85 protein-coding genes are annotated in these 107,365 nt (G+C 66.8%); 17 read left to right on the top strand and 68 right to left on the bottom strand.

Features of this window, described 5'->3' with window-relative positions; genetic code table 11:
* The 3 genes from eno to Q5923_RS07475 form a co-directional block, all read right to left on the bottom strand.
* Positions 1 to 1,153, bottom strand: a 1,153-nt coding sequence (gene eno / locus Q5923_RS07485; protein WP_303133200.1) for a phosphopyruvate hydratase, incomplete at its 3' end; no start/stop codon positions are given.
* Between the two features lie 148 nt (positions 1,154 to 1,301).
* On the bottom strand, positions 1,302 to 1,706 hold the full coding sequence (locus Q5923_RS07480; RefSeq protein WP_303133198.1) for a flavodoxin domain-containing protein: 405 nt from the start codon (positions 1,704 to 1,706) through the stop codon (positions 1,302 to 1,304).
* A gap of 94 nt (positions 1,707 to 1,800) precedes the next feature.
* Positions 1,801 to 2,466, bottom strand: a complete 666-nt coding sequence (locus tag Q5923_RS07475) for a DUF3793 family protein (RefSeq protein WP_303133196.1) — start codon at positions 2,464 to 2,466, stop codon at positions 1,801 to 1,803.
* Between the two features lie 733 nt (positions 2,467 to 3,199).
* Between Q5923_RS07475 and gpmA the strand changes: the two genes are divergently transcribed.
* Positions 3,200 to 3,964 carry a 2,3-diphosphoglycerate-dependent phosphoglycerate mutase gene (gpmA, locus tag Q5923_RS07470; protein ID WP_062529607.1) on the top strand — a complete coding sequence of 255 codons (765 nt, stop codon included), beginning with the start codon at positions 3,200 to 3,202 and terminating at the stop codon, positions 3,962 to 3,964.
* Positions 3,965 to 4,111: 147 nt separating this feature from the next.
* Positions 4,112 to 5,674, top strand: coding sequence for a DUF438 domain-containing protein (locus tag Q5923_RS07465; RefSeq protein WP_072499817.1), 1,563 nt, complete (start codon positions 4,112 to 4,114; stop codon positions 5,672 to 5,674).
* 270 nt (positions 5,675 to 5,944) lie between these two features.
* Here Q5923_RS07465 and Q5923_RS07460 read toward each other — a convergent pair whose 3' ends face one another.
* From Q5923_RS07460 to Q5923_RS07420, 9 genes are all read right to left on the bottom strand, one after another.
* A complete protein-coding gene (locus tag Q5923_RS07460) occupies positions 5,945 to 8,395 on the bottom strand; it encodes an FtsX-like permease family protein (protein ID WP_303133193.1) in 2,451 nt (816 codons plus the stop codon).
* Between the two features lie 5 nt (positions 8,396 to 8,400).
* A complete protein-coding gene (locus tag Q5923_RS07455; protein WP_062530369.1) occupies positions 8,401 to 9,111 on the bottom strand; it encodes an ABC transporter ATP-binding protein in 711 nt (236 codons plus the stop codon).
* Positions 9,112 to 9,237: 126 nt separating this feature from the next.
* A complete protein-coding gene (locus Q5923_RS07450; protein ID WP_062529601.1) occupies positions 9,238 to 11,355 on the bottom strand; it encodes a heavy metal translocating P-type ATPase in 2,118 nt (705 codons plus the stop codon).
* A gap of 6 nt (positions 11,356 to 11,361) precedes the next feature.
* The gene (locus Q5923_RS07445) at positions 11,362 to 11,664 is read right to left on the bottom strand and encodes a hypothetical protein (protein ID WP_009277928.1); all 303 of its coding nucleotides are present in this window, start codon (positions 11,662 to 11,664) and stop codon (positions 11,362 to 11,364) included.
* A 209-nt stretch (positions 11,665 to 11,873) separates the two neighbouring features.
* A complete protein-coding gene (locus tag Q5923_RS07440) occupies positions 11,874 to 12,749 on the bottom strand; it encodes an AraC family transcriptional regulator (protein ID WP_009277929.1) in 876 nt (291 codons plus the stop codon).
* Between the two features lie 123 nt (positions 12,750 to 12,872).
* Entirely contained in the window at positions 12,873 to 15,539 is a 2,667-nt protein-coding gene (locus Q5923_RS07435) for a ferrous iron transporter B (RefSeq protein WP_072499816.1), read from the bottom strand.
* Between the two features lie 123 nt (positions 15,540 to 15,662).
* Positions 15,663 to 15,899, bottom strand: a complete 237-nt coding sequence (locus Q5923_RS07430; RefSeq protein ID WP_009277931.1) for a ferrous iron transport protein A — start codon at positions 15,897 to 15,899, stop codon at positions 15,663 to 15,665.
* Between the two features lie 60 nt (positions 15,900 to 15,959).
* Entirely contained in the window at positions 15,960 to 16,241 is a 282-nt protein-coding gene (locus Q5923_RS07425; RefSeq protein WP_231782223.1) for a FeoA family protein, read from the bottom strand.
* Between the two features lie 336 nt (positions 16,242 to 16,577).
* Entirely contained in the window at positions 16,578 to 19,340 is a 2,763-nt protein-coding gene (locus tag Q5923_RS07420; RefSeq protein WP_072499815.1) for a phosphoenolpyruvate carboxylase, read from the bottom strand.
* A gap of 234 nt (positions 19,341 to 19,574) precedes the next feature.
* Here Q5923_RS07420 and Q5923_RS07415 point away from each other — a divergent pair, with 234 nt between their 5' ends.
* Together Q5923_RS07415 and Q5923_RS07410 are read left to right on the top strand one after the other, a co-directional pair.
* Positions 19,575 to 20,984: a lipopolysaccharide biosynthesis protein gene (locus tag Q5923_RS07415; RefSeq protein WP_303133189.1), complete on the top strand. Its 1,410-nt coding sequence runs from the start codon at positions 19,575 to 19,577 to the stop codon at positions 20,982 to 20,984.
* Positions 20,985 to 21,437: 453 nt separating this feature from the next.
* Entirely contained in the window at positions 21,438 to 22,622 is a 1,185-nt protein-coding gene (locus Q5923_RS07410) for a hypothetical protein (protein WP_009277935.1), read from the top strand.
* Positions 22,623 to 22,666: 44 nt separating this feature from the next.
* Here Q5923_RS07410 and Q5923_RS07405 read toward each other — a convergent pair whose 3' ends face one another.
* The 5 genes from Q5923_RS07405 to aspS form a co-directional block, all read right to left on the bottom strand.
* Complete coding sequence (locus Q5923_RS07405; protein ID WP_303133186.1) at positions 22,667 to 23,917, bottom strand: FAD-dependent oxidoreductase; 1,251 nt, start codon at positions 23,915 to 23,917, stop codon at positions 22,667 to 22,669.
* Positions 23,918 to 24,060: 143 nt separating this feature from the next.
* Positions 24,061 to 25,206: a glycerate kinase gene (locus Q5923_RS07400; protein ID WP_009277937.1), complete on the bottom strand. Its 1,146-nt coding sequence runs from the start codon at positions 25,204 to 25,206 to the stop codon at positions 24,061 to 24,063.
* Between the two features lie 39 nt (positions 25,207 to 25,245).
* Positions 25,246 to 25,560, bottom strand: coding sequence for a glutathione S-transferase N-terminal domain-containing protein (locus Q5923_RS07395; RefSeq protein ID WP_072499811.1), 315 nt, complete (start codon positions 25,558 to 25,560; stop codon positions 25,246 to 25,248).
* A gap of 142 nt (positions 25,561 to 25,702) precedes the next feature.
* Positions 25,703 to 26,074, bottom strand: coding sequence for a fluoride efflux transporter CrcB (crcB, locus tag Q5923_RS07390; protein WP_072499810.1), 372 nt, complete (start codon positions 26,072 to 26,074; stop codon positions 25,703 to 25,705).
* A 100-nt stretch (positions 26,075 to 26,174) separates the two neighbouring features.
* Entirely contained in the window at positions 26,175 to 27,950 is a 1,776-nt protein-coding gene (aspS, locus tag Q5923_RS07385) for an aspartate--tRNA ligase (protein WP_303133182.1), read from the bottom strand.
* A gap of 553 nt (positions 27,951 to 28,503) precedes the next feature.
* On the opposite strand from aspS, the gene Q5923_RS07380 reads away from it, so the two are divergent.
* The 5 genes from Q5923_RS07380 (at position 28,504) to Q5923_RS07360 (ending at position 33,343) form a co-directional block, all read left to right on the top strand.
* Positions 28,504 to 29,967: an efflux RND transporter periplasmic adaptor subunit gene (locus tag Q5923_RS07380; protein ID WP_072499808.1), complete on the top strand. Its 1,464-nt coding sequence runs from the start codon at positions 28,504 to 28,506 to the stop codon at positions 29,965 to 29,967.
* An 8-nt stretch (positions 29,968 to 29,975) separates the two neighbouring features.
* On the top strand, positions 29,976 to 30,707 hold the full coding sequence (locus tag Q5923_RS07375) for an ABC transporter ATP-binding protein (protein ID WP_062529582.1): 732 nt from the start codon (positions 29,976 to 29,978) through the stop codon (positions 30,705 to 30,707).
* Positions 30,704 to 31,936 (top strand): ABC transporter permease, encoded by a 1,233-nt coding sequence (locus Q5923_RS07370; RefSeq protein WP_072499807.1) that lies wholly within the window; start codon positions 30,704 to 30,706, stop codon positions 31,934 to 31,936. Before Q5923_RS07375 ends, Q5923_RS07370 begins: the two co-directional genes overlap by 4 nt.
* A 189-nt stretch (positions 31,937 to 32,125) precedes the next feature.
* Positions 32,126 to 32,776 (top strand): HAD family hydrolase, encoded by a 651-nt coding sequence (locus tag Q5923_RS07365; protein WP_072499806.1) that lies wholly within the window; start codon positions 32,126 to 32,128, stop codon positions 32,774 to 32,776.
* Between the two features lie 258 nt (positions 32,777 to 33,034).
* Positions 33,035 to 33,343, top strand: coding sequence for a hypothetical protein (locus Q5923_RS07360; protein WP_009277945.1), 309 nt, complete (start codon positions 33,035 to 33,037; stop codon positions 33,341 to 33,343).
* A gap of 287 nt (positions 33,344 to 33,630) precedes the next feature.
* Here Q5923_RS07360 and Q5923_RS07355 read toward each other — a convergent pair whose 3' ends face one another.
* From Q5923_RS07355 to Q5923_RS07315, 9 genes are all read right to left on the bottom strand, one after another.
* Positions 33,631 to 35,253 (bottom strand): 4Fe-4S dicluster domain-containing protein, encoded by a 1,623-nt coding sequence (locus Q5923_RS07355; RefSeq protein WP_072499805.1) that lies wholly within the window; start codon positions 35,251 to 35,253, stop codon positions 33,631 to 33,633.
* Positions 35,254 to 35,478: 225 nt separating this feature from the next.
* Complete coding sequence (locus Q5923_RS07350) at positions 35,479 to 36,204, bottom strand: RluA family pseudouridine synthase (protein ID WP_303133176.1); 726 nt, start codon at positions 36,202 to 36,204, stop codon at positions 35,479 to 35,481.
* Between the two features lie 1,890 nt (positions 36,205 to 38,094).
* Complete coding sequence (locus Q5923_RS07345; protein ID WP_303133174.1) at positions 38,095 to 39,753, bottom strand: serine hydrolase; 1,659 nt, start codon at positions 39,751 to 39,753, stop codon at positions 38,095 to 38,097.
* Positions 39,754 to 39,832: 79 nt separating this feature from the next.
* Positions 39,833 to 40,024 carry a hypothetical protein gene (locus Q5923_RS07340; protein WP_009277950.1) on the bottom strand — a complete coding sequence of 64 codons (192 nt, stop codon included), beginning with the start codon at positions 40,022 to 40,024 and terminating at the stop codon, positions 39,833 to 39,835.
* Positions 40,024 to 41,328 carry a D-alanyl-lipoteichoic acid biosynthesis protein DltD gene (dltD, locus tag Q5923_RS07335; protein ID WP_303133171.1) on the bottom strand — a complete coding sequence of 435 codons (1,305 nt, stop codon included), beginning with the start codon at positions 41,326 to 41,328 and terminating at the stop codon, positions 40,024 to 40,026. Before dltD ends, Q5923_RS07340 begins: the two co-directional genes overlap by 1 nt.
* Position 41,329: 1 nt before the next feature.
* Positions 41,330 to 41,587 (bottom strand): D-alanine--poly(phosphoribitol) ligase subunit DltC, encoded by a 258-nt coding sequence (gene dltC, locus Q5923_RS07330; protein ID WP_009277952.1) that lies wholly within the window; start codon positions 41,585 to 41,587, stop codon positions 41,330 to 41,332.
* The gene (dltB, locus tag Q5923_RS07325) at positions 41,580 to 42,758 is read right to left on the bottom strand and encodes a D-alanyl-lipoteichoic acid biosynthesis protein DltB (protein WP_009277953.1); all 1,179 of its coding nucleotides are present in this window, start codon (positions 42,756 to 42,758) and stop codon (positions 41,580 to 41,582) included. The genes dltC and dltB overlap by 8 nt, the downstream gene beginning before the upstream one ends.
* Positions 42,759 to 42,768: 10 nt before the next feature.
* Positions 42,769 to 44,427: an amino acid adenylation domain-containing protein gene (locus tag Q5923_RS07320; protein WP_009277954.1), complete on the bottom strand. Its 1,659-nt coding sequence runs from the start codon at positions 44,425 to 44,427 to the stop codon at positions 42,769 to 42,771.
* A gap of 191 nt (positions 44,428 to 44,618) precedes the next feature.
* Positions 44,619 to 45,551, bottom strand: coding sequence for a LysR family transcriptional regulator (locus tag Q5923_RS07315; RefSeq protein WP_303133167.1), 933 nt, complete (start codon positions 45,549 to 45,551; stop codon positions 44,619 to 44,621).
* Positions 45,552 to 45,707: 156 nt separating this feature from the next.
* On the opposite strand from Q5923_RS07315, the gene Q5923_RS07310 reads away from it, so the two are divergent.
* Positions 45,708 to 47,111 (top strand): Na+/H+ antiporter NhaC family protein, encoded by a 1,404-nt coding sequence (locus tag Q5923_RS07310; protein WP_303133165.1) that lies wholly within the window; start codon positions 45,708 to 45,710, stop codon positions 47,109 to 47,111.
* A 51-nt stretch (positions 47,112 to 47,162) separates the two neighbouring features.
* Here the strand turns inward: Q5923_RS07310 and hisS are convergent, their stop codons facing one another.
* The 12 genes from hisS to yqeB all read right to left on the bottom strand — a co-directional run bounded on the left by hisS (position 47,163) and on the right by yqeB (position 57,754).
* On the bottom strand, positions 47,163 to 48,476 hold the full coding sequence (gene hisS / locus Q5923_RS07305) for a histidine--tRNA ligase (RefSeq protein WP_303133163.1): 1,314 nt from the start codon (positions 48,474 to 48,476) through the stop codon (positions 47,163 to 47,165).
* Between the two features lie 311 nt (positions 48,477 to 48,787).
* Positions 48,788 to 49,351: an alkyl hydroperoxide reductase subunit C gene (ahpC, locus tag Q5923_RS07300; RefSeq protein ID WP_009277958.1), complete on the bottom strand. Its 564-nt coding sequence runs from the start codon at positions 49,349 to 49,351 to the stop codon at positions 48,788 to 48,790.
* A 305-nt stretch (positions 49,352 to 49,656) separates the two neighbouring features.
* On the bottom strand, positions 49,657 to 50,169 hold the full coding sequence (locus Q5923_RS07295; RefSeq protein WP_303133161.1) for a molybdenum cofactor biosynthesis protein B: 513 nt from the start codon (positions 50,167 to 50,169) through the stop codon (positions 49,657 to 49,659).
* Positions 50,169 to 51,197 carry a molybdopterin-binding protein gene (locus Q5923_RS07290; protein ID WP_303133159.1) on the bottom strand — a complete coding sequence of 343 codons (1,029 nt, stop codon included), beginning with the start codon at positions 51,195 to 51,197 and terminating at the stop codon, positions 50,169 to 50,171. The genes Q5923_RS07295 and Q5923_RS07290 overlap by 1 nt, the downstream gene beginning before the upstream one ends.
* 32 nt (positions 51,198 to 51,229) lie before the next feature.
* Entirely contained in the window at positions 51,230 to 51,709 is a 480-nt protein-coding gene (locus tag Q5923_RS07285; protein WP_009277961.1) for an MOSC domain-containing protein, read from the bottom strand.
* Positions 51,690 to 52,193, bottom strand: coding sequence for a cyclic pyranopterin monophosphate synthase MoaC (moaC, locus tag Q5923_RS07280; protein ID WP_009277962.1), 504 nt, complete (start codon positions 52,191 to 52,193; stop codon positions 51,690 to 51,692). The genes Q5923_RS07285 and moaC overlap by 20 nt, the downstream gene beginning before the upstream one ends.
* A 2-nt stretch (positions 52,194 to 52,195) precedes the next feature.
* The gene (moaA, locus tag Q5923_RS07275; RefSeq protein WP_303133156.1) at positions 52,196 to 53,158 is read right to left on the bottom strand and encodes a GTP 3',8-cyclase MoaA; all 963 of its coding nucleotides are present in this window, start codon (positions 53,156 to 53,158) and stop codon (positions 52,196 to 52,198) included.
* On the bottom strand, positions 53,155 to 54,210 hold the full coding sequence (locus Q5923_RS07270) for a sulfate/molybdate ABC transporter ATP-binding protein (protein WP_303133155.1): 1,056 nt from the start codon (positions 54,208 to 54,210) through the stop codon (positions 53,155 to 53,157). Before Q5923_RS07270 ends, moaA begins: the two co-directional genes overlap by 4 nt.
* The gene (gene modB, locus Q5923_RS07265; RefSeq protein WP_303133153.1) at positions 54,210 to 54,893 is read right to left on the bottom strand and encodes a molybdate ABC transporter permease subunit; all 684 of its coding nucleotides are present in this window, start codon (positions 54,891 to 54,893) and stop codon (positions 54,210 to 54,212) included. The genes Q5923_RS07270 and modB overlap by 1 nt, the downstream gene beginning before the upstream one ends.
* Before the next feature lie 6 nt (positions 54,894 to 54,899).
* Positions 54,900 to 55,772: a molybdate ABC transporter substrate-binding protein gene (gene modA, locus Q5923_RS07260; protein ID WP_303133151.1), complete on the bottom strand. Its 873-nt coding sequence runs from the start codon at positions 55,770 to 55,772 to the stop codon at positions 54,900 to 54,902.
* Positions 55,773 to 55,850: 78 nt separating this feature from the next.
* Positions 55,851 to 56,864 (bottom strand): XdhC family protein, encoded by a 1,014-nt coding sequence (locus Q5923_RS07255; protein ID WP_303133149.1) that lies wholly within the window; start codon positions 56,862 to 56,864, stop codon positions 55,851 to 55,853.
* 95 nt (positions 56,865 to 56,959) lie between these two features.
* Positions 56,960 to 57,754 carry a selenium-dependent molybdenum cofactor biosynthesis protein YqeB gene (yqeB, locus tag Q5923_RS07250; protein WP_303133147.1) on the bottom strand — a complete coding sequence of 265 codons (795 nt, stop codon included), beginning with the start codon at positions 57,752 to 57,754 and terminating at the stop codon, positions 56,960 to 56,962.
* Positions 57,755 to 58,019: 265 nt separating this feature from the next.
* Between yqeB and yqeC the strand changes: the two genes are divergently transcribed.
* The gene (gene yqeC, locus Q5923_RS07245; RefSeq protein WP_303133145.1) at positions 58,020 to 58,760 is read left to right on the top strand and encodes a selenium cofactor biosynthesis protein YqeC; all 741 of its coding nucleotides are present in this window, start codon (positions 58,020 to 58,022) and stop codon (positions 58,758 to 58,760) included.
* A 40-nt stretch (positions 58,761 to 58,800) separates the two neighbouring features.
* Here the strand turns inward: yqeC and Q5923_RS07240 are convergent, their stop codons facing one another.
* The 13 genes from Q5923_RS07240 to Q5923_RS07180 all read right to left on the bottom strand — a co-directional run bounded on the left by Q5923_RS07240 (position 58,801) and on the right by Q5923_RS07180 (position 77,908).
* Complete coding sequence (locus Q5923_RS07240; protein WP_062529531.1) at positions 58,801 to 60,117, bottom strand: uracil-xanthine permease family protein; 1,317 nt, start codon at positions 60,115 to 60,117, stop codon at positions 58,801 to 58,803.
* Between the two features lie 157 nt (positions 60,118 to 60,274).
* On the bottom strand, positions 60,275 to 63,154 hold the full coding sequence (locus tag Q5923_RS07235) for a molybdopterin-dependent oxidoreductase Mo/Fe-S-binding subunit (RefSeq protein ID WP_303133143.1): 2,880 nt from the start codon (positions 63,152 to 63,154) through the stop codon (positions 60,275 to 60,277).
* On the bottom strand, positions 63,151 to 63,942 hold the full coding sequence (locus tag Q5923_RS07230; RefSeq protein WP_072499794.1) for a xanthine dehydrogenase family protein subunit M: 792 nt from the start codon (positions 63,940 to 63,942) through the stop codon (positions 63,151 to 63,153). The genes Q5923_RS07235 and Q5923_RS07230 overlap by 4 nt, the downstream gene beginning before the upstream one ends.
* Positions 63,943 to 64,293: 351 nt before the next feature.
* Complete coding sequence (locus tag Q5923_RS07225; RefSeq protein WP_072499793.1) at positions 64,294 to 64,677, bottom strand: Rid family detoxifying hydrolase; 384 nt, start codon at positions 64,675 to 64,677, stop codon at positions 64,294 to 64,296.
* Positions 64,678 to 64,746: 69 nt separating this feature from the next.
* Positions 64,747 to 66,099, bottom strand: a complete 1,353-nt coding sequence (gene hydA, locus Q5923_RS07220; RefSeq protein ID WP_303133140.1) for a dihydropyrimidinase — start codon at positions 66,097 to 66,099, stop codon at positions 64,747 to 64,749.
* 13 nt (positions 66,100 to 66,112) lie between these two features.
* Entirely contained in the window at positions 66,113 to 67,132 is a 1,020-nt protein-coding gene (locus Q5923_RS07215) for an NTP transferase domain-containing protein (RefSeq protein ID WP_303133138.1), read from the bottom strand.
* 109 nt (positions 67,133 to 67,241) lie between these two features.
* Positions 67,242 to 68,444, bottom strand: a complete 1,203-nt coding sequence (gene ygeW, locus Q5923_RS07210; RefSeq protein ID WP_303133136.1) for a knotted carbamoyltransferase YgeW — start codon at positions 68,442 to 68,444, stop codon at positions 67,242 to 67,244.
* A 91-nt stretch (positions 68,445 to 68,535) separates the two neighbouring features.
* Positions 68,536 to 69,915 (bottom strand): YgeY family selenium metabolism-linked hydrolase, encoded by a 1,380-nt coding sequence (locus Q5923_RS07205; protein WP_009277977.1) that lies wholly within the window; start codon positions 69,913 to 69,915, stop codon positions 68,536 to 68,538.
* A 103-nt stretch (positions 69,916 to 70,018) separates the two neighbouring features.
* Positions 70,019 to 71,233: a diaminopropionate ammonia-lyase gene (gene dpaL / locus Q5923_RS07200; RefSeq protein ID WP_303133134.1), complete on the bottom strand. Its 1,215-nt coding sequence runs from the start codon at positions 71,231 to 71,233 to the stop codon at positions 70,019 to 70,021.
* 310 nt (positions 71,234 to 71,543) lie between these two features.
* Positions 71,544 to 73,268, bottom strand: a complete 1,725-nt coding sequence (locus Q5923_RS07195; RefSeq protein WP_303133133.1) for an ABC transporter ATP-binding protein — start codon at positions 73,266 to 73,268, stop codon at positions 71,544 to 71,546.
* A complete protein-coding gene (locus tag Q5923_RS07190; RefSeq protein WP_303133131.1) occupies positions 73,265 to 76,552 on the bottom strand; it encodes an ATP-binding cassette domain-containing protein in 3,288 nt (1,095 codons plus the stop codon). The genes Q5923_RS07195 and Q5923_RS07190 overlap by 4 nt, the downstream gene beginning before the upstream one ends.
* Positions 76,549 to 77,277, bottom strand: a complete 729-nt coding sequence (locus Q5923_RS07185; RefSeq protein WP_303133130.1) for an energy-coupling factor transporter transmembrane protein EcfT — start codon at positions 77,275 to 77,277, stop codon at positions 76,549 to 76,551. The genes Q5923_RS07190 and Q5923_RS07185 overlap by 4 nt, the downstream gene beginning before the upstream one ends.
* Positions 77,261 to 77,908: an MptD family putative ECF transporter S component gene (locus tag Q5923_RS07180; RefSeq protein WP_303133128.1), complete on the bottom strand. Its 648-nt coding sequence runs from the start codon at positions 77,906 to 77,908 to the stop codon at positions 77,261 to 77,263. Before Q5923_RS07180 ends, Q5923_RS07185 begins: the two co-directional genes overlap by 17 nt.
* A 198-nt stretch (positions 77,909 to 78,106) precedes the next feature.
* Between Q5923_RS07180 and Q5923_RS07175 the strand changes: the two genes are divergently transcribed.
* The gene (locus tag Q5923_RS07175; protein WP_303133126.1) at positions 78,107 to 78,586 is read left to right on the top strand and encodes a hypothetical protein; all 480 of its coding nucleotides are present in this window, start codon (positions 78,107 to 78,109) and stop codon (positions 78,584 to 78,586) included.
* A gap of 174 nt (positions 78,587 to 78,760) precedes the next feature.
* Here Q5923_RS07175 and ade read toward each other — a convergent pair whose 3' ends face one another.
* The 16 genes from ade to ssnA form a co-directional block, all read right to left on the bottom strand.
* Positions 78,761 to 80,590, bottom strand: a complete 1,830-nt coding sequence (gene ade, locus Q5923_RS07170; protein ID WP_303133124.1) for an adenine deaminase — start codon at positions 80,588 to 80,590, stop codon at positions 78,761 to 78,763.
* A 54-nt stretch (positions 80,591 to 80,644) separates the two neighbouring features.
* Positions 80,645 to 82,027 (bottom strand): NCS2 family permease, encoded by a 1,383-nt coding sequence (locus Q5923_RS07165; protein WP_303133122.1) that lies wholly within the window; start codon positions 82,025 to 82,027, stop codon positions 80,645 to 80,647.
* Between the two features lie 237 nt (positions 82,028 to 82,264).
* A complete protein-coding gene (gene xdhC / locus Q5923_RS07160) occupies positions 82,265 to 82,771 on the bottom strand; it encodes a xanthine dehydrogenase subunit XdhC (RefSeq protein WP_303133121.1) in 507 nt (168 codons plus the stop codon).
* Positions 82,771 to 83,652, bottom strand: coding sequence for a xanthine dehydrogenase subunit XdhB (gene xdhB, locus Q5923_RS07155; protein WP_303133119.1), 882 nt, complete (start codon positions 83,650 to 83,652; stop codon positions 82,771 to 82,773). Before xdhB ends, xdhC begins: the two co-directional genes overlap by 1 nt.
* Entirely contained in the window at positions 83,652 to 85,994 is a 2,343-nt protein-coding gene (xdhA, locus tag Q5923_RS07150; RefSeq protein ID WP_303133117.1) for a xanthine dehydrogenase subunit XdhA, read from the bottom strand. The genes xdhB and xdhA overlap by 1 nt, the downstream gene beginning before the upstream one ends.
* Before the next feature lie 611 nt (positions 85,995 to 86,605).
* Complete coding sequence (locus Q5923_RS07145) at positions 86,606 to 87,403, bottom strand: BMP family ABC transporter substrate-binding protein (RefSeq protein WP_303133201.1); 798 nt, start codon at positions 87,401 to 87,403, stop codon at positions 86,606 to 86,608.
* A gap of 15 nt (positions 87,404 to 87,418) precedes the next feature.
* On the bottom strand, positions 87,419 to 87,625 hold the full coding sequence (locus Q5923_RS07140) for a hypothetical protein (protein WP_062529507.1): 207 nt from the start codon (positions 87,623 to 87,625) through the stop codon (positions 87,419 to 87,421).
* A gap of 83 nt (positions 87,626 to 87,708) precedes the next feature.
* The gene (locus tag Q5923_RS07135; RefSeq protein WP_303133115.1) at positions 87,709 to 88,206 is read right to left on the bottom strand and encodes a nucleoside deaminase; all 498 of its coding nucleotides are present in this window, start codon (positions 88,204 to 88,206) and stop codon (positions 87,709 to 87,711) included.
* 114 nt (positions 88,207 to 88,320) lie between these two features.
* Positions 88,321 to 89,421, bottom strand: coding sequence for a BMP family protein (locus Q5923_RS07130; RefSeq protein WP_303133114.1), 1,101 nt, complete (start codon positions 89,419 to 89,421; stop codon positions 88,321 to 88,323).
* A gap of 193 nt (positions 89,422 to 89,614) precedes the next feature.
* Positions 89,615 to 90,550 carry an ABC transporter permease gene (locus Q5923_RS07125; RefSeq protein WP_009277992.1) on the bottom strand — a complete coding sequence of 312 codons (936 nt, stop codon included), beginning with the start codon at positions 90,548 to 90,550 and terminating at the stop codon, positions 89,615 to 89,617.
* Positions 90,550 to 91,665 (bottom strand): ABC transporter permease, encoded by a 1,116-nt coding sequence (locus tag Q5923_RS07120; protein ID WP_072499784.1) that lies wholly within the window; start codon positions 91,663 to 91,665, stop codon positions 90,550 to 90,552. Before Q5923_RS07120 ends, Q5923_RS07125 begins: the two co-directional genes overlap by 1 nt.
* 12 nt (positions 91,666 to 91,677) lie before the next feature.
* Complete coding sequence (locus tag Q5923_RS07115) at positions 91,678 to 93,189, bottom strand: ABC transporter ATP-binding protein (protein WP_072499783.1); 1,512 nt, start codon at positions 93,187 to 93,189, stop codon at positions 91,678 to 91,680.
* Positions 93,190 to 93,299: 110 nt separating this feature from the next.
* Positions 93,300 to 96,071 (bottom strand): selenium-dependent xanthine dehydrogenase, encoded by a 2,772-nt coding sequence (xdh, locus tag Q5923_RS07110; protein WP_303133108.1) that lies wholly within the window; start codon positions 96,069 to 96,071, stop codon positions 93,300 to 93,302.
* 12 nt (positions 96,072 to 96,083) lie between these two features.
* Positions 96,084 to 96,551, bottom strand: a complete 468-nt coding sequence (locus tag Q5923_RS07105; RefSeq protein WP_072499781.1) for a 4Fe-4S binding protein — start codon at positions 96,549 to 96,551, stop codon at positions 96,084 to 96,086.
* A 105-nt stretch (positions 96,552 to 96,656) separates the two neighbouring features.
* Positions 96,657 to 99,653 (bottom strand): putative selenate reductase subunit YgfK, encoded by a 2,997-nt coding sequence (gene ygfK, locus Q5923_RS07100; RefSeq protein WP_303133106.1) that lies wholly within the window; start codon positions 99,651 to 99,653, stop codon positions 96,657 to 96,659.
* 80 nt (positions 99,654 to 99,733) lie between these two features.
* On the bottom strand, positions 99,734 to 101,089 hold the full coding sequence (gene ssnA, locus Q5923_RS07095) for a putative aminohydrolase SsnA (protein ID WP_303133104.1): 1,356 nt from the start codon (positions 101,087 to 101,089) through the stop codon (positions 99,734 to 99,736).
* Between the two features lie 454 nt (positions 101,090 to 101,543).
* Between ssnA and Q5923_RS07090 the strand changes: the two genes are divergently transcribed.
* Both Q5923_RS07090 and Q5923_RS07085 read left to right on the top strand, forming a co-directional pair.
* Positions 101,544 to 102,194: a transcriptional regulator gene (locus tag Q5923_RS07090; protein ID WP_303133102.1), complete on the top strand. Its 651-nt coding sequence runs from the start codon at positions 101,544 to 101,546 to the stop codon at positions 102,192 to 102,194.
* Between the two features lie 39 nt (positions 102,195 to 102,233).
* Positions 102,234 to 103,619, top strand: coding sequence for a M20 family metallopeptidase (locus Q5923_RS07085; RefSeq protein WP_303133101.1), 1,386 nt, complete (start codon positions 102,234 to 102,236; stop codon positions 103,617 to 103,619).
* Positions 103,620 to 103,932: 313 nt separating this feature from the next.
* Here Q5923_RS07085 and Q5923_RS07080 read toward each other — a convergent pair whose 3' ends face one another.
* Positions 103,933 to 104,724, bottom strand: a complete 792-nt coding sequence (locus tag Q5923_RS07080; RefSeq protein WP_303133099.1) for a hypothetical protein — start codon at positions 104,722 to 104,724, stop codon at positions 103,933 to 103,935.
* An 827-nt stretch (positions 104,725 to 105,551) separates the two neighbouring features.
* Here Q5923_RS07080 and Q5923_RS07075 point away from each other — a divergent pair.
* From Q5923_RS07075 to Q5923_RS07065, 3 genes are all read left to right on the top strand, one after another.
* Positions 105,552 to 106,013 (top strand): LytTR family DNA-binding domain-containing protein, encoded by a 462-nt coding sequence (locus Q5923_RS07075; RefSeq protein WP_072499779.1) that lies wholly within the window; start codon positions 105,552 to 105,554, stop codon positions 106,011 to 106,013.
* A gap of 29 nt (positions 106,014 to 106,042) precedes the next feature.
* Positions 106,043 to 106,543, top strand: coding sequence for a hypothetical protein (locus tag Q5923_RS07070; RefSeq protein ID WP_072499778.1), 501 nt, complete (start codon positions 106,043 to 106,045; stop codon positions 106,541 to 106,543).
* Between the two features lie 572 nt (positions 106,544 to 107,115).
* A partial coding sequence (locus Q5923_RS07065; RefSeq protein ID WP_303133096.1) for a hypothetical protein occupies positions 107,116 to 107,365 on the top strand: 250 nt, incomplete at its 3' end.

The raw sequence follows: 107,365 nt of genomic DNA, 5'->3' as shown, positions 1-107,365 counted from the left end.
TGGTGGCGACGGCCAGGTCGGCGATGGTGGTGTCCTCGGTCTCGCCGGAGCGGTGGCTCACGATGCAGGTGTAGCCAGCGCGCTGGGCGGTCTGCATGGCCTCCAGGGTCTCGGTCAGGGTGCCAATCTGGTTGACCTTGATCAAGATGGCGTTGCCGGCACCGAGCTCGATGCCCTTCTTCAGGCGGGCGGTGTTGGTGACGAAGAGGTCGTCGCCCACGAGCTGGACCTTCTTGCCCAGGCGCTCGGTGAGCTTCACCCAGCCGTCCCAGTCCTCCTCGGCGAGGCCGTCCTCGATGGAGATGATGGGATACTTCTCGACGAGCTCCTCCCAGTAGTCGACCATCTGGTCACTGGTGAGCGAGCGGCCCTCGCCCTTGAGCTCGTACAGTCCGGTCTCCTTGTCGTACACCTCACTGGTCGCGGGGTCCATGGCAAACATGAAGTCCTTGCCAGGCGTGAAGCCCGCCTTCTTGACGGCGGCCATGAGGTACTCGAAGGGCTCGGCATTGCTCTTGAGGTCGGGGGCAAACCCTCCCTCGTCGCCCACGCCGGTGGAGAGGCCGGCGTCCTTCAGCACGCCCTTCAGGGTGTGGTAGACCTGTGCGCACCAGCGCAGGGCCGTCTTGAAGTCGGGGGCGCCCACGGGCATGATCATGAACTCCTGGAAGTCCACGTTGTTGTCGGCGTGAACACCGCCGTTGAGGACGTTCATCATGGGCGTGGGAAGGGTGTGGGCGTTGACGCCGCCCAGGTAGGCATAGAGGGGCTGGCCGGCAGAGACGGCCGCGGCGCGGGCGGCGGCAAGCGAGCAGCCCAGGATGGCGTTGGCACCGAGCTTCGCCTTGTTGGGGGTGCCGTCTGCGGCGATCAGGGCTGCGTCCACGGCGCGCTGGTCGGCGGCGTCGACGCCCACCAGGGCCTCGTTGCACTCGTTGTTCACGTGCTCGACTGCCTTGAGCACTCCCTTGCCCTGGTAGCGCGCGTCGTCGCCGTCGCGAAGCTCGACGGCCTCGAACTCGCCGGTGGAGGCGCCGGAGGGAACTATGGCACGACCCACGGACCCGTCGGCGAGGGCGACCTCGACCTCGACGGTGGGGTTGCCGCGCGAGTCCAGGACCTCGCGACCGTAGACATCAATGATTTCGCTCATGGGAAGAACCTTTCTCTAGGCTTCGGACCCCATGTCTGGGAACCTGTTAGGCACGTCTTACTTGTTCCCCCGAGTGCGCTTGCGCACGTCACGCCTGCGCTCTTCACGCTTTCTTCACAGGCGAGAGGAACGCGAGCCAGGCTCCAGGCTAGGCCAGGAGCCTCTCCCCCAGGGCCCTGAGCTCACCAAGCGCCTCGTCGTCGGGTTCGAGGTTGGCGATGACGGTGCCGACCACGTTGACGCCGGCGTCCTCCGCAGCAGACTTCCAGCTCTCCATCCACTCGCCCGTACCCCAGTCGTAGCTGCCGAAGAGGCCGACGGGCCTCTCGCCCAAGGCGGGCAGGCAGTCGTTCCAGACCTCCTCGAAGTCCGGGTCCAGCTCCTCGTCGCCCATGGCAGGGCAGCCGAAGGCCAGCGCGTCGTAGTCCGCGACGGAGTCCGCCGAGAACGACGAGACCTCGACGGCCTCCGTCCCCATGGCGTCCGCCAGGGCGTTTGCCATGGCCTCCGTGTTTCCCGACTGGCTCCAGTAGACGACCGCTGTCTTGCTCATGTCTCTCCTCCTTGCTCGTGGTTGGACATCGCCTGTGCGATGCGCGGGCGGGTGCCGGAGAGGTGCCAGGACCCGCCCGCGCGTCACGCAGGGCCTACGAGAGGAGTGCCGCCAGGCTCAGGCCCGAGGCGAAGCGCCTGCGGCAGCGCTCCTCGCTCGCGGCCACCCTCCCGAAGCGGCGACGCGCCTCGCTGGCGCTGCCATAGGCCTTCCAGGGACCGCGGCAGGTCTCCCGCCCACCCGAGATGTAGCCCCTGACGTCCTCGAGGGGGTACCCCAGGAGCACGCCCACCTCATGGGGGAAGCGCGGCTCGATGCCCAGGTGGAAGGCAGCGAGGCGATGGCGGAAGCAGCCCACCAGCTCGGACGCGCTCCCACAGCGGTAGCCCGACGCCTCGAGGAAGGAGCTGAGCTCCGGGTCGCGGACGATTCCCTCCACGAGGGAGGAGCGCCAGACGAGGAGCTGCACGCGGTCCCCCGCGTGGCCGAGGACGGTGAGGTCCAGGCCATGGAGGGGAAGCTCGCGCGCGTAGGCGGCGATCGTCTCCCTCAGGCGGGCCTTGCGGCAGGCCGCGTTCCCACAGTCGCAGGCGGGAGGTCTGAACGAGAAGAGCGCCGCGGGCTTGGTCCCCTCGATCACGGCGGCGCAGCAGCGCACGAGGGTGGTGGCGAAGGCGTGCGCGAGGGCGCTCTGCTCCGCGTCGCAGCCCTCGAGTGGCGCATGGACCAGTCGCACCGACATCGCGCTCTTTCCGCTCATTGGATCACCCCTTATGAGCCCCGGGGACGACGCGCTCGGCGACGTCCCCGGGCAAAGTGACAAAAAGAGCGCCGCTCGCGCAGGAAAGGGGGGACGCGGGCGGCGCTTGAGGACCTGTTCGCAAGACGGGGAGAGGGTCCGCTTGCGCCAGGTAGGGATAAACGAGTTGCCGTGGGTCGCGCGCCTTTGCGCCTCCCACTCCCCTCGGGCCGTCCTTACCTGCCCTCGGGGCTTTTTGTTAACTCGCGTTAACTCCTGCTGGCAAGTAGAGTACACCAAAGCTAACTAATGTCGAGCGAAAGGCCGGCAGGCGTCCGATTGGAGCATTCATGGCGCTTCGTCGCAGGTGGGAATCCCGTGTGGCGTGCGATTCGGGAAGCCGCCACTCGCGCTTGCGCTTTCTCGCGTGCGTCGTCCCGACGTGATCTGTGTCACCATACGGCATCGCCGCTCGCACGAGCGTCGTCCCGATGCGGCCTGCGTCACCATACGGCACCGCCGCTCGCACGACTACGCTCTCATGCGAAGAGAGGTGCCGTCCTCCCAGTTGGAGCCCCTCTCCCCTCCCACAGAATCCTTTTGGTGCGAAGGAAGCGGGTCGCATGACGCATGGAAGGGCCTGACGAGGCTGCCAGCGCATGCCCCTCGGCACGTCATGCCGCCCCAAGGCTTATCATTCAAGCTGTAGCAGGCAGCTGAGGGGAGAACCCTCCCCCAACGAGAAGGGAATGCCATGGCAAACGACGAGTACATGCACCTCGTGATCATCCGTCACGGAGAGAGCGAGTGGAACAAGCTCAACCTCTTCACCGGCTGGACCGACGTCGACCTCACCGAGACCGGACACGAGGAGGCCGCCGCTGGCGGGCGCGCCCTCAAGGAGGCAGGCTACGACTTCGACGTGTGCTACACCTCGCTGCTCAAGCGTGCCATCCACACCCTCAACCACGTCCTCGACGAGATGGACCGCAACTGGCTGCCCGTCCACAAGACCTGGCGCCTCAACGAGCGCCACTACGGTGCCCTCCAGGGCCTGAACAAGGCCGACGCCGCCGCCGAGCACGGTGACGAGCAGGTCAAGATCTGGCGTCGCTCCTTCGACGTCTGCCCGCCCGCGCTGGAGCCCGGCGACGAGCGCGACCCCCACGTCCAGGACCAGTTCCGCGACGTGCCGCAGGAGGACCTCCCCTACACCGAGTGCCTCAAGGACACCATCGCCCGCGCCTGGCCCTACTTCGAGCAGGAGATCAAGCCCCAGCTCGAGGCCGGCAAGCGCGTCCTCATCGCCGCGCACGGCAACAGCCTGCGCGCCCTCGTGATGCAGTTCGAGCACCTGACCCCCGAGCAGATCCTCGAGGTCAACATCCCGACAGGCATCCCCTGCTCCTACACCTTCGACAAGGACTGGAACGTCGTCGACAAGCACTACATCGGCGACCCCGCCACCATCGAGGCGAAGATCAACGCCGTCGCCAACCAGGGCAAGGCCAAGAAGTAGCCTCCGTTCGCACGCGAGCGTCTTCGAGGCCCCGCATCAGTGCGGGGCCTTTTTCTGTGCACGGAAATGCTGCCCTGTTTGGGACAGTTCTCGTGGGGTAGTAAGTGCCTGGCAAACATTAGCCACCCCTAACTCACGGAGGAAGCAATGAACCACAAGCTCATCGACCTCGAGAAGACCGTCTACGAACTCTGCTCCGAACTCCCCGAGTTCAAGGACGTCATGGCAACGCTCGGCTTCGACGAGATAACCAAGCCCGGCAGGCTCCAGACCATGGGTCGCCTCATGACCATCCCCAAGGGCTGCAAGGCCAAGGGAATCGACCTCGACGAGGTCATCTCGGGCCTCAAGGCGGCGGGCTTCTCCGTCAAGGGCCACGAGGACGAGCCCGCACACGCCCCCGCAGCCGAGGTGGCAGACGAGACCCCCGAGCAGCGCCAGGCGCTCCTCACCAGCTACCTCGAGCGCCTCGGCGCCGGCGAGGACGTCGAGGACGTGCGCAAGGACTTCGCCCTCCACTTCGCCAACGTCTCGGGCGGCGAGATCGCCGCGGCCGAGCAGGCCCTCATCTCGGGCGGCGTTCCCGTCGAGAAGGTGCAGCGCCTCTGCGACGTGCACGCCACGCTCTTCGAGGGCAGCGTGTCCTGCGCGCCCGGCCTCTCGGGCACGGACCCCCAGGACAGGCCCGGCCACCCCGTCCACACCCTGCGCAGCGAGAACGAGCAGATACTCAAGCTGATCGAGGGGCTTCGAGACGACGTCGACCTCTCCCGCGCGGCCAAGGGTGCCGACGTCGTTCGCGCGCTCGCCCAGAAGCTGCGTGCGGACGCGGACCTGCTCGCCGCGATCTTCCCGCACTACAAGCGCAAGGAGGAGCTCCTCTTCCCCCACCTCGAGCGTCACGGCGTCACGGGCCCCTCGAAGGTCATGTGGGGCAAGGACGACGAGGTCCGCGAGCTCGTGGGTGACCTGAGGCAGATGACGGAGGCCCTTGCGAGCTCCGGTGACGCGGCGGGGCTCGCCGCAGCCGCGGACACGCTCGCCGCTGCCTGCGAGGGGGCGGAGTCCATGGTCAGCAAGGAGGAGAACGTCCTCGTGCCCCTCTCGCTCGAGACCCTGGGAGCATCCGAGTGGACGCAGATCGCCGAGGAGAGCGGCGAGTTCGGCTACGTCCTAATCGACGAGCCCCCCGCATGGCGCGCCTCCGCGCTCGAAATCGCCGAGGAAAGGCTCAACGCCGGCGCGTCCGCCCCTGCCCCCGAGGCGCCCCAGGCAGGCGGCACGCAGAAGGTCAGGCTCTCCACGGGAGAGTTCAGCGTCGCCCAGATAGAGGCCGTTCTCAACACCATCCCCCTCGACCTCACCTTCGTCGACGCCGACGACAAGACCCGCTACTTCAGCCACGGGGACACGCGCGCCTTCCCGCGCCCGATGAGCTGCCTGGGACGCGACGTCTACGACTGCCATCCCCCCAAGAGCCAGGCCATGGTCCACAAGGTGTTCGAGGACTTCCGCAGCGGTGCCAAGGACAGCTTCGAGTTCTGGATCCACAGGGGCGAGCAGTTCCTCTACATCCGCTACTTTGCCGTGAGGGACGAGGAGGGCAGATACCTGGGCGCACTCGAGACCACCCAGGACATAGCCCACATCCGCTCCCTCGAGGGCGAGAACCGCCGCGGTGCCGACCAGCGCCGCGCGGAGGCGGAGTAGCGCGACGACGGAGACACGCTAGCGCAGGATGCGAAAACAGCATTCTGTGGGAAATGCTGTCGTTTTTCGCGTTTGGCCTGTTGGCGCAGCTAGACGACAGCATTTCACAGGATTTGCGGTCTTCTCTCGCCCACATGGCGCGGCCAGCAGGAAGGCGGGGCAGGCCCTTACTCGACGGGGGTCTTCTCTCGCCCACATGGCGCGGCCCCCGTCCCCTGGGAGACGGAGGCCGCGCTCCTTGTCGCGTCGTCGCTGGCGGCGCGTCGCAAGCTACTCCTGGACCTTGAGCGCCTCCGAGAGGGAGACCCTGCGAATGTTGCGCAGGTGAATCAGGGCGACGACGCCATAAGTGGCGAATCCGATGACCACCAGCTCCACCAGGTGCTGGGGTGCGTACCAGAGCGTCCAGTTCCCGGAGTAGTTGACCATCATGAACTTCATGATCAGCCTGAAGAGGCTTACGATCCCGCCGAGGCTCAGCACCAGGGTCAGGGCCACCACCGTGGTGATCGAGCGGACGTAGAGACGGGCGACCTCGCCGTCCTGGTAGCCGAACACCTTCATGTACGAGATCGAGCGGGCGGACCTGTCGATGACCGTCTTGGTGAGCAGGTACATGACCACCAGGTAGAAGGGCACCGAGAGGGCGACCATGGTGTTCATGATGTCGCCCATGGACTCCTGAATCTGGTCGACGACCTTGAGCATCTCCTGCGGCGTGATCTCCTTGGCGACGAAGCGGGGGTCGAGGTCGAGGGCCTCGTCCGACGCATAGCCGTTGAAGTAGTCGTCCGGCTCCCCCATCAGCGCGCAGAAGTCCGCACGCGACAGGTACGCGTCCATGTTGGTGTCGCCATCCGTGATGCCATCCACCCTGAGCTCATAGGTCTTGCCCTCGAAGCGGTCGATGAAGGGGTAGGTCTGCCCGACCCTGAGGTCACACTTCTGGGACAGCCCCTTCCCCACGACGATGCCGCCGTGCGAGAGCTGCACGTCAGACCAGTAGCGCGACGGCTCCTCGATGCCATAGAGCGTGATCTGCTCCATCGAGTCGGCAAGGTTGCGCTTGACCTCGAGGCTGGCGGCGGCGAATCGCTCGGCCTGCTCGATGCACTCGGGAGAGTTCTCGCGCACGTTGACCGCCCGGTCGTCCGGGTTGACCGTCTGCGCCTTGACCGCAAGGCCCAGGAGTGCCGCGGGGTCGAGTGCCTGGATGTCCTCCGCGCTCGAGGTGGAGAGGGTCTCCGCCGCCTCGAACGCCGCCCGCTCGTCGACGCTGCCGTCGAGGCGCAACGGCGCCTTGAGCAGGTACACGTGCTGGGCGGGAACCGACTGGCTCATGGTGCGGGCGACGTGCTCGACGGTGGGCAGCATGATCAGCCCCATCAGAAGGAGGATGCTTCCCACCGAGATGCCCAGGAAGAGGATGACGAACTGGGAGATGTTGCGCAGGAAGACGCGCGCCCTGAAGCGCAGGGAGAAGCCCCAGGAGCTGGGGAGGCGCACGCGGCCGAGGCCCCTGCGATGGGAGGTCTCGTGCCGCAGGAACGCCAGGGGGGTCGCACCCAGCTTGCGCAGCAGGCCGAAGAAGGTGATAAGCACCAGCATGCCCAGGGGAATGAGCGTCGTCATCACGAAGACGCGCGGCTGGAAGGTCACAACGTACGGAGGTAGGCTGTAGCTGCGCATGTACAGGTTGGCCATGGGCTTGACCAGGAACGCGTAGCCCACCACGTTGCCCACGACGCAGGCGACGGTCCCCACCAGGACGGGCAGCGTGAGGTAGTGGCGCAGGATCTCCGAGCGCCGCCAGCCCGAGGCGAGCAGCGTGCCGATCGCCGAGCTCTGCTCCTCGATGGTGGCGTTGGTGAGCACGACGAAGACGAAGGCCATGATCAGCACGAGCAGGACCAGCATGACCTCCCACATGCCCTGGTCCTGGACCACATCGTCCTGGCTGAAGGTGATGGCCTGGTTGGACTCGCGGTCCACGATGCTCGAGAGCGACGCGCCGTTCTGGCTGATGGCCTCTGCCACCCTCCTCTCGAGCTCGACCCTCTGGGGAAGCGCCATAGAACGATCGTCCAGGACCGCCGAATAGCGCCACTGCGCCGAGCTTCCCACGAGCTGGTCGAAGTCCTCGTCAGAGACCTGCGAGACCGAGAAGCTCTGGGTGTTGTACATGAGGTCGGAGTTGTGGACCATCTGGGTGGGATAATCCGAGAGCGTCATGACGCCACTGATGGCGAAGTCCCTCCCGTCCACGGTGACGTGGTCCCCCACCCGCAGCCCGTTGTTCTCGCAGAACGTCCGGTCGAGCGCGATCTGGCCCCTCGAGTTCGGCTCCTCCCCCTCCACGTATATGGGAAGGTCGAAGTCTCGCCTGACGCGCATCGCGCGGACGGTGCCGGTTCCCTCCTCCCCGGACGCCTTCCTCCAGCCCATCGTGAGGTCACGGTAGAAGTTCTCGTGCACCGTCATCCCCAGCGCCTCGACGGCCCTCACCGCCTTCTTGGGGGCCTCGAAGTCGCAGTCGAACTGCAGGTCTTCGACGACATACCTGTCGCGCATGCCCTCGATGGTCGCCTGGAGCGACGATGCGGCGACCATGTAGCCGGTCACCATGGCGGAGATGAGGAAGAGGAGGGCAAAGATGCCCAGGTACTTCCCGAGGTTCGCCTTGAGCTCGCGTGGGATTCGCCTGTCGAGTGGGTTCCTCATGGCGGCTACCAGCTCAGCTCGGAGGCGGGCTTAATCGTCTGGTTCGTATGCTCCGAGACGATCTGTCCGTCGCGCAGCTGGAGCACGCGATGGGACATGTACTGGATGGCCTCGTTGTGGGTGACGATGACCATCGTGCAGCCATAGCGCTGGTTGACGTCCTCCATGAGCTGGAGGATCTCCTTGGAGGTCTTGTAGTCGAGGGCGCCCGTGGGCTCGTCGCAGAGCAGGAGGCGGGGGGCCTTGACCAAGGCGCGTCCTATGGCGCAGCGCTGCTGCTGGCCGCCCGAAACCTGGCTGGGGAACTTGTCGCGGTGGTCCCAGAGGCCCAGGGACTCGAGGAGCTCGTCCATGGGGAGGGGCTCGGAAGAGAGGTAGGCGCAGACCTCTATGTTCTCCCTGATCGTGAGGTCCGGGACGAGGTTGTAGAACTGGAAGACGAAGCCGAGCTCGCGGCGTCGGTACTCGACGAGCTCGCGCTTGGAGAGGGTCGTGAGCTCCTCTCCGCCCACGCGGATGCTGCCGGAGTCGGCCGACTCGAGGCCACCCACGAGATTGAGGAAGGTCGACTTGCCCGATCCCGAGGGGCCCAGGAGGGTGCAGATCTCGCCCGACCGAACACCCGTGCAGAGGCCCCTGAGGACCTCCACGTGGGCCTCTCCCGACCCGTACCCTTTTCTGAGGTCCGTGACCTCGAGGTAGGCTGCATTCTCCATGCGCTTCCCATCCATGTCCAAAAGTTAGCTCGTGCTTACCAATTATAGGAAGACGCAAGCACAAATGACAGGACGGGAGCAGGAAGTCCCAGGCGCACGCAGCCAGCCCAAGGCAAGAGAGGCGCGCTAGTCGACCCCTCCCTCCCCCGCTCGCAGCAAGTGGCGCGTGTTGAGGGCCACCGCGCCCAGCGTGGAGGCGTTGTGCAGGTAGGCGGCGGTCGTGAGGGATATGGCGCTGGCAACTCCCAGGGCGATGAGCGCGGAGTTGAAGCCCACTATGAAGCCGTAGTCGCGACGGATGCGGCCCATGAGGCGCTGGGAGAGGAGACGCATGGTCACCAGGGACTCGAGCGACGAGTCCAGCACCGAGACGTCGGCCACGGCGCGGGCGATGTCGCTCGCGTCAGAGAGGGCGACCGAAACATTTGCCGCAGCAAGTGCCGGCGAGTCGTTGATGCCGTCGCCCACCATGATGACGGTGTGGCCCTCGTCGCGCAGCGCCTGCACATAGCCACTCTTGTCCTCTGGCAGCACCTGCGCATGGTAGCTGTCGATGCCGACGGAGGAGGCGACGTGGGCGGCGCAGGACTCGGAGTCGCCCGTGAGCATGACCACCTTCTGGATGCCGAGCCCCCTGAGGCGCGCGATGGTCGCGGCAGCCTCGCCGCGCAGCGGGTCGCTGATGCAGATGGCACCCACGAGCTCGCCGCCGAGCGCCAGGTAGACAACCGAGGCGGTGGGCATGGCCTCCTGGATGGTCTCCTCGAGGTCGTCCGGCTTCGCGATCCCCTCGTCCTCGAAGAGGAAGTGGGCGCTGCCTATGAGCGCCTCGAGCCCGTCCACCTGCGTCGAAATGCCATGCGCAACCACGTAGTTGACCCTGGCGTGCAGCTCGTCCTCGTGGCTGAGGCCACGTCGGTCTGCCTCGGCAACGATGGCGCGCGCCATGCTGTGGGGGAAGTGCTCCTCTATGCATGCCGCGTAGCGCAGCACGGTGTCCTCGTCCGCACCGGCGAGGCTCAGCACCCTCTCGACGCGCGGAGAGGCATGGGTGAGGGTGCCGGTCTTGTCGAAGACGACGGTGTCCGCAGCGGCGAGGGCCTCGAGGTACTTGCCGCCCTTGACCACGATGCTGCACTTGGAGGCCTCGTCGATGGCGCTCATGACCGCGACGGGAGTCGAGAGCTTGATGGCGCAGGAGTAGTCGACCATGAGCACGGCCATGGCCTTCGTCACGTTGCGCGTCAGGGCCAGAATCGCGAAGAACGAGAGGAAGCTGTAGGGCACCAGCGCGTCAGCAAGGTGCTCCGCCTTGCTCTGGACGCCCGCCTTGAGCTCGGAAGACTGCTCGACCATGGTCACGATGCCGTCGATGCGCGCGTCCCCCGGAGCAGCGGTCACGCGAACGAGGAGGTCCCCGTCCTCGAGGGCGGTGCCCGCATAGACCGTGGACCCCACCGACTTGTGCACCAGGCGTGACTCGCCGGTCATGGACGCCTCGTCTATCTGTCCCTCCCCGTCCACCACCGTGCCGTCGACGGGAAGCACGCTCCCCTGGGGAAGGTGGAGCACCTGGCCACGCTCGACCTCGTCCATGGAGATGCGCACGTCCCTGCCATCGACCACGGCCCAGACGTTCTCGGCGCGCGTGATGAGACCGTCCTTGAGGGCGAGGTGGGCGCGGCTCTGCACGTGCCTCTCCAGGACCGAGGAGAGCTGCAGCAGGAACATGACCGTGTCGGCCTCGCCGAAGCTGCGCCTCAGGAGCGACGCCACCACGGCGGTGGCGTCGAGCACTTCGACCGTGATCTCGCCGCGCGCAAGACGCCTCAGACCCTCCGCGATGAAGCCGACGGAGCGCATGAGCGTCCATGCGTGGCGCAGGGGGGCAGGAAGAAGCAGGCTCCGTATGCCACGCCAGGCGATGAGGCCGCCCAGGCGCAGGGCGAAGCGGTTGTTCTCGGCCGCGATCTCGATGGCGTTCGCGTACGACTCGATGCCCACTTCCGCAGTCGGAAGCCTGAGGACATCGAGGCCGTCTACCACGCCGAGGACGCGCTCGCGACAGGACGGGTCAAAGACCACCAGGACCGACCCGTTGGCGGGGTGGACCTCCGCATGCCTCACGCCGGGACTGCGCATGAGCGCGTATGCGACGCCACGCGCCTCCTCGTCTCCAAAGAGGTTGGAGCCGCAGCGCAGGCGCAGGCGGCCAGGAAGGTCAGAGATGATCTTGTAATGCATGAAGGGCTATGCCTCGCAACCCTCGGCATCGACCTTGGCAGTGACCTCCTCGCGGATCCTTGCCTCCTCGACGGCAAGGCGCTCCTTTACGGCTGAGTCGATCTTCGCCCTGCGGCGAGCCTCGGCCGTGGCGTCGTTCGCGTCGTCCACGATGCTCTGGGTCTCGGCCGTCACGGCGGCGTCGACCTTCATCGCGCAGGTGGCAACGGCGACGGCACCCTTGTGGAGCAGCCCCGTGCTCGCGAGCTTTGCGACCGTCCCTGCGACGGCGGCACCCCCGACGGCGAACCAGATGTGATGAGCGTGCATGACTACTCCCTCTCTCTCGTGGCACAAGGTCGCCTTGGTTGACATTGTGCAGCAGTCATTCCTCTCGTACGCTAAGGCAGCGTCGAGAGAATTCACAACTCCGAGAGGATGCACCGCTCCAATCGGACGCGCTACTTGGACGGTCTTCTGGGGAGTGTGCCGTTCTGACCCGCGAGAGGTGTCCGTGCGACGATGCTCCGAGGCAGACCTCAGGCCATGTGGCGCGCCCTCCAGACGCTGGGAGAGCAGCCCATGCAGGCGGAGAAGGCACGGGAGAACTTGGACGGGTTGGAGTAGCCCACGGCTGCCGCGACCTCGGAGACGCCCAGCCGGCCGTCCCCCAAAAGCTCCGCCGCACGCCTCATGCGCTGCCTGCGGTACCAGGAATAGACGGGACTGCCGAAGGTCTCGCGGAAGGACTGCTTGAGCACGGTGGGTGAGCTTTCGCAATGCTCCGCCAGCTGCTCGATGGTGAGCGGCGTGGAGAGGTCGCGCATGAGCTCGCCCTGGGCGCGATAGGCGATCTGCCGATGCGACTGGCGGACGGGCGGACGGCTGACGGAGCCCGTGAGCTCGATGTGCGAGAGGAGACGAAGCAGCTCCACGACCTTGAGCCTGAGGTAGCCCTCACGACCCCGCTCCGGGGCGCCGTTCAGCTCGAAGAGCACATGGACGAGCTCGGGATGCCCGTCCAGGGAGGCCACCGTGGTGCCCATGCGGGAAAGAAGAGCCAGGCCCTCGGCATCCACGCCGAACTCGGCGAGCGCCTCTCCCTCCTCCCGCGCGATGCGCCCCAGGTCAAGCAGCAGGACGATGCCCCCTAGCTTGCGCAGCTGCAGGGGATGGACGCCTTCTCCCCTTCCGCGAAGCGCCAGGAGCGTCTTGGACCGGGGCGACGAGGACGAGGCGCACCTGGGATGGGCGGGGCGGATGCCTTCCTTGCAATAGATGAGGAGGAGCTCCCCGTCACTCCAGCGAAGGCAGGAGTCCGCGGCGTTCGTCCCCTTCGCGAGGGGGCTCGAGATGGCGAGACGGGCGCCCCTCAGGGGCTCGAAGACCTCGACCGACCTCTGCGTCCGCTCCATTTCCGCTCTCTCCTCGTTCATGAGAAGGCGCGCCACCCACCTTCCAGGCAGGCGGCGCGCCTTGGCTTGCAGTCTGGGGTCACGCGAAACCCCGTCGTGCCCGCGATGCGGGCGGGTCTAGGACTAGGCCACGTCCTCCGCAAGGCTGTCCAGAATCTTCTCGTCCTTCTTGTCCCACTTGGGGGCCGGGCGGAAGAGCTGGAAGAGCATGGCCGCGAGCAGCACGAAGGCGATCACGGTCCAGATGCCGAAGCTCCCGAAGACGACCAGCTCGTAGAACTGGTTGATGAACAGGCCGATCACCCAGCCGAAGACGCACTCGTAGGCGATGGCGAAGGCCGTCCACCAGCCGGAGTTCATCTGGCGACGAATGGTGCCCATGGCGGCGAAGCAGGGCGCGCAGAGCATGTTGAACGCCACGAACGCGCACATGGCACCGACGTGGAGCGTGCCGGCGACGGTGAACATCCCGGCGAAGCCCTGCCACATGCTCACGGAGTTCTCGGTTGCGCCGCCCAGGCCGTAGAGGACGCCGAAGGTGGAGACCAGGTTCTCCTTGGCGATCAGGGCAGAGATGGACGCCGCAGTGGCCTGCCAGTTGCCAAATCCCAGGGGAAGGAAGATCCAGCCCAGGGCGCCACCCACACCGGCGAGGATGGAGTAGTCCATGTAGTTCTCGGGGACACCCTCCATGCCGGAGAGGAAGCCGAAGGCGCCGTCGCCGCCGTCCCAGCCCGCGATGCCGAAGTTGGAGAGGAACCAGATGCCCACGGCAGCCGCGAAGATGATGGTGCCAGCCTTCTTGACGTAGGAGGCGACGCGCTCCCACACGTGCAGCGCCCAGGAACGGATGCTGGGGAAGTGGTAGTCGGGGAGCTCCATCACGAAGGGGACGGGCTCGCCCTCGAAGGGCTTGGTCTTCTTGAGCATGATGGCCGAGACGATGATGGCGACGATGCCCAGGAAGTAGAACATGGGGGCGACCCACCACATGTCGGAGCCGCCGGCGAGCACGCCCATGACCAGGGCGATGATGGGCAGCTTGGCCGAGCAGGGGATCATGGTCGTGAGCATGGCCGTCATGCGGCGGTCGCGCTCGTTCTCGATCGTCTTGGTGGCGAGGACGCCGGGGACGCCGCAGCCGGAGGAGACGATCATGGGGATGAAGGACTTGCCCGAGAGGCCGAAGCGGCGGAAGACGCGGTCCATGACGAAGGCGACGCGGCTCATGTAGCCGCAATCCTCGAGGAAGCAGAGCATCACGAAGAGGACGAAAATCTGGGGGATGAAGCCCAGGACCGAGCCCACGCCGCCGATGACGCCGTCTACCACGAGGCCCTTGACGAGGTCGGAGGTGCCAGCCGCCTCGAGCGCGTTGGTCGCGGCGGTGGGGATGGAGTCAACGAAGCTGCCGAAGTCGTGCTCGTCGGGCTCGGCGGCCTTGCCCTCGAGGGCGGCGGCGAAGCCGGCGGCGTCCACCTTGTCGATCACCTGGAGCTCCTGCCCCTCGGCGAGCACCGGCTCGCCGTCGCTGGTCTCCTCGGTGATGGCCTCGTCGTCGGTGTCGACGAAGTTGCCGTCGTCGTCGTGCACGGGGACGTCGGTGGCGACGACCTTGGCCTTCTCGGCCGCAGCCTGGAAGTCGGCGATGGTCGCCTCGTCCTCGGCGGTGGGCTCCTCCGCGGCGATGGCGTCCGCGACGCCATCGGTGTTGACGCCGGCCTTCTCTGCGGCGGCGAGATAGCCGTCGATCTGGTCGGCGTAGTGGTTGGAGGACCACTCCTCCTTGGCCTCGTCGAAGGCGGCCTGCGACTGGCCGCTCAAGAAGAAGCCATCGGAGAAGAGGTTGTCGTTGACCCAGTCGGTCCAGCTGGTGCCGATGGTGGAGATGGCGATGTAGTAGACCAGGATCATGATGGCCGCGAAGATGGGAAGGCCCAGAACGCGGTTGGTCACGATGCGGTCGATCTTCTGCGAGGTGGTGAGCTTCTTGGGGGCCTTCTTGACGCAGGCGTCCATGACCGTGGCGATCCAGTCGTAGCGGTCGGAGGTGATGATGGACTCGCTGTCGTCGTCACGGTCGTCCTCGATGGCCTTGATGGCCTTCTCGGCGGATGCGAGGACGTCCTTGCCGAGGTTCAGCGGCTGGATGGCCTCGGCATCGCGCTCGAAGACCTTGATGGCATACCAGCGAACGAGCTCGGCGGGGCAGGCATCCTTGATGAGGCCCGCGATGGTCTGCAGGGCGGACTCGACCTCGGCGGAGAAGCACTTGACGCCCTCTGCGGGCTTGCCGGCCTTGGAGGCGTCGAGGGAGGCGTTGACCAGCTCGTCGAGGTTCTTGTTGTGCAGGGCGGAGACCTCGACCACGGGAACGCCCAGCATCTGGGACAGCTTCTTGGAGTCGATGACGTCGCCACGCTCCTTGAGCAGGTCGCACATGTTGAGGCCCACGACGGCGGGACGGCCCGCCTCGAGGACCTGGGTGGTGAGGTAGAGGTTGCGCTCGAGGTTGGTGACGTCGATCAGGTTGATCACGGCATCGGGACGGTCATTGACCACGTAGTCACGCGAGACGACCTCCTCGGGGGAATAGGGGGAGAGCGAGTAGATGCCGGGAAGGTCGACGAAGGTGACGTCGTGGTTGGCCTTCCAGGTGGCCATCTTCTTCTCTACCGTGACGCCGGGCCAGTTGCCGACGTAGCCGTTCGAGCCGGTGAGCTCGTTGAACAGCGTTGTCTTGCCGCAGTTGGGGTTACCAGCCAGGGCGATGTTGATCTTGTCTGCCATTCCTTGCCTTTCCTGCTACGTGTCCGGAGTTATTCTCGGCTTACCTTTGCTACCTGAAGACTCACATTTGTTAGTTTTAGGTAACTCGCTCGGCCAGAAAAAAGGGGCCGTGCCCCGGGGAAGCTACTCCTTGGCTATGTCCACGACCTCGATGCACGCCGCCTCGTCCTTGCGCAGCGAGAGCTCGTAGCCGCGGATGGTGCACTCGATGGGGTCCCCCAGCGGCGCGACCTTGTGGACCAGGACCTTGGTGCCCTTGGTGAGGCCCATGTCCATGATGCGGCGCTTGATCGCCCCCGCACCGGTGAGCTTGGAGACGGTACAGCTCTCGCCGACCTTCACGTCCCTCAGACTTGCCATTCTTCCCCCTTAGAAAAACAGGCCGGGCGATGCCCGGCGCCAATACCCCCCGTTGTCTTGCTAGCAGGTGGCGATCTTCATGGCCATGTCGCGCCCGATGCCGAAGGTAGCCCCCTTGACGCTCACGAGGACGTCGCCGTTCACGCGCGAGACGACCTTCACGGAGGCACCCTGCACGAAGCCGAGCTCGGCGAGATGCTGCCTGAGCTCCTGGCTGCCACGGACGCGGGCGACGGTGACCGTCTCGCCTTCCGAGACCATCGAGAGGGGCAGCTGTGCCCCGACCACGCGCACTCCTGCGGTGCTCGTCATGCTCGTGCCATCCACAACGCTTCCATCCATCAGACGCTCCCCCACCCGGGTCCCGCCCGTTTGGGCTACGGACCACAAGTTTATGCTAGCTAACACGCTATTGTAGAGATTTTTGGCAACTGGGGAAGCCAAAGCTAACAAATTTTTTGGGAAGGGGAAATCATGGCAAAACATACACATTGGATCCTGTTGGCCTGGATGCGAAGCCCAGCTCAGACTGGGTGACACGTCGGCCCGCGAGGTCCGACCGGAGCCATTGCCCGTCATGGGACGAGAGGGACGACCTCCACGGCCCGTCCCTCTCGCCTCATGAGCCCTTGCCCTCGTGGCACGCCACGGGTCATCGCGCACCGCCGTCCGACAGGATCAGCCCGTGTTCTGCAGGCCGGCGGAGACCCCGGAGACGGTGCAGAGAATCAGATAGATGAAGCGCTCGCGCTCCTCGGGAGTGAGCGCCTCCCCCTTGTTGCGCAGGGTGTCCAGCGCGCGCACCTGCGCCAGCGAGAGGACGTTGACGAAGGGCAGGCGCATGCGGATGACGGGACCCAGGACGCGACGGCTCTGGAGGGGCCACTCGTTGCCGGTGATGGCGAGCACCCACTTGCGAGTGAGGCGCATCTCGTCCAGGACCTTCTCGTTGAGGTCGGGACGATCGGCGAGGTCGAGGTACATCTGGGCGATGCGGTCGTCGGTCTTGGCAAGCGACATCTCGATGTTGTCGACGAAGGTCGTGAAGAGGGGCCACTCGGCGTAGGCCTCCTTCAGGCGGGCGAGGTCGCCGAAGCTCTCGCAGGCGCTGCCCAGCCCGTACCAGGCGGCGAGGTTGGTACGCGCCTGTGACCAGGAGAAGATCCAGGGGATGGTGCGGAGGTCGGCCAGGGACTTTGCCCCCAGGCCGCGCTTGGCCGGGCGGCTGCCTATGGGCATGAGGCCGATCTCGGCCAGGGGGGTCACGACGCCGAACCACTCTGCGAAGCCCTCGCTGTTGAGGAGGTCGAGGTAGCGCTCGCGCGAGGCCCGGTCGAGCGCCGTGGCGACGTCGGCGTACTTGGCCGTGGTCTCGGTGTTGACGTACTCGATGGAGGGGGAGCTTTGGAGCAGCGTCGCTCCGGCGACCGACTCCACGTGGCGGCGTGCCAGGGTGGGGTCCCCGTAGCGGGCGAAGATGACCTCGCCCTGCTCGGTGAGCTTGAAGTGGCAGTTGACCGAGCCCTTGGGCTGCGAGAGGACGGCGCGGTTCGCGGGGCCGCCGCCGCGTCCCACCGCGCCGCCGCGGCCGTGCATCAGCACGAGGTCGATGTTGTTCTCCTCCGCCCACTTGGCGATGCGCGCCTGGGTGGCGTGCAGGACCAGGGTGGCAGAGGTGGGGCCGGCGTCCTTGGAGGAGTCGGAGTAGCCCAGCATGACCTCGAGCCTGCGGCCGGTCTGGCGGAGCCTGCGCTGCACGTCGGGAAGCTCGATGACCTCGTTGAGGGTGTCGATGGCGTTCTCGAGGTCCTCCACCTGCTCGAAGAGGGGAATCACGTCGAGGGTGGGGACGTCCTCCTCGTGGGCGAAGGCGAGGCGGGCCAGCTCGTAGACATCGGCCACGTTCTGTGCGCTCTGGGTGAACGAGATGATGTAGCGGCGAGCGGCCTTGACGCCGTTCTTGCGCTGGATGGAGCCGATGGCGCGGAAGGTGTCCAGGACCTCGCGGGTCATGGGAGCGAGCTCGCCGCGCTCGCCCCAGCGGCCGTGTGCGCGGATGTCCTCGAGGGCGCGGCTGTGGACCAGCGAGTGCTGGCGGAACTCCATCTCCACCAGGTGGAAACCGAAGGTCTGGGCCTGCCAGATGAGGTTCTGGACGGGTCCGTAGGCAGTGCGCACTGCGCCAGCCTTGGCGAGGGAGCGCTGCACCACCATGAGGTCGGCGACGTACTCCTCCGCGTTGGCGTACATGACGTCGGCCGTGCGGGTGATGGTCGCCCTCAGGCGGTTTGCCATGACGATCATCACGGCGCGGTGGAGCTCGGAGGCGCTCACGTCCTGGGCGCGCTTGGTGAGCGACTCGCTCATCTCGACCTGGTGGCTCCAGAGGTTGAGCAGCTCGGAGGAGGGCTTGGTCGACGCGGCGTCCAGGGTGATGTTCCGGCCCGTGACCTGCGTGGCATCGGTGAGGGTCTCGAGCATGTGGACGCGGAACTTCTCGCTCACCTTGCGGCTCACCTTGGCGGTCACGTTTGGGTTGCCGTCACGGTCGGAGCCGATCCAGCTGCCGGGATGAAAGAAGGCGGGGCAGATGGGCGGGACGGTGCCGGCCTTCTCGCCCAGCTCCCAGTCGTCGAAGCGGCGGTAGACCTCGGGAACCATGTCGAAGAGGGTGTTGTCGAAGATGTCAATGACGGTGTCGGCCTCCTCGACGGGAGTCGGCTTCTTGATGCCGATGGGCGAGGTGCGGAAGAGCGCGTCGATCTCTTGCAGCATGCGACGCTCGTTCTCGGCCAGGGACGCGCCGCCCAGGCGGGGACGCTCCTCGAGAAGGCCGGCGATACGGCGAATCTTGCCCTCGACGGCCTTGCGCCGGGCCTCGGTGGGATGCGCGGTGAAGACCGGGTGGAACTCGAGGCGGTCGAGCAGGGCCATGGCCTTGCCGGTGCCGCACTCGTCCACGAGCTGGCGATATGCGACGGTCAGGTCGTTGATGGTGTCCTCGCGCTCGCTGGTCGAAATGGCGCTCTCCCGCGCACGCAGGGAGCCGACGCGGTAGTTCTCCTCGCAGACGTTGGCGAGGTGGAAGTAGGCCGCGAAGGCCCGCATGACCAGGGTTGCCTTCTCCACGGGCAGCGAGTCGATGATGCGCACCGCGTCGCGGAAGGCGTTCATCTCGACCTCGTTGGTGCCAGGCTCGTAGGAGTTCGCCTTGATAGTGTCGACGAGCAGCGCGTCGAAGGTCGCGCGCAGGTCGCTGTCGTACTCGCCAAGTACCTTGCGCACCAGGCGCAGGAAGAGCGCCATGTTGTCCTTGAGCCCGTCGGGAACCTCGACCTCGGAGAGCGCCTCGCGGGCGGCAGCCCACTCGAGCTCTGCCTCGCTTGCGGAGGGTCGGACAGAACCCTGCCCGCCCTCCTTCAGTCTATCCAGCTCAGACACCGTACCTCCCCCTGGGCCAACGTCGCGGGCGCCGGCCTCGAGCCTCTTGTGCCAAAGAATCGCACACCATACTTTAGCCGGCGGGTGTATGCCGAGGATGTAGCCGACCGCAGCGAAACCCAATCTTCACGCGCAGGGCGGGATACAATCGCCAGGGCGGGAAGGGACAGGGGGGCCGTCGAGTCCAGACCCGACCTACCGGGACGAGCGCTCACAGGATGTGCGAGGCATCACATGACCAACCCACTGGACAGGACCTTTCGAGACAAGGGGACAAGAGGGGGCAAACGCTTCGTCGCCGGCGGGCCTCGCACGGCCGGGACGACCAAGGCGCCCTTCCTCGCGCGCCTCGCCAACGACTGGTGGGACAGACTCATCTCGTCCGTGTGGTCGGGGTCGCTCGCAGACCAGACCGCACGCTACGCCGCCCACCGCACCCGCAGCGACTACCTCTTCAACAGTCTGGGCTTAGGGCTCTGGGGGGTGCTCTTCCCCCTGCTCACCGTCATCGCCACCCAACTCGCGGGCGCCGAGGCGGCGGGGCGCTTCTCCATGGCATTCGTCATCGCCAACCTCCTGCAGTTCGTGGGGACCTATGGTGTGCGCACCTACCAGGTCTCCGACGTGGACGAGGCTGAGTCGTTTGGCTCGTACCAGCTCCAGAGGGCCGCGAGCTGTCTGCTCATGGTTGGGGTGGCCTGGCTCTGGTGCCTGGTCAAGGGCTACTCGGGCGAGATGCTCTCGATCTGCGTGGGTACCTTCGCCTTCCGCCTGGTCGACTCGCTCGCAGACGTGTACGAGGGACGGCTCCAGCAATGTGACAAGCTCTGGCTGGCTGGCGTCTCCCAGGCGCTGCGCTGCGGCGTGTCCATGCTCGCCTTCACCGTGGCGCTGCTCGTCACGCATGACGTCGCGGTGGCAAGCCTTGCGCTTGCCGGGGCGGCAGGGGTCTCGCTCCTGCTGGTGAGCCTTCCCCTCGCCCTGCTCGAGACCCCTCGCTCGCGTGGGGTCCGCCTCGTGGAGCTGCGAGAGATCTTCGTCGAATGCGCACCAGCCTTCGCGGCGCAGTTCCTCTTCGTGCTCATCGAGTCCGTTCCCAAGTTCGCCATGGAAGGCGCGCTGGCCTACGAGAGCCAGCTCTTCTTCAACGCCATCTACTTTCCCGCGCAGGGCATCGCAATGACCGTGGGGTTGGTGTACAAGCCCCAGCTCGTGAGGCTCGCCAACATCTGGTCAGAGCCCAACCACCGGGGACGCTTCGACCTCATCGTGGTCGCCATGGCAGGCGTCGCGGCGGCGCTGACGGCCGGCACCCTTCTCTTCAACGCCGCCTTCGGCGTGCCCCTGCTGGGAATCCTCTATGGCACCGACTTCGAGCCCATGCGCGCCCAGCTGTACCTGATGGTCCTCGCGGGGGGGATGTCGGCGGTCGTGGACTTCCTCTACCAGATCATCACCGTGCTGCGCCGCCAGGAGCTCGTCACCAGAAGCTACGCGCTCACCTTCGCACTCTCGGTCGTGTTGAGCGTGGCGCTGGTGGCGACGCTCGGGTTCAATGGTGCGGTCTGGGCCTACTTCGCCTCGATGGCCACCCTCTTCGGCATGCTCGTGGTCCAGTATGTCCTGCTCCGCGTGAGGGGCTAGAAGGGGGCTGACCGACGCCAACCGCACGCGCCCGGGAATCTTCACCAGACTTCCCCACGCCCTTGTCAGGAGCCTCATCAGACCGCTCTGCCCGCGACATCCCCAAGTGCTATGACAAAAAACGACATTCCATCTGCGCTCCCCGTTCGCCACGCACCAATCGTCAAACGCCCCGCACTCGATTCCCAACGAGAGTGGTTTCGACTTCAACGATTGTGCGAAGTTCGCTGCCGGAGAACATGGGCAAATGGACGTGTTCTCCGATTGTGTAAAAGAATTCTGTGGCTCATTGCCAAGTTGGGCTAATCATCCTTACACAATCGTCAATCACATCCAGAATCATCCATTTTTCCTGTCCGTTGTTTACACTAACGTCATTTAGGTTTCTTGCACCTTGAAAAGCTCGCGGCAGCACTTGCGACACCGAAGTTTCCAGTCAGGGGGGCCAACGGGATGAATCTGGTAATCACGGGAAAAGTGGGAGTGGCGCTCCTTCGCGCCGCTCGCCTGAGGTCCGACCTCGGCCTGGCACCAGCCACGCTCCAGGCGGTGCCTCCCGTCGACGCAAGCGGCCGAGACGTGATGGGGCACAGCGGGGTCAGGGAACTCGTTGCCCCCCTGTTTGCGGCCGAGGACCCAGCAATCGGCATCAGGGTCGCATCAAGCAAGGAGCGCATTCTTGTTCGTGGCCTCAGTTGCAGCGTCACCGAGGGCGAGCTGTTGCCAAACTCGCTCCTGCGCGTCTATGACACCAGGACCCCCTTTCTCGACAGTCCCATAAGGGGCGTCAACGTCTATGTGGACGCCCCCGGGCTCATGCTCCTAGGACGAGCCTCCGAACTGAACCAGCTCGTTTCATCGGGAAGGATGAGCAATCTTTCCGCGACTGCCGAGCTCATGGGCCTGGGCTGCGAGCTCTGCGGCACATACTCCTTTGAGCCAGGGCACGACGGCGGGTGTGGGTTTGGCCTGGACCCCCTTGCCACCTCCTCGGAGGTGTCTTCGTACCTAGCCGCGAGCAGGGGGAGGCACGGAGCGAAGCTGGCTCGACAGGCGGCGAAGATGCTCCTCGATGGCTCCGCCTCCCCCATGGAATCCATCCTGGGGCTGATGCTCTCGAACCCACCGCGCTATGGGGGAGTGAGCCTGACCTTTGGGGCGCTCAACAGGCCCATCGACCTCTCGAACGACCCAAGGGGGCTGCTGATGCATCGCAGCATGAGGCCTGACATCCGATTTGACCGCTTTGGGATCTCGCTCGAATACAACGGCCGCGATTCCCATGCGCAAGAGCGGAGCATGCGAGACGACAAGCTGCGCATCGAGGACTATTCCACCATGGGCGACACGCTCTTCATCCTTCGTAGCGAAGACCTGAGGGATACGTCCTCCCTCGAGAGAACCCTCGCCCGCATCGCAAACGCAATTGACGCCAAGGGCCACAGGACAGAGGCGAGGAGGGTGCTGCGGCTGCTTGACGACCCCGCACGGCACGCCATCCGGGCAGAGGTGTTGGGATCCCTGCTTGCCCAATCCAGACTACGAGTCGCGTCGGTCAACAGACGGGAGACAAGGCGCGCCAAGAGGAAGAGGCATGCCAGGCTTCCCGGCAACAAGGAGCCGGGTCCCGCCAGCTGACGGGTCCCATGGCCAAGCGGCCTTGGTTCTTGCGAGACTCTGGCCTACTCCTGCGCCGCGACCGGACGCCCGGACTCGTCCAGCCCCATGTAGCGCAGCATGCCGACGACCGCCCTCTTGGCCCCCTCGACGGAGTGCACCACCGTCTTGGGGCCGTTCACCACGTCACCCGCGGCGAAGACGCCCTCGACCGTGGTCATGCAGTCGTCATCCACCACCAGGGTCCCCCGCTCCGTGCCCCTGAGTCCCTGGGTGGTGAGGATCAGCTTGTCCTTGGGCACCTGCGAGACGCAGAAGATCACCGTGTCGCACTCCACCTGAACGAGTTCGTCGCTCATGTCGATGACTTGTCCCTCCTCGTCTAGGATCGAGCGGCGGAACACCGGCCCCCTGTCGTTGATCGACTCGATGGACTGCCCGTAGACGATCTGCGCGCCATCGAGTTGCGCAAGCTCCACCTCGTCAGAGTTTGCCGAGACGCCACCCCAGTTGGAATACAGCGTCACGCGACGCGCCCCCTGGCGGATCGCCGTGCGCGCCACGTCCATGGCGACGTTGCCCACGCCGATGACGGCGACGTCCTGGCCGATCTCACAGACCTCGGGGTTGACCAGGTAGTCGATTCCGAAGAAGACGTTGCCGCGCGCCTGCCCCTTGATGCCCAGGGTCTTTGCGCGCCAGGCGCCAGTGCCCACGAAGACGCCGTCGTAGCCGTCACGCAGGAGGTCGTCGAGCTTCAGCGCACCGCCAATCGTCGTGTTGGGACGCACGAGCACGCCCAGGCGATCGAGCAGCGCACGATAGCGGTCGATGATGGAGTTGGGCAGCCTGAACTCGGGGATGCCGTAGCGCAGCACGCCGCCGATCTCCATCTTCTGCTCGAAGATCGTGACGTCGCAGCCAAGGGCGGCAAGTTGGATGGCAACCGTGAGACTCGCGGGACCGGAGCCCACCACGGCGACGTGGCGTCCGTTGCGCTCAGGCAGCTCGTCCGGCCCCATGCGGTCCAGGTATGCGTCGGAGATGTAGTCCTCGATGGCCGAGAAGTGGATCGGGGTGCCCTTGCGCCCCCGAATGCAATGCCCCTCGCACTGCGCGCTGTGGTTGCACACCAGCGCGCACACCACGCTCATGGGGTTGTTCTCGAAGAGGGTCCTGCCCGCCTCCTCCATCCTGCGCTCGCGAAACATCTGAATCACCTGGGGGATGGCCGTATGGACCGGGCATCCCTCCTGACAGAGGGGCCTCTTGCAGTTGAGACAGCGGTCCGCCTCCTCGACTATGTGCAGCGCCAATTCGAACCTCTCCCTTTGTGTCATCTGTGCGCCCCCGCCCCCCGGCAGGATGGCGCGCGTGCTAACCCCAGATTCCGCCACGGGAGAGATGAGGTCAAGCGAGAACGACGTGCTGCCCCTCTGCACTCGTGGGCACAGGCGGGCTAGACCGCGGACCGACCCAAGAGGAAGGCCCGGACCGCCGACTCGGCGGCAAAGGGCACGCTCCTCTCCACGCCCCTCATGCAGTCCTCGAGCGAGCATGGCTCGTGGACGCAGGGAACGACGAGGTCGACTCCCTGCGCGTACGCGGCCTCGAGCTCGTCGGAGCAGCTTCCCACCACCGCGACCACCGGCTTGCCCTGCGCCTTCGCACGACGTGCCACGCCGACCGGCGCCTTCCCGCAGGCGGACTGGGCGTCCATCCTTCCCTCGCCGGTGATGACGAGGTCAACCCCCGCAAGCGCCTGGTCGATGCCGACGGCATCCAGAACGAGCTCGATGCCACGTCCCGGCCTGGCGTCGGCGAGCGCCATGAGGCAAGCGCCCAGGCCTCCGGCAGCACCGGCGCCCTCCACAGCCGCGACGTCCCTGCCGCAGACGCGGTGCAGGAGCTCGCCCCATCCGCTCATCCACCCGTCATAACGGTCGAGCTCGCGTGGGTCCAGCCCCTTCTGGGGTCCGAACACCCTCACCGCCCCAGCGGAGCCAACGAGCGGGTTGGTGACGTCGAGCAGGAGCTCCATGTCCACCTCCCCAAGGCGCGGGTCCAAGCCCGAGACGTCCAGCGACTCCACGCGCACGAGCCCTGCGAGGCCCTCCTCGACGGGCATGCCGTAGCGGTCGAGGAGCCTGGCCCCGAGCGCCTTGGCGAATCCTGCGCCGCCGTCGCTGGTGGCACTGCCGCCCAGGCCGACAAGCACCCTCCGCGCGTCCTGGTCCAGTGCGTCAAGCAGCAGCTGCCCCAGGCCGAAGCTCGAGGCGGCAAGGGCGGAGGCGGGGCTGCGGTCGGAGAGGCCGATGCCTATGGCCTCCGCCGCCTCGAGCACGGCGCACCCGTCGTCCAGCAGCGCATAGCGCGCGTCGACGGGCACGCCCAAGGGCCCCCTGACCTCGAGGTGTCGCAACCTGCCACTCCGAGCGGCAAGCAGGGCGTCGATGGTTCCCTCTCCCCCGTCCGCGATGGGCAGGCAAAAGACGCGTGCGTCAGGATCTACCCGACGCACGCCTCTCTCGACGAGCTCTGCGATTGTCCTGCTCGACGCCGAGCCCTTGAAGGAGTCGGACGCCACCAGCACGCTCAGCGACATGGACGACGACCTCCCGTCGGCCTCGGTTCCCGAGACGCCCTAGAAGGAGCAGCCGCCCCCGATGGTGCAGACGCCGCCCGCAGGCGCCGCCTCGTCAGCGGAGGTTGCCCCCACTGCAAACTCCTTGGCCAGATAGGCCACGATGTCGCCAGACTCGTACAGGGGGGCGCCGTCGATGAAGAGGCAGGGCACCTGCCTCTTGCCGCCCACCTCGACGAGATGGTTGAGGTCCTCCTCGCTGCGGCTGATGTTGTGCAGGGGCAGCTCGATGCCGTTCTTCTTCATGAACGAGAGGACCTTGTGGCAGAAGGGACAACCGTCCTTGATGTAGAGCTCGAGCGTCTTTTCAGCCATAACGGACTCGCTTTCTTCGCATGCGGCGGATGGGGCCGCGCCTTGTCTCTGATGGGAGTCATATACCCCAAGCGGAGTCGTGCGAAGCACCGGGCATGGGGTCGGTCGTCCCTCCTTCAACGGCGCCCGCTCACGGCAAGGCCTAGGAGACGAGCATCCTGCCCAAGGCGATCCCGCAACCCACGGCAAAAAGGCAGCTCGCCACGTTGGCGACGACGTTGAGCGCGGCTCCGACCCAGTTGCCGGAAGAGGCGAGCTGGAAGGTCTCGTTGGAGAAGGTGGAAAAGGTGGAGAGGCCGCCGCAGAGGCCCACCGCCAGGAAGAGCCGCAGCCTCTCGGGCATCGGGGCGGCAAGGCCCACCCCGGTGACCAGGCCGATGAGCAGGGCAGCGAGCAGGTTGGCGACCAGCGTGCCTGCAGGCAAGGCCGGGGTGACCCCCTTGAGCCACACACCCAGCTGCCAGCGTCCCAGGCTGCCCAGGAAGCCTCCCAGGCCAACCGCAAGTGCCTCCATGGCACACCTCCATAGCAAAGGGGCGGATGGATGGCCCACCCGCCCCGAAGACACAGAATGACAAGGGCTGACGCGACTCTCGCCACCCCGGAGAGCAGGGCTAGAGGAGCCTCAGCGAGACCTCCTTGAGCTGGCGGTCGCTGACCTCGCCGGGCGCGTCGCTCATGAGGTCGGAGCCCGAGGTGGTCTTGGGAAAGGCCATGACGTCGCGGATGGAGTCGGAGCCGGCCAGCAGCATGCAGACGCGGTCGAGGCCCAGAGCGAAGCCGCCCATGGGGGGCGCGCCAAACTCGAGGGCCTCCATCAGGAAGCCGAACTGCTCCTTGGCGCGCTCGTCATCGAAGCCCAGCAGGCGCAGGATCCGCATCTGCAGCTCGGCGTCGTGGATGCGCATGCCGCCGCCGCCCGCCTCGAAGCCGTCCATGACGAAGTCGTAGGTGTGCGAGCCGATGGAGAGGACCTCGTCGCGGTCCTCGCTCGCAAGCAGGCCGAGCTGGTCCTCGATTGGCTGGGTGAAGGGTTGGTGCTCCGCCGCGAAGGCGTTGCGCTCCTCGTCCCAGTGGAAGAGGGGGAAGTCGACGACCCAGAGGAAGTCGTGCCCCTCGCGGGGAAGCTCGAGGGCATCTGCCATGTGGTTGCGCATGCCGCCCAGGATCTGGTCGCACTCGAGGCGGTTGCCCACCGCGAAGAGCACGAGGTCGCCCGGCTCGACGGAGAGCTCGGCGCGCACACCCTGGACCTCCTCCTCCGAGAGAAACTTGGCGATGGGGCTCTTCAGGCTGCCGTCCTCATGGAAGGCGAGGTAGGCCAGGCCCTTGGCGCCGAAGCCCGCCGCGACCTCGGAGAGGCGGTCGATCTTGGAGCGTGCCCAGCTGCCCGCACCCTTGGCGCAGATGGCCTTGACATGGGCCTTGGGGTCGGCGGCGGCACTCGCGAAGAGCTTGAACTTCGAGGCAGAGAATACCTCGCTCACGTCGTGGATCTCCATCCCGATGCGAGTGTCGGGCTTGTCGCTGCCATAGCGGTCCATGGCGTCCCAGTAGCCGATGCGCCGCAGGGGAAGCTGCATCTCGACGCCAACCTTGGAGAAGGCGTCGGCCAGGACCTCCTCGAGCTCGTCCATGACGTCGTCCTGCTCGACGAAGCTCATCTCGATGTCCACCTGCGTGAACTCGGGCTGGCGGTCGGCGCGCAGGTCCTCGTCACGGAAGCACTTGGCGACCTGGTAGTAGCGCTCGACGCCACCCACCATGAGCAGCTGCTTCAGGAGCTGCGGGGACTGCGGCAGGGCGTAGAAGTGACCCGGCTGGGTGCGGCTGGGCACCAGGAAGTCGCGGGCCCCCTCGGGGGTCGACTTGAAGAGCGCGGGGGTCTCGACCTCCATGAACTCGCGGCCGTGCAGGGCCTCGCGCAGGGCGAAGGTGAAGTCTGAGCGCAGGCGCAGCCTGCCCATCATGCTGGGGCGACGCAGGTCGAGGTAGCGGTAGCGCAGGCGGATGTCCTCGGAGATGTCAAGCTGGTCCTCGATCTGGAAGGCAGGGGTCTTGGAGCGGTTGAGCACCTCGACGCTCGCGGCCAGGACCTCGATCTGGCCGGTCGCCACCTTCTCGTTCGCCTCGGGACGCTCGCGCACGACGCCCTGGACCTTGATGGGCCACTCGGGACGGATGGCCTCCGCCACGTGGAAGGCATCGCCGCCCGCGTGGTCGGGGTCGAACGAGACCTGCGTCAGGCCCTCGCGGTCGCGCAGGTCGACGAAGATCATGCCGCCGTGGTCGCGACGGTGCCAGACCCAGCCCGTGAGGGTAACCTCGTGGCCGATGTCCGAGGTGCGGAGCTCCCCGCAGGTGTGGGTGTGCATGCTGTGTGAGTCCATGGGTTCCTCTCGCCTCTTCCGCCCCGTGCCGTTGCGGGCGGACCTACAGATGACGGCGTCCCGGCGTAGACGGCGCCGACGCGCGCAACACGCCAGTCTAGCAGCATCGGGCCACACCGTGGCCGCTAGTTGCCCGATGCGCCACCACGCCCGCACGCAGGCGGCGGAGCGCGCGTGTCATGAACGAAGCAGCGATGCGAGCCCACCGGCTCAGCGGAGGTAGTAGACGAACGAGTCGATCCTCTCGTCGATGCCGGCACTGAACGTGCCCGCGATCCGTGAGTGCGGTGCGGGTCTTGCGACCTTTTGCCTGCGTGCCAGCCAAAAAATCAGGTTATGGTAACTCTCATCACTTGACCACCTTGTTGCCATGGCAATGCGCCCTCGCGACGCAAGGGAGAAAGACAGTCTTAAGCTTTGCTTATTTCTCTTCCCAGGTCGTTGCCACGGGCCGGGGGGTCAGGTAGATTTCTGATTTAATTACCACCCATGATCCGTGCGAGCACATGCAACGCGTGACGCCTTGCGGCGTCCTGTGCGGAATGGAGCAAAGATGCCTTTAGACGATTCCACCGACTCGAACACCAGCCGGCCCGGAGCTCCCAAGAGCCCCCTGGGAGAGGATGCGCGGCAGCCCGCCGCCCATCTCGGGCAGACCACCCGGATGGACCTCCCGGACATCCCTCCGGTCATCGGTGCCGCAGGAACCGATGACGGCGACGTCGACGCGGAGCTCGAGCGCCAGACCGCCCTCGCCATGCAGAAGGCCAAGGAGCGTCGTGCCAAGCGCAGGCGCAAGCGCCTCATCAAGGTGGGCGTCGCCGTAGGCATCGTTGCCGTCATCGCAGGCGGCATCGCCATCTCCAGGCAGCTCGCGGCGCAGGGGGCACAGCAGGCGACCCCCATAACGGCACCCGTCACAAAGCAGGACTTCTCGAGCACGGTGAGCGCCTCGGGCAAGGCGCAGCCCCTCTCGTCCACCATCGTCACCCCCGAGGTCGACGGCATCATAGAGGACGTGCAGGTGAAGGAGGGCTCGGTGGTGAGCGAGGGCGACGTGCTCTTCACCCTCAAGAACGACTCCCTCGACAAGGCAGTGCGCGAGGCGTCGCAGCAGGTGAGAAGCGCCCAGAACGGCGTCAACAGCGCCCAGACCACCCTCGACAACGCCTGGGACTCCTACAACAAGGCGCTTGACGCATGGAACAGCGCCCCGGACGCCGAGACCCAGAAGGGCATGACCCATCCCGACCAGGTGTACGCCGAGGTCGAGAGCGCCCAGTCCAGCCTCGAGGGCGCACGCATCTCGCTCGAGGGCGCGAACGACGCCTACAACGAGGCCGTGGCCAACACGTCCAAGCGGACGGTCAAGGCTCCCTGCTCCGGCAGCGTAGTGGCGGTCAACGCGGTGGCAGGCGCCTCTGCGGGAGGGGCCGCCGGTGGCACCGGGCAGGCTGGCTCCGGTCCTTTGGTGCAAATCGCCGACGTCTCCCAGATGACGGTCACCGCCCAGGTCAACGAGGTCGACATCTCGAAGCTCGCCGTCGGCCAGAAGGCGAGCGTGAGCTTCTCGGCCCTCCCCGAGCTCAACATGGAGGGCGAGGTCACCCGCATCGCCACCGTCTCGACCGGAAGCGGTGACAGCGGCGGGAGCGGCTACGGCGTGGTCACCTATTCGGTGGAGGTGCTCATCCCCAGCCCCGACCCGAGCCTCAAGCCAGGCATGACGGCAAACGCCACCATAACCACCCAGAGCATCCCCAACGCCCTGACTGTCCCGGCGACCGCCCTCACCCCCGGGGAGGGGGAGACGTGCACGGTCGAGGTCGTCAAGCTCTCGGACGACGGCTCCAGCATCGCGTCGAGCGAGAAGCGCGAGGTCAAGGTCGTCGCACAGAACTCCAGCGACGCCGTGGTGGAGGGCCTCAAGGAGGGCGAGCTCGTCCTCCTGGGCACGAGCGGCGGAAGCTCCGACGAGGACTCCGGAGCCATGGCCGGCGCCGGCATCATGTACTAGGGGCAACGATGGACCTCGTACTCGACGTTCGCGACATACACCGCATCTACGAGACCGAAGCGGGGCTGACCCATGCCCTAAGAGGCGTGTCGCTCCAGGTCAGGCGCGGCGAGTTCCTCTGCATCATGGGTCCCTCGGGCTCGGGCAAGTCGACCCTCATGAACACCCTGGGATGCCTTGACACCCCCACCTCCGGGACCTATCTCCTGGAGGGGACCGACGTGTCCACCCTGGACGACGACGAGCTGGCAGAGCTGCGCGCCACGCGCATCGGCTTCGTGTTCCAGTCGTTCAACCTGCTGCCCCGCTCCACGGTGCTGCGCAACGTCATGCTCCCGCTCATCTACTCGGACTGCCCCGTGCGCGAGCGAGAGGAGCGTGCCATCCGAGCGCTCGCCGCGGTCTCGCTTCCCGAGCAGTACTTCGACCACAAGTCCAACGAGCTCTCGGGCGGGCAGATGCAGCGCGTCGCCATCGCCCGCGCCCTGGTCAACGACCCGGCGCTCATCCTAGCAGACGAGCCGACCGGCAACCTCGACTCCGCCACGGGCGACATGGTCCTCGGGACCTTCCGCCGCCTGCGGGAGGAGGGGAAGACCATCGTGCTCATCACCCATGACCCAGAGGTGTCGGCCTGGGCCGACCGCACCGTCCACATCAGGGACGGCAGGCTCCTCACCGACGCGCAGGAGCGCGAGCTCGTCCGTCACAGCAGCACCGGAGGAAGGGGGCTCACGTGAGGGCACGCGACCTTGCCAGCGAGACCTGGGAGGCGCTCGACGCCAACCGGGGCCGCTCGCTTCTCACCGTGTTGGGCATCGTCATAGGAATCAGCGCCGTCATCGCCATGACCGCGCTGATTGGCGGCATCAAGAAGGCACTGGTGAGCAGCTTGGGGCTGACGCAGGCCAAGGCAGTGTACATCTCCGTCTACACGGGTGACCCCATCACCCAGCAGGACGTTGGCTACATCGCCCAGGCGCTTCCCGACTACGAGTTCGTCACGGGCATCTCGTACGGATCGGCGGACGTCACCACACAGAAAAAGCAGACCAACGCCCAGGTGATGGGCGTCAGCCCCGAGTTCTTCCAGGCTCAGAGCAGACATGCCAGCTCGGGCAGGCTCGTCTCGTCCGATGACCTGGACAGGATGTCGACCGTCGTCGTCATAGACCAGAACGCCGTGGGCCTCCTCTTCGGCGACGCCGACGCGGAGGCGGTGGGAAGGACGGTCCGCCTGGGCAACGACGACTACACCGTCATCGGCGTGTTGCCCGCCACGGGGGCGGCGACGGGCAACGGCATCACGGTGTACGTCCCCCGCACCACCTGCTGCGCCCGCATCACCGGAAGCCAGACCGTCGACCAGATCGTAGCGTTTGCCCGCGACGGCGTGGACGTGGACCAGCTCGTGAAGTCGACCAAATCCACACTCGAGGCCCACTACCACGTCCAACAGGACGCGAGCTCCGAGGGGGGGACGGGCGGCGGCATCATGGTCTATTCGATGAAGCAGATCGCAGACCAGCTCAACTCGACCATGCTCGCCTTCCAGCTGCTCATGACGACCGTCGCGAGCATCTCCCTCGTCGTGGGCGGCATAGGCATCATGAACATGATGCTCACCAACGTCACCGAGCGCATCCGCGAGATAGGCCTGCGAAAGGCGCTGGGCGCAAAGAGGTCCGACATTACCAAGCAATTCCTGCTCGAGTCGATCTGCCTCTGCCTCGCTGGCGGCGTCATCGGCATCGTCTTGGGCTATGCCGGCGCCTTCGGGCTGGCCAAGGCGGCAGGAGCGGGCATCATGAGCGGCATGGGGGGCTCCGGCGGCATCACGCCCGTCATAGAACCCACCGCCGTCACCCTGGCGACGAGCATCTGCGTCGCCATCGGCATCCTCTTCGGCTTCTATCCCGCCCGTCACGCCGCACGCCTGGACCCGGTGGAGTCCCTGCACTTCCAGTAGGAATCGCAGCGAGGGCGAACCGCCCCTCTCGCCCGCGAGCACCCCTTGGAGGCCCCCGCGACCGGCGCCCTGCCGGAGACGCGGGGGCCTCGCCTTGTGGCGGGACCTGGCGGTGGGCTCCTGCCCCACGTCGGGAGCCTATACTCAGGGCGGTAGGAGAAACCGCGGGACGCGGAGGAAGGCAGGGACATGGCATACGAGGCGGCCATCTTCGACCTGGACGGGACTCTACTTGACACCCTTGACGACTTGCACGCCTCGGTCAACCATGCCCTCTCCTCCGAGGGGCTGCCCGGCCGCTCCAAGGACGACGTGAGGTCCTTCCTGGGAAACGGCGTGGCCCGGCTCATCCACCTGAGCGTCCCCGAGGGCACGCCCGTGCCTCAGGAGGCGCGTGCCCTCGCGACCTTCCGGGCTCACTACGCCCGCCACAACGCCGAGCGGACCGCCCCCTACCCACAGGTCAAGGAGCTGCTGCGCGTGCTCTCGGGCGAGGGGGTGCTGAGGGCCGTCGTGTCCAACAAGCCCGACTCCGCCGTCCAGGACCTGGTGGCGACCTACTTCGGGGGACTCTTCGACGCAGTCGTGGGCGAGCGGCCCGACGTGAGGCGCAAGCCCGCGCCGGACTCCCTCCTCGCCGTCACGTCCCAGCTGGGATGCCGGCCGGAGCGGGTGGTGTACGTGGGCGACTCCGAGGTGGACCTCCAGACGGCAAGGAACGCGGGCGTCGACTGCATCGCCGTGAGCTGGGGCTTCAGGGACGTGGGCTGGCTGCGCGCCCAGGGCGCCACCACGATCGTGGGCACGACCGAGGAGCTTGCCGAGGCCATCCTGTTCTGACGCCGAGGAGGCGTCGCCCCTCGGCAGAGGGGTGGAGACGACACCAGGCTCGATGCAGGACCGACCAGAGGCCTTACGCCGACGGCAACCCCGCACCATTACGGCCTCGTGCCGGTGACGGGTCAAGCCTCCCCCACCCGCACGTCCCTAGGCCACGTTTGCCTAAAGCATCGCGAACCGGCGAATGGGAGCGGCCGCGGGGCGGTACTATTTTTTCAGCAGCACCGTTGGCAGTATTCCTTCGAGAAAGGATGCGATATGGGCAAGAAGGCAGCTGAGGAGCTCGAGATAAATTACGACGAGCTGGCCGATTACCTGCACAGCAACCACTCCGTATACATGAAGGTCGACAACGACGTCTACTACCTCACAGACGTCAACTTCGAGGCGTGGCGCGCGCAGGACACCAGCCGGCGCAACTCCAAGAACCACTTCGTCGACTGCAGCGACCTCGTGCCGACCGTCGACGAGTTCCTCTCCCTTCCGTTCATGCATGGCAAGACCATCAAGGACGTCTTCGACTCCGCCAAGTTCTATGCCTCGGTGAAGGGCGTCAAGGAGCCCTAGGCCCCTCCCCTCGTTCGCGATAGCACGCATCGGACCGCGTCTGCCAAGCTGGCAGCGCGGTCTTTTCTTGTGCGCGACCGCAGCGGTCGAAAGACCCCAAGGACGACTGCGGGGGAAGCCTGCGGGCTGGATGCGCAGAACAGCAACGGACTGCGCGTCATTCTCGCCTGACCTGGGAAAAGGCGAGAGGACCGCGCATTCCACGATTGGTCTGCGCGATCCTCTCCCTTTCTTCTGGCGCTCCCTTTCTTCTGGCGCTCGAACCGGGCGGCCGCAGATGACGACCCCTAGCGCTTGGGCTCCTGCGCCTCGCGGCTCTCCGCGACCTCCAGGTCCTCGTCTTCCTTGGTGAAGCCCTTCTCGAGCATGGGAAGGAGCATGCGGTAGGAGTTCTCCGTCGCGTTGAGGTGCGGGGACTTCTTGGCGTAGCGCTTGACCGCCGCCGTCGACTTGTTGATGGCGACGAGCGTGCCGGCGCCCGCCACGCAACCGCCGGGACAGGCCATGCCCTCGATGAGGTACCCCGGATACTTGCCCTTCACGGCGTCCTTCATCATCTTGCGGCACTCGTCCAGCCCCTCGGCGTTGACCACGTTGACCACACGGTCGGGGTAACGACGGTGGATGGCGTTGACCACCGCGTTGGCCACGCCACCCGCGACGGCGAAGTTTCGTCCGTCGGTGCTGGCCACGTCGAAGTCGCTCTTGTTGTCGTCCTCGAGGCTCAGGTAGTCGATGTCGCGAGCGTCCATCATGCCCGCCATCTCCTCGAAGGTGAGGACGAAGTCGACCTCGCTGCGCACGCTCCTGCGCATGGCCTCGAGCTTCTTGGCGGCGCAGGGTCCGACGAAGACTATCTTCGCGTTGGGATGCTGCGCGCGAATCATGCGGGCGGTGAGCGTCATGGGCGTGAGGGCCATGCTCACGCAGTTGGCGTGCTCCGGGAACTCGCGCTTGGCCATGACCGACCAGGCGGGACAGCAGCTCGTACCCATGAAGGGCAGCTTGTCGGGCACCTCCTCGAGGAAGTCCTCCGCCTCCTGCATGGCGCAGAGGTCGGCGCCCAGCGCGACCTCCTCGACGCCCGAGAAGCCCAGGAGCTTGAAGGCCTCGCGCAGCTTGCCCACGTTGCCCTTGCCGCCGAACTGGCCCACGAACGAGGGGGCGACGGCAGCGATGACCTCCTGTCCCGAGTGGATGGCCCAGATGACCTGGGCGATCTGGCTCTTGTCGGCGATTGCGCCGAAGGGGCAGTTGACCAGGCACTGGCCGCAGCTCACGCACTTCTCGTAGTCGATGTCGGCGCGACCGTGGTCGTCGGAGCCGATGGCGTTCATGCCGCAGGCAGCGGCACAGGGACGGACGTGGTGGTGGATGGCCTGGTAGGGGCAGGTCTTGGCGCACATGCCGCAGTGGATGCAGGCGCCCTGGTCGATGAAGGCCCTCTTGTCCACGAACGAGATCGCGTTCTTGGGGCAGATCTCGCGGCAGGGGTGTGCCAGGCAGCCCTGGCAGGCGTTGGTGACCTCGTAGACGTTGTCCTTGCAGGAGTTGCAGGCAAACTTGATCACGTTGATCAGGGGCGGCTCGTAGTAGGCGAGGTCGGCCGTCTCGGCCTCCTTGAAGCCGTCCGAGATGCGCGCGGGCCGCTCGACGCCCTGCAGGGGCAGACCCATGGCGAGGCGGATGCGCTCGCCGATGATGGCGCGCTCGAGGAAGACGCTCTCGCGGTAGGTCGCGACGTCGCCGGGAAGGATCTTGAACGGCAGCTCGTCGAAGGCATCGTCTATGTCGCTGTCGGTCTTGCTGGGGTCGTCCCCCATCGCGTAGCAGACCTTCGCCACCTCGCGGAACACGTTGCGACGAATCTCGGTAAGGTTGGTGTACACGCCACGCATGCTGCCGGCCATAGGAACCTCTCTCGCGTGCGCCGGACGAACCGGCGTCCCCTCCTGAGCCGGCCCCCGCCGGCGTGCGCCCCATAGGGCTGCCCCACCAGTATGCATCAAAGCGAGAACCACGTGGACACGCGGGCCGCAGGCAGGCGTCCGCGAGGGTGCTAGCCGCGGCTGCGGAGCCAGAGGTCCTCTCCTGGGCGCCCCGCACAGGTGGCACGGCCGCCCCTCGGCCCTGTGCTAGCCGCGGCGGCGGAGCCAAAGGTCCTCTCCCTTGGGGAAGGCCTCCTCGAAGCGGGCGGGCCAGGCGGTCGAGAGGCGCAGGTGCTCGCCCGTCACGGGATGGTCGAGCTCCTCCTCGATGGCGTGCAGCATAAGCGAGTGCTCCCGGCGCGCGCCACGCCTGCCCCGGTGAGTCGCGGGGCGGCTGCGACAGCTGCCGTAGAGCGGGTCTCCCACCAAGGGGAACCCCAGGTGGGAGAGATGGACTCGAATCTGGTGACGCCTGCCTGTCAGGAGTTCTATGGCCACGAGAGAGATGCCGCCCTCCGTTCCCAGCAGCCGCGCACGCGTGTGGGCCGGCCTGCCCGTGCGGCTCGCGCGCATGCGACGGGCGTCGTGGCGGTCGCGCCCGAGGGGCAGCTCGATGTCGCGCGTCCCTGTGGGAAAGCGCCCCTCCACCAGGGCGACGTAGCGCTTGCGGATGCCACGCATGGCCACGAGGGCATCCAACCTGGGCTGGATCATCTTGTCAAGCGAGAAGAGCACGAGTCCCGAGGTGTCGACGTCCAGCCTCTGGACGGGCTGCAGGCCACTGGCGTCCGTCCCCTGGGCCTCGAGGAGTTCGCGCAGATCGTCCGTGAGGGTGCGGGCGCCGCTGCCGTCGCCATGAACCAGGATGCCCTGGGGCTTGTCCACCGCGGCGAGCCACTGGTCCTGGTAGATGAGCCCGAGCCCTTTGCCCACGTTCCTCTCCCCTCCCGCCGGTCGGCCCCTGCCAGCTGGCGAGGGCACATCATCCGACAAATCTCACCTGCCGGGTGCTAGACGTACATGCCTTTCATTTTTGTCGGTACATTCTTGACCACGATATACCGGCAAACGCACCAAAATAACTCATATGACAATGATGTGATCTGTTTATCGGTCTTTCTCTGCCGACAAACAGGCAAGTTGAGCTACTACTGCACAGCGTCTTCTTGTTTGCCGGCAGGTCGTATCACCCCTCAGCCATGAACCACGGCGACATGAATTTTGGTAGAACTTGTGGACGAGCCTGACGCTTCGCCCCAAACTGCCAAACTCTCGCCAGTCGTGCGACCCTTCCAAGCTGCCCTCGGTTCCGTGAACGGTATGGGCCCAGCAGCATACCCTGCAGGCTGGTGCCAGCCATATGCAGGAAATCACCTGCTCAGAATCCTATTCTCTGGCAAAGCGAGCCGGTACCTTGGCGTGCGAGCTACCCACGTCCCGCCGCACGCGGCAACGAGCTAGCTGCACCCCATCGCGCACAGCAGAAGACGAGGAGAATAACGTGGCCATCTACCTGGGAGGACGAACGGCACTTGACATCTGGCGACGCGCATCCCTGGGGCTATGCGCGATGCCCATCAGCTGCACGTGCACCAGCCTCGTTGACTCCGCCGCTTCATCAAGAGAGCTTGTCGCGGCAGTCCAGTCTCTTCTCCTTGCAGGAGCCATCCCCGACGAGGGTGGATGCCACCGAGACCTGGAACCAAGGACGCAGCTCCCTGGCGTTGTCCAAAGATGCGCGCGCCCATTCGAACTCCTGGTAGACCACAAGAACAAGTCACATCGAATGAGGGGCGCAAAGGTACGGGTATGTCGCTCCACTCTCCCGTCGGGATCCTTGTTCCGGATTCCGAACACGGACGTCCGCCTCGCATCACCCGAGCTCATCTTCCTGCAGCTTGGCAACGGGAGGGCGCTTCTGCCAAAAATCGAGCTTGGAATGGAGCTCTGCGGAAGCTACGTGAGGGGTGACCTCGCCCCGCAAGGCCAGACGGAGCTCGAACATGGGGAGAGGGGACGAGTCCCTCGGCTAGATGCTGGATGCGAGGGGAGGCCATCCTTGACAAATGTCGCCCGATTGCATGAGTTTTTAAATGAGTCGAAAGGCATGCACGGTATCGTGGCATCCAGGCGCGCCTTGCGTTGGGTGCTCGACGGTGCCAGATCGCCACGTGAGAGCGCCCTCCACCTTGCCCTCGACCTGCCATCCAAGCTGGGTGGATATGGCATGGGCACCCCCTTGCTCAATCACCCTTTGGATCTGGGGGCAGGCATGCGAGCTGGCTCCTGCATTGCCGACCTTGCATACCCGAAGGAACGCGTCGTGGTTGAATATGACGGGTTCGCGCCACATGGTGGAAGGCGCCTCGAATCGGGCGAAGTCGTCTTTGACGCAGACAAGGTGCTTGACGACAAGGACCGCTGGAGCCGCATACAAGCGGCGGGATGGAAGCTGGTAGTGTTCTGTGGCAGGGACACGACGTCCTTCCCTCGCTTTGACACGAAGGCGAGGCAGCTCGCCAGCTGCCTTGGAAAAGCCGTCTTGGACGGTGGAGCCGAAACCACGCAAGCGAGAGACAGGCTGAGGCGCTGGTTGTTCAATCCACATAGGCATCAGCTGTGAGCCAGGAGGGCACTACCGCCAAGCCGACTTCGATAAGACGTCGGCTCCCGACCTGAGCTGAATTGTCGGTACTTTCCGAGCAATGAGGTGCCGACAAACGAACGCATATGCCCTCAAAGTGCCGAATTGGGTTAGATCGTCGGTATTTCTCGCCTGCAATAGTACCGACAAACGGACTCGTACCGACAAACTGAGCCGTATCAAGTTCGGCTGCGCAGGGCCAGAGAGAGCCTCGTGGCACCCGATGCCAGCAGCAGCGCGACCGTGGCCAGGATGACCGCGCTGGCATCCGGGACGAAGGTCGCGAAGTCCCCCCATGGGGCGCCATAGAGCCTCGGCACCCACAACAGGCTCAGGGGGAGAAGGCCGTACGCCACGAGGTCCCAGGCCAGGAAGTCGCGCGCCCTCCCCTCGGACCAAGCCGCCCCGAGCCTGCGCGCCCAACCCCTCAGCCCGAGGAGGCTCGCCAGGGAGAGACCAACCATCACAAGGTAGAGGGCATCGTATTGGGCATGGAGCCACAGCCTCTCGCCACCGTCCACCTCCACGCCGCCGCCACCCACGGCGATGAAGGTGACGCCGTCGGCCATCTGCCAGAACGCCTCGTTGCCTCCGAAGTAGTCGCTCGCGTCGCCCAGCACGACGAGGGCGATTCCGCGAGAGGGCAGCACCATCATGCGAGCGACGTAGTTCTCGACCTGGCCGTCGTGGCTCATCACGAGCTCTCCGCCGTCCCAGCCGAAGGTGGTCCAGCCCATGCCGTAGTAGGTGTCGCCGTAGGGGTCAGGCACGCGACTCAGGGCGAGTGCCCGCACGGAGGAGGGATTCAGGACGCCGGAGCCGCCCCGCAGGTACATGCGCAGGTAGCTCTCCATGTCGCTCAGGCTGGCGCGCACGTAGCCGGACGAGGGCCCGCCCCAGGCGTGGTCGCCGTCCTGATGCAGGTATCCGTCTGCCAGATTGAGCCCGAACCAGTTGCGGTGCCCCGGCACGGAGCCCTGTGCGGCCTCGCCGGCACGGGCGTCGTCCGAGCCATAGGCGGACGCGTCGTACATTCCCAGGGGGGCGAAGACCCTCTCCCCTAGGTAGTCACCATAGCTCATGCCGCTGACGGCCTCGACGAGCCGGCCCAGGAGGTCGTAGTTCGCGTTGGAGTACGAGAAGCTTCCCGCCGAGGCTCCCGGCCAGGCGTCCGCGGGGGAGTCGTAGTAGCCGAATCCGCTCGTCTGGTTGAGGAGTGACCGGACGGTGACGGAGTCGGGCAGACCAGCGTCCGCCACATAGCAGCCAATGGGATCGTCCAGGTCGACTCGGCCCGTCTCCACGAGCTGCATCACCGCGACGGCCGTGAACGACTTCGAAAGCGAACCGATCACGAAGGTCGATCCTGCGTCCTGGCAGTCTCCCAACGTCCGCTCGTACAACGTTCCCCGGGCGCTCACCACCGCGACGGCGACGCCGGGCACGCCGGTCCGGGGGAAGTTCTGGTCGAGGTAGGCGTCCATGAGCTCGGCGAGTTCGGCCTGCGTTGGGGTGCTGCCGGGGTCGGCGGGGTCAACCTGGGCATCGCCGCCGCCCCCCGAGGGAAGGCCGAGGCCCTCGTCGTCGCCTCGGGCGAAGGGGAAGGTCTCCTGCGGGTCGACGTCGAGGCCGACGTCGGAACCAGGGTCGGCGTCGGGGCTCGCGTCCGACCCTCCGTCAGAGACGCCCGAACCCCCGTCGGTCGACGCATCGGTCTGAACCTCGATCTGGCTGCTGCCGCTGGCAACGCGGTACGAGCCGGGTACCACCCCCACGGTGCGCAGGAGCCCGGCGAGCTCCCCCTCGCCAAGCACGACGGCAATCGCCAAGGCAAGCACCAGAACCCTGCGAATCCATCGCCGGGGATCCCTGCACGCCGCAGGAGCCGCCTTCCCATCTCCAAGGACGCCCATGAAGCTAGAAGCCCGCATAGACGAACTGCACCGGCCCGTTGAGGCCCGAGAAGACGAGGAACCACAGCAGGACCGCCAGAAGTGCGAAGGCAAGGCAGCCTGCCGCCACGGCGACGAGCGTGCCATGCCCGGCGGCATGGTCGATCAGCCAGGCCTTGGAGCGGGCGAGAGGGCCCTTCCCTCCCTTGCCGGACATCAGGCGCCCTCCCCTGCCTGCGTCGCCCGCTCGGACGTGAGTCCCTCGGCGCTGCCGTAGCCCGCTCCGCCCAGGAAGGCGTCCTTGGTTCCGTTGACGAAGTGGTAGAAGGACTCCTCGACCCGCACCCAGCCACGCCAGCCGGGATGCACCGTGTCGCAGAGGAAGTACCTCTCGTACTCGCAGCTCGAGAAGTCCGCGTATGCGGAGCCGGCCTCGTCGCAGATGCCACGGATGCGCTGGTAGTAGTACTGGCGCTCGTCCTGGCTCACGTTGGAGCGGTCGTACCACGACCCGTGCACGGGAAGGATGCACACCAGGGGCTCCAGGCCCGCCTCCTTGCACACCCTGAGCATGCAGGCGAGGTCGGCGTACTCGTCGTCAGCCTCGTGGAAGTTCTGGTACCACTCGGGGTCGTACTGGGAGTTCTTCTCCCAGTACGCATCATAGATGCCATAGTCGTTGTTGGTGCAGCGCTGGGCGCCCTCCGCGTCGGCCTGGGCGAGCAGGGCGGCCCAGTCGGGCTCGCCCGTCGACTCGCCCGACGCGCGCAGCACGCTCTTCTTCGGGGCGAGCGAGATCACGTTGGAGAGCTTGGAGCGCAGGCGCAGCTGGTCGGACTGGTAGTAGGCGACCGCGTTGAGGCGGTCCAGGGGGGTGTCGCCGTTGGCCGCACGCAGCTCCGTCGTGCCCACGCCCAGGGCCTGGGCACGCTGGCGCACGTAGGCCTTGGTCTGGTCCGAGATGTCGGGGTTGTCGCAGAACTCCTGGTAAAGCGAGTAGCTGAACTTGGACGAGAACTTGGACTGCTCCCCGTTGCCCTTGAAGAACCACTGGGGAGAGACCACGAGCATGACCTTCTTGTTCGTCGTCTTGCGCGCGTACGCCCCGGCGGCGATCGCCTGCCAGAGGCTCTGGTCGTAGCCCTCCCCCACGTAGGTCATGTCCACGCCGGAGCCCGACTCGCCGAAGACGGCCTGGGGGCACATGGACACCAGGTCCTTCGAGATGTAGAACTCGGAGGAGCCGAAGCAGAGCCGCGAGCCCGCGGACATGTTCGCGGTCACGAAGGAGCTGTTCTCCGACTTCCCGCTGGCATACACGTAGTCGTAGATGCGCGACTCGCCCGCCCGCCCGCTCTTCGGCAGGGCGAGCTCCACGTAGGCGAGGCCCGCGAGGGCGAAGGCGAGAAGGCCGCCCGCGACGCCCAGCAGCAGGCGCAGGCCGGGGCCTGGCCAGCGTCCTGCGCGCGAAGACTGGGAGGCTTCCTCGACCGTGGCGTCGTCCCTGTTGGCGTCCGTCACCCTAGAGCCTCTTCCTGACCTGCTCGAGGATCAGGTCGACGGTGTTCATCTCCTCGCGAGGGAGCTCGGTGGGTGCGATGGAGACGCCGAACTCCTCCTCGATGCCGACGAGCAGCTCCACAGCCGCCATCGAGTCGAGCAAGCCGAGGTCGAAGAGATCCTCGTCGCGATGCTCCCGCACCGCCGGGTCCTCGCAGACCTCCTCCATGAGGTCGAGGAGGCGCTCCTCCACGTCGTCGTTGCGCATGCTGTCAGACATTCAGTACTCCTTTCAGGACGAGGGAGACCTGGCCCGAGAAGAGGGCGAAGCCAAAGAACACGAGCTGCATGGTGATCGCCCACGACACCAGTCTGAACCAGACCTGGCCCTTGTGGGCGCGGAAGAAGGCGGTCTTGTGGAAGCCCTCGGTGGCCGCCATGAGGACTCCGTGGTAGAGGCCGTACGCCACGTAGTCGGGGGTGACTCCGTGCCAGAGCCCCATGAGCAACATGTCTGCCACGAGGGCCACCTGGGCGGTGCGCAGGCGTCCCTTCACGAGGTGACGGCGCATGAGCCAGCGCGAGAGGCGCATGAACACGAAGTCGCGCAGCCAGGCCGAGAGCGTGATGTGCCAGCGGTTCCAGAAGTCCTGGAGGTCCTCGGCCAGGAAGGGCGCGCGGAAGTTGCGGGGCACGCGCACGCCCAGGCAGTAGCCCACACCCATGGCCATCATCGAGTAGCCCGCGAAGTCGAAGAAGAGGTAGAGGCCATACGCGTAGCAGGTCACGACCTGCTTCCACAGCTCCTCGAGGAAGGGGCCGCTCCCCCAGGCTGCGGGGGCGTAGAGGCGGTGCACCAGGGTGGCGAGCACCATCTTGTAGGCCATGCCGCCCAGGACGAGGAGGATGCCGCGGGCCAGCATACCCGCGTACTCGTCGCGGGGCGAGACGTGGCGTGCGTCCTCGAGGAAGCGCCGGCTGCGGTCGATGGGGCCCGAGTCGAAGGTCGGGAAGAAGAGCAGGAAGCGGAGCTGGTCGACCAGGCCCATGTCCTCGCGCGCGATGAGCCCGTCGTGCACCTCCATGAGGATCTGCACCGACTTGAAGGTGGCATACGAGATGCCCGCGAAGCCCAGGAGCGCCGTGGACGCGAACGAGACCGTGAGCTTGTAGGTCACGAGGGGCAGGATGCCGAGGGCGACGGCCGCCACGAAGCGCCTCTCGCTCTTGGGGTCCGCCATGAGCCAGCGGGTCGTGCCCAGCGAGACGACGAGGAAGAGGGCGAGGGAGGCAAGCTGCGCGGGCTGGCCCGCCACGAGGCAGCCGACGAGCAGCAGCGAGGCGACGAAGCCCAGGCGGTCAAGCCGTCGGCCGTTGAGTCCCAGCACGGCGGCGACGGCAACGACCGCCGCCGTGAGCGCAAAGAAGCTGGGGTCTGCGAAGAAGCCCATCTCTCACCCGCTAGGGGGCCTGGAGGGAGCGGCGGTCGACCTTGCCGTTGGGGGTGAGGGGCATGCGATCGAGGATCCTCACCGAGCGAGGGACCATGTAGGAGGGCAGGCGCACGGCGAGGTCCGCCTTCAGGCCGCGGGCGAGGTCGAAGTCCGCCTCGTCGGCGTCCCGGCGCGAGAGGACCACGAAGGCCCGCAGGCTCCGCACCCTCCCGTCGCGTACGACGGGGAGAACCGCCGCCTGGCTCACACCCGGCATCTCCAGGAGCGCACCCTCGACCTCCTGGAGCTCGATCCTGAAGCCGTTGAGCTTGACCAGCGAGTCGAAGCGCCCCTCGCAGTGCAGCACCCCGCCCTCGTCCAGGTGGCCCTGGTCGCCCGTGCGATAGCCGCGGGTGGGGCTGCCGTCCGACATCGTGGTCTGGAAGAAGGCCTCGGCGGTCTTCTGGGGGTTGCGGTAGTAGCCCTTGGCCACCGTGTCGCCCACGATCACGATCTCTCCGGAGACGCCCGCGGGGCAGGGCTCGCCCGTCTGGTGGTCCACGATCCTGAGCTCGGTGCCAGGGCGGGGCACGCCGACGGGGAGCGGCGCGCTCCCGGCGAGCTCCTCATCGCCGATCGGGGCGAAGGTGACCGCCACGGTGGACTCGGTGGGCCCGTAGGTGTTCACCACGAGGGCGTCGGGGAAGCGCTCGCGCAGCTCCTGCGCCGTCTGGCGCCTGAGCTCCTCTCCGCAGAAGAGGAACATCCTGAGCTCTGGCAGGAGGCTGGCGTCGAAGCGCCCATCCACGAGGCAGAGGTCCGCGAACGAGGGGGTCGAGACCCACACCTCCACGCCGGAGCCCGCCAGGTCCTCGAAGAGGTCCTTGTAGCTCGCGGCGACCTCGCCTGGCACGGCATGCAGGCAGCCGCCCGTCGAGAGCGCCCCCACGAGCTCGTACTCCGAGAGGTCGAAGGAGTAGTGCGCCTGGTCGAGGAAGACGCGGCCACCCTCGGACACGACGGGGAAGTCCCTCATCCAGCCCATGAAGTTGGCGACGTTGGCGGCCGAGACCTCGATGCCCTTGGGGCGGCCCGTCGAGCCCGAGGTGAAGATGACGTAGTTGGTCTGCTCGCCCTGGACCCAGCCCTCGCGAGGGGGCACGGGGAGCTCGCCCTCCCTGCCCGACACGGCCTCGTCGGCGGCAAGCTCGCGCACGTCGACGATGCGGTCGGAGGGCAGCACGCCCGCGAGGGACGACGGCACGTTCTGGCAGCACGCGAGGGCGGCATCCTCTATCTGGCTCACGATGTCACGCACGCGCGATGACGGCAGCTCGCTGTCCACGGGGACGAAGGCATGTCCGCTCAGGAGGCATCCCAGGAAGGAGGCGACGGCGAGGTAGGACTTGGAAGCATAGACGACCACGGGGGCACGTCCGGGGGCGACTTCCAGAAGGCGCCACGCGACCCTGCACGAGAGCCTCCAGAGCTCCGCGTAGCTGACGTCCTCGTGACCCGACTCCTGGTAGGCGGGGGACCCCGGCGCGGTGCGCACCGTCGCCATGACGGCGTCCAGGAGCGCGTTTCCCTGGGCGGACACGGGCTGGACGGTGTCCCGAGGCGGCTTGGACGCGGATGCCGCCGACGCGACGGGCGACATGCCCGGCAGGTCCTTTGTAACGTTCATGGCCACTCCCTCGTCGCTACTTGCACGGAGTCGGTCCTTGATCCACGCTCGCAGTATTTCCGCTGCATGTGAAGGCGGCGTGTTCGAGGGAAGTCTGACACAAAAGCACGTTCAAGATAAATTTTTCCTTGAAATGAGCAGGCGGGGACCTTGTCCCAGGACGGGAGACCGGGCGAGAGGGTCCAGGCTCCCTATACAGCCGCCAGCACCTGCTCCTCAAGCAGGTCTGCGAAGGACTCGATGACGCTCCAGACGTGGCTCGACGCCCTCCAGGCAAGGCTGATGGAGATGCCCACGTCCGGGCCCAGCCCGATGGCCCTGAGGTCGGAGTCAGGGTGCGCCGCGAGTGCCGCCCGCGCCAGGTCGTCCGGAACGAAGCAGGCGCCGACCCCCCGCGCCGCAAGCTCGACGAGGGTCTCGGAGTTCTTGGACTCCACCCGCGGCCTGAGCGGCACGCCCGAGCGCCCCAGGATCCTGCGGGAGAGGTCGCCCGGCTCGTCTCCCCTGCCCAGGAGCATGAAGGGACAGTCCACGAGCGCCGCCACGCTCCCCGTGCGCTCCGCCTCCCGGACGACGGCCTCCCAGCCCCCGCCCAACAGCTGCCGGAGCAGCCCCTCCGACACCAGCAGGACCACGCGCTCTCGCTTGAGCTCGCGCACCACGAGGCCCGGCTCGTCCGCGTCCACCGTGGCCACGACCAGGTCCACGGTCCCCTGCCGGAGCAGCTCGACGAGCTCCTGGTTCTCGGCCTCGACGAGCCTCACGTCGATGCCGGGCCTGAGCTCCTGGAAGCGCGCGACCGCCTCGGGCATGAGCATGTGGCCGCGGGTGCTCGCGATGCCCACGCCCAGAAGGCCGCGCTGGTCTCCCGCGATGTCCATGAACTCGCGCCCCATGGTGCGCCGCTCGCCCTGGAAGCGGCGGGCATACCCCAGGAACACCTCCCCGGCATGGGTGAGCGAGAGGGGCACCCTGCGTTCCAGCAGCCTCACGCCGAGCTCGCGCTCGACGCCCGCGATGTGGGCCGAGAGCGTCTGTTGCGTGACCGAGAGGCGCGCGGCGGCGCGGGTGAAGCTCCTCTCCTCCGCCACCGCGACGAAGTAGTCCATGGTCTGGAAGTTCATGGCTCGCTCCGTTCTGCGACCGTGCGCACGAGGCCTGTGAACCGGTCGCAACTCACAAGAATATTTTGTTACAAGTATCAAATATAACAGTTTGAAATACAGCCGAGAGACCCATAGGATGCGAGGGGCAGGCGATGCTGGAAGGGGCGGTAAAAGATGGCAGAGGCGTTGGTCCTGGCTGCGTTCGCGCTGTCGCTTGCCGTGGGAATAGCCTTCGGCCTCTCCCTCCTCGTGCCCCTGGCCTGCGGCCTCGCGCTCTTCGTGGGCTACGGCCTCCACAGGGGGCATCGCCTGGGAGAACTCCTGCGCGTCGCCGCGCGCGGGCCCCTCTCCATAGGAAGGGTGCTCGTGCTCTTCGTGGTCATAGGCATGCTCACCGCCTCCTGGCGCGCGGCCGGGACCATCCCCGCCGTCACCTGCCTCTCGATCCGCCTCGTAAGTCCCTCCACCCTTCCGCTGGCATCCTTCGTGCTCTGCGGTCTCATGTCCACGATGACCGGCAGCTCCTTCGCCGCCTCGGCCACCGTGGGCGTGGTGTGCATGACCATCGCGACGGCCATGCGGGCGGACGTCCTGATCGTGGGCGGGGCCATCATCAGCGGGTCCTTCCTGGGGGACCGCTGCTCGCCCATGTCGAGCACGGCCATGCTCGTCTCCACCATCACCCACAGCAGCCTGCGCGAGAACCTCGGGCGCATGCTACGAATCTCCGTCGTGCCCGTCGTGGCCTGCGCCCTGATCTACGCCGCGCTGGGTCCCGCCGCCGGAGGCGCGGGCATGGCACCCTCGTTCAGGGGCTCCTTCGCGACGTCCTTCGACCTCTCGTGGTACGTCCTCGCGCCCATCGCGCTCGTGCTGGTCCTCTCGCTGGCAAAGCTCAGCGTCCTGCGCACCATGCTCGCGAGCCTCGCGAGCGCGCTTCTGCTCTGCGTCTTCGCCCAGCACGTCCCCCTGGGGGAGCTCCCGGGCATCCTCCTCTTCGGCTTCAGGACCTCCAACCTGGCCATCGGGCGCATGGTGAACGGAGGTGGGGTCCTCTCCATGACCGAGATCGCGTTAATCGTCGCGGTGGCCTCCAGCTACTCCGGCCTCTTCGAGGAGACGGGCCTCCTCCGGGGCATCCGCGCCTTCGTGCGCCGACTCGCGGCGCGCACCACGCCCTTCGCGGGAGTCCTCGTGACCAGCGTGGTCACCGCCTGCATCGCCTGCGACCAGGTGGTCTCGCTCATGCTCACCGCCCAGCTCTGCGACGAGATAGAGGGCGACGGCAGCGCGCTGGCGCTCGACCTCTCGAGCAGCGCGGCGATCATCCCCGCGGTCATTCCCTGGACGACCTCCTGCGTGGGACTTTGCGCCTTCGTCGGCATGCCCACCGGCAGCGCGGCGTACGCCTTCCTCTGCATGCTCATCCCGCTCTGGACCCTCGTCGTGTCGCTCTGGCAGAGGCGGCACCCGGGCTTCGCGCTCCAGCGCGGGGGCAGGGTCCTGGGCCTTGACGCGCGCGACGACGCGAGGCTGATTGGGCACGAGGTCCCCGCCAAGCTGGCAGAGGCCTCGTAGAAAGCGGGCGATGCGAGGGCTTCGCCCGCGTCTGGTGCCGGGAGCTTGGACCTAGGCGATCCTGCCGGCCACCTGGCCAGCGAGCTCGGACAGGGGCACCTGGACCTGCTCGTGGGACTCCATGTCGCGCAGCGTGGCGACGCCACGCGCGAGCTCCTCCTCGCCCAGCACCACGCAGAGGCGGGCGTGGCACTTGTCCGCCTGCTTGAACTGCGACTTGAGGGAGCGGCCCTGGTAGTCCGCCTCACTGCGGATGCCCGCCTGGCGCAGGGCCAGCGTCGCCTCGAACACCGCCTCGCGCTGCTCTGGAGAGGCGCAGGCCACGTAGACGCAGCTCTCCTCCGGGGTCTCGAGGCTGCCGCCCTGGGCGGCGAGGGCCAGGGCGAAGCGCTCGAAGCCCACGGCGAAGCCTATGCCGGGCGTGGGCTTGCCGCCCTCGAGCTCGACGAGGCCGTCGTAGCGACCGCCGCCGCCGATGGCGCCGACGCCCGCGTCGAGCGCCTCCACCTCGAAGACCGTGCGGGTGTAGTAGTCGAGGCCGCGGACCAGCGTGGGGTCCTCGACGTACGCGACGCCCGCGGCGTCGAGGTAGCGCTTGACCTGCTCGTAGTGGGTGCTGCAGTCGTCGCAGAGGTTGTCTTTTGCAAGCGGCGCCGAGGCCATGACCTCGCGGCAGTGGTCGTTCTTGCAGTCGAAGCTGCGCAGGGGGTTGATCTCGGCGCGCTCCAGGCAGTCCTCGCACATCTCGTCGGCGTGGGCAAGGATGAAGTCGCGAACCATCTGGCGGTAGGCGGGACGACAGGCGGCGTCGCCCATCGAGTTGATCGAGAGACGCAGGCGTGCGGGGTCGAAGCCCAGGCGCTTGCAGAACTCCATGAGCATGATGATGCACTCCGCGTCTGCCGCCGGGTCGGGCGCACCCAACCACTCCACGCCCACCTGGTGGAACTGGCGCAGGCGACCCTTCTGCGGACGCTCGCCGCGAAACATCGCCTCGGCATACCAGAGCTTGGCGGGAGCCGCCCCCTGCGGGACGAGGTTGTTCTCGACCACCGAGCGCACGACGCCGGCGGTTCCCTCGGGACGCATGGCCATGCGCTGCTTGGCCTTGAGGCCCCTCTCGCTTCCGGCGGCGAGCAGGTTCTCCATGAGCGCGCCGGAGACCACGCGGAACATCTCCTTGCGCACGACGTCGGTCGACTCGCCGATGCCGTGGACGAAGGTGTCCACCTGCTCGATGGCCGGGGTCTCGATCATGTCGAAGCCATAGGCGCCAAAGAGCTCGCGCGCGACGTCCTGCATGCGCTGCCAGGCGCGCATGTAGCCGCCAAACAGGTCCTCGGTCCCCTGGATCTTCTGTGCCATGGGTCTTCCCTTCCGCTCGTGTGCAACGGCCAGTATATCCCCAAGACGACGGCCTCCCCATGCGGTCATGCGAGAAGGATGCGCGCAATGCGGCGCCAGCGTGCGCCGAATCCGACGAAGGCGCAGGTCAGACGAGAATGCCGCGCACTCCAGAGATGGAATGCGCGGCAACGTATGGGACTGGGCTGCAGGCGAGCCTGGGCCGTGGGCGCGCCTGGGCTGCGGGCGGACCTGAGCTGCGGGCGGACCTGAGCTGCGGGCGCACCTGGGCTGCGGGCGGACCTGAGCTGCGGGCAACGCCGCCGGCCCGCCTACAGCCTGCCCACCAGGTCGAGGCCCGGGGTGAGGGTGGCGCTGCCGGGATGCCACTTGGCGGGGCAGACCTGGTCGCCGTGGGCGGCGACGAACTTCGCTGCCTGCAGCAGGCGCAGGAGCTCCACGGCGTTGCGGCCGATGCCGCCCGCCGTCACCTCGTACACCTGGATGCGACCCTCGGGGTCGACGATGAAGGCACCGCGCTCCGCCTGCCCGGCGTCCTCGATGAGCACGTCGAAGCTGCGCGCGAGCACGTGCGCGGGATCGGCGAGCATGGGGTAGTCCACCTTCCCGATGCGCTCGGACTCCTCGTGCCAGGCCTTGTGCACGTACTCGCTGTCGCAGGAGACGGAGTAGACCTCGCAGCCCTCCTGCTGGAAGGCGGCGTAGTTCTCCGCCAGCTCCTCGAGTTCGGTGGGGCAGACGAAGGTGAAGTCCGCGGGATAGAAGAAGAACAGCGACCACTTGCCCAGGACGTCCGCCTTGGTGATGGTCTTGACCTGGTCCTCGTGAAACGCCTTGACGCTGAAGTCGTCGATTTCCTTGCCGATGAGAGACATGGTTTCCTCCTTGTTCGCTTGCGGGACGAGGCCCTGCCTGCGCCCCTCTCTGCAGTCCCCTCGAAAGGGGTTAGCCTAGTCTAACAAAATATATGTTGTTAGGTATATAGCAATTTTGCGGACGTCATGCGCGCATGGGGCACGCATGAGGAGAGGGGCTTCCCGTGACGCGCAGGCCATGCGTGGCTTGCGCGGCGATGGCACGAAGCCCCAGCTAGACGAAAAATGCCGCACAGGGAATTATTGACCTGTGCGGCATTCCCCTTTTCCTCCCGCGAGCCCCGCCCGAAGCCGGGCGGGCGTTCCTAATGTCCCGCCGCGCAGTCGGCCTGCCCGCCACGCAGCATGCGCAGGCCGTGCGCGATCGGCCCGATCACCGCCGAGAGATTCTCGCATGCGGCCTTGGGGCTCCCCGGCAGGTTGACCACCAGGCTGCCACCGCAGATCCCGCAGGCCTCGCGCGAGAGGCAGCCGTGCGGCGTGATCGCCATCGATGCGGCGCGCATCGCCTCCGGGATGCCGGGGACCATGCGCTCGCAGACCGCGGCGGTCGCCTCGGGCGTGACGTCACGTGGCGAGAAGCCCGTGCCTCCCGTGGTCACGACCAGGGCGACGTCCCGGGCGACCAGGGCGCGCAGGACGCGCTCGATCTGCGCCTGCTCGTCGGGCACGACCTCGCTCGCCACGACGTCGTAGCCCACCCCCTCGAGGAAGTCCCTCAGCGCCGGGCCGCTCGCGTCCTCGCGCTCCCCGCGCGAGCAGCGGTCGCTCACGGTGACGACCGCCGCCTGGTAGCCCTTCCCAGGTCCCTCCGCCATCAGAGCATGCCCCCCTCGCCCAGGACCACGAAGTCGCGCTTGCCCAGCTCGACGCCGGCGGCGATGCGCGGGAGCACCAAATCGAAGATGGTGGTCTTGCTGTACATGACGCAACCGGGGAGCCCCATGACGGGACGCCCCGAGGCACCCGTCGCACCCGCGCCGCCAAACTCCCCGTCGTAGTAGCCCAGGAGCATCATGGCCCCGGGAAGCACGGGCGCGCCGTAGGTCACGATGCGCGCTCCCGAGCCCTTGATGGCACCGGGCGTGTTGTCGTCCGGGTCGACGCTCATGCCGCCGGTGCAGATGATGAGGTCCACGTCCGTCTCGCGCATGCGGGCGAGGGCTGCCAGGAGGTTGTCCATGCCGTCGTCCACGACCTCGCGCTGCGTGGTGACGACGCCGACGCCCCTGAGCTTCTCCTCGACCACGGGGGTGAAGCGGTCCTTGATGATGCCGGCTGCCACCTCGGAGCCCGTGGTCAGGACGCCCGCCGTCTTCAGGCGGTACGGCGCGACGCGCATGAGGGGCCTGCCGCCGGCCGCGGCCTCGGCCGCCTCGAGCCGCGCCTTGTCCACCACGAGGGGGATGGCGCGCGTGCCCGCGAGCACCTGGCCCGCCCGGACGGCGATGTTGCCCGGCTTGGTGGCGACCATAACCTCCTCCACCGAGTTCACGGCGACGAGCCGCCCGGAGTCCACGACGAAGGCGCCATCGCAGGTCGCACGCAGGTTGATCTTGCCCTCGCGAGGCTCGCCGGCGGGCTCCAGGCCCTCGCCGAGGCAGAGCGCCGCCAGGCGCTGGGCCGCCTCGTCCTCGTGCACCTTCGTCTCGTCCATCTCCCAGACGTAGATGTTGCGCTTGCCCATGGAGAGGAGCACGGGGATGTCCTCCGCCTCGACCACATGCCCCTTGCGGAAGCGCGCGCCCTTGTAGCGCTTGCGGTCCCCGTCGTCCTCCGGGATGATCTGCGTCATGTCGTGGCACAGCACGTGCCCGACGGCGTCCTCTGTCCTGATCTGCCTCATGCCAACCTCCTTGAGCCTCGCGCGCGCCGCGCTCACAGCTGCTTGACCGCTTCCTCATCGAGCACGCGGATCGCGTCGCCCGGACGTACCGTGCCGCCACGCACCACCACGCAGAAGATGCCGTCGGTGGGCATGACGCAGATGCCCACCAGGCGACGGATCTCGCAGTCGTTGTGGCAGGTCTTGCCGATCTGGGTCACCACGAGGAGGCAGGGTCCCACCTCGAGCGCCGTCCCCACGGGAAGCTCCCTCAGGGCGAGGCCGCGCGTCAGGATGTTCTCGGCGAAGTCCCCCGCCTTGAGCTCCACCCCCCTGTCCCGCATGGTGTCAACCGACTCGTCACCGAGCAGGCTCACCTGGCGGTGCCAGTTGCCGGCGTGGGCGTCGCCCTCGATGCCCACGCCCACCCTGAGCTCGATGGCGTCGACCGCATGCTTGCGGATGCCCTTGCGCTCGCTGACGCAGCAGGAGACGACCTCGCCCTCCCGTGCGTCACTCAGCGTGCTTCCCATGCTCCCCCTCCCCCTCGGGCCGTACGAAGTGCCCGCTCTTTCCGCCGTCCTTCTCGAGGAGGCGGACGTCTGTCACCACCATGTCGCGCTGGACCGCCTTGCACATGTCATAGATCGTCAGGGCTGCCACAGAGGCTGCGGTCATCGCCTCCATCTCGACGCCCGTCTCGCCGCAGCAGCGGCAGCTCGCCTCGAGCGCGATGCCGTCCTCCTCGAGGGAGAAGGACACGTCCACCCCCGTGAGCTGGATGGGGTGGCACATGGGAATCAGCTCCCAGCAGCGCTTGGCTGCCATGATGCCCGCGACCTGGGCCACGGCCAGGACGTCCCCCTTCTTGATCCCGCCCGTGCGCACGAGCTCGAGCGTCGCCGGGCTCATGAGCACCCTGCCGCCCGCCCGGGCGACGCGCTGGGTCCTCTCCTTTGCCGAGACGTCCACCATCCGCGCCCGGCCCTGCTCGTTGAAGTGGGTGAGCTCTTCCATCCTCATCCTCCAATCTCGTTCATCGCGCGCAGGCTCTCGCTCACCTGGCCCAGCGCCGCGCTCAGGTGATGCTCCGCGGGCTTGGCGGCGATGGCCCCGCGTAGTGCATGCGCGAGCTCCTCCCCATGCAGCCCTCGCACGGGAATCTCCTGCCCTGAGTGCAGGCAGGGCTTGACCATGCCATCCGCCGTGAGCCTGAGGCGCGTGCAGCCGCTGCAGAACTTGTGGCTCAGCGGCCGGATGAGGCCGACCGTCCCCTTCCAGTCCGGTGCCGAGAATACCTGCGAGACGCCGTCCTGTCCCACGAACTCGAGCTCCCCCACACGGTCGAGCACCACGTCCGCGGGCACGAAGCGGCCAGACGGCCACGAGGCGCACTCCCCCATGGGCATGAGCTCGATGAAGCGCACGCTCGAGATGCCGTACGCACCGTCGCGCGCGAGCTCCGCGAGGGGACGCACGTCCACGTCGTTGACGCCACCCATGAGGACCGCGTTGAGCTTGGTGCGCGAGAAGCCCGCGTCGTGCGCTGCCTCGAGGCCCGCGAGCACGTCGCGCAGCCTGCCTCCGCGCGTGATGAGCTCGTAGCGCACGGAGTCGAGGGTGTCGAGGCTCACGTTGAGGCGGCCGAGCCCCGCCTCGCGCAGGGGTGCCGCCAGGGGCGCCAGGAGCGTGGCGTTGGTGGTCAGCGCCAGCTCGTCGATGCCCGGCACATCTGCGAGCATGCGCACGAGGTCGACGATGCCACGACGCACGAGCGGCTCACCGCCCGTGAGCCGGACCTTGTGCACGCCGAGCTCGGCGCAGGCTGCGACGATCTCGACGATCTCCTCGAACGAGAGGATCTGGTCGTGCGCGAGCATGGGCACGCCGCCTGCGGGCATGCAGTACTGGCAGCGGCAGTTGCAGAGGTCGGTTACCGAGACGCGCAGGTACTCGATGCTGCGTCCCTGACCGTCCCTCACCTCGCCCCACCTTCCCCGAGCGGAAGCACGTCCCTCCTGGCGACGTGGACCACGCAGCTCTCCCCCGCCTCGAGGCCCTCCCATGCGTCCTTCTCGCACTCGTAGCGCAGGAGGCCGCCGGCCGGCGTCCGCAGCATCACGATGGTAGAGAAGCTGCTGTCTATGATGCGGTCCACGACGCAGGGAATGCGGTTCTCTCCCTCGCCCATGTGCAGGTAGTGGGCGCGGATCCCCACGTGCGTGACGTCGAGCCCGAAGGGGACCTCGCAAAAGAGCGTCACGCCCCAGGTCTCGCAGCGCAGGCTCCCGTCCGGCAGAGCGCTGACGGGCGAGACGTTCTTGCATCCCGAGATGAGGGCCGCGGCGAGGCTGCGCGGCGCCTCGAAGAGCTCGCGCATGCCCATCTTGGGGCCCGAGCGGCCGTCGCTCACCACGCAGACGCTGTCGCACATGCGATACACCTCGTCGCGGTTGTGCGAGACGTAGACCACCCCGCCCGGGAAGCGCCTCAGCGTGTCCGCGAGCTCGAGCTCGAGCTGCCAGCGCAGGTATCCGTCGAGGGCGGAGAAGGGCTCGTCCAGGAGCAGGAGCTCAGGGTCGCTCGCGAAGATGCGGGCCATCGCGCAGCGCTGCTGCTGCCCGCCCGAGAGCTCCCGGGGACGTCGCGCAGCCAGCTCGCCCACGTGCAGGGCCTCGAGCTCGCGGCGCGCCCGCTCGCGGCGCTCCTGCCTGCTGCCCTCGCGGATCGACGCCATGACGTTCTGCTCCACGGTCATGTTGGGGAAGAGGGCGTAGCTCTGGAAGAGGTAGCCCACGCGGCGCTGCTGGGCGGGGAGGTCGATGCCCGCCTCGGAGTCGAAGAGCACGCGGTCGTCGAGCACGATGCGTCCCTCGTCGGGCCGCATTATTCCCGCGATGCACTTGAGGGTGAGGGACTTGCCGCAGCCCGAGGCGCCCAGGAGGGCGACGACCTCGTGGGGGCGCTCGAGCTCGAAGGCCACGTCCAGCGAGAAGCCCCCCAGGCGCTTCCTGACGTCCACGAGGAGGGACACTACGACCACCTCCCCACGACCGCGGACTCACGCTCGCGACGCTCCATGAGGTTGACCGCCAGGAGCACCACGGCGGAGATGGCGAGGTTCACGAGCACCCAGGCGAGCGCCCCCGCGTCGTCGCCCGTGCGCCAGAGCTGGTACACGGTGGTCGAGACCGTCGCCGTGGAGCCGGGCGTGTAGCCGCAGACCATCGAGGTGGCACCGTACTCCCCCAGCGCACGCGCGAAGGCGAGGACCACGCCGGCCATGATGCCCTGGCGGCAGCAGGGCAGCTTGACGCGCCAGAACACCCAGGCGTCGGAGCGACCCAGGGTGTGGGCGGCATCGGCGAGGGTCTGGTCGAAGGACTCGAAGGCGCCGCGTGCCGTGCGGTACATGAGGGGGAAGCTCACGACGACCGAGGCGAAGATCGCCGCATACCAGACCATGGTGAGCCTGAGCGAGAGGTGGTCCAGGAGCCAGGCGCCTATGGGCCGGCGCGGACCGAGCAGGATGAGCAGCAGGTAGCCCACGACCGTCGGCGGCAGGACCAGCGGAAGGGTCAGGACGACGTCCAGCACGCCCTTGACGACCCTCGGCAGGCGGGCGACAACGTCGGCGAGCCAGATTCCCAGGAAGAACACGAGGGTGGCCGAGACGGCGGCCACCCTCAGCGAGTTTATGAGCGGGTACCAGTCCATGGACCGTTACTTCTTGAGCGGCGTGAATCCCACGGCCTCGAAGGCGGCGGAGGCGTCGGGACCCTGGAGGAACTCGAGGTAGGACTTGGCGGCATCGGCGTTCTTGGAGGCCTTGAGCACGGCCGCGGGATAGATCACCCTGCCGCACATCTCCTCGGTGGCCTCGTCCACCACGGTGAGCTTCGCGGAGGTGGCGTCGGTCTTGTAGATGATACCGCAGTCGGCGGACGCCTCCTTGACCTGGGCCGTGACCTCCTTCACGTTGCTGCCGTACGAGAGGACGCCGGCGGAGGAGAGGCTCGCCTCGTCCAGGCCGAAGTAGGTGAAGATCTTCTGGGTGTACTGGCCCACGGGCACGTCGGAGTTGCCCATGGCGAGAAGCACCCCACCGGACGTGAGCAGGGACTTGAGGTCCTCGAAGCTCTTGATGTTCTTGGGGTTGCCCTCGGGGACGACGAGCGTGACCTTGTTCTCGAGAAGGTCGATGCGGGTCGAGTGGTCGACGAAGTCTAGCTTGTCGTCGTTGCCCTTCTCGGCATCGATGTCCAGTGCGTTCATCTGCTTGGGCGCGGCGGAGATGAACACGTCGCAGTCCGCGCCCTCCTGGATCTGGGTCTTGAGGGTGCCCGAGGAGTCGAAGTTGTAGGTGGGCTCGGCATTGCCCCCCTTGGCGAAGGCCTTGCCGGCCTCGGTGAGGGACTCGGTGAGGGAAGCCGCCGCGAAGACGGTCAGCGCCTTGGCGGTATCGGTCGTAGCCTGGCCAGACGTCGTGGACGTGGAGTCCGTGCTTTCCGCCGGCTTGGAGCAGGCAGTGACGCCGAGGGTTCCTGCGGCTGCCGCGGCCGCGACGAAGCCGCGCCTGGTGACGTTTGCGTTCATGTGTGCTCCCTCTCTTCCGTGAATCTCCCCTTGCGGGGCCAACAGACCCGGGCGGTCGGCAGTGCCGAGCCCGAGGCCTCAGTGTTCGTGCGGGCGGTGCGGCCGCAGCTCGGCGCGGCGGCGGATCATCTCTCCCGCGATAGATATGGCGATCTCCCCCGGCGTCACTGCCAGGATGTCGTCGCCGATGGGCATGCAGATCGAGTCGATCCAGGACTGCGCGATGCCATGCTTTGCCAGGACCCCCTTGGCGAAGGCGGACTTGCGCGCGCTGCCCAGGCAACCGGTGTAGGCGGGCTCCGCGGGGGCGACGCGCTCCAGTACGTCGATGTCGGCCGCATGGCCGTGGGTCGCCACCACCACGTAGTCGCGGCGGCTCACCTCGACCTGGTCCCCCAGGGAGCGGAAGTCGCCGCAGAGGACGCGCTCCGCCGTGGGGAAGCGCTCGGCCACAGCGAGTTCGGGACGATCGTCGTACACCACGGCCCTGAACCCCACGCTCGTGAGCACCGGCACCAGGGCATGTGCGACGTGCCCCGCACCAAAGACGTAGACGATGGGATCGGACCCCAGCGGCTCGGCATAGCTCCTGCCCGCCTCGTCCCACGTCGGCGCCTCGAGCGCCGCGCGCGGGTCGTCCGACGCGAGCTCGTCGAGCGTGAGGGTCTCGACGCGATGTCCGCCCCCCTGCCAGCTCTCGCAGTACACGCCGGAACGTCCCTGGCCGTTGAGTTCCAGGGTCCGCCGCAGGGCGTCGAGGTCCCCCTGGTCCAGCAGGTCGCAGGCGATGAGGGCGTCGCCGCCGCAGGCCATGCCCGTGGACTGCATGGTGAACCACTCGAGGAAGGGCTCGCCCCTGCCGGCGGCCAGCGCGAGGGCGCGGTCCAGGGCCATCTGCTCAACCCTGCCTCCGCCCACGGTGCCCATGAAGCCGCCGTCGGCGAAGGCGGCCATGCGGGCCCCCGCGCCACGCGGCATGGATCCGCGCGTGGCGAGCACGGTGCAGAGCGCGACGGGACGCCCCGCCTCGAGCTCTTCGATGAGCCTGAGGACGAAGTCATGGTCGCGCATGGAGTCGCGGGAGTCGTTCATGGGCATTCTCCTTTCTGCGTGATGCCTGGGGTCGCATCTGGCGGCGGCTGTCCCCGGAAGGCCGGCGGGCGGGGTCGCCCCCCGCCTCGCCCTTGCTAGGCGAGGAGCTGGGGACTGAAGTGCAGGATGGCCTCGAGGACGCCCCCTCCGATGGCCCGTGCCTTGTCAGATACGGTCAGGCAGTGCGCGGGGTTGCCGCGCGGGTCTATGTCGCCGGACTTCATGCCGCGCGTGACGGGCACACCCTCCTGCAGGAGGCCGCGCAGGACGCCGTCGATGGTGCAGGGCAGGGGCTCGCCCGCCACGTAGGCGGCGACGTCGCCCGCCTTGACCACGTCGCCGATCTTGAGCACGGGCTCGAAGCTGCCGTCCGCAGGAGCGCGCAGCACGCGGTCGGCCCCATGGCCCGCGATGATGCCGGGGACGCCGGTGTTCGCGATGGGGGTACCCTCGTAGTAGACGCGCCCGAGCTCGTGTCCACGCTTGGTCTCGACTGCGGCATGACAGTCGACGGGAGCCGTGAAACCGGGGCCCACGCCTATGACCACGGGCGCCATGCCCTTGGTCGTGCCCAGGTTGCGCTTGGCCAGGATGGCGTCCACCACCACGTGGGGACGGAGCTCCTCGATGACCCTGCCCTCGGGGTCGACCAGGACCGCCACCTCGCCAGCGCGCGCGATGCGCAGGGCGTCTGCGGCGTTCTTGGTGCGCCGGGCGAGCTGGTCCTCGACCTTGGCCTGTCCCAAACGGATGGCCTCCGAGAAGGCGACTGTGCGCCGCACGGCCGTGGGGACGGCGATGTCGCACATCACGACCTCCATGCCCGCGCGACGCAGGCGCAGGGCGATGCCCGAGGCGAGATCCCCGGCACCCCTCATCACGACCAGCATGCGACCACTCCCCCACTCGACCTACGACAGGCCCCCTGCCCAGCATCGCAGGCGCTATCCCGTTGTACCGCCGCAGCGACCCCCTCTGCCAGGCCTCGCTGTTTCTGTGCACATATAACGACGCGCAGAAAAAAGGCCCCCGGAGGGCGAGAAGACCGGCTGCTACGATGTTGCCAGCGGGCCCTGGAAGGCCCGCTTGTCCATGTTCTCCCAAGTATATTACTAAGGATTGGTTAGTCTAATGCTTATTGGCGATTTTCTGCGAGTGGCACCCGGAATCACCTGCGTGGTGGGCAGCGGCGGCAAGACGACCCTGCTCAGGACCCTCTCGTACGAGCTTTCGGGCAGCATGGATGCCCCCGCGACCGCAGCCTCTGGTGGCGCGTCGGCAGATGACCCTTGGAACAAGTGCTTAGGGCCTGCGGTGATCCTGACGACCACCACGCACTTCCTTCCCTTCGAGGGGATCGAGACCCTCGTGGACCCCAGCCGCGAGGACCTCGCGCGGGCAGGCGCCACGCGGGGAGTGGTGTGCGTGGGCGGCCTGGGCAAGGGCGGCAAGCTCGGCGCATCCGCGACCCTCTCGCCCGCGGAGCTCGCGCTGGCCTCGCCCTACGTGCTGGTCGAGGCGGACGGCTCCCGGCAGCTGCCGCTCAAGGCGCACGAGACCTGGGAGCCCGTGATTCCCGAGGGAAGCGCCAGGACCATATTGGTGATGGGGGCGTCAGGCTTCGGACGTCCCGTCCACGAGGTGGTGCACCGCCCCGAGCTCTACTGCGAGCGCACGGGGGCCCAGCCGGACGACCCCGCACGGCCCGAGGACCTGGCGCGCCTCCTGGACGTGGAGCGCGAGCTGGGGCTGGTCGACTTCGACGTCGTCCTCGTCAACCAGGCGGAGGACGAGGCGACGCTCGAGGACGCGCGCAGGCTCGCCTCCCACCTGAGGCTGGAGGCCCCCGTACTTGCCGGGAGCCTCCAGAAGAAGGAGCTCGTTCAGCTGCGCTAGCGGCGTGCCGGTACCGGAAGCCCTGGTCCGAGCGGGACCCCTACTCCTCCGCCTCGGAGTCGTCCTCGGGAACGATGACGTTCAGCAGGAACGAGACGACGAAGCCGGTGATGATGGGCGAGCCGGTGATGACGCTAGCGACCTCGGCGGGCAGGAAGCCCAGGACGGCGGGCACGTTGGTGAGGCCCACGGCCACTGCCAGCGAGACGCCCACGATCATGCGGTTGCGGTAGTTGAGGGGCTGCTCGGTGATGAGCTGGATGCCCGACATGGTGATCGCCGCGAAGACCGAGAGCGTGGCACCGCCCAGCACGGGGTTGGGGATGGAGGTCATAAGGCCGCCGAACTTCGGGATGAGGCCGGCCACGATGAGCGTGGTGCCCACGATGACGAAGACGCGCTTGGCGACGACCTTCGTGGTGACGATGATGCCCACGTTCTGGCTGAAGGGATCGGAGGGGAAGCCTCCGAGCAGCGCGCCCAGCATGCCACAGACGCCCGTGCCCTTGACGGCACCACCCAGCTCCTTGTCGGTCGCCTGGCGGTTGAAGCCGCCGGCCGTGGTGGACGAGACGTCGCCGATGGTCTGGACGGCCTGTACCATGTACATGAGTATCATGGCGACGATCGCGCTGGGCTCGAAGGTCAGGCCGAAGTGCAGGGGCTGCGGAAGCGCGACCCAGGCGGCGCTGGCGATGCCCGAGGTGTCGACGCCGATGAAGATGGCCCAGACCACGTAGCCCACGAGCAGCCCGAAGAGAATGCCCAGGGTCTTGAGGATGCCCCTGCCGAAGAAGTTGAACGCCAGGGTGACCACCAGGACGAGGGCCGCGACGCCCACGTAGGCCGGTGCCCCGAAGTTGGGGTTGGACGCGCCACCGCCGATGTAGTTCATGGCCGTGCCATAGAGCGAGAGGCCTATGCAGAGCACCACGGTGCCGCTGACGACGGGCGGGAAGAGCGGGCGGATCTTCTCCATGGCCATGCCGATGAAGATGGAGAGGAACGCCGCGACCAGCTGGGCGCCAAGGATGCCCGAGACGCCATAGGCCTTGCCGATGGTGAGCAGGATGGGCAGGTACGCGAAGGCGACGCCCATGGCGTTGGGAAGGCCCATGCCCACGCCGAAGGGAGAGAGCAGCTGCACGAGCGTGGTGATGCCCGCGATGAGCATGCATGCCTGGATCAGGATGACCTTGTCCGAGTCGGGAAGCCCCAGGGTCGAGGCGATGATGATGGGCGGCGTGATGTTGCCCACGATCATGGCCAGCACGTGCTGCAGCGCGTGCGGGACACTGGCCCCCCAGCTGGGCTTTCCGTCGAACTTCCTCAACTCTTTCAGATCGTCTGCTGCCATGAGTACGTCCCCCCTAAAGACTTTTTGTATGACAACAAGACGAAAAGTCTAATGGCCAATCCCTCACAAAAGCTTCAAAAGTGAGAGATTGGCCATTGCGTGCCGCTTAGGTTAGAAAACGTACCGCTCACAACGTGAAGAGTATCTGGCGGGGACGTCAGATCCTTCCGAGCTCCCTCAGGACCTTCTCCGGCGTCATGGGCCAGCTGCGCATCCAGACGCCGCAGGCGTCGTGGATGGCGTTACCGATGGCAGGGGCCGCGCCGTTGCAGGCGATCTCGGAGATGGACTTCGCACCGAAGGGGCCGTCGGCGTCGTTGACATCCACCATGACCGCCTTGAAGTCGTCTGGCTGCTCGAAGATCATGGGCACGCCGTAGTCCGTGAGCGTGGTGCGCAGGGGACGGCCCTTCTCGTCGATGGTCATGTCCTCGTAGAGGGTGTGGCCGATGGACTTGAGCGCGGCGCCGTACATCTGGCACTGTGCGAGCTCGGGATTGATGGGCGTGCCGGCGTCCTGGAGCGCGTAGTACTTCTGCACCTTGACCTGGCCCGTACGGACGTTGACCGCCACCTGCGCGAAGTGGGCGCCATAGGGGATGGCGTTGGCCGTGGTGATGAAGCTGCCGTGCGCCACCACCTGGCCGCGGCCGTCGCCGGCGCAGCAGGCGTGTGAGAGGTCCCCGTAGCTCAGGGTCGCGTCGGTCCTGGTGGAGTGCACCTCTCCCGGATACCGAAGCTCCAGGTCCGCCTCGACCTCCCCCATCTGCAGGGCGGCCTCGGCAATGATGCCGCGGGCGAGCTTGCGGGCGGCGTCCACGGAGGCGTTGCCGCTGAAGAAGGTACCCGACGAGGCGTAGGAACCCGTGTCGAAGGCGGCGGAGTCGGTGTCGCCAGAGATGACGCTGACCAGCTCGAGGGGAAGGTGGAGTATCTCCGCCGCCACCTTGGTCGAGATGGTGTCAAGGCCGGTGCCGATGTCCGCCCCGCCGCTGTTCAGGATCACGGTGCCGTCGGTCTCGAGCTTGCAGATCGCCTCCGCGTGGTCCAGGCCGGGCAGGCCGCTGCCCTGCATGATCATCGCGAAGCCCTTGCCGATCTTCCAGTCGGGGTCGTCGGACTCCTCGCGCTTGCCCCACTCGATCATCTCGCAGCCGCGCCTGATGCACTCGTCCAGGCCGCAGGAGCCGACGGGAACCACGTTGCCCTCGCGGCCCTCGCCGAGGCCCTTCAGAATCTCGAGGCGGTAGCCCGTCTCGACGTGGTTCTTGACCGCCATGTCCTTGAAGTCGATGCCGAGCTTCTCGGCCAGCTGGGCCATGGCCATCATGATGCCGTAGCTGCCCTTGGGCGTGCCGTAGCCCTGGTAGGCACCGGGCTGGAGCTTGTTCGAGTAGTAGGTGATGAGGTCGTAGGCCATGTTGTCGACCTTGAAGAGCGGGAGCACCTTGGAGCAGGAGTTCATGGGAACCGTGAGGCAGTGGTTGCCGTAGGCGCCGGTGTTGGCGCGCACCTCCATGAAGATCGCCGTGATGCTGCCATCCTTCTTGGCGCCCATCTTCACGCGCACGCGCATGGGGTGGCGCGCGGAGGCGGCCACGAGCTCCTCGGCGCGGGTGTGGCGGTAGTAGACCGGACGATGCGTGGCGTAGGCCGCGTAGGCGCAGACGTCCTCGACGAGGATGTCCTGCTTGGAGCCATAGCCGCCGCCGACCCTGGTCTTGACCACGTGGATCTTGTTCTGGGGGAGCCCGCAGACCCACGAGACGATGCGGCGCACGTGGTAGGGAACCTGCGTGGAGGCATAGACCTGGAGGCGCCCGCCCTCCATCTTGGCGTAGCAGAGGTGCGGCTCGAGGGGGGCCTGCTGCACGTTGGTGGTGCGGTAGGTCTCGTCCACGATGGCGTCCGCCTCGGCGAAGCCACGCTCGACGTCGCCGATGCCGCCCTTGTTGGAGGCGGCGATGTTCCTGTGGATGTCGGCCCTCAGCGGGAAGGGATAGAAAACCTTGCCCTCGCGCTCGTCGCCGGCGTCCTTGTTGTACTCGTCCAGGTCCTCGGGGGCGCCGACGCCGTACTCCACGATGCCGTCGTGCACGCGCGGCGCACCCTCGGCCATGGCCTCCTCGACGGAGAAGACCGGGTCCAGGACCTGGTAGTCGACGCTGATGAGACCGCAGGCCTCCCGGGCGATCTCCTTCGTCTCGGCTATGACGGCGGCGACGCGGTCGCCCACGAAGCGCACCTTGTGGTTGAAGAGCCTGGTGTCGTGCGGGGAGGGCTCGGGGTTGCCCTGCCCGGCCTGCATGTAGGTGATGTCGGGACAGTTGAAGCAGGTGATGACCGCCACGACTCCCGGCAGCGCCTCGGCGGCGCTCGCATCGATGGAGTTGATGTAGGCGGAGGCGTAGGGCGAGCGGAGCATGACCAGGTGGCAGGCGTCGGGATCGACGAAGTCCTCCACGAAGGCGCGCTCGCCCCTCACGAGCTGGGGGCCGTCCACCTTGGAGCCGGGCTTGCCCACGTAGCTGAGCTCGGGACGGTAGTCGGGGGCGATCTTCGACTCGTAGCCGCCCTTGTCGCGGAGCTCGCAGGCGAGCTTGACCGCCAGGTAGTAGTTCTCGTAGCTTGCGTCACGGATGTAGATGCCGGACAGCGCGTCCTTCACCTGCTCGCGCGTGGGGTTGGGTTCGTTCTCGAGGAGCCAGGTCAGGAGGAGGGCGGTTGCGGGAGAGTTGTAGGCACTCTGCACCACGCCGGCGTCGATGAGGGCCTGCTGGACGTAGCTCAGCTTGCCCGGCTCGCCCAGGCCGGCGGGGGTGCGCACCTCTCGCCCGTCGACCTCGCCCGCGAGCATGAGGTTTGCGTACACGGGGGTGCCGTCCACGAGCACGGTGTCAGAGCCGCAGAAGCCCTCGCCGTCGTCGCTGTCTCGCACGCAGAGGTTTCCGTTCCTTACCAGCAGCTCGCGCAGGGACAGCGTCGGATCAAGCTCGAAGCCGCGCTCGCGCCCGTCTATCTTGCACTCGATCCTCATCGCGCATCATCCCTTCCGGCGTCCTCGAGCATGCGAGCGAGGGTGACGCCCGCGAGGTAGCGCTTGTATCTCTCGCTTCCGTACATGTCGCTGGGAATCGTCGCGTCCAGCCCGTAGGCGAGCTCGACCAGCTCGTCCTCGCCGGCACCGCGCGACGCGGCGTCAGAGAGCTCGGGCGAGACGAACGCGCCCACGCCCTTGACCGTGAGCGCCACCCGTGCCGCCCCATCGTGCAGGCAGAGCGAGACGACGAGGTAGGAGAGGCTCTCCATGGTGTTGGCGTAGCGCTTCGAGGTGACCCAGCCGGGGTCGGCGGGAACGATGACGCGGCGGACGAGCCTGTGCTCCGGCTGCGTCTGCGCCCACTCGGCGACGCTCAGCCTCCTCGTCGCGCCGGACTCGTTCATGAGCTCGATGCTCGCACCCACGGCGAGCAGCGTCGCGGCGAGATACGAGTCGTCGCGCCAGGCGGCGACGTTGCCTCCCACGGTGGCCATGTTGCGCTTGGTGCGCGAGCCCATGAAGAGCAGGGCCTCCTTGAGGTAGGCGGGGACCAGCTCGCTTTGCAGGGCCTCCTGGAAGCTCGTGGTAGCGCCGATCAGGACCTCTCCGTCCCCAGCCTCGACCCCCCTCAGCTCGGCGACGCGGCTGATGGATACCAGCCTCTGGTAGTGCAGGGGCGAGCCGAGCCTGTTGAGCTCGGTCCCTCCGGCGAGGTAGCCCGCCCCGGAAGCAGCCAGCTTGGCCGCCTCCTGCGCAGAGGCCGCAATGACAAGTCTCTCGTCCATGTGATGCTCCGATGAACAGGCGCGTGCGAACGTCGCGGCACGCGCTACCTCCCAGCAAACGTCGGTTCGGCACGGTCAGGGAGGACTATTCCATGCACCCTCATCGTGCGCCTAAAGCAAGGCAAAAGATAGTCGAAACCAGGCGAACGACCCAAAGAACTAGGCCTGTGACCTGCGGATACGTAATATTTTTAGAAACATAACGCCTGCCTGCGAAACCGGCGGCACGTACGTCGGTCGACGTCTGCCTGGCCACCGCGCTCGTCTCGTCCCTCGACACGAGGGAGCCCTGGGCGACTCTCCGCCCAGGGCTCCCAAGGCTGCCACACGAGGCGACTGCGCGCCTCTCCGCTAGACCCTGGCTACGGCCTTGATCTCGACCTTGGCGCCCTTGGGCAGGGCCACGACCTGGAAGGCGGCGCGCGCGGGATACGGAGCCTCGAAGAACTCGGCGTAGACCTCGTTCATGGGTCCGAACTCGGCGATGTCGGTGAGGAGAACCGTGGTCTCGACGACGTCGGCCATGCTGGCGCCGGCAGCCTCGAGGATGTTCTTGATGTTGGTCAGGCTCTGGCGGGTCTGGCTCTGGATGTCGTCTCCGGCGAACTCCCCGGTGGCGGGGTCGACGGGCAGCTGGCCCGAGACGTTGATCGAGACGCCCTCGGCCTGGATCGCGGCGGAGTAGGGTCCGACTGCTGCGGGAGCCTTGTCGGTGACGATGGCCTTCTTGTTCATGCTCTTTCCTTTCTTCTCTCGCCGGACGCACCCGAGCGGCCGGCGCTGGAGCCTGATTGTAGGGACGCGCTACCTGCTGACGTAGCTGCCGGGCTTCTCGCCCGTGGGCTCCCCGGCGCGCGCGACGAGGACGCCGTTGACGAAGACGTACTTTGCGCGTCCCTGGGCCTCGAAGCCTTCATAGGGCGTGTAGTCGACGTTCTGGTGCTGCGTCGCCGCCTGGATGGTCCAGCGGCAGCTGGGGTCCCAGACGCAGACGTCCGCGTCGGAGCCCTCGGCGAGCACGCCCTTGCGGGGATACATCCCAAAGACCCTGGCGGGGTTCTCGCTCATGAGGCGGCAGAAGTCCTGGGGGCCGAGGTCGTCGGCAAAGCTGGTCATGATCAGCGCGGGACGATGTTCCACGCCGGGACCGCCGTTGGGAATCCTGGTGAAGTCGCCGACGCCGCGGTCCTTCTGGCCCTTGAGGTTGAAGGCGCAGTGGTCGGTGGCGAGGGTGTCGATCTCTCCGTCGCAGACCGCCTGCCGCAGCACGGCCACGTCATGGGGCTTGCGCAGCGGGGGGCTCATGACGTACTTGGCGCCCTCGAAGCCAGGCTCGAGGTAGCGGGTGTCGTCGAGCAGGAGGTACTGGGGGCAGCTCTCGACGGCGACGTCGACGCCGCGCGCCTTCGCGTCGCGGATGGCCTCGAGTCCCAGCGCGGTGGAGAGGTGCACGATGTTGATGCGGGCGCCCGAGAGCTCCGCGAGGTAGCACAGGCGCGAGATGGCCTCCGCCTCGCAGACGTCCGGGCGGCTCATGGGATGCCCCTCGGGACCCGTGACGCCGCGGGCGAGCGTGCGGCGCTGGAGCTCGTTCACGAGGGTCCCGTTCTCGCAGTGGACGCAGAGGATGCCGTCGCGGTCCTTGATCGACTCCAGGACCTCGAGGGTCTGCGCGTCGTCCAGGCGCAGGTGGTCGTAGGCGAAGTAGGTCTTGAACGACACGATGCCCGCGTCGAACATGTCGTCGACCTCTGCCCTGGTGCGCTCGTTCCAGTCCGCCATGGCCATGTGGAAGGCGTAGTTGGAGGTGCAGGTGCCGTCCGCGCGGGAGTGCCACTCCTCGAGGGCCTCCGCCAGCGTCATCCCCTTGTCCTGGGTGGCGTAGTCCACGATGGTCGTGGTGCCACCGCAGGCGGCGGCGCGGGTGCCCGTCTCGAAGCTGTCCGCCGTCCAGTCCATGCCCGTCCAGCACTGCATGTGCGTGTGGGCGTCGATGAAGCCCGGGAAGACCCAGCAGCCGCTGGCGTCCACGACCTCGTCGGCGTCCGTGGCCTCGATGCTGGCAGCTATGCGCGCGACCTTGGCGCCGTCCAGCACCACGTCACCACGCACCAGACCGTCGGGCAGTACGAGCATGCCACCCTTGATCAGCTTCATGCGAACCATCTCCTTACTCGCTGCGGGCGCCCGCAGGCGTCCGCGCCAATCCGCAAACGAAGGCGCTACTCCCCCTGACCAGGCGCTCGAGACGGGCGAGCTCGTCGGGCGTGTCCACGTCCTCGAGCTCCTCCGGGCGCTCGGCCTCCACCAGGCGGATCCGTCGGGCCAGCTCGGGATCCTTCTTCAGGAGCCCCGTCCCGCCCACGTCGCCCTCGAGGCCCCTCAGTCCCTCGAAGCAGGATGCCGGGAAGAGGACGGGGCCGCCGGCCTTGCCCTGCCAGGCCAGGCGCACGACGCGCGTGGGGTCCTCGCGGAAGGCCCTCACCAGGGAGCGGACGCTCCTCTCGCCCAGGAGGGGCTGGTCGCCCGTGACGAACATGCAGCCGTCCCAGCCGGCGTCGAGCGAGAGTCCCATGCGGACCGTGTCGCTCTGGAGCGGCAGCTCGTGCCTGATCGAGCGCACGCCGAGGCGGTCGCAGAGGTCCTGGACCTCCCGCCAGCGCGTGACGACCACGGGGTCGACCAGGTCGAGGGGCAGCGAGCGCAGCGTGCGCTCGAGGACGGGGGTGCCCGCCAGCGGGGCGACGAGCTTGTTCGAGCCGAAGCGGCTGGCCAGGCCCGAGGCCATGACCACGACGCCTATGCGGCCGCGGGAGGCGTCGTCCGAAACGTCCTTCGCGGCAGCACCTGCCCCGAAGCCGTCGAAGCACTCGTCAAAGGAGCGCGTGCCGAAGCCGCGGCAGGCGGCGCTCCAGCGCTCGTAGCGCTCTAGCAGGTCGAGCGCCTCGGGGGTCAGACGAGAGCCGCCGCCTCCGGAGCCACCGATCGTGCGGCTCGTGAGCTTGACCCCCATCGACCTTTCCGCCACCTTGAGCATGCGGATCGCCTTGGTGTAGGCCATGCCCATGGATATGGCAGCGGAACGCAGGCTCCCCGTGGTCTGGACGGCCTGCAGCAGCCTGCAGGGCCCCGGGCCGAAGCACCGCGTTCCGTTGTCATCCAGGACGAACATGGCCTGTGAGGGTCTCATAGCCGCTCCTCCCGAGCTTGGGGGCGGGGCGACGGCACCGCAGCGCGGACCGTCGCCCCAAACCGTCGGGACCGCGACCCGGCTGGCCGCGGTCCCCGTTATGCGGATTCTACGCCTCGTACCAGCGGGCCTCGCCGCGCTCCTCGAGCGCCCTCAGCGTGGCGACGGGATCCTTGGCCTTCTGGAGGAAGATCATGGACGCCACGGCGTAGGGCTTGTAGCTGGCCTCCTTGTACAGGCCGTCGCGGTGGTAGTCGAAGACCTCGTTGGCGACCTCGCCGTGCTCGCAGGACACGCCGTTGATGTCGGCCGGCAGCGGGTGCATGTAGATGGTGTCCTTGCCGTTGGCCGTCTTCTCCATGAGCTCGGGCGTGCAGCACCAGTCCATGTGGGTGGCGTTCTGGGCGAGGAGCTCCTGCTCGAGCTTGTCGATGCCCGCGGAGTCGCCTGCGGCGTAGAGCTTGGTGCGCTCCTCCATGGCGGCGTAGGGAGCCCAACTCTTGGGGATGACGATGTCGGCGCCCTCGAAGGCCTCGGCCATGCTGTTGGTCTTCCTGAAGCTGCAGCCGCTCTCCTTGGCGTACTTGCCGGCCTGCTCGACCAGGTCGGGCATGAGGTCGTAGCCCTCGGGGTGGGCCAGGGTGACATCCATGCCGAAGCGGGTCAGCAGCATGATGAGGGACTGGGGGCAGCTGAGGGGCTTGCCGTAGGAGGGCGAGTAGGCCCAGGTGACGGCGACCTTCTTGCCACGGAGCTTGTCGAGGCCGCCGAACTCGTTGATGAGGTACAGCATGTCGGCGGAGGACTGCGTGGGGTGGTCGGAGTCGGACTGCAGCGAGACCAGGGTCGGACGGTGGTCCAGGATGCCGTCACGCCAGGACTGCTCGACGGACTCGGAGACCTCCTTCATGTAGGCGTCGCCCTCGCCGATGAACTTGTCGTCGCGGATGCCGATGACATCGGCCATGAAGCTGATCATCGTGGCGGTCTCGCGCACCGTCTCGCCGTGCGCCACCTGCGACTTGCTCTCGTCCAGGTCCTGCTGCTGGAGGCCGAGCAGGTTGGTGCCGGAGGCGAAGGAGAAGCGGGTGCGGGTGGAGTTGTCGCGGAAGTTCGAGACGGCCAGACCGGACTCGAAGATGCGGGTCGAGATGTTGCGCTCGCGGAGGTTGCGCAGGGCATCGGCCACGATGTACATGGCCTTCAGCTCGTCGGTGGTCTTGTCCCAGGTGTGCAGGAAGTCGTTGTTGTACATCTTGGAGTAGTCGAGCTTGCCGAGCTCCTCCAGGTAGGCGTTGAACTTGCTGTCCATCGGTGCCCCTTCCTTGTCAGGCGTTTCCTTGCTGCGTGCAAGGCGTCCGCCACCTCTCTCGGGGAATGACGGACGCCGGCTTGCGCGTGTGCTACTTGATGTCGTTGTTGGTGAGGCCGGCGCGGAACTCGGTCACGTCACCGGTGGCGGCGGAGCCGTCGTAGAGGTTCAGCGCGGCGGTGTAGAGGGCGGCGCAGGTCACGAGGTCCTGCTTGTAGGTGATCTCGTTGGGGGCGTGGGCCTGGGACTCGGCGCCAGGGCCGAAGCCGACGCAGGGGATGCCGTAGCGGCCCTGGATGGAGACGCAGTTAGTCGAGAAGGTCCACTTGTCGACCAGGGGACGGTGACGCTTGTCCATCGAGGGCTCGCAGCCGATGCGCTCGTCGCCGAAGAGGGCCTTGTGGGCGTCGACGAGGGCCTTGACGTGGGGAGCGGACTCCTTGTTGATCCAAGTCGGGAAGTAGCACTCGGTCTCGTAGACCTCGCCGGTCCAGGAGGGACGGTCGTACATGTACATGGAGACCTTGACGTCGTCGCCGTACTTCTTGACGGCGGGCAGGTTGCGGACCTCGTCGAGGCAGGACTCCCAGGTCTCGCCCGCGGTCATGCGACGGTCGATGGAGATGGCGCAGGAGTCAGCGACAGCGCAGCGGCTGGGGCTGGTGAAGAAGATCTGCGACACGGTGCAGGTGCCGCGGCCCAGGAAGCGGGCGTCCTCGAAGTGGTCGGGGTTGTACTTGGGGTCGAGCATCTTGACGAGGCCCTTGATGGCGGTGGACTCGTCGGCGCCGTTGTTGTTGAGGGAGCGGACGTCGGCGATGATGTCGGCCATCTTGTAGATGGCGTTGTCGCCGCGGTCGGGGGCGGAGCCGTGGCAGGAGACGCCGTGGACGTCGACCCTGATCTCCATGCGGCCGCGGTGCCCGCGGTAGATGCCGCCGTCGGTGGGCTCGGTGGAGATGACGAACTCGGGCTTGATGCCGTCCTTGTTGTAGATGTACTGCCAGCACATGCCGTCGCAGTCCTCTTCCTGGACGGTGCCGACGACCATGATCTTGTAGCCCTCGGGGATGAGGTCCATGTCCTTCATCATCTTGGCGGCATAGACGGCGGAGCAGACGCCACCCTCCTGGTCGGAACCACCGCGGCCGTAGATGAGGTCCTCGGTCTCGTAGCCCTCGTAGGGGTCGGCCTCCCAGTTGTCGCGGTTGCCGATGCCCACGGTGTCGATGTGGCCGTCCATGCAGAGGATCTTGTCGCCCTCGCCCATGAAGCCCATGACGTTGCCAAGGCCGTCGACCCTGACCTCGTCGAAGCCCAGGCGCTCCATCTCCTCCTTGATGCAGGCCACGACCTCCTTCTCCTCGCAGCTCTCGCTGGGATGAGAGATCATCGCGCGCAGGAAGCGGGTCATGTCCTCCCTATGGGACTCCGCGACTTCCTTGATCTTGTCGTAGTCGAGCTCCTTCATTCCTTACCTCCCAAGTCAAAGCCTTCAGTGCCGATATCCGTCGCGAGCCGCCTCTTCTTGGCCCCCTCCCCTGGCCCGCAGGGAGGAGAGGACCCTCGGAACCCTACTCGGTGGCGTACGCGCCGCCCCAGACGACCTCGCGGTAGCGGACGGGGTCGGTGTCGCCCTCGGTCGAGAAGAGCAGGACCTTGGAGTCGCGCCCGAGCTCCAGGACGTCGCGCAGCTCGGCGTAGTCGGGGTCGCTCATGATGGTCGAGATGACGCCCATGCCCACGGCCCCGGACTCGCCGGAGGTGACGGAGGGGTCTCCCTTCGTGGGGGCGGCAAGCATGCGCATGCCCTTCGCCGCGACCCAGTCGGGGCAGGAGAGGAAGGCGTCCGCGTGGTTGCGCAGGATGTCCCAGCCGATGGTGTTGGGCTCGCCGCAGGCGAGGCCGGCCATGATGGTCTGGAGGTCGCCGCCCACGATGCGGGGGTCACCGTCGCCGGCGAGGGCGCCCTGGTACAGGCAGTCTGCCGCACCGGCCTCCATGATCACGAACTTGGGCGGGCAGCTAGGGAAGAGGTTGGCGAAGTAGCCCACCATGGCGCTGGCGAGGGAGCCGACGCCGGCCTGGACGAAGACGTGGGTGGGACGGTTGACCTCGAGCTGACGGAGCTGCTCGGCAGCCTCGGCGGCCATGGTGCCATAGCCCTGCATGATCCAGGACGGGATCTTCTCGTAGCCCTCCCAGGCGGTGTCCTGCACGATGACGCCATGCTCGGTCTCGGCCGCCTCCTTGGCGGCCAGGCGCACGCAGTCGTCGTAGTTGAGCTCCTCGATGGTGACCTTGGCGCCCTCCTTGGCGATGTTGTCGAAGCGCGTCTTGGTCGAGCCCTTGGGCATGTGCACGACGGACCTCTGGCCGAGCTTGTTGGCAGCCCAGGCGACGCCGCGGCCGTGATTGCCATCGGTGGCGGTGAAGAAGGTGGCCTGGCCGAAGTCCTTCTGGAGCTGGTCGGAGGTGAGGTAGTCGAAGGTCATCTCGGAGACGTCGCGCCCGGTCTCGTCGGCGATGTAGCGGGCCATCGCGAAGGAGCCGCCCAGGACCTTGAACGCGTTGAGGCCGAAGCGGTAGCTCTCGTCCTTGACGAAGAGGCCGCCCAGGCCAAGGCGCTCGGCCATGCCCGCAAGGTTGGCAAGGGGGGTCACCGAGTACTGGGGGAAGCTCCCGTGGAAGGCGCGGGCCTTGGCGACGTTGTCGAGCGACATGACCGACAGGTTCACGTCCTCGCTCTTGGGCATCCCGTTGGCAACCCACTTGATCTTTGGCTCCATGCTGCGTCCCCTCCTGGACTTCCGTGACCCCGACACTTACATACTGTGCGCTTACCAAACTTTTTGTTTGGTACCAATAAATATAGGCCCTTTTCCGCGCTTGGCAAGGGGCTTCGCAAGGAGTACGTCGCAGGCGGCAGGCCGTTCGACGAACGGCCCCTCTGGGGCTTTGAACGTCGTTGTTCTCTTTGTCATATAACGCTTCCCAAGAGCAGCGCATGAGACGGGCCCGCCGGACATGCCTCGCGCGCCTGGCGGGCCCCTCGTGTTCCCGTCTCCCTTCCATGGGGCGGCAGGGTGACCCCGCCTCCTACCTCACGCGCCAGCCCTGGGCGCGTCGGCGGTCTTCCCAGAAGCTGCGGTAGCGACCTTCCTGGGAGAGGAGCTCCCCATGCGTCCCCAGCTGGGTGACGCGGCCGTCTTCCAGCATGGCTATCTGGTCCGCCCCGGCTATGGTCGAGAGCCGGTGGGCGATCGCGATGACCGTCCTGTCGCGCGCGAGCTCGTGCATCGCCTCGACGATGGCCGCCTCGTTCTCGGCGTCGAGTGCCGCCGTCGCCTCGTCGAAGAGGACTATGGGCGCATCCTTCAGGAGGGCCCTGGCTATGGAGACGCGCTGTCGCTCGCCGCCGGAGAGCCTTCCGCCCCCCTCGCCCACGCGCGTCTCCCAGCCGTCCTCGAGGCGCTCGGCGACCTGGTCGAGGCGGGCGACGCGCACGGCATGGCGCACCTGCTCGTCCGTGGCGTCGGGCTGTCCGAAGCGCACGTTCTCCTCGATGGTCCCGTCGAAGAGGTACACGTCCTGGAAGACGAGGGAGACCATCCCCAGGAGCTCCTCCACCGCCATGTCGCGCACGTCCACGCCGCCGATCCGCACGGCGCCCCCGTCCACGTCCCAGAAGCGCGCGATGAGGCGCGTGAGGGTGGTCTTGCCCGATCCCGAGGGCCCCACGAGCGCAGTCAGGCGTCCCTCGGGACAGACCAGCGACACGTCGTCTATGACGGGGCGGGCCTTGTCGTACGAGAAGCTCACGTGGTCGAACTCTATGCCAGCCCCCTTGGGGTGCTGCGGGGCGTCCGCCTCGGGCAGGGGCTCCGCCGCGAGGATCCTCTCGGAGGTGTCGATGGCGTTCTGGCAGACGCTCATGGACATGCTCTGGCTTCCCGCCTTCAGGAGGGCGTCCACGGAGCGCAGGGCGAGCACGACGACGAAGAGGTATTCGACGGCACCCAGCTGCCCCAGGGCCAGCAGGGCCGTTGCGCAGAGGAGGGTGAGGCCGAAGACCAGGTAAACGAGCAGGGTGTAGACGGTGATGGGCCTCTGCGTCATGTCGAGGGTGCGCACCGTGCTCGCGTGGTCGCGCTGGATGTCGTCCTCCAGCGCCTTCCACCCGCCCCGGGCCACGCCCGTCGCGCGCAGGACGGGCTGGGCGCGCACGAACTCGAGCACGCGACCGGAGAGCCGTGCGTTCGAGCGCTCCTCGGCCTCGTGGCCCATGCCGGCGGCCTCGCCCATCCTGCGCGACCAGACCCAGAGCGCAGGCGAGAGCGCCACGAACGCAAGGCAGACGCGCCAGTCCACGAGGAGGTAGATCACGGCGATGCAGGCGGGGACCGTCACGGCGATCACCTGCTGCTTCAGGAAGATGCCCGGGAGGTTCATGAGCATCTGCAGGTCACGCTCCAGCAGGGCGGCGAGCTCGCCCGCCCTGCCCGCCGTGAACCATCCCAGGGGCAGCCTCACGATGTGGTCGCCCAAGCGCTCCTGGATGCTGCGCACGATCACCACGTCGCCGATCATGTAGCCGTGGGTCTCGGACAGGTAGTTCGCGAGCGCGCAGACCACGCCGAGCGCCACCAGGGCGAGCGACCAGCGCAGGGCGACGTCGCCGTCCGCGTCGAAGAGCGCCCGCAGGAGCGGGAGGAGCATCGCGTAGACGCCACCCTCCAGGATCCCGCAGAGGACGAAGTAGACGGCCTGCGTCTTGATGCCGGTCCTGCGACCGGCGAGCCTGTCGACTCGGTCGGTGATCATCGGGTCTCCTCCGTGTCGTCGCCTGCGAAGAGGCTCACCTGCTGCGTCTCCCAGAGCTCGGCATAGCGCCCGCCGGCCTCAAGCAGCTCCCGGTGCGTCCCCTCCTCGATGACGCGCCCGTCCCCCAGGACGAGCGTCCTGTCTGCGCCCGCCACGGTGTTCAGGCGATGCGCGATCACGATGGTCGTCCGCCCGGCGGACAGGCGGCTCAGCGCGGCCTGGATGGCCGTCTCGTTCTCGGGGTCAGCGTGCGCCGTGGCCTCGTCCAACACCAGCACCGGGGCGTCCTGCAGGATGGCGCGGGCGATGGCCACGCGCTGCGCCTCGCCGCCCGAGAGCTCGCAGTCCGCAGAGCCGAAGACCGAGTCGTACCCCTCGGGGAACTCCATGATCCTCTCGTGGACCTGCGCCGCCTTCGCAGCCTCCACGACCTCCTCGTCCGTCGCGTCGGGTCGGGCGAGCCGGATGTTGTCACGCAGGCTGATCGAGAGCAGCATGCTCTCCTGGAAGACGATCGCCACCTTGGAGAGGAGCGTCTGGGAGGAGAGCTCGCGCAGGTCGACGCCACCCAGGCTCACGTCGCCCGACGTGGGATCCCAGAAGCGCGGGACGAGACGCGCGAAGGTGGTCTTGCCACTGCCGGAGTCCCCCACCAGCGCGCAGACGCTGCCCGGCTCGATGCACGCGCTCACGCGGTCGAGCGCGAGGGGGGCGTCGGGTGCGTACCTGAAGCAGACCTCGTCGAAGCGCAGGCCGATCGGGTCCAAGGGAAGCTCGCGGGGCTCGGCAGCCTCGGCAAGCCGCTCCGCCGAGAGGACCGCGTCCAGGTGCTCGAGGTGCTGCTCTGCCGTTCGCAGGAAGCCCATGCCTGACGTCACGGTCAGCATGCCAATCGGAATGGATGGGCCGAGCACCAGGAAGGGCACGCAACCGGAGAAGTCGAGCCAGCCCCAGCCAATGAAGAGGCTGCTCGCGAGGCCCAGGAAGGTGAGCATCATGCCCGGCGAGATGAAGCCGCCCAACAGGCTGAAGGGCCCCGCCGTGAGCTTTGTCCACTCGAAGGTGACGTCGCACAGGCGCTCCACGGCGTCGCGATAGCGCGAGCCCACCCGCCTTGCGCTTCCGAAGGTCTTCACGACCTCGATGCCCTCGGCGATCTCGACCACGGCGGAGGAGAGCTCCACGTTCGCCTCGCCGTACCGCACGGAGAGCGTCTCGAAGTCGCGCATCATGAATGCCATCGACACCATGACGAAGAAGGCGACGTAAGCCAGGAGGACGAGGGCCATCCGCCAGTCCGCGACGAAGAGGACCACGAGCGGGACCAGGGGCGAGAGCAGCGCGCGGACCACCTCGGTCGGGGCGTGGCCGATAGTCTGGTGCAGGCCCAGCACGTCATCCGAGACCGCCTGCTTGACCTCACTGGAGCTGCGTTCGCCAAACCACCCTAGAGGCAAGCTGGAGAAGTGGTCGAGCAGGATGTGGCGCGCGTTCACGCGAAATCCCGCGTCCGCCCTGTGGCATACGCCCGTCCCGCCACCAAAGAGGATGCGGTCCAGCGTGGCGCAGACGATGGCGGCGGCGACCATGAGGGCGAGCGTGGAGGGGTCGGGAAGCCTGCCCCGCAGCGCCGCCTGGGCGATGGCGATCGCGACGAGGTACGGGACGACCCCCGCCACGACCGAGAGCGCCGACATGACCATTCCGATGACGATGGTGCGGTGGACCGGCTTGGTCAGTCGCAGGTAGAGCGCCCACAGTCGCGCGTTCTTCTGCCTCCTCCCCGCCCTCTCCTTCCCGGGGGCCGGCTCGCCGCGCCCCCTGGTCTCCATGCCCTCCGTCCCTCGCTCGTGCATGGTGGCTCCTTCCATCGGTCGTAGCTGGTAGGCATGGGTGCAGCAGCTCTGCATGAACTCGTTGTCGTGCGTGACCACCACGACGCAGCGCCCCTCGTCACAGGCGAGCTGGAGCGCGCGGGAGACCTCCCGCATGCTGATGGCGTCGAGCCCGCTCGTCGGCTCGTCCAGCACGAGCACGGGCCTCTCGCTCATGAGTCCGCAGGCTATGGAGAGGCGCTGCCTCTGCCCGCCCGAGAGCGTCATAGGATGCCGCTCGCGCAGCTCCCAGAGGCCCAGCTCGCGCAAGAGGCGCCGAGCGCGCTCCCTGTGCGGCTCGTCATGCGCGACCAGGAGCATGACCTCCTCCTGGACGCTCGGCGTGAAGAACTCGGCCTTGACGTCGTTGGGGCTGTACCACACCAGCCGACGCAGCTCTCGGCGCCCGCGGGGACGCCCACCCACCAGCACCGACCCGTAACTCGGCCTCGCGAGCCCGGCCAAAACGCGGGCGAGGCTGGTCTTCCCGGCCCCGTTCGCGCCTGTCACGGCCAGTATCTTCCCAGCGGACGCCACGAGAGAGACGTTGCGAAAGACCTGCCTGCTGCCGAAGGAGACGCCCAGGTCGCGCAGCTCGAGGACGGCACCTCGTCCCGGACTCGCACTTGGAGCCGGAAGCTGTGGCCTCATGGTCTTCCGGACGTCCCTGAGCCCCCAGGAGAGGCGCGTCTCGTCGGGAAGGGCCAACATCTCCTCCCTCGTGACCTCTCGCTCGACCCTACCCCCACGCACCAGCAGGAAGCAGTCCGCGACGTCCATGAGGTAGGCCAGGCGGTGCTCGGCGACCAGGATTGCCATGCCCCGTCCCTTCAGCTGCCGCAGGGTGCGCCCCAGGGAGTCCGCCGCCGCCACGTCCAGGTTGGACGAGGGCTCGTCCATGGCCATGAGCGCCGGGCGCGGGCCCAGGGCGGAGGCTATCGCCACCTTCTGCTTCTGCCCGCTGGAAAGGCTGTCGTTGGGTATCCCCCGCAGGGGGCCCAGCGACAGCTCGTCGATCGCCCCGTCCGTGAGCTCGACCACGCGGTCGTGGTCGTAACCCAGGTTTTCGCAGGTGAAGGCTATCTCGCCCGCAAGCTGGCTCGAGAAGAACTGGGTCGAGGGGTCCTGGAACACGCTGCCCACGAGCTCTGCGCGCTCCCATTGGGCGAGTCCCTTGGCAGGATGACCCGCCAACACGACCTCTCCCCTGCCATCACCGGGGTAGTACCCTCCCGCCAGACCGTTCACGAGCCGGATGATGGTGGTCTTGCCACCGCCCGAGGGACCACAGAGCACCACGCACTCGCCAGCGGCCACGCAGAGACTCACGTCGTCGACGGTCCGGGACGCCCCCTTGTACGCGAACGAGACGTCCCTCAGGGAGAGGACCTCCCGCCTTGGCCCTCTCACGACATCACCCCGTTCGCGACGATCGCCCCCGCGCAGGCCATGAGGGCGAGGCACACGCAGGCGAGGTCCAGCGCCCCAGCCGGGTGCTGGTAGTAGCTGCTGCGCGCCATGGGAGCCTCCGCCGCACGCGTCACGGCGGAGGACGAGAGCTGGTCCGCGCTGTCCACGAGCGACATCAGGGCAGGAACCATCACGTACTCGTAGCTGTCCAGTGGGTTTGACAGCAGCTGGCGCCATGCCGTGAGGCCACGCTTCCTCAGGGCGTCCCTCAGGAGGCGCCAGCTGACGGCAAAGGTCGGAAAGAAGCGCAGGAACACCAGGACCCCCAGGATGACCTTCCTGGGGCAGCGCGCCCGCGCGAGGGCAGCGCTGATCATGCCCGGAGGCGTCATGAAGAGCACGCAGGCGGCCGCCGTCACGGGGAAGAGGTGCCACATCTGGAAGACGTGTATGGGAGAGATGACGATGGGGGCGACGCCCCAGTAGGTGTACGCGACGTACAACGGCCCGAGCACCGCGAGGAAGGCCAGCATGCCCAGGGCAACGCGCCGCTCCCTGGCAGCCAGCAGGTAGGCGATCGACGACAGGCTGAGCGCGAGCATGGGATACGACCCCAGGTTCGTCGAACAAGCCAGCATGGCCAGGAGAAGCACGGCCGCCTTCGTGGCGACCGTGAGCCCCGCTCCCCTGGCGTCCCCCTCGCCCACCCTACAGGGCACCGGCACGCTCGAAGTGCCTCTTCATGAGTGCCCTTCCGACGAGGCAGCCCAGGAAGCCCACGGCCATGGTGGCGAGCATGATGGCGACGACCCACGCGGGGTTGCCGTAGTACTTGAAGAAGGTGTCGGCATAGGACTGGTCCAGGCCACGCTCCAGCATGGTCTGCGACACGTACGCCTCCATGTTGCCCAGGTAGGGAATCAGCGTGGAGAGCAGGTACAGGCCGCTGAACGCGGTCCATGACGCGGTGGCCCACCAGGGGTTCTGACGCTGCCGCGGCGTCCGCAGGCAGACGAGGTCGAGGAGCAGCCCGCCCAAGACATAGAAGGGCAGCATGAAGAGCATGTTGCCCGTGGTACAGAAGAGCAGCGCCGCGATGGCGGGGAAGACGGTGGTCACGCCGAGTCGGTTGACGCGACGCACCATGAGCATGTACACGGGCGCCGCGAGGAACACGGCCGCCCCGCCCGAGGCGACCATCGCGAAGTCGTAGGAGAACATGGTGAGCATCGACCCCACGAACATGATGACCACCGTGAGCGCGCTCAGCAGGGCCACGGTCACGACCTCGCGGACCCCCCACCCACGATTGGGCTCGGTGGCCTTCCCCTTCTCGTCTTCCTTCTCACCTGACATTCGAACGCTCCCTAAAAGTTAGTTACTGTTAACTTATGAATCGTAGCATAGGTTGGATGAGAGTTGCCTGAGCCGATCCGAGCCTCCCGTGCCCACACGAGACGCACGCCTCGCGAGCAAGGGAACGGGAGCTCCCATCGGGTATCTTTAGTTGACCGAGGCCAAGCGCCCCTTGAGGGCGAGGAAGAGAGGTGCGACATGCTCGAGGCAGAGGAGGCCAAGAGGATCGCCGGCGAGGCGCAGCCGGGACGCGAACGCGCCGAGGCGGACACGCTTTCGGGCAATGCGCTCAAGTGGGCCATGAAGAACGCCATCGGCCAGACGGACACGCGCATCCGTATGTACGCGACCTACGGGCGCAGGTCCCTGACGGTGAAGTTCGCGCCGGGCGAGGGAGACGGCAGGGGCAGCGGCAACTCGTTCTACAACGACCTGCTGGCGAACAGCAACATGATCGTCGCAGACGCGATGAGCGACATCATCTACGGCCGGGAGCAGTCGCTCATCAGCCCCCTTCAGCAGGCGCGCCTGCTGAACGAGTACAACGCGCAGCTGGTGCACTTCATCCGCACGCTGCGCCGGCTGGGCTACGACGTGAAGACCGGCACCGAGGCATCAGACGACGCCGAGGGAGGAAACGCCCACCGCGACGACAGCACGATCATCGTCAGCTGGTAGACCCACCAGGACTGGCTCCGGACGTCCAAGGAGAGAGGGGCGGGGGCCGGCGGCGGGTGCGTGCGGCGCCCCCCCCCAGGGCGGCCCCAGCCAGGGGGGCCCCCGCCCCGGGAGCTGACACGGGCCTCTTGGTGCTTGCGTGGCCTAGCCTTGCGGCATGTCCTTAGGGGGGGACTAGTCCTCGACCACGAGGGACTCGAACTGGAAGGTGTCGGTGTTCACCAGGCCGCGGTTGGTGAGACGCAGGCTGGGGATGCACGCGAGCGAGAGCAGGCCCATGGTCATGAAGGGCGAGGGCATGGTGCAGCCCATGCTCTTCCAGGCCTCCTCGACCTTCTCGACGTCCGCCGCCACGTCCTCGACGTGACGGGGGCTCATGAGGCCGCAGATGGGAAGCGCGACCTGGCCCAGGATCTTGCCGTCCTCGACCGCGCACTCGCCGCCGCCGCACTCGACCAGGGTCTTTGCGGCCAGCGCCATGTCGGCGTCGTTGTCGCCGACGACCAGCAGATTGTGGGCGTCGTGCGCGACGGTCTGCGCCAGGGCGCCATGGATGCCGAAGCCCTTGACGAAGCCGTAGGCGAAGCTGCCGGTGTCGTGGTGGCGCTCGAAGACGAAGGCCTTGAGCAGGTCGTTCTGGGAGTCGGCCACGAGCTGGCCGTCCTTGATCGGGGCCTGGGCGAGGGTGCCCTCGGTGATGGTGGAGCCAGGGGCGACGACCATGGTGCGAACGGTCGCGGTGTCACCGGAAAGCGCGTTGCCCTTGGAGTCCACCGCGGGAATCTGGAAGGTTGCCTCGCTGATGTCGACCGCGACGTGCATGGTGTCGGTCATGAACTCGGGATACTGGTAGGAGCCGGCCTCGAAGAGCGCCTTGCCGTCCTCGGCCACGACCTCGCCGTCGATGATGGTGCGCGTAACGTGGAAGTCCTTGAGGTCGTCCAGGAAGACGATGTCGGCGCACTTGCCGGGGGTGACGGAGCCCATGTCGGTCCCCATCTGGAAGTAGGTGGCAGCGTTGATGGTCACCATCTGGATCGCGGTGATGGGGTCGATGCCCTCGCGCACGGCCATGCGCAGAATGCGGTCGAGGTGGCCGTCGGAGACGAGCGTGTTGGGGTGGTTGTCGTCCGAGACCAGGTTGCAGAGGCGCGTGTCGACCTTGCCGTCAGCCACGGCGGGAGCCAGGTCGTGGAGGTTCTGCCAGGCGGAACCCTCGCGAATCTGCGCGTACATGCCCAGACGCAGCTTGGCGAGCACGTCCTCGGCGCGGATGGACTCGTGGCAGGACGAGACGCCCGACGCGATGTATGCGTTGAGCCCGCGGTCGGTCTCGCAGACGCTGTAGTGCCCCGTGACGGTCGCACCGACCTTCAGGGTCTCGTTGACCTCCTCGATGGCGTTGTCGGCGCAGGAGAGGATACCCGGGTAGTTCATCATCTCGCCGAGGGCGACGACGGAGTCCCAGCCCATGGTCTCCTTGATGCCCGCGGCGTCGACGGAGGCACCGGTGTCCTCGAAGCCCGGGACGGCGGGGACGCAGGACGGCGTGGTGATCATGGCCTTCAGGGGCACGCTCTTGGCGACCTTGGCGACCTCGGCCACGCCCTCGAGCCCGGTGACGTTGCAGAGCTCGTGGGGATCCCAGTAGATGCCGGTGGTGCCGTGGGGCACGACTGCGCGCGCGTACTCGTCGACGCCGACCATCGAGCTCTCGACGTGGATGTGGCCGTCCATGAAGCCGGGGGTGACGTACTGACCCTTGGCGTCGATGACCTTGGTCTTCTCGCCGATGCAGTGGTCGGCGGTGTAGGGGGCGATGCCCAGGTAGGCGACGCGCCCCTCGGCGATGGCGATGTCGGTGTCCTCCAGGATCTCGTGCGTGGTGACGCTGACGAGCTTGGCATGGCGGATCACCAGGTCAGCGGGCTCCTGGCCCTGCGCCACCCTGACGAGGGTGCGGTTGCATTCCCACAGGGGCTTCTTGCAGAACTTGTTGAGCATGGTGCGATCCCTTCTCTTTGACCGGCTGTTGCGAGGTCGCAGCCGCGACCAGACCTACACGAAGAAGTACTTGGCCACGAACAGGAGCGCTATCACATACATTGCCACACTGACCTTCTTCCGGCGCTCCGTTCCGCCGAGCGTGTTGATAACGACGTACGAGATGAAGCCCAGGGCCATTCCCTCGACGATGCTGTAGGTGAAGGGGATGGTGAAGAGGCAGATGAAGGCGGGCATGGCCTCGGACATGTCGGAGAAGTCGATCGCGAGCAGCGACGAGATCATCAGGAAGCCGACGATGACCAGGGCGGGAGCCGTGGCGAACGAGGGGATGGCCAGGAAGATGGGCGAGAGGAGTAGGGAAATCAGGAACATGATGCCGGTGACCAGCGAGGTGAGGCCGGTCTTGCCGCCGGCGGCGATGCCGGCCGCGCACTCGACGACGGAGGTGGTGGCGGAGGTGCCGGTGACGGCTGCGGTCAGGACGCCCACGGACTGGGCGACGAGGGCGTTCTTGAAGCGCGGGAACTTGCCGTCTTCCTGGAGTACGCCGGCCTTGGAGGCGGACCCCACGAGGGCACCGAAGGTCTCGGAGATGTTGGTGAAGAGGTAGGCGATGACCACGGTGGCGAAGCCGACGCTAAAGACCTGCGAGAAGTCCATCTTCATGAAGGTGAGAGCCATGGAAGGGACGGAGAGGCCGCGGGAGAAGTCGGGGATCAGGCTGCCGTAGCCGGCCGCGGGGTCGGGGACGTAGACGCCCGCCAGCTGGCAGACGAGGCCGAGCGCCCAGGTGATGAGGATGCCGAGAAGGATGTTGCCCTTGACGTTGTGGATCATGAGGAGCGCGGTGATGACGATGCCCACGAGGCCCAGGAGCGCGGAGATGCCGCCGGTGGCGAAGCTGCCGTCCTGCATGCTGCTGTGGAAGGGGAAGATGGTGATGAGCGTGGAGGGACTGTCCACCACGATGCCGGCGTTCTTGAGACCGATGAGGGTGATGAAGAGGCCGATGCCCGCCGTGATGGCGAACTTGAGGCTCAACGGGATGGCGTCCAGGACGACCTCACGGATGTTGGTGAGGGCGATGACCAGGAAGATGAGGCCCTCGACGAAGAACGCCGCGAGCGCGACCTCCCAGGTGTAGCCCATGCTCAGCACGACCGTGTAGATCATGAAGGCGTTGAGTCCCATTCCCGGGGCGAGGATGAAGGGATAGTTGGTGGAGAGGGCCATGAGGCAGGTGCCGAAGGCGGCGGTGACTGCCGTGGCGGTGAAGACCGCGCCGGGGTCCATCCCGCCGTCACCCAGGATGGAGGGGTTGACGACGAGGATGTAGGCGATGGTGACGAAGGTGGTGATGCCTGCGATTATCTCCGTCTGGATGTTGGTTCCGTGCTCTTCCAGGTGGAAGAACGACTGAATCTTGTCCTTCATGAGCGAGCGATCCTTTCTTGGCGAGTTTGCAAGAGTGTCCCTAGAGGGCGGCCAAAGTCGCCTCCTCTCAGCCCTGACGTGGCGCGGAGCCATAACTTCTATGAGTGGAACCAGACCACGCCCTGGCGTGGTCCAAACATGGGGGGCCGTCGTGACTCTTGGTCCCCTACCTGTTTTTGCGAGGGATGGTGCCTGACTGGCGGTGCGGCGGGGCGGCCTCCGCACCGCGCTGGTCGACTAGGCGGTGGTCGTCTCGTCTGCCCCCACGCGCTCGTGGCAGAACTCGACGGCCTTCTCCACCGCGTTCATGACGTCCTGGTAGCCCGTGCAGCGGCAGAGGTGGCCCGAGAGCTGCTTGCGCAGCTCGTCCCTGGTGTAGGTCTTGCCGGAGTTTGCTATCTCGACCGTGCTCATGATGAGCCCGGGAATGCAGAAGCCGCACTGGACGGCGAACTCGTCCACGAAGGCCTGCTGGACGGGGTGGAGCGTTCCGTCTGCGGCCTGGAGGCCCTCGACGGTCAGGATCTCCTTGCCCTGGGCCCAGTCGGTGAGGTAGAGGCAGGTGTCGGTGGCGACGCCGTCGATGAGGACGGTGCAGGCGCCGCACTCGCCGACCTCGCAGCCGCGCTTGACGCTGGTGAGGTGGAGGCGGTTGCGCAGGGTGTCGAGCAGGGACTCGCGCGGGTCATAGCCCACCTGGACTTCCTTGCCGTTGACCGTGCACTTGAGGATTCTCATGTCCATTAGATCTCTGCCCCTCCCTTGCGCGCGGCCTCTGCGAGGGAGCGCTTCGCCATCTCCTTGATGAGCTGGAGCCTGAACTCCTTGGAGGCGCGCCAGCTGTCGCGGGGGTTGGTGTCCGCCTGCGCCAGCTCTCCGATCCTCTCGACCGCGTCTGCGATGGGAAGCCCGCGCACGCCGCCCTCGGCTCCCCTCGCCCTCATGGGCGTGGGCCCTGCCACCCCGAAGGCGAGGCGGATGTCGTCGACGGTCCTCTTGTCGGCCGAGAGCTTGACCAGGCAGCAGCAGCCCATGGTCGCGATCTCGAGCGCGCGGCGCTTGCCGTACTTGAAGTAGTGGCCGGTGAAGCCCTCATAGTGGTCCTTGGGGATGCGGATCTTGACGAGGACCTCGTCGCGCTCCTTGGTGGAGCGGCCGGGGCCCGCATACCACTCCTCGATGGGGATGGTGCGCTCGCCCTTGGGACCCCTCACGTCGAGCAGGGCGCCGTAGGCATAGAGGGTCGACGCGGAGTCCGCGGAGGTGGCGGCGTTGCAGACGTTGCCACCGATGGTGCCGGACACGCGCAGCTGGGGGCCGCCGGGGGTGTCGCAGGCGTCGCCCAGCGTGGGGACGGTCGCCTGGATCACGGGACTCGTGGTCACATGGTGGAACCAGGTGATGGGCCCTATCTCCACGGTGCCGTCCTCGGCAAGGGTGACGCCATCGAGCTCGTCGTGGAGCTCGTGGATCGAGACGAGGTGGGCGCCCGAGAACTTGCCCTCGCGCACCTTCACGAGGACGTCGGTGCCACCGGCGACCACGATGGCCTGGGGGTCGTTCGCGAGGGCCTGGACGGCGTCGTCCACGCTGGTCGCGCAATGGAGCGATTCGATGTCATACATTAGATGAGACCCTCCTTCTTGAATCCCTCGAAGAGGCGCTGAGGGGTCATCGGCTCCTCGTAGAACTTGACGCCGGTAGCGTCCAGGATGGCGTCGCGGATCGCCGCGGCGGGCGAGATGATGGGCGTCTCTCCCACCGCCTTGTTGCCATAGGGGCCGGTGGGGTCGTCCGTCTCGACGAACTGGGCCTCGAGGTCGGGCACGTCCATCGTGGTCGGGATCTTGTAGTCGAGCAGCGTGGGGTTGAGCACGCGGGCGGTCTTGGGGTCTATGAGGAGCTCCTCGTAGAGGGCGAAGCCGATGGACTGCGCCATGCCCCCGTGGACCTGCTGCTCGACGAGCTTCGGGTTGATGAGGCGTCCGGAGTCCTGGATGTTGATGATCTTGTTGACCGTGACCTTGCCCAGCGGCATGTCGACCGTGACGTCGGCGAAGCTGCAGCCCACGGCGATCGTGTTGGTGTGCACGTTGGCGGTGGAGCGGGCGTAGAGCTGGTCGTTGTGGTTGGTGTTGTAGTAGGCCTCGAGCGCGAGCTCCGCAAGGTCGATGACCTTGTTGCCCACGCAGTCCCAGATGGCGTGGTCGTGCAGGTCGAACTCGCCCTGGGCGCCCGGATAGAGGTAGTGGGCGTAGTCGATGATCTGCTTGTGCAGCTTCTCTCCGGCCTGCTTGACGGCGGTGCCGGACACGTAGGTCTGGCGGGAGGCGTAGGCGCCCGCGTCGTAGGGCGTGACGTCGGTGTCCTGGAACGAGACGATGTGCACGTCCTCGGTGTCGACGCCAATCGCCTCGGCGGCCATCTGCGAGAAGACGGTGTCGGCGCCCTGGCCGATCTCGGTCGCGCCCATCTGGAGCTGGAAGCTGCCGTCCTGGTTCAGCGTAATCGCCGCGGTTGCGGTCTCGAGCGCGAAGGGGGCGACGGCGGTCTTGTAGACGAAGAACGAGACGCCCACGCCGTGGCGGATGGGGCCGGTCTCGTTGGCGTACTCGGCCCTCTTCTTGTCCCACTCGATGTACGCCTTGCCCTTCTCGGCGCACTCGGGCAGGCCGCAGGTGTGGGCGGCGATGTAGTTGCCGGGGCTGAACTCGTCGTAGTAGCCCTCGTAGATGGCATTCTTCAGGCGGAACTCGACGCCGTCCCAGCCCATGTCGTGGGCGATGTCGCTCATGAGGCACTCGGCGGCCCAGTTACCCTCGGGCACGCCGTACGCGCGCATGGCACCGGTGTGCGGTCCGTTGGTGTGGATGGTCCAAGCCTCGCAGCGAACCGCGTCCTCCTGCTTGTGGTACAGCCAGCGGAAGGTGTTGACCGAGTTCAGGACCAGGGCGTGCCCGTGATGGATGTAGCCGCCGGTGTTGGACCAACCCTTGATGGAGCGGGCGCGGAGGTTCATGTCGTCGTCGACGGCGGCCTCGACGTCGAAGCTCTTGGGCTGGCGTCCGCTGGTGGCGTAGAAGAGCTCCTCGCGGCTGAGCTCGAGGCGGACGGGACGCCCGCCGACCTGCCTGCAGAGCCAGGCGTTCAGGGGCTCGTAGTGGATGTCCTGCTTGGTTCCGAAGCCACCGCCGATATAGGGCTTGATGACGCGGACGTCACCCCAGGGGATGCCCAGGGCCTGGCCGATGACGCGGCGGCAGATGTGCGGGATCTGGGTGGAGGACACGCAGACGATCTTGCCGTTCTCCTCGTAGCAGTAGGAGGTGCAGGTCTCGATGTGGACCTGGGACTGCTCGCCCGTCTCCATGTGAATCTTGTAGTGGTGGTACCTGGGGTCGTTGACCGCGTCCTCGACGGAGGAGTAGCCCAGCCTGGCGAGCTTCTCGTCGTCCGTCTTGGCCAGGGTGTGCGCCACGATGTTGTCGGGCTTGCCCTCCTGGACGGGGTGCTCGGTGCCCTTCATCGACTCGATGGGGTCGTAGACGACGGGGTACTCCTCGTACTCGACCTTGATCTTGGCCAGGGCGCAGTCGCAGGCCACGGTATCCTCGGCCACGACGGCGGCGATGTTGTCGCCGTAGATGCGCACGCGCGCGTCGAGGAGCTTGCGGTCGGGAAGGTCGCGCTTCTCCTTCTTGGACTCGGCGTACCAGGGGTGCCCTGCCACGGGGTACGGGTGGTCGGGCACGTCGAAGCAGGTGAAGACCCCCACCACGCCAGGGACCTTCTGCGCCTCGCTGATGTCGATGGACTTGACGACGCCGTTGCCGATGGTCGAATGCAGGATTCGAGCCTCCAGGCAGGGCTTCGGGCAGAGGTCGTCCGTGTACATGGCACGTCCGGTGACCTTGTCGTACGCGTCGACGCGCACCAGAGGCCTGCCGACCTCCCTCAACTTCTCCATGGTTCACCCCTTCGCTTGGTTACCCCACGCCACCAGGCATTCCCTCTTTGCCCGGCGTCCCTCTCTCCGCGCTCCCCATGGTGCGAGGGGCGTAACTTCCTATGCTACAAAAGTCAGGTCCCGGCGATGTCGCGCTCCCGACCCGCAATGCCGAAGTACGCGCTGGGATGTCGTGGGCGCAATCCCCTGCGCGCCCGCTCCCCCTGCCTCCGAGGCGAGAAATGCTGGCTCGAAACCAGCCATTGTTTAGCCCTCCCCCACCTCGTTAGCAACTTCCATGCTATCAGTGCCTGCGCCTTACGCTTTTTCTCGGCTGCCGCATACGGTACGAAAGGCGCGGCAAATGGCAAAAAGTTTGTTTGCCTATCTATTTTTTCGTTATGTTTTTTTATATATAACGCCTCGCTTGCGTGACCATGTCCTTTGCAATTGTTTAGATGGATAAGAGAGAAGCTTAGAAAGGGGCGGTGGCACCCCGCAAGGTACCACCGCCTCGGCAGCGCGGATCGCGAACGGCCGAAGGGCTAGAGCGTGGACCTCACGGCCTCGATCTCGGCCTCGGTGAGGAAGCTTCCCCCGGAGATGAGCTTGACGTAGTCCCCGATCTTGTCCTAGACGTCGGCGGGAACCTTGTCGGAGAACTTGCCCAGCGAGATGCCCCCGTTTGACATGTCTGCGGAGATGGTCCTGCCGGAGCCGAACTCGCCCTTCTCTATCTCGTCCATGGCCTGGTCGATCTTCCAGTCGATGACCGTTGAGGTGACGACCGTCGCCTGCCCCTCCCCCGCGATGTCGATGGGCTGGGCGATGTCGAAGTGGGTATCGGCCCCAGCCTCCTCCAGCGCCTGGCGGGCACCATTGTCGACCGCCGAGGCGTCGCCCCACATGACGTCGACGTCGTTGGCAGCGATCCAGTTCTCGGTCAGGCGCGCGCCCAGGGAGGCGTCGGTGAAGCCGGCCTCGAAGTTGTAGTGGCCCTCGACGCCAGGGGTGACCTTCTGGGCAGCCGCGAGGTAGGCCGCGTACTTGGTGAGGGTCATGGGCAGCTTGGCGCCGCCGATGAAGCCGATGCTCTTCGTCTTGGTCATGAGGCCTGCCACCACGCCGGCAAGCGCCCCCGACTGGCTGAGGTCGGTGAGCACCGTCTCGAGGTTGTCGAGGGTCTGGTAGTCGGCCAGGTCGACGGCTGGGTCGGTGTTGGTGATGAGGAAGTGGACCTTGGGGTGCGACTCCGTCGCCTCCGCCACGACCTCGGCCCAGACCGATGCGAACTCGTTGCCGGCGCCCACGATGAGGTCGACGTCCTGGTCGACGTAGCTCTGCGCGGCATCCGCCGCATCGGCGTCCGCCACGCTTTCCTTGGGCTCGAGCATCTCCCACTTGGGGTGGGACTCGATGGCGCGCTTCAGGGACTCGTAGTGGCCCTAGCCCCAGCCGCCGTCGTTCTTTGGGCTGCTGATGACCATCACCACGCGCTTGGGCTGGCCATCTTCGCCCGTTCCGGGATCGGCGCTGCCGCCGGAGCCGCATCCCGCGAGCAGCCCTGCGGCGAGGGCTGCGGACCCAGCCCCAAGGGCCAGGGCCTCGCGCCTGCTCGGCATTGCCTTGCGAAGTCCAAGAATGCCACTCATTGACTAGCTTCCCTTCTCCTCAAAGACCAACCGGTTCTTGCATTCGTCTCTCGTCCGACGCCTGGCGAGAGCCACCGTCGACCTCAGTCCCAGTAGCCCCGGTGGACGTCCGCGGCCTCCTGTTCGAGCTCCTCGAAGGGTCCGACGACCTCGATGTCCTTCTGACCCGCCGCAAACACCTGCCGGCAGGGCAGATCGAAGGTGGGATTCTGCTCGTTCGCGCCCGTGAGGCGCAGCAGCGACCGCTCGGTCATCGCGTAGACGACCCTGCCCACGCCCGCCCAGTAGATGGCGCCGGAGCACATGGCGCAGGGCTCTGCCGAGGTGTAGAGCGAGCAGTCCGCGAGATAGGGCTTGTCGAACATCTGCGAGGCGCGGTCGACCAGCTGGGTCTCGGCGTGCCCGGTGCAGCGGTGTGTGTCGATCTCGATGTTCTCCTGCTCGAGCAGCACCTCCCCGTCCGGGGAGACCAGGATTGCCCCGAAGGGGGTGTTGCCGTGCTCGCGCGACCGGCGCGAGACCTCGATGCACCTCCTCAGCAGTGCGACGTCCTCCTCGTGGGTGAAGTCCTTCCTTGCCATGCGACCTCCCGTCCGCGCGACGGGCATCCCCGCCGCCTGAAAAGTGCGGCGCCGGGGTGCCCGCTGGACATCCCGGCGCCGCTTTGGGGCGTCTTGGCGCCTGTGCGCCTTGGCCTAGAGGGTGGAGGCGATGGCCTCGACCTCTGCGTCGGTCACGAAGGAGTCGCTCTTGATCTGCTCGGCGAGCTCCTTGATCTTGGCCTGGACGTCCTCGGGGACCTTGTCCGAGAACTTGCCCAGCGAGACGCCGCCGTTGGACATGTCGGCGGTGATGACCTTGCCGTCGCCGAACTCGCCCTTCTCGATCTCGTCCATGGCCTGGTCGATCTTCCAGTCGGTGACGGTGGAGGTCACGACGGTGGGCTGGTTGGCACCGGCGATGTCGATGGGCTGGGCGATGTCGAAGTGGGTGTCGGCACCGGCAGACTCGAGGGCCTGGCGCGAGCCGTTGTCGACTGCGGAAGCGTCGCCCCACATGACGTCGACGTTGTTGGTGCTGATCCAGTTCTCGGTCAGCTTGGTGCCCAGGGAGGCGTCGGTGAAGCCGGCCTCGAAGTTGTACTGGCCCCTGATCTCGGGGTTGATCTTCTGGGCGGCGGCCAGGTAGGCGGCGTACTTGGCCTCGGTGGAGGGGAGCTTCATGCCGCCGATGAAGCCGATGCTGTTGGTCTTGGTCATGAGGCCGGCGACGACGCCCGCGAGGGCTCCGGTCTGCTTGAAGTTGGGCAGCACCGTCTCCACCTTGGCGAGGGACTTGTAGTCGGCCATCTCGGAGGTGGGGTTGGTGTTGGTGATGAGGAAGTGGACCTTGTCGTTGCCCTCCGCGTCGGCGACGACCTCGGCCCAGTCGGAGGCGAACTGGTTTCCGTTGCCGATGATAAGGTCGACGCCCTGGTCGACGTAGCTCTGGGCGGCGGTGGCGGCATCGGCGTCGGGCGTGTTCTCCTTGGGCTCGAGCATCTCCCACTTGGGGTGGGACTCGATGGCGCGCTTCAGGGACTCGTAGTGGCCCTGGTCCCAGCCGCCGTCGGTGATGGTGCCGGACATGATCATGGCGACCTTGTAGCTGCCCTCGGAGGAATCCCCGCCCGCTGCCTTGTCGTCGCTGCCGCTTCCGCCGCTGCAGCCGGCGAGGGCGACCGTGGCCGCGGATCCGAGGCCCAGCGCGATGGCCTGACGCCTGTTAAGCATGAAGTTGAACTTGGACTCGCTCATGGTAGTTCCCTTTCTAAGAAGACATTCCTGCCACTGACACATGCGAAGAACTTCCAACCTCGTGTCTCTGTGCTGTGCCCACTCCCTTCGACTCGATGGCCAAAAGGCCCAGAGTTTATATCCCATTCTTGCACGCTGAACGGTGCTTTTGTAAATCGCGCTGCCCAGCGGGCGTTGCCCGGGCGGCAGCGGACTAACGCGACTCGCGGTAGTAGGGCTGGCCGTTCGCCTTGGGCCCGGCGTGCCTGGAACCGAAGAAGATCAGGGCGATGATCGTGAAGATGTACGGGATCATCTTGAAGAACATGACGGGCGCGGCGTTGAACTGGGCCTGCAGGGCGACGTTGAGCCCGTCGAAGAAGCCGAAGAGCAGGCTCGCGGCCATGATGCCCACGGCGCTCCAACGACCAAAGATGACCGTCGCCAGCGCGATGAAGCCGCGGCCCATGACGATGCCGTCGATGTAGATCGGGGTCATGCAGACCGAGAGGAACGCCCCGCCCATGCCAGCCAGCGCGCCGCAGGCGACGCAGGCCACGAACTTGATGCGGATGACGTTGATGCCCAGGGTCTCTGCAGCCTGGGGGTTCTCGCCCACCGAGCGGAACGAGAGGCCGCCACGGAAGCTCTTGAAGAAGTAGGTCACGAGGGGCACCAGGATGAAGGCGAGATAGGCAAGGAGCTGCTGACCGAAGACCGGCCCACCTATGTAGGGTATCGCGCTCAGCCCCGGGATCTGGATCCTCTCCATGATGACGCCGGTGGCGTTGGCGGAGTTGGATCCGACGAACATGTTGTAGCCGAAGAGCGCCAGGGCGGGCGCAAGGATGTTGATGGCCATGCCCACGACCACCTGGTCGACGCAGAGCGTGACGGTGCAGAAGGCGTAGATCATGTTGATGGCGATGCCGGCGACGATGGCGGCGCAGACGCCGAGCCAGAGGTTGCCCGTCATCTTGCCCACGGCGAAGGCGACGAAGGCGCCCACGGCCATGATGCCCTCGAGGCCGATGTTGACCAAGCCGGCGCGCTCGGAGAAGAGCTCGCCCAGGGCGGCCAGGAGGATGGGCACGGCACTCAGGGTCGTGGCGTTGAGGATCGTGGGCAGTGAGGTCATGAAGAAGTCCATTACGCCGTCACCTCCGCTTTCTTGTCGGTGGCGACCTCAGGCTCGTTCGCGCCCTGCTTGGGTCCACGGGAGCTGAAGAACGCAATGATCTTGGGGAGCTTGACGATGGCCATGCCGGCGACGGCGAAGATGATTATCAGGCCGCGGATGATGTCGACGATGGCGGTGGGGACGCCGATGACGCTCTGCATCATGGTGCCGCCCGTGTTGAGGATGCCGAAGAGGATGGCGACCAGCATGGCAGCTATGGGGTTGAGCTGCGAGATGAGGGCGATGGCCACGCCGTCGAAGCCGAAGCCCGCACCGAAGCCCGCCGCCAGGCGGTAGGGGGTCTTGCCCAGGAGCTCGACGGCGCCGCCCATTCCGGCGATGGCGCCCGAGATGACGAAGGCGAGAAGGACGAGCCTGTTCACCGGGAAGCCGCTCACGCGCGAGGCGATGGGGTTCATGCCCACGGCGCGAATCTTGAAGCCGAAGGAGGTGCGGAAGATCAGGTACCACAGGAAGAGGCCCAGGAGGACGGCAAGGATGACGCCCACGTGCATGCCGCCGATGCCGGGCAGGCGCGCGGCGTTGGGCATGGCGAGGGTCTTGGGAAGGCCGTTATCCGAGAGGAGGTTCTTGAAGACGTACTCCATGAAGTACATGGCGACGTAGTTGAGCATGATCGTGGTGATCATCTCGTTGAGACCGCGCGTGATCTTCATGATGCCGGGAAGCAGGCCCCAGAGGCCGCCCACGACGATGCCGGCGGTGAGGCCGCAGAGCATGCCGACGGGGCCGTCGAGGCCAAGGCCCAGGACGACGGTGGCGGCGGCGCAGCCACCCATGATGAACTGGCCCTCTCCGCCGAGGTTGAAGACGCCGCACTTGTAGGCGAACACGGCGCAGAGGCCGGTGAAGATCAGCGGGCAGGAGCGCTCCAGGGTCTTGGCGACCTTGGAGAGGGAGCCCAGGGAGCCCTGGAGCATGGCGGCGTAACCCTGAACGGGGCTCTTGCCGAGGCACGCGATGATGATGGCCCCCACGATGAGCGCGAGGAGGACCGAGACGACGGGGGTGAGCGTCGTCAGCAGCTTCTCGCGGCTGTTGTCAGAGCTAGAGCTCTTTGCCATTGTTCCTCCCTCCTACTTTCCTGCCATGGCGAGCGAGATCTCCTTGATGGGGGGATTCGCGCCGGGGTACGTTCCCATGATCTGGCCCTCGAAGAGGACGACGATGCGGTCCGAGAGCTTCAGGACCTCGTCGAAGTCAGCCGAGATGAGCAGCACCGAGCAGCCGGCGTCGCGCTGCGCCACGATCTGGTCGTGGACGAAGCCGGTGGCGCCGATGTCCAGGCCGCGCGTGGGATAGACGGCCACGAGGAGCTTGGGGTGGCTGTCGAGCTCGCGCGCGAGGATGACCTTCTGCTGGTTGCCGCCCGAGAGGCTGCGGGCCGTCTGGCTGACGGAGGTGCAGCGGATGTCGTTCTCCTCGCGCAGCTGCTCGGCGAACTCCTGGATGGCGTCCATCTTGAGCCAGGCGCCGTGCCCCGCGGAGAAGCGCTCGGTGTTGGTCTGCTTGAGGACCAGGTTCTCGGCGATCGTCATGTCGCCGACGAGGCCCATCTTGTTGCGGTCCTCGGGGATGTTGCCGAAGCCGGCGTCGATGAAGGCCTGGGGCGAGAAGAGCGCGATGCTCGAGCCGTCGGGGCCGACGACCTCGCCGGACTCGGGGGCGATGAGGCCGGTCACGACCTCGGCGAGGGCACCCTGCCCGTTGCCGTCGATGCCCGCGACGCCCAGGATCTCTCCCTTGTGGAGGGTGAGGGTGACGTCCTTCAGGCCGCCGTGCTTGACCTCGGGATGGTAGGACACGTTGGTGAGCGTGAGCATGGGCTGGTCGGTCGCGTCCACCTTCTGGTAGGTGCTCTCGGTGAACTTCTGGCCGATCATGAGGTCGGCGAGCTCCTGCTCGGTGGTCTTGGAGACCTCGACCGTGTCGATGCACTCGCCGCGGCGCAGGACCGTAACGCGGTCGGAGATGTGCATGACCTCGCGCATCTTGTGCGAGATGAAGATGATCGACTTACCCTCGTCGGTCAGGGAGTTCATAATGTCGAAGAGGCCCTGGACCTCGAGGTCGGTGAGGACGGCGGTGGGCTCGTCGAGGATGAGCAGGTCGGCTCCGCGGAAGAGGACCTTCAGGATCTCGACGCGCTGCTGCATGCCGATGGACATGTCGCCCACGCGCTGGTCGAGGTCGACCTCCAGGCCGTAGCGCTGCATGAGCCCCTCGATGGTCTTGCGGTCGTCGGCCTTCTGGAGCAGGGGCGTGTTGTGGCGCTTGTCGCCCAGGATGATGTTCTCGAGGCCGCTCATGTCCTCCACCAGCATGAAGTGCTGGTGCACCATGCCGATGCCGTGCGCGACGGCATCGCGCGGGGAGTCGATGTGGACCTCCTCGCCCCTCATGTAGATCTTGCCCGCAGACGGCGTGTACAGGCCTATCAGGCAGTTCATGAGCGTCGACTTGCCCGCTCCGTTCTCGCCCAACAGGGTGTGCACCTCGCCCTCTTGTATGGAGAGGGTGACGTTGCGGTTCGCGTAGAACGAGCCGAAGCGCTTGTCGACGCCCTCCATCCTCAAGAGCTCTCCCATGTCACGACCACCTCTTTCGCAGCTCTTCCGGTCTCACGTTTCGGGGTGTTGCATTGCCCAGGAGCCCCCGGCACGGCGGCAGGAGGCCCCTGAATATCCTAGGGATCGGCCTACCCGCGCGGCCTCCTCTCGTAGGGCGTGCCGACGAGCGGCAGCTTGGTCTGGAGCCTGCCGCTGACGCGACGATACGCGTTCTGCACCGCAGGCGCGGTGGGGATGGTCGCGATCTCCCCGATGCCCTTGCCGCCGTAGGCCACGGGCAGGAGCTCGTCCTTCTCCACGTAGATGGCGTGGATGTCGGGAATCTGGCTGGCACGCAGGAGGCCAAGGGTCCCGTAGCGCGCGGTGGGCACGCAGTCCTTGAGCGGGAAGTCCTCGGTGAGGGCATAGCCCATGCCCATGAGCACGCCACCCTCGATCTGGCCCTGGATGGCGATGGGGTTGACAACCTTGCCGGAGTCGTGCGCGGCGTAGATCTGGGAGACCTTGCCCTTCTTGTCCAGGATCACCAGGTGCGTGGCAAAGCCGTAGCACACGTGGCTCTTGGGGTTGGGCTTGTCCGCCCCCAGCTTGTCGGTGGGCTCGAAGTAGACGTAGCTGAACTCGCAGCCCTCGAGCGCCGCCAGCGCGGAAGCGGGGTCATTGGCGTGGCGTCCGCCGCCGGCCTTGAGCTCGCAGGCATGGACGTCGTAGCTCCTGCCGTCCTCGTACTCGACCTTGACGCCGTCACCCCTGGCGCGAACGGGTCCCTGGGGCACGCCCTCCCCCGCCTCGTACGCGAGCATCGCGTCGCGGAGCAGGAAGGCGGCACCGCGCACGGACTCGCCGGTGATGACGGTCTGGCGCGAGCCGGAGGTGGTACCGGAGTCGGGCGCCGCCTCGGTGGAGCACTCGCCGTTGCGGATGAGGGCGCGCGGCAGGCCGCTGGCCTCCGCCACGTCCTGGAGGAAGACGGTGTTGCAGCCCTGGCCGATGTCGGAGGTCGCGGAATAGACCATCGCCTTGCCGCCATCGACCACGATCTTGCAGCGCCCGGCGTCAGGCAGGCCCACGCCCACGCCCGCGTTCTTCATGGCGCAGGCGAGGCCGCAGTGGTCGGCGTTGGCGTCATAGGCGTCCTTCACCGCCAGGAGGGTCTCCTTGAGCGCGGTGGAGCAGTCGGCGATCTGGCCGTTGGGCAGGACCTCGCCGGGCTCGATCGCGTTCTTGTAGCGCATCTCCCAAGGAGAGATGCCCACCTCGTCGGCAAGCACGTCGATGAGGCACTCGAGGGCGAACTGGCTCTGGCACACGCCGAAGCCGCGGAAGGCGCCCGCGGGCGGGTTGTTGGTGTAGTAGCCGTACCCACGTATGTCGGTGTTCTGGTACTTGTAGGGACCGACCGAATGGGTGCAGGCGCGCTCGAGGACGGGGCCGCAGAGGCTCGCGTAGGCACCGGTGTCGAAGTTGATCTCGCAGTCCAGAGCGGTGAGGTTGCCCTCCTCGTCGCAACCCAGGGTGAAGGTGCCCTGCATGGCGTGGCGCTTGGGATGGAAGTCGATGGACTCCTTGCGCGTGAAGCGGCACTTCACCGTGCGCCCGAAGTGCAGGGCGGCGAGGGCGGCGAGGTGCTGGGCGCTCACGTCCTCCTTGCCGCCGAAGCCGCCGCCGACCAGCATGGTCTGGACGACGACGCGCTCGGGCGTCTCGTCCCAGCCAAACATGTGGGCGACTTCCTTGCGCGTGTCGTAGGCGCCCTGGTCGGTGCTCTGGACCTTGACGCCGTCCTTGTAGGGGAAGGCCACGGCGCACTCGGGCTCCAGGAAGGCATGCTCGGTGAAGGGCGTCTCGAAGGTCTTGGTCACCACGTGGGCGGACTTGGCGAGCGCCTCCTTGGCGTTGCCGCGGGTCACGTGGCGGCTCTGGCAGACGTTGTCGTGGAGCTCGACGACGTTGCCGAAGGCAAGGAAGCTGTCGTGGATGATGGGGGCACCCTCGGCCTTCGCCTCCTCGATGTTGCGGACGGGCGCGAGCTCCTCGTAGGTCACCTTGACGAGCCTCTTGGCCTTTGCCAGGGTCTTCTCGTCCTCGGCAACCACCAGGCAGATGGCATCTCCCACGAAGCGGGTGACGTCGCCCTCGGCGATCATCACGTCCCAGTCCTGGATGAGGTGGCCCACCTGGTTGACGGGCACGTCCTTGGCGGTGAGCACGCCCAGGACGCCAGGCAGGGCCTCGGCCTTGGAGCTGTCTATGGAGAGCACGCGGGCACGCGGGTACTTCGAGCGCACCGCCGAGGCGTAGGCCATGTCGGGGTAGTCGGTCTCGTTGAGGTCGTCGGGATACACGCCGTAGCCCAGGACCTTGCGGCGCACGTCCACGCGGAAGGCGCGCTTGCCCACGCCGTAGTCGTCGCCTCTCTCGAGCTCGGGGTCGATCTGCCTCTCTCCCCTGAGGATCTGGGCGGCGAGCAGGATGCCCTCGATGATCTTCTTGTAGCCGGTGCAGCGGCAGACGTTGCCCTTTATCGCGACCTTGACGTCGTCCTCGGTGGGATTGGGGTTGGCCCTCAGGAGGGCTGCCCCGCTCATCACCATGCCGGGGATGCAGAAGCCGCACTGCACGGCCCCCACGGCGCCGAAGGCATAGACGAAGGCCTCCTTCTCCTCCTCGCCAAGGCCCTCCACGGTGAGGATCTGCTTGCCCTGGGCAAGCTTGGTGGTGATGACACAGCCCTTGGTGGCAATCCCGTCGATGACGACGGTGCAGGTGCCGCAGGCGCCCTCGGAGCAGCCGTCCTTCACGGAGGTGAGGTGGAGCTCGTCGCGCAGGAAGCGCAGGAGCGATACGTTCTCGTCCGTCGAGATCTCTTCGCCGTTGACGGAGAAGCTGTACTTTCCCATGTCCCCTCCCCTCTAGAAGCCCTTGGCCAGGATGCCGTTGGCGTCACGGATGACGCCGCGCGGGCACTTGGTCGCGCACATGCCACAGGCGATGCAGAGCTCGACGTCCGTCACCGCCAGGTTGTCCGTCACGTGGATGGCATCCGCCGGGCAGGCTCGCTCGCAGGCGCCGCAGGCGATGCAGCTCGAGTCGCAGAGCTTGCGTGCGACCGAGCCCGGGTCCGGATTGGAGCAGAGCGGCAGGATTGTCGCCTCGCGGGGGACTATCTCGATGATCCCCTGCGGGCAGGCCCTCGCACAGAGGCCGCAGCCTATGCAGGCCTCGCGCCTCACCTGCGCGGTGTTGTTCTCGTTGAGGCCGATCGCGTCGACCTTGCAGGCGGCGACGCACGCGCCGCAGCCGACGCAGCCGTAGTTGCAGTACCTGCTGGCTCCCCCCCAGCAATGTACGACGGCTACCTTGTCCCTTCTCTTGGCCATATTGAGCCTATCCCCCCGGAATGAGCGCCGGGAGGTGGCACGCCGAAGCGCGCCACCTCCGGCCCTCGGTTTGTGTTTGAGGCTGTGGCACAGCGCCTCGCGAGGCTAGCCGATCATGAGGTAGGCATAGTCGCTTTGCACGGCAGCGATGGTGGCGCGCACCGACTCGGGCAGTCCGCAGTCCTTGTCATTCGCATCGTATACCTTGGTGCCTCCGTCAAGCCTGACGAGCATGCCGCCGTCGACGGGAAGGAAGCCCTCGTTGGTGCTGTTGTCGAAGTCCTCCTTGCTCCAGAAGAGGGTGAGCTTGTCCTTGTAGGGACGGCCGCCCTGGTAGGGGCAGAAGACGGCGCAGTTGCCGCACTCGTTGCACATGCCGTCGACGTGCACGATCTGGCGCTGGCGCATGCCGGGCACGCGAATCGCGACGTTGGCGCGGTTGGGGCAGACCTCGACGCAGGTCTCGCAGACGGTGGCGCAGCCCAGGCAGCGGGTCCTGTCGCAGCCCTTGACGTCCAGACAGAGGTCGCCGCGCTTGGCGAGCGGGGCGTCGTAGTCGGCCTTGACGTTGGACTCGACCTTGCCGTTGAAGTCCGCGCCCGAGATGGCGACGGTCACCATGGCGGCGTCCGCAATGCCCTCGACCACGGTGGCAGGCCCGCGGCGGGCGTCACCGATGGCATAGACGTGGGGCAGGTTGGTCTTGTAGCTGGCGTCGACCACGGGGCGTCCCTTGCGGTCGACCTCGATGCCGGAGGCCTCGAAGAGCGTGCCCTCGACGTTCTCACCCACCGCGGCGATGACGGTGGTGGCGGGAATGGTCGTGGTCTTGCCGGTGGAGACGGGCGAGCGGCGGCCAGACTCGTCGGGAGCGCCAAGCTCCATGACCTCGCAGGTCAGGACGCCGTCGGCAAGCGTGTCGGGCGAGAGGAGCTCCATGAACTCGACCCCGTCCTCGAGCGCGAGCGCGAGCTCCTCCTCGTCGGCGGGCATGTAGCGGCGGGTGCGGCGGTAGACCAGGCGGACGTTCTCGACGCCCTTGATGCGCTTGGCGGCACGTGCCACGTCCATGGCGGTGTTACCGGCACCGATGACCACGACGTCGCTGCCGAGCTCGAGGGAGTCGGGGTCACCCTTGGCGGCCACGAGGAAGTCGATGGCGTCCATCTCGGCGCCGGACTTGAGGGTGGCGCGACCAGGCGCCCAGGCGCCGATGGCGATGACGACGTCGGTGTAGCCCTGCTTCAGGAGCTCGTCGACCGACTTGACCTCGACGCCGCACTCGAATTTGGCGCCGTAGGCGCTGCAGAGCTCGATGTCGCGGTCGATAGCCTCGCCCGAGATGCGGAACTCGGGGATGGCATGACGGACGATGCCGCCCAGCTTCTGGGTGCGCTCGATCACGGTCACGTCGACGCCGGCGCGGGAGAGGAAGGACGCGGCGGAGAGGCCGGCAGGACCTCCGCCGATGACGGCGACCTTCTTGCCCTTGACCTCGGCCCTGCGGGCGAGCGTGGGCAGGACCTTCTCGCTTGCCGCCTCGGCGGCCTTGAGCTTTGCCTCGCGGATGTGGACGTGCTCCTCGTAGTAGTTGCGCATGCAGCCGTCGCCGCAGTGGTGCGGGCAGATGGTGCCGGTCACGAAGGGCAGGGCGTTGCGCTCGAGGATGACGTTGAGGGCGTCCTCGTAGCGGCCCTCGTCCACGGCCATGAGGTAGCCGGGGATGTCCTGGTGGATGGGGCAGTCGTGGCGGCAGGGCGCCGTGAAGCAGTCCATGAGGGGAAGCTTCGCCGCGACGTGGCGCTCGGGCAGGGGCTTGATGGGCTTGCGGTAGGCGTCACCCCTCACGGCCTCGCCCACCATGCCGCGGACGGCCTTGGCGTCAACGCCGTCGAAGGCCTTGGCCTCGACGGACTCGAGGACGCGCACGATCTGGCCGAAGCGCTGGTAGCCACCGGGCTTGAGGATGGTGGTCGCCACGGTGACGGGCCAGATGCCAGCCGAGACGAGTCCGGCCACGTTGTTGGCGTCGGCACCGCCGGAGTACGAGATGCGCAGCTTGCCGTCGAACTGCTCGGACAGCCGGGCGGCCAGGGTGAGGGAGAGCGGGTACAGCGAGCGGCCCGACATGTACATCTCCTCGCTGGGCAGCTCGTTGCGGGTCACGTCGACGGGGAAGGTGTTGGTCAGCTTGACGCCGAACTCCAGGCCCCTCTCCTTGCCCAGCGCGATGAGGCGCTCGAGCATGGGGACGGCGTCCTCCCACTGGAGGTCCTCCAGGAAGTGGTGGTCGTCGAAGGCGACGTAGTCGAAGCCCAGGGAGTCCAGGGTGGTGCGGGCGTACTCGTAGCCCAGGAGCGTGGGGTTGCACTTTACGAAGGTGTTGAGGCCCTTCTCGCACATGAGGTAGGTGGCGATGCGCTCGATCTCTGCGGGAGGGCAGCCGTGCAGCGTGGACTCGGTGATGGAGCGCGAGACCTGCGGGGTGATGGAGTCGACGAAGGCCTCGTCCACGTGCTCGAAGCGGTCGAGGTTCGCCTTCGCCCAGGCGATGGCCTCGGTGAAGGCCGGCGTGGCGGAGGCGTCCTTCATGTCGTTGATGTACTTGTCGACCTTGGGGCTCTTGATGCCCTCGAGGTCGTAGCCCACTGACATGTTGAACACGAAGCCGTCGGCAGATCCCAGGTCAAGCTCGCGGGAGAGCAGCTTGCAGGCGACCCACGCCTTGACGTACTCGTCGAAGGCCTGGGGGACGGTCAGCTCGGTGGACCACTCGCAGTTGTAGCCCTCGTCACCTGCCAGGATGCAGGGCTTGTTGACGCAGGCCGAGAGTTCCTCGCCGTCCATGACCTGGACGGTCTTGAGCTCGAAGAAGCGGGCACCGGTCACGTAGCTCGCGACGATGTTCTGGGCGAGCTGGGAGTTGGGGCCAGCCGCAGGGCCGACGGGCGTCTCGATGCTCTCGCCGAAGATGTGGCGGGTGCCCTTCCCGTCACCCTTGGCGAAGCGGGTAATGCCGAAGATGCTGCCCTGCGTGTGGTACTCGTCCAGGATCCAGCCCATGAGGGCGTCGAACGGAATGGGGCGCATGATGTCGCTCATATTGGTCCTCTCCTAAAAACCAAAGGCGGATTATGTCCCCCGCATTTATTGCGTCCGCGGGCGACGCAAGTGCATGCGACTTAGTACTCGCGGCCGTTGAGCTCCCCCCAGAGCTGCTTGGAGGCGGCGAGGATGCGGGCGTTGATGGCCTCCTCGTCCAGGTCGACGAACTCGCGGTCCTTGTAGAGGACGCGACCGTTGATGATGGTCGTGCGGCAGGCCTTGCCCTCGAAGCCGAAGAGGATGTGGCCGTCGATGTTCTCGTCCGAGAAGGGCGTGAAGGGCTTGTAGTCGAAGATCGCGATGTCGGCCGCGGCGCCGGGGGCCAGGATGCCGAGGGGCTTGCCCTGGGGCTTGGCCGAGAAGTACTTCTCGGCGATGGTGCGGTTGTTCTTGAACAGCATGGCCATGTCCTCGCCCCAGGCGACGTTGGGCATGCAGCTGTTGTGGCGCTGGATCATGATGAAGGTCTTCAGGCTCTCCAGCACGTCATGGGTGTAGGCGTCGGTGCCCATGCCCACGGTGATGCCGCGCTTGAAGAACTCGAGCACGGGGGCGCAGCCCACGGCGTTGTTCATGTTGGAGCCGGGGTTGTTCACGATCATGGTCTTGGTCTCGGCGATCACGTCCATGTCGGCGGGCGTGATGTGGATGCAGTGGCCCAGCATGGTCTTCTCGCCCAGGAGGCCGTGGTCGAGGAGGCGGTGCACGGCGGTGCAGCCGTGGTTGCCCAGGCTGTCATAGACGTCGTTCATTCCCTCGCAGACGTGGATGTGGAAGCCGGTGAGGCCGTCGTTGGCCTCGACCATCTTGTCGAGGGTCTTGTCCGAGAGCGTGAACAGGGCATGCCCGCCGAACATGGCGGCGATCATGTCGGAGTCCTGCCCGGCGGCCCAGCGCGCGAACTCGGCGTTCTCGGCGATGGCCTGGTCGCACTTCTCCTCGCCGTCGCGGTCGGAGGTCTCGTAGCAGAGGCAGGCGCGCATGCCTGTCTCCTCCGCGACGTCCTTGATCGCGAAGAGCGACCCGGGAATCTCGAGGAAGCTGGCGTGGTGGTCGAAGATGGTGGTCACGCCGTCGCGGATGCAGTCCAGGATGGTCGCGTACGCGGAGGCGCGGGTGCCCTCCATGTTGAGGTTGCGATCGATCTTCCACCACTGCTGCTCGAGGTTCTCGAGGAAGTTGGTTGGGTTGCAGCCCTTGATGGCCAGGCCGCGGGCGAGGCCGGAATAGATGTGGGTGTGGGCGTTGATGAGTCCCGGCATGATCACCGCGCCACGCGCGTCGAGGAACTCTGCGTCGGGGTACTTGCCCTCGAGCGCGGACCTGTCGCCGACCTCCACGATCTTGGTGCCGTCGACGACGACCGCGCCGTCCTCGAAGTACGGATGCGCCTCGTCACGAGTGATGACCCTACCATTTGCTACGAGCAGCATGAGACCCCTCCCCCTGCTGAGCGCCGCAGATCAGCTACGGCCGGATACTTGTGAGGCGTGGTCCTCTCTTACCACGTCTATATCTGAAAAAATGATAGGTGGAAAAAAGAAAAGTAAGAATCAGTGATGTCGTAGGCGGTCGATATACCACCATCGGCGCGTTGTATTTTTAAATAAATAACGTTTTGCGCATGCGAGAGTGACGTCGCACGACGCGATGTGGCCCTATGCAGGCAGGGACCTCCTCGCCCCGGCTGGGACCCCTCCCCGAAAATTCCTAACAATTTGTAAGCTCCATCTATTGAGCACGGCGTGATTCGATATACCATTCGGCTGCCAGACCCGCTCGCGACGCAGGTCGCCAAAGGTCGGCTCTCATAACTCTTTGACAGGCATCCCTGCGACCTCGCAGGGTCGGCGCCCAGCTCGCGGGCGACGTCAACGGGAGGTTCCCATGCGTGCACAGGACATCGAGTTCTGCCGCTCCCTCGCACATGGCATCGCGGCCCAGTTCGGACCGGGCTGCGAGGTGGTCATCCACGACCTCTCGGCCGACAACCCCTCGAGCACCATCGTCGCCATCGAGAACGGCCATGTGTCGGGCCGTGCGGTGGGAGACGGCCCCTCGCATGTCGTGCTCGAGGCACTGCACGACCGCCGCAACCCCGTCGAGGACCGGCTCGCCTACCTCACCAAGACCGAGGACGGCAAGATCCTGAAGTCGTCCACCATCTTCCTGCGCGGCGAGGACGGCGAGGTGGACGGCATCTTTGCCATCAACTACGACATCACCATGCTCCTTGCCGCACGTCACGAGCTGGAGTCGCTCACCGCCGTCGCCGCGCAGGGTGCGGCAGACCCCGAGCCCATCCCCCAGAGCGTGACCGAGCTCCTGGACGAGCTCATCGAGCAGAGCGTGCGGGTCGTGGGCAAGCCCGTCACCCTCATGACCAAGGAGGACAAGGTCAAGGCAATCGGCTTCCTCAACGACTCCGGCGCCTTCCTGGTCACCAAGTCGGGCCAGAAGGTCTGCAACTACTTCGGCATCTCGAAGTACACCCTGTACAGCTACATGGACGAGGCCAAGGCCCAGGCGCAGGGGTAGCCCGGGCTCGAGGCGATCGCCTTCCGGGAGGTGGGCCGCATGGCTCGGGACGTCATGGTTGGAGAAGACAAGGGAGACTTGCTGGCGCAGGTCGCCGGCGCTGGCGCTTATGCGGATGCCAACGCCAGCGCGGACAAGGACACGGACCGCGGCACGAACGACGTGGTCGGGCTCACCCAGGCGCTCGTGAGGATCGACAGCAGCGACCCTAGCGCCTTCGAGGGCGAGATCGCGGGCTTCGTACGCGGCTGGCTCGAAAGTCGCATCGGACGGGCGCGCGAGCTTGCCGGCAAGGGCGGGCGCGAGGCACTGGGCCACGTCTTCCTCGAAGAGCTCGAGGCGCTTCCCGGCCGGCCCTGCCTGAGGGCCGTGATTCCCGCCGCGGGTGAGCATGATGCCACGGGCACGGAGGTGACGGGGCTCTCGCCTGATGACGAGGCCACGACCGAAGGCCTGCCGGGGCTCGTCTACTGCTGTCACCAGGACACCGTCGTCCTGGGGGATGGCTGGGACGACGAGACCCCCGCCCTGGGGGCGAGGGTACTTGACGGGCGGCTCTATGGCCGCGGCTCCTGTGACATGAAGGGCGGCCTTGCCTGCGCGATGCTTGCCTTTGGGAGCGCCCTCGACGAGGTCGCGCTGAGGGGACGCCTCCCCCGCCGCCGCATGACGCTGCTCTGCACGGTTGATGAGGAGGACTTCATGCGCGGCATCGAGGCCGCGATCGCCACCGGATGGGTGGGTAGTACCGACTGGGTGCTGGACACGGAGCCCACGGGCGGCAAGGCGCGCATGGCACACAAGGGTCGCAGCTGGTTCGAGCTCGAGCTGCGCGGTGTCACCGCACACGCGAGCACGCCCTGGCGCGGGGCGGACGCCGTCGCCGCTGCCGCCGAGGCGGTCGTGCGCATACGCTCGGCCGTAGCGGCGCTGGAGAGGCATCCCGACCTCGGCGCTTCCACCGTGACCTTCGGACAGATAGAGGGTGGTTACCGGCCCTACGTGGTACCCGACGACTGCCATGTGTGGATTGACATGCGGCTCGTGCCTCCTGCGGGCACCGACTCTGCCAGTGGCATCGTGACGGACGCCCTTCGTGCGGCCGAGAGGGCCGTGCCAGGCTGTGTCGGCAGCTACGAGGTGACTGGGGACCGCCCTCCCATCGAGGCGAACCCCCAGTCCGGACTGCTCGCGCTCCTGCAGGAGGCTTCCGCCGAGGTCACGGGGGCCAAGGCAGGCATCGACGTGTTCACCGGTTACACCGATGGCGCCGTCGTGGCGGGGACCTGCGGGAACCGCGAGTGCGTCTCGTACGGGCCGGGCGAGCTCGAGATGGCGCACAAGCCCAACGAGTACGTGCCGTTGGCGGACCTCGAGCGCGTGCGCGCGGTGCTCTGCGAGCTTGCCAGGCGGGCGCTCTGGTAGCTGCGCGCCTGCGTCGACGAATCCCGCCGCCGCAAGCCCGAAGTGGGTGGCTGAGCTGCCGCATACCGCCACAGGTGAGAAGTGGGTGACCATGGGGCCACCTCGCACGCGAAGTAGGTGCTTCTCTCGCCTGAGAGCCGCATGCAACCACCCACTTCGACCCTCTCGCGCGCCGACGCCGATGTGGGTGGGCGATATGCCGCCGCAAGCCCGAAGTGGGTGGTTCTCTCGCCTTTTCCCGCGTTCCAACCACCCACTTCGAATGTCTTGCGCACCGGGGACGATGTGGGTCCCGTTGCCTTGCAAAACGACGCTAGAAGTGCCTCCTGCGCACGTCGGCGAGAAGCGCGTGCAATTCGCGCTGACGAGCCCTCGTCGAGTCCCCGCACGGCCTATGCCGAAGCCCCAACTGCGTCTCGAGGCCCCACACCAAATCGTCGAAGCGTGCGAGCGAGGCAACCTGGCCGTAGGTTATCGAGTTGACACGCAGTCCCATGGAACGCAGCGCGTTGGCTCGTGCCTGCGTGTTGTCATACTCCTCCCTGCCCCCGTGGTGCTCGAAGCTATCGAACTCCAGGCACAACCCCTGATGCTCGAAGAGCAGGTCGACGTAGACGCGTGAGCGCTGCGCCAGCCCGCGCAGGTGCTCGTCTGGCAGCTCGATGCGTCGATTGACGACAAACGGTGGGAAGCCCCTCCCGCCCAGGCGCTTGGGCATTCCCAGCTCCATGGCAAGGAGCGTCTCCATGGGCGACGCCGACCCGTCCATCACCCAGCGCAGCGCCGAGCGAGCCTTCGCGACGCCCCGCACCCCAGCGCAACGGTCAAGATAGCCGGCGATGCGAGCGACGCTCGTCAGGGGAGGCCGGCTTCCCGCGAGCGTCCTGCCATCGGGCCCAAAGGCGTAGGTGCCACAGAGTTCGAACCCAAGCTCGACCACTTCCCCTAGAACGTCAAGCGACTCCGCCATCTGTAGAAAGCAAAGCTCCGGCGAGGCGACGAGGACGTCCGGAGAAAGCGCTACGAACGACCCCTCCGTCAGGCTTCTTTTGCAGAGGTGCATGCGCACGTCCGCACAGGGGTGACGCCCGTTGGACGAAGGCACGAGAATGTCGAGCTTTTGCCCGAGCGCGGCATGAAGTGGGTTGCGACCCCTGAGTGCCACTATTGCCCGTCTCACCTCGCGCGCCGACGCAGTCGCGTCTGCCAGGCTCACGTCACAGGCGATGGGCAGACCACCCCCGTCGTGGCGCCTCGTGAGCCAATACGCCCGGGAGCTGTTATGAGAAATGAACGTAAACATGTCGCGAAGGGTACCGTTCGAAACTCGCGCCAAACCCACTCTTGGCTGGCAGGCAGCTGCCGGAGAGTTCGTGCAGCTGCAAGACCCGCAGGTACATGAGGGTGAGAAGGGCGCAAGATCAGCGTTGCGGCCACCCGACGAGCCAAAGTGGCCTCAATAATCCACAAGGCGTCCTCAATTCGGCCGTTAACTTGCACGAAGCTGCCAAATCGGATTCAAAACAGGCAGTCTGCGCCCCGTGCAATCCGAAGGCGGTGCGCTCGATTCACCCGCCACTTATCACGAGCCGCGAGAGGAGTGATGTGGGTGGCTGGGTTGCCACCGCAGGCCCGAAGTGGGTGCTTCTCTCGCCTGAGAGCCGCATGCAACCACCCACTTCGACCCTCTCGCGCGCCGACGCCGATGTGGGTGGGCGATATGCCGCCGCAAGCCCGAAGTGGGTGGTTCTCTCGCCTTTTCCCGCGTTCCAACCACCCATTTCGACCCTCTCGCGCGCCAAGCGCATGCCATTGGACACCGGACGGGCAACACGCCCCCCGCTTCGTGCAACTTGGCTGCACCAACCATCCACCTCGCCGTCCATCCCATATGCTCGAGATGCGGCAAGGCTAGGACGACACGGAGGGGCGATGAACGTCAGACACATCGAGCGAGAGGGGCAGGACGAAATCGACGTTCTGGTGACGAGCGCACCAGGAGACCAGGACGCCGCCCAGCTGGTAGGCAGGCTCCAATCATTCGGACAGATGGTCGTGGGGTTCGAACCGGGTTCGATTGTTCGCAGGCCGATTCCGCTCGACGAGCTGTTGCTCATCGAGGTACGAGCCAACCTGGTCCTCGTTCGCACCACCGACGGCTCCGAGCTCGAAAGCCCCCTCAGGCTTTACGAGCTGGAGGAGGCCTTGCGGGGAAGCCCCGTCATCCGCGCGTCCAAGCAGGTGCTGGTCAACTTCGACAAGGTCGTCTCGATCAGGCCCGAGCTCAACCGCCGTCTCCTGCTTCGCCTGGAGGGTGGTACGGACGTCCTGGTGACGCGCACCTATGTACCGAACATAAAGAGGCTCCTAGGAAGCAATCCGCGTCGCAGCTAGCGAAGGGTCCAAAGAAAGGCAGGGGAACAATGGGCGAGAAGACACGTCACCATCACAAAGATGTCGGAATCTATGACGAGGAGTCCAAGCGGGGAATCTGGCACATGGCTCTCAGGGGGCTGGCGGCGGGCAGCATGGTGTCCGTGCTGATGCTGCTTGCGGCGTGCGGGACCGAAGCCATCGCGGGGCGTTGGAACCAAGGGTTGAGCTGGTGCGCCTCTGCCATCGCCGCAGGCTTGGCCGGCGGCATCCTGCAACAGCTGTGGTTTGGCTACTCCGTGCTCACCAAGCCCAGCTATCCCGTGCGCGTCGCGGGCTTCGGGCTCAGCTATTACCTCGTGCTGGCGGCGTGCTCCTTCCTTGGCGGGTGGTTCCCGACAGAGAACGCCGGCGCATGGGCGAGCTTCACGTTCCTCTACCTGGTCCTGCTCACGGCCATCACCGCAGGCTTCACGATCGCCTTCCGCGTCCAAGGGGCGTCATACACCCAACGTCTCGAGGCATACCGCAAGCGCAACTCCCGGGAGTAGACACTGCGACCTGTCACGAGAAGCGCGAAGTGGGTGGCTGGATTACCGTCGCGAATGCGAAGTGGGTGACTTGACTGCCACCGCAGGTGCGATGTGGGTGGTCCTCTCACCTGAGAGCCGCGCGCAACCACCCACTTCGGCCCTCTCGCGCGCCGAGGTCGACATGTGTGGTTGGAACGCCGCCGCAGAGCAAGATCCAAGCGAGAACAGCGTGCCGGCACAAGCCCGAGGAGGGGCCGAGCTACCGCTGCGACAAGTGCGGCTGGGTGCCAGAGGACCAGCCCAAGCCGCCCAAGTTCTGCCCTGAGTGCGGCGACGTGTTTGACGAGAACGACAAGGGGCAGGCGCTCCCCGCGCAGGCCTTGGTCCGGGGCCCGGGCCTGCGCGGGCCAACGGTCAGACGGTCTAGCCGGAAAAGACCGCATTTCTCGCAGAATGCTGTCTTTCCACCCTGCCAACAGGCCATTTGCCAAAAATGCCCGCATTCCGTGAGAAATGCGGGCAAGGGGGTGACGGGGGTGTGCGGACCAAATGTTGGACCGACGCTGGACGGCCCAACTCGGGAGGTTCGCATGCACGACAGGAAAACGGTCGCCCTCGCCCTCGAGGCAGTCTCGCTGGGGTTCGGCCTGAGCCAGGCCGCGGAGCTCTCCGGCGCGCGTCCGAGCGCCGTCCGGGGGTGGGCCCACGGCCACCTCCCGCACGGCGTCCTGGGGGGCCGGGCGGGCGGCGCGGCGCTACGGTCGTCGGCGGCGCGGGGGCGACGGGGGGAGGGGGCGCGAGGCGAGGGGCGTCTACGGCCCGCCCGGCTCCGGGCCGCCG

Source organism: uncultured Olsenella sp. (assembly GCF_959602185.1).
GTDB lineage: Bacteria > Actinomycetota > Coriobacteriia > Coriobacteriales > Atopobiaceae > Olsenella_I > Olsenella_I phocaeensis.
Note: the sequence above shows the minus strand (reverse complement) of the source record. Positions and strands in the feature narration are given on the sequence as shown.

Excerpts from the sequence above, each read along its gene's own strand:
- Q5923_RS07355 (WP_072499805.1), bottom strand. The coding sequence starts at position 35,253 with ATGGCCGGCAGCATGCGTGGCGTGTACACCAACCTTACCGAGATTCGT.
- moaC (WP_009277962.1), bottom strand. The coding sequence starts at position 52,193 with ATGGAAGAGCTCACCCACTTCAACGAGCAGGGCCGGGCGCGGATGGTG.
- Q5923_RS07425 (WP_231782223.1), bottom strand. The coding sequence starts at position 16,241 with ATGGATGGAAGCGTTGTGGATGGCACGAGCATGACGAGCACCGCAGGA.
- Q5923_RS07070 (WP_072499778.1), top strand. The coding sequence starts at position 106,043 with ATGGGCGAGAAGACACGTCACCATCACAAAGATGTCGGAATCTATGAC.
- Q5923_RS07455 (WP_062530369.1), bottom strand. The coding sequence starts at position 9,111 with ATGGAGAATGCAGCCTACCTCGAGGTCACGGACCTCAGAAAAGGGTAC.
- ssnA (WP_303133104.1), bottom strand. The coding sequence starts at position 101,089 with ATGCTGCTCGTAGCAAATGGTAGGGTCATCACTCGTGACGAGGCGCAT.
- gpmA (WP_062529607.1), top strand. The coding sequence starts at position 3,200 with ATGGCAAACGACGAGTACATGCACCTCGTGATCATCCGTCACGGAGAG.
- hydA (WP_303133140.1), bottom strand. The coding sequence starts at position 66,099 with ATGAAGCTGATCAAGGGTGGCATGCTCGTACTGCCCGACGGTCTGGTG.
- dltC (WP_009277952.1), bottom strand. The coding sequence starts at position 41,587 with ATGTCTGACAGCATGCGCAACGACGACGTGGAGGAGCGCCTCCTCGAC.
- Q5923_RS07085 (WP_303133101.1), top strand. The coding sequence starts at position 102,234 with ATGGCTCGGGACGTCATGGTTGGAGAAGACAAGGGAGACTTGCTGGCG.
- Q5923_RS07180 (WP_303133128.1), bottom strand. The coding sequence starts at position 77,908 with ATGTCAGGTGAGAAGGAAGACGAGAAGGGGAAGGCCACCGAGCCCAAT.
- Q5923_RS07475 (WP_303133196.1), bottom strand. The coding sequence starts at position 2,466 with ATGAGCGGAAAGAGCGCGATGTCGGTGCGACTGGTCCATGCGCCACTC.
- Q5923_RS07130 (WP_303133114.1), bottom strand. The coding sequence starts at position 89,421 with ATGAGCGAGTCCAAGTTCAACTTCATGCTTAACAGGCGTCAGGCCATC.
- Q5923_RS07360 (WP_009277945.1), top strand. The coding sequence starts at position 33,035 with ATGGGCAAGAAGGCAGCTGAGGAGCTCGAGATAAATTACGACGAGCTG.
- Q5923_RS07075 (WP_072499779.1), top strand. The coding sequence starts at position 105,552 with ATGAACGTCAGACACATCGAGCGAGAGGGGCAGGACGAAATCGACGTT.
- Q5923_RS07450 (WP_062529601.1), bottom strand. The coding sequence starts at position 11,355 with ATGCATTACAAGATCATCTCTGACCTTCCTGGCCGCCTGCGCCTGCGC.
- xdhA (WP_303133117.1), bottom strand. The coding sequence starts at position 85,994 with ATGGAGAAGTTGAGGGAGGTCGGCAGGCCTCTGGTGCGCGTCGACGCG.
- Q5923_RS07205 (WP_009277977.1), bottom strand. The coding sequence starts at position 69,915 with ATGAAGGAGCTCGACTACGACAAGATCAAGGAAGTCGCGGAGTCCCAT.
- Q5923_RS07365 (WP_072499806.1), top strand. The coding sequence starts at position 32,126 with ATGGCATACGAGGCGGCCATCTTCGACCTGGACGGGACTCTACTTGAC.
- Q5923_RS07135 (WP_303133115.1), bottom strand. The coding sequence starts at position 88,206 with ATGGCAAGGAAGGACTTCACCCACGAGGAGGACGTCGCACTGCTGAGG.
- Q5923_RS07320 (WP_009277954.1), bottom strand. The coding sequence starts at position 44,427 with ATGAACGTTACAAAGGACCTGCCGGGCATGTCGCCCGTCGCGTCGGCG.
- Q5923_RS07415 (WP_303133189.1), top strand. The coding sequence starts at position 19,575 with ATGACCAACCCACTGGACAGGACCTTTCGAGACAAGGGGACAAGAGGG.
- Q5923_RS07090 (WP_303133102.1), top strand. The coding sequence starts at position 101,544 with ATGCGTGCACAGGACATCGAGTTCTGCCGCTCCCTCGCACATGGCATC.
- Q5923_RS07400 (WP_009277937.1), bottom strand. The coding sequence starts at position 25,206 with ATGTCGCTGAGCGTGCTGGTGGCGTCCGACTCCTTCAAGGGCTCGGCG.
- Q5923_RS07380 (WP_072499808.1), top strand. The coding sequence starts at position 28,504 with ATGCCTTTAGACGATTCCACCGACTCGAACACCAGCCGGCCCGGAGCT.
- yqeB (WP_303133147.1), bottom strand. The coding sequence starts at position 57,754 with ATGCTGGTCGTGATGAGGGGTGCCGGGGATCTCGCCTCGGGCATCGCC.
- Q5923_RS07375 (WP_062529582.1), top strand. The coding sequence starts at position 29,976 with ATGGACCTCGTACTCGACGTTCGCGACATACACCGCATCTACGAGACC.
- Q5923_RS07465 (WP_072499817.1), top strand. The coding sequence starts at position 4,112 with ATGAACCACAAGCTCATCGACCTCGAGAAGACCGTCTACGAACTCTGC.
- Q5923_RS07115 (WP_072499783.1), bottom strand. The coding sequence starts at position 93,189 with ATGGGAGAGCTCTTGAGGATGGAGGGCGTCGACAAGCGCTTCGGCTCG.
- Q5923_RS07340 (WP_009277950.1), bottom strand. The coding sequence starts at position 40,024 with ATGTCCGGCAAGGGAGGGAAGGGCCCTCTCGCCCGCTCCAAGGCCTGG.
- crcB (WP_072499810.1), bottom strand. The coding sequence starts at position 26,074 with ATGGAGGCACTTGCGGTTGGCCTGGGAGGCTTCCTGGGCAGCCTGGGA.
- Q5923_RS07140 (WP_062529507.1), bottom strand. The coding sequence starts at position 87,625 with ATGAGTGGCATTCTTGGACTTCGCAAGGCAATGCCGAGCAGGCGCGAG.
- Q5923_RS07435 (WP_072499816.1), bottom strand. The coding sequence starts at position 15,539 with ATGGCAGACAAGATCAACATCGCCCTGGCTGGTAACCCCAACTGCGGC.
- aspS (WP_303133182.1), bottom strand. The coding sequence starts at position 27,950 with ATGGACTCACACAGCATGCACACCCACACCTGCGGGGAGCTCCGCACC.
- Q5923_RS07255 (WP_303133149.1), bottom strand. The coding sequence starts at position 56,864 with ATGAACGACTCCCGCGACTCCATGCGCGACCATGACTTCGTCCTCAGG.
- Q5923_RS07215 (WP_303133138.1), bottom strand. The coding sequence starts at position 67,132 with ATGAGACCCTCACAGGCCATGTTCGTCCTGGATGACAACGGAACGCGG.
- ygfK (WP_303133106.1), bottom strand. The coding sequence starts at position 99,653 with ATGAGCGACATCATGCGCCCCATTCCGTTCGACGCCCTCATGGGCTGG.
- Q5923_RS07290 (WP_303133159.1), bottom strand. The coding sequence starts at position 51,197 with ATGAGGCAGATCAGGACAGAGGACGCCGTCGGGCACGTGCTGTGCCAC.
- Q5923_RS07165 (WP_303133122.1), bottom strand. The coding sequence starts at position 82,027 with ATGAAGGACAAGATTCAGTCGTTCTTCCACCTGGAAGAGCACGGAACC.
- xdhB (WP_303133119.1), bottom strand. The coding sequence starts at position 83,652 with ATGTATGACATCGAATCGCTCCATTGCGCGACCAGCGTGGACGACGCC.
- Q5923_RS07440 (WP_009277929.1), bottom strand. The coding sequence starts at position 12,749 with ATGGAGCGGACGCAGAGGTCGGTCGAGGTCTTCGAGCCCCTGAGGGGC.
- hisS (WP_303133163.1), bottom strand. The coding sequence starts at position 48,476 with ATGGCACAGAAGATCCAGGGGACCGAGGACCTGTTTGGCGGCTACATG.
- Q5923_RS07395 (WP_072499811.1), bottom strand. The coding sequence starts at position 25,560 with ATGGCTGAAAAGACGCTCGAGCTCTACATCAAGGACGGTTGTCCCTTC.
- dltB (WP_009277953.1), bottom strand. The coding sequence starts at position 42,758 with ATGGGCTTCTTCGCAGACCCCAGCTTCTTTGCGCTCACGGCGGCGGTC.
- Q5923_RS07460 (WP_303133193.1), bottom strand. The coding sequence starts at position 8,395 with ATGAGGAACCCACTCGACAGGCGAATCCCACGCGAGCTCAAGGCGAAC.
- Q5923_RS07445 (WP_009277928.1), bottom strand. The coding sequence starts at position 11,664 with ATGCACGCTCATCACATCTGGTTCGCCGTCGGGGGTGCCGCCGTCGCA.
- ahpC (WP_009277958.1), bottom strand. The coding sequence starts at position 49,351 with ATGTCTCTCATCGGCAAGGAAATCGACGACTTCAGCGTCAAGGCGTTT.
- ygeW (WP_303133136.1), bottom strand. The coding sequence starts at position 68,444 with ATGGACAGCAAGTTCAACGCCTACCTGGAGGAGCTCGGCAAGCTCGAC.
- xdh (WP_303133108.1), bottom strand. The coding sequence starts at position 96,071 with ATGGGAAAGTACAGCTTCTCCGTCAACGGCGAAGAGATCTCGACGGAC.
- Q5923_RS07195 (WP_303133133.1), bottom strand. The coding sequence starts at position 73,268 with ATGATCACCGACCGAGTCGACAGGCTCGCCGGTCGCAGGACCGGCATC.
- xdhC (WP_303133121.1), bottom strand. The coding sequence starts at position 82,771 with ATGGACATGAGAATCCTCAAGTGCACGGTCAACGGCAAGGAAGTCCAG.
- dpaL (WP_303133134.1), bottom strand. The coding sequence starts at position 71,233 with ATGGAGCCAAAGATCAAGTGGGTTGCCAACGGGATGCCCAAGAGCGAG.
- modB (WP_303133153.1), bottom strand. The coding sequence starts at position 54,893 with ATGGACTGGTACCCGCTCATAAACTCGCTGAGGGTGGCCGCCGTCTCG.
- ade (WP_303133124.1), bottom strand. The coding sequence starts at position 80,590 with ATGCTCAACAAGTTCTGCAAGAAGCCCCTGTGGGAATGCAACCGCACC.
- Q5923_RS07120 (WP_072499784.1), bottom strand. The coding sequence starts at position 91,665 with ATGGCAAAGAGCTCTAGCTCTGACAACAGCCGCGAGAAGCTGCTGACG.
- Q5923_RS07410 (WP_009277935.1), top strand. The coding sequence starts at position 21,438 with ATGAATCTGGTAATCACGGGAAAAGTGGGAGTGGCGCTCCTTCGCGCC.
- Q5923_RS07240 (WP_062529531.1), bottom strand. The coding sequence starts at position 60,117 with ATGGCAGCAGACGATCTGAAAGAGTTGAGGAAGTTCGACGGAAAGCCC.
- Q5923_RS07125 (WP_009277992.1), bottom strand. The coding sequence starts at position 90,550 with ATGGACTTCTTCATGACCTCACTGCCCACGATCCTCAACGCCACGACC.
- Q5923_RS07225 (WP_072499793.1), bottom strand. The coding sequence starts at position 64,677 with ATGAACAAGAAGGCCATCGTCACCGACAAGGCTCCCGCAGCAGTCGGA.
- Q5923_RS07230 (WP_072499794.1), bottom strand. The coding sequence starts at position 63,942 with ATGGACGAGAGACTTGTCATTGCGGCCTCTGCGCAGGAGGCGGCCAAG.
- Q5923_RS07430 (WP_009277931.1), bottom strand. The coding sequence starts at position 15,899 with ATGGCAAGTCTGAGGGACGTGAAGGTCGGCGAGAGCTGTACCGTCTCC.
- Q5923_RS07235 (WP_303133143.1), bottom strand. The coding sequence starts at position 63,154 with ATGAGGATCGAGTGCAAGATAGACGGGCGCGAGCGCGGCTTCGAGCTT.
- Q5923_RS07315 (WP_303133167.1), bottom strand. The coding sequence starts at position 45,551 with ATGAACTTCCAGACCATGGACTACTTCGTCGCGGTGGCGGAGGAGAGG.
- Q5923_RS07310 (WP_303133165.1), top strand. The coding sequence starts at position 45,708 with ATGGCAGAGGCGTTGGTCCTGGCTGCGTTCGCGCTGTCGCTTGCCGTG.
- Q5923_RS07105 (WP_072499781.1), bottom strand. The coding sequence starts at position 96,551 with ATGGCCAAGAGAAGGGACAAGGTAGCCGTCGTACATTGCTGGGGGGGA.
- modA (WP_303133151.1), bottom strand. The coding sequence starts at position 55,772 with ATGAACGCAAACGTCACCAGGCGCGGCTTCGTCGCGGCCGCGGCAGCC.
- Q5923_RS07175 (WP_303133126.1), top strand. The coding sequence starts at position 78,107 with ATGCTCGAGGCAGAGGAGGCCAAGAGGATCGCCGGCGAGGCGCAGCCG.
- Q5923_RS07295 (WP_303133161.1), bottom strand. The coding sequence starts at position 50,169 with ATGGCGGAGGGACCTGGGAAGGGCTACCAGGCGGCGGTCGTCACCGTG.
- Q5923_RS07480 (WP_303133198.1), bottom strand. The coding sequence starts at position 1,706 with ATGAGCAAGACAGCGGTCGTCTACTGGAGCCAGTCGGGAAACACGGAG.
- Q5923_RS07285 (WP_009277961.1), bottom strand. The coding sequence starts at position 51,709 with ATGGGAAGCACGCTGAGTGACGCACGGGAGGGCGAGGTCGTCTCCTGC.